The 115,343-nt window shown below is 40.6% G+C and carries 106 protein-coding genes, 1 rRNA gene and 1 pseudogene (1 of these 108 running past the window's edge); 86 read left to right on the top strand and 22 right to left on the bottom strand.

Features of this window, described 5'->3' with window-relative positions:
• The 16 genes from pseF to BXO88_RS09040 form a co-directional block, all read left to right on the top strand.
• Positions 1-113, top strand: partial view of a pseudaminic acid cytidylyltransferase gene (gene pseF, locus BXO88_RS09115; RefSeq protein WP_078037431.1) — the end only. 601 nt of this gene lie to the left of the window's left edge; the window shows 113 of its 714 coding nt (coding positions 602-714); its start codon lies beyond the left edge, outside the window; its stop codon occupies positions 111-113.
• Positions 110-1,051: a hypothetical protein gene (locus BXO88_RS09110; RefSeq protein WP_139355557.1), complete on the top strand. Its 942-nt coding sequence runs from the start codon at positions 110-112 to the stop codon at positions 1,049-1,051. The genes pseF and BXO88_RS09110 overlap by 4 nt, the downstream gene beginning before the upstream one ends.
• 14 nt (positions 1,052-1,065) lie before the next feature.
• A complete protein-coding gene (locus BXO88_RS09105) occupies positions 1,066-1,842 on the top strand; it encodes an SDR family oxidoreductase (RefSeq protein ID WP_168171666.1) in 777 nt (258 codons plus the stop codon).
• Between the two features lie 24 nt (positions 1,843-1,866).
• Positions 1,867-2,910, top strand: coding sequence for an N-acetylneuraminate synthase family protein (locus tag BXO88_RS09100; RefSeq protein WP_078037428.1), 1,044 nt, complete (start codon positions 1,867-1,869; stop codon positions 2,908-2,910).
• Between the two features lie 110 nt (positions 2,911-3,020).
• Positions 3,021-4,166 carry an N-acetyl sugar amidotransferase gene (locus BXO88_RS09095; protein ID WP_078037427.1) on the top strand — a complete coding sequence of 382 codons (1,146 nt, stop codon included), beginning with the start codon at positions 3,021-3,023 and terminating at the stop codon, positions 4,164-4,166.
• Positions 4,167-4,180: 14 nt separating this feature from the next.
• A complete protein-coding gene (locus BXO88_RS09090) occupies positions 4,181-5,128 on the top strand; it encodes a radical SAM/SPASM domain-containing protein (RefSeq protein ID WP_078037426.1) in 948 nt (315 codons plus the stop codon).
• A 5-nt stretch (positions 5,129-5,133) separates the two neighbouring features.
• Complete coding sequence (locus tag BXO88_RS09085) at positions 5,134-6,105, top strand: radical SAM/SPASM domain-containing protein (protein WP_078037425.1); 972 nt, start codon at positions 5,134-5,136, stop codon at positions 6,103-6,105.
• Positions 6,106-6,217: 112 nt separating this feature from the next.
• The gene (locus BXO88_RS09080; RefSeq protein WP_078037424.1) at positions 6,218-7,297 is read left to right on the top strand and encodes a hypothetical protein; all 1,080 of its coding nucleotides are present in this window, start codon (positions 6,218-6,220) and stop codon (positions 7,295-7,297) included.
• A 150-nt stretch (positions 7,298-7,447) separates the two neighbouring features.
• The gene (locus BXO88_RS09075; protein ID WP_078037423.1) at positions 7,448-9,331 is read left to right on the top strand and encodes a hypothetical protein; all 1,884 of its coding nucleotides are present in this window, start codon (positions 7,448-7,450) and stop codon (positions 9,329-9,331) included.
• A gap of 129 nt (positions 9,332-9,460) precedes the next feature.
• Positions 9,461-10,618 carry a glycosyltransferase gene (locus BXO88_RS09070; protein WP_078037422.1) on the top strand — a complete coding sequence of 386 codons (1,158 nt, stop codon included), beginning with the start codon at positions 9,461-9,463 and terminating at the stop codon, positions 10,616-10,618.
• Between the two features lie 227 nt (positions 10,619-10,845).
• Positions 10,846-11,925 (top strand): glycosyltransferase family 32 protein, encoded by a 1,080-nt coding sequence (locus BXO88_RS09065; protein WP_078037421.1) that lies wholly within the window; start codon positions 10,846-10,848, stop codon positions 11,923-11,925.
• A gap of 114 nt (positions 11,926-12,039) precedes the next feature.
• The gene (locus tag BXO88_RS09060) at positions 12,040-13,530 is read left to right on the top strand and encodes a hypothetical protein (RefSeq protein WP_078037420.1); all 1,491 of its coding nucleotides are present in this window, start codon (positions 12,040-12,042) and stop codon (positions 13,528-13,530) included.
• Positions 13,527-14,510, top strand: a complete 984-nt coding sequence (locus BXO88_RS09055; protein WP_078037419.1) for a GHMP family kinase ATP-binding protein — start codon at positions 13,527-13,529, stop codon at positions 14,508-14,510. Before BXO88_RS09060 ends, BXO88_RS09055 begins: the two co-directional genes overlap by 4 nt.
• A gap of 18 nt (positions 14,511-14,528) precedes the next feature.
• Positions 14,529-15,470: an NAD-dependent epimerase/dehydratase family protein gene (locus BXO88_RS09050; RefSeq protein ID WP_078037418.1), complete on the top strand. Its 942-nt coding sequence runs from the start codon at positions 14,529-14,531 to the stop codon at positions 15,468-15,470.
• A gap of 3 nt (positions 15,471-15,473) precedes the next feature.
• On the top strand, positions 15,474-16,784 hold the full coding sequence (locus tag BXO88_RS09045) for an HAD-IIIA family hydrolase (RefSeq protein ID WP_078037417.1): 1,311 nt from the start codon (positions 15,474-15,476) through the stop codon (positions 16,782-16,784).
• A 2-nt stretch (positions 16,785-16,786) separates the two neighbouring features.
• On the top strand, positions 16,787-17,356 hold the full coding sequence (locus tag BXO88_RS09040; protein WP_078037416.1) for an SIS domain-containing protein: 570 nt from the start codon (positions 16,787-16,789) through the stop codon (positions 17,354-17,356).
• A 141-nt stretch (positions 17,357-17,497) separates the two neighbouring features.
• Here the strand turns inward: BXO88_RS09040 and BXO88_RS17245 are convergent, their stop codons facing one another.
• Entirely contained in the window at positions 17,498-17,662 is a 165-nt protein-coding gene (locus BXO88_RS17245; protein ID WP_442944922.1) for a hypothetical protein, read from the bottom strand.
• Between the two features lie 143 nt (positions 17,663-17,805).
• Between BXO88_RS17245 and BXO88_RS09035 the strand changes: the two genes are divergently transcribed.
• The 3 genes and pseudogenes from BXO88_RS09035 to BXO88_RS17155 form a co-directional block, all read left to right on the top strand.
• On the top strand, positions 17,806-19,059 hold the full coding sequence (locus BXO88_RS09035; protein ID WP_078037415.1) for a helix-turn-helix domain-containing protein: 1,254 nt from the start codon (positions 17,806-17,808) through the stop codon (positions 19,057-19,059).
• A complete protein-coding gene (locus tag BXO88_RS09030; protein ID WP_078037414.1) occupies positions 19,041-19,406 on the top strand; it encodes a hypothetical protein in 366 nt (121 codons plus the stop codon). Before BXO88_RS09035 ends, BXO88_RS09030 begins: the two co-directional genes overlap by 19 nt.
• 87 nt (positions 19,407-19,493) lie before the next feature.
• Positions 19,494-19,640: pseudogene (locus BXO88_RS17155) on the top strand (ATPase); the annotation flags it as partial.
• Positions 19,641-19,661: 21 nt separating this feature from the next.
• On the opposite strand, the gene BXO88_RS09020 reads toward BXO88_RS17155, so the two are convergent.
• Positions 19,662-20,378, bottom strand: coding sequence for a hypothetical protein (locus tag BXO88_RS09020; RefSeq protein ID WP_078037412.1), 717 nt, complete (start codon positions 20,376-20,378; stop codon positions 19,662-19,664).
• Positions 20,350-21,513: a glycosyltransferase family 4 protein gene (locus BXO88_RS09015; RefSeq protein ID WP_078037411.1), complete on the bottom strand. Its 1,164-nt coding sequence runs from the start codon at positions 21,511-21,513 to the stop codon at positions 20,350-20,352. Before BXO88_RS09015 ends, BXO88_RS09020 begins: the two co-directional genes overlap by 29 nt.
• Positions 21,514-21,779: 266 nt before the next feature.
• On the opposite strand from BXO88_RS09015, the gene BXO88_RS09010 reads away from it, so the two are divergent.
• The 36 genes from BXO88_RS09010 to BXO88_RS08835 all read left to right on the top strand — a co-directional run bounded on the left by BXO88_RS09010 (position 21,780) and on the right by BXO88_RS08835 (position 56,287).
• Positions 21,780-23,465 carry a methyl-accepting chemotaxis protein gene (locus BXO88_RS09010; protein WP_049932361.1) on the top strand — a complete coding sequence of 562 codons (1,686 nt, stop codon included), beginning with the start codon at positions 21,780-21,782 and terminating at the stop codon, positions 23,463-23,465.
• Positions 23,466-23,883: 418 nt separating this feature from the next.
• Complete coding sequence (fliE, locus tag BXO88_RS09005) at positions 23,884-24,201, top strand: flagellar hook-basal body complex protein FliE (RefSeq protein ID WP_078037410.1); 318 nt, start codon at positions 23,884-23,886, stop codon at positions 24,199-24,201.
• Between the two features lie 58 nt (positions 24,202-24,259).
• Positions 24,260-25,930: a flagellar basal-body MS-ring/collar protein FliF gene (gene fliF, locus BXO88_RS09000; RefSeq protein ID WP_139355556.1), complete on the top strand. Its 1,671-nt coding sequence runs from the start codon at positions 24,260-24,262 to the stop codon at positions 25,928-25,930.
• The gene (gene fliG, locus BXO88_RS08995; RefSeq protein WP_078037409.1) at positions 25,902-26,972 is read left to right on the top strand and encodes a flagellar motor switch protein FliG; all 1,071 of its coding nucleotides are present in this window, start codon (positions 25,902-25,904) and stop codon (positions 26,970-26,972) included. Before fliF ends, fliG begins: the two co-directional genes overlap by 29 nt.
• Entirely contained in the window at positions 26,965-27,846 is an 882-nt protein-coding gene (locus BXO88_RS08990; protein ID WP_078037408.1) for a FliH/SctL family protein, read from the top strand. Before fliG ends, BXO88_RS08990 begins: the two co-directional genes overlap by 8 nt.
• Positions 27,846-29,150, top strand: a complete 1,305-nt coding sequence (locus BXO88_RS08985) for a FliI/YscN family ATPase (RefSeq protein WP_078037407.1) — start codon at positions 27,846-27,848, stop codon at positions 29,148-29,150. The genes BXO88_RS08990 and BXO88_RS08985 overlap by 1 nt, the downstream gene beginning before the upstream one ends.
• Positions 29,151-29,246: 96 nt before the next feature.
• A complete protein-coding gene (gene fliJ, locus BXO88_RS08980) occupies positions 29,247-29,699 on the top strand; it encodes a flagellar export protein FliJ (protein WP_078037406.1) in 453 nt (150 codons plus the stop codon).
• Positions 29,700-29,777: 78 nt separating this feature from the next.
• On the top strand, positions 29,778-31,142 hold the full coding sequence (locus tag BXO88_RS08975; protein WP_078037405.1) for a flagellar hook-length control protein FliK: 1,365 nt from the start codon (positions 29,778-29,780) through the stop codon (positions 31,140-31,142).
• A 24-nt stretch (positions 31,143-31,166) separates the two neighbouring features.
• Positions 31,167-31,754, top strand: coding sequence for a flagellar hook assembly protein FlgD (locus BXO88_RS08970; RefSeq protein WP_078037404.1), 588 nt, complete (start codon positions 31,167-31,169; stop codon positions 31,752-31,754).
• 56 nt (positions 31,755-31,810) lie between these two features.
• Positions 31,811-32,206: a TIGR02530 family flagellar biosynthesis protein gene (locus BXO88_RS08965; protein WP_078037403.1), complete on the top strand. Its 396-nt coding sequence runs from the start codon at positions 31,811-31,813 to the stop codon at positions 32,204-32,206.
• 156 nt (positions 32,207-32,362) lie between these two features.
• Entirely contained in the window at positions 32,363-33,397 is a 1,035-nt protein-coding gene (locus tag BXO88_RS08960; protein ID WP_078037402.1) for a flagellar hook-basal body complex protein, read from the top strand.
• Positions 33,398-33,490: 93 nt separating this feature from the next.
• A complete protein-coding gene (locus BXO88_RS08955; RefSeq protein WP_078037401.1) occupies positions 33,491-33,709 on the top strand; it encodes a flagellar FlbD family protein in 219 nt (72 codons plus the stop codon).
• 84 nt (positions 33,710-33,793) lie between these two features.
• Positions 33,794-34,597, top strand: coding sequence for a motility protein A (locus tag BXO88_RS08950; RefSeq protein ID WP_078037400.1), 804 nt, complete (start codon positions 33,794-33,796; stop codon positions 34,595-34,597).
• Positions 34,598-34,600: 3 nt separating this feature from the next.
• Positions 34,601-35,662 (top strand): OmpA/MotB family protein, encoded by a 1,062-nt coding sequence (locus BXO88_RS08945; RefSeq protein ID WP_078037399.1) that lies wholly within the window; start codon positions 34,601-34,603, stop codon positions 35,660-35,662.
• A 45-nt stretch (positions 35,663-35,707) separates the two neighbouring features.
• Positions 35,708-36,826, top strand: a complete 1,119-nt coding sequence (locus BXO88_RS08940) for a flagellar motor switch protein FliM (protein WP_078037398.1) — start codon at positions 35,708-35,710, stop codon at positions 36,824-36,826.
• Positions 36,827-36,888: 62 nt separating this feature from the next.
• A complete protein-coding gene (locus BXO88_RS08935; protein WP_044995439.1) occupies positions 36,889-37,257 on the top strand; it encodes a response regulator in 369 nt (122 codons plus the stop codon).
• 92 nt (positions 37,258-37,349) lie between these two features.
• Entirely contained in the window at positions 37,350-37,802 is a 453-nt protein-coding gene (gene flgC, locus BXO88_RS08930; protein WP_078037397.1) for a flagellar basal body rod protein FlgC, read from the top strand.
• Positions 37,803-37,831: 29 nt separating this feature from the next.
• Complete coding sequence (gene fliN / locus BXO88_RS08925) at positions 37,832-39,202, top strand: flagellar motor switch protein FliN (protein WP_078037396.1); 1,371 nt, start codon at positions 37,832-37,834, stop codon at positions 39,200-39,202.
• A gap of 4 nt (positions 39,203-39,206) precedes the next feature.
• Positions 39,207-39,560: a flagellar biosynthetic protein FliO gene (gene fliO, locus BXO88_RS08920; RefSeq protein ID WP_078037395.1), complete on the top strand. Its 354-nt coding sequence runs from the start codon at positions 39,207-39,209 to the stop codon at positions 39,558-39,560.
• A complete protein-coding gene (gene fliP / locus BXO88_RS08915; protein WP_078037440.1) occupies positions 39,560-40,216 on the top strand; it encodes a flagellar type III secretion system pore protein FliP in 657 nt (218 codons plus the stop codon). Before fliO ends, fliP begins: the two co-directional genes overlap by 1 nt.
• Positions 40,217-40,287: 71 nt before the next feature.
• The gene (locus BXO88_RS08910) at positions 40,288-40,554 is read left to right on the top strand and encodes a flagellar biosynthetic protein FliQ (protein WP_078037394.1); all 267 of its coding nucleotides are present in this window, start codon (positions 40,288-40,290) and stop codon (positions 40,552-40,554) included.
• Between the two features lies 1 nt (position 40,555).
• Positions 40,556-41,311 carry a flagellar biosynthetic protein FliR gene (locus tag BXO88_RS08905; RefSeq protein ID WP_078037393.1) on the top strand — a complete coding sequence of 252 codons (756 nt, stop codon included), beginning with the start codon at positions 40,556-40,558 and terminating at the stop codon, positions 41,309-41,311.
• A gap of 69 nt (positions 41,312-41,380) precedes the next feature.
• Positions 41,381-42,454, top strand: coding sequence for a flagellar biosynthesis protein FlhB (flhB, locus tag BXO88_RS08900; RefSeq protein WP_078037392.1), 1,074 nt, complete (start codon positions 41,381-41,383; stop codon positions 42,452-42,454).
• Between the two features lie 242 nt (positions 42,455-42,696).
• Complete coding sequence (gene flhA, locus BXO88_RS08895) at positions 42,697-44,859, top strand: flagellar biosynthesis protein FlhA (RefSeq protein ID WP_078037391.1); 2,163 nt, start codon at positions 42,697-42,699, stop codon at positions 44,857-44,859.
• 144 nt (positions 44,860-45,003) lie between these two features.
• Complete coding sequence (locus BXO88_RS08890; protein ID WP_139355554.1) at positions 45,004-45,789, top strand: sigma-70 family RNA polymerase sigma factor; 786 nt, start codon at positions 45,004-45,006, stop codon at positions 45,787-45,789.
• Positions 45,790-45,869: 80 nt separating this feature from the next.
• Entirely contained in the window at positions 45,870-46,691 is an 822-nt protein-coding gene (locus tag BXO88_RS08885; RefSeq protein WP_078037390.1) for a flagellar hook-basal body protein, read from the top strand.
• 102 nt (positions 46,692-46,793) lie between these two features.
• A complete protein-coding gene (locus tag BXO88_RS08880; RefSeq protein WP_078037389.1) occupies positions 46,794-47,582 on the top strand; it encodes a flagellar hook-basal body protein in 789 nt (262 codons plus the stop codon).
• Positions 47,583-47,611: 29 nt separating this feature from the next.
• Positions 47,612-48,235: a chemotaxis protein CheC gene (locus BXO88_RS08875; protein ID WP_078037388.1), complete on the top strand. Its 624-nt coding sequence runs from the start codon at positions 47,612-47,614 to the stop codon at positions 48,233-48,235.
• Between the two features lie 3 nt (positions 48,236-48,238).
• Positions 48,239-48,721, top strand: coding sequence for a chemotaxis protein CheD (locus BXO88_RS08870; protein WP_078037387.1), 483 nt, complete (start codon positions 48,239-48,241; stop codon positions 48,719-48,721).
• Positions 48,722-48,807: 86 nt separating this feature from the next.
• On the top strand, positions 48,808-49,698 hold the full coding sequence (locus BXO88_RS08865; protein ID WP_078037438.1) for a chemotaxis protein: 891 nt from the start codon (positions 48,808-48,810) through the stop codon (positions 49,696-49,698).
• Between the two features lie 129 nt (positions 49,699-49,827).
• Complete coding sequence (locus tag BXO88_RS08860; protein ID WP_078037386.1) at positions 49,828-50,793, top strand: hypothetical protein; 966 nt, start codon at positions 49,828-49,830, stop codon at positions 50,791-50,793.
• 39 nt (positions 50,794-50,832) lie between these two features.
• The gene (locus tag BXO88_RS08855; RefSeq protein WP_078037385.1) at positions 50,833-51,555 is read left to right on the top strand and encodes a late competence development ComFB family protein; all 723 of its coding nucleotides are present in this window, start codon (positions 50,833-50,835) and stop codon (positions 51,553-51,555) included.
• A 222-nt stretch (positions 51,556-51,777) separates the two neighbouring features.
• Positions 51,778-53,382 carry a flagellar filament capping protein FliD gene (fliD, locus tag BXO88_RS08850; protein ID WP_078037384.1) on the top strand — a complete coding sequence of 535 codons (1,605 nt, stop codon included), beginning with the start codon at positions 51,778-51,780 and terminating at the stop codon, positions 53,380-53,382.
• 54 nt (positions 53,383-53,436) lie between these two features.
• Positions 53,437-53,838, top strand: a complete 402-nt coding sequence (locus BXO88_RS08845; protein ID WP_078037383.1) for a flagellar export chaperone FliS — start codon at positions 53,437-53,439, stop codon at positions 53,836-53,838.
• Positions 53,839-53,855: 17 nt separating this feature from the next.
• On the top strand, positions 53,856-54,257 hold the full coding sequence (locus BXO88_RS08840; protein WP_078037382.1) for a hypothetical protein: 402 nt from the start codon (positions 53,856-53,858) through the stop codon (positions 54,255-54,257).
• A 146-nt stretch (positions 54,258-54,403) separates the two neighbouring features.
• Positions 54,404-56,287, top strand: a complete 1,884-nt coding sequence (locus BXO88_RS08835; protein ID WP_168171664.1) for a nucleotidyltransferase family protein — start codon at positions 54,404-54,406, stop codon at positions 56,285-56,287.
• A gap of 131 nt (positions 56,288-56,418) precedes the next feature.
• Here BXO88_RS08835 and BXO88_RS08830 read toward each other — a convergent pair whose 3' ends face one another.
• From BXO88_RS08830 to flgM, 6 genes are all read right to left on the bottom strand, one after another.
• The gene (locus tag BXO88_RS08830; protein WP_078037380.1) at positions 56,419-56,718 is read right to left on the bottom strand and encodes a carbon storage regulator; all 300 of its coding nucleotides are present in this window, start codon (positions 56,716-56,718) and stop codon (positions 56,419-56,421) included.
• Between the two features lie 43 nt (positions 56,719-56,761).
• Entirely contained in the window at positions 56,762-57,238 is a 477-nt protein-coding gene (gene fliW / locus BXO88_RS08825; protein ID WP_206099979.1) for a flagellar assembly protein FliW, read from the bottom strand.
• Between the two features lie 70 nt (positions 57,239-57,308).
• A complete protein-coding gene (locus tag BXO88_RS08820) occupies positions 57,309-58,523 on the bottom strand; it encodes a hypothetical protein (RefSeq protein ID WP_078037379.1) in 1,215 nt (404 codons plus the stop codon).
• Between the two features lie 73 nt (positions 58,524-58,596).
• The gene (locus BXO88_RS08815) at positions 58,597-61,080 is read right to left on the bottom strand and encodes a FlgK family flagellar hook-associated protein (protein ID WP_078037378.1); all 2,484 of its coding nucleotides are present in this window, start codon (positions 61,078-61,080) and stop codon (positions 58,597-58,599) included.
• Positions 61,081-61,341: 261 nt separating this feature from the next.
• Positions 61,342-61,773, bottom strand: coding sequence for a flagellar protein FlgN (locus BXO88_RS08810; RefSeq protein WP_139355553.1), 432 nt, complete (start codon positions 61,771-61,773; stop codon positions 61,342-61,344).
• 19 nt (positions 61,774-61,792) lie between these two features.
• A complete protein-coding gene (flgM, locus tag BXO88_RS08805; RefSeq protein ID WP_078037376.1) occupies positions 61,793-62,101 on the bottom strand; it encodes a flagellar biosynthesis anti-sigma factor FlgM in 309 nt (102 codons plus the stop codon).
• A 424-nt stretch (positions 62,102-62,525) separates the two neighbouring features.
• Between flgM and BXO88_RS08800 the strand changes: the two genes are divergently transcribed.
• The 16 genes from BXO88_RS08800 (at position 62,526) to BXO88_RS08725 (ending at position 80,994) form a co-directional block, all read left to right on the top strand.
• On the top strand, positions 62,526-63,944 hold the full coding sequence (locus BXO88_RS08800) for a hypothetical protein (RefSeq protein WP_078037375.1): 1,419 nt from the start codon (positions 62,526-62,528) through the stop codon (positions 63,942-63,944).
• A complete protein-coding gene (locus BXO88_RS08795; protein WP_078037374.1) occupies positions 63,931-64,269 on the top strand; it encodes an EscU/YscU/HrcU family type III secretion system export apparatus switch protein in 339 nt (112 codons plus the stop codon). The genes BXO88_RS08800 and BXO88_RS08795 overlap by 14 nt, the downstream gene beginning before the upstream one ends.
• Positions 64,247-65,683 (top strand): N-acetylmuramoyl-L-alanine amidase family protein, encoded by a 1,437-nt coding sequence (locus BXO88_RS08790; RefSeq protein WP_168171663.1) that lies wholly within the window; start codon positions 64,247-64,249, stop codon positions 65,681-65,683. The genes BXO88_RS08795 and BXO88_RS08790 overlap by 23 nt, the downstream gene beginning before the upstream one ends.
• Before the next feature lie 13 nt (positions 65,684-65,696).
• Positions 65,697-66,887, top strand: a complete 1,191-nt coding sequence (locus tag BXO88_RS08785) for an N-acetylmuramoyl-L-alanine amidase family protein (RefSeq protein WP_078037372.1) — start codon at positions 65,697-65,699, stop codon at positions 66,885-66,887.
• 20 nt (positions 66,888-66,907) lie between these two features.
• Entirely contained in the window at positions 66,908-67,747 is an 840-nt protein-coding gene (locus BXO88_RS08780) for a lytic transglycosylase domain-containing protein (protein WP_078037371.1), read from the top strand.
• A 118-nt stretch (positions 67,748-67,865) separates the two neighbouring features.
• Positions 67,866-68,492, top strand: a complete 627-nt coding sequence (locus BXO88_RS08775; RefSeq protein WP_078037370.1) for a PilZ domain-containing protein — start codon at positions 67,866-67,868, stop codon at positions 68,490-68,492.
• A 66-nt stretch (positions 68,493-68,558) separates the two neighbouring features.
• On the top strand, positions 68,559-69,677 hold the full coding sequence (locus tag BXO88_RS08770; RefSeq protein WP_078037369.1) for a glycosyltransferase family 2 protein: 1,119 nt from the start codon (positions 68,559-68,561) through the stop codon (positions 69,675-69,677).
• A gap of 15 nt (positions 69,678-69,692) precedes the next feature.
• On the top strand, positions 69,693-71,240 hold the full coding sequence (locus BXO88_RS08765) for a hypothetical protein (protein WP_078037368.1): 1,548 nt from the start codon (positions 69,693-69,695) through the stop codon (positions 71,238-71,240).
• Positions 71,241-71,420: 180 nt separating this feature from the next.
• The gene (locus BXO88_RS08760) at positions 71,421-72,287 is read left to right on the top strand and encodes a flagellin N-terminal helical domain-containing protein (protein WP_078037367.1); all 867 of its coding nucleotides are present in this window, start codon (positions 71,421-71,423) and stop codon (positions 72,285-72,287) included.
• Positions 72,288-72,560: 273 nt separating this feature from the next.
• Complete coding sequence (locus tag BXO88_RS08755) at positions 72,561-73,421, top strand: flagellin N-terminal helical domain-containing protein (RefSeq protein ID WP_078037366.1); 861 nt, start codon at positions 72,561-72,563, stop codon at positions 73,419-73,421.
• Positions 73,422-73,505: 84 nt separating this feature from the next.
• Positions 73,506-74,768: a glycosyltransferase family protein gene (locus BXO88_RS08750; protein WP_078037365.1), complete on the top strand. Its 1,263-nt coding sequence runs from the start codon at positions 73,506-73,508 to the stop codon at positions 74,766-74,768.
• Position 74,769: 1 nt separating this feature from the next.
• Positions 74,770-76,062: a tetratricopeptide repeat-containing glycosyltransferase family 2 protein gene (locus tag BXO88_RS08745; RefSeq protein WP_078037364.1), complete on the top strand. Its 1,293-nt coding sequence runs from the start codon at positions 74,770-74,772 to the stop codon at positions 76,060-76,062.
• Positions 76,062-77,366, top strand: coding sequence for a tetratricopeptide repeat-containing glycosyltransferase family 2 protein (locus BXO88_RS08740; protein WP_078037363.1), 1,305 nt, complete (start codon positions 76,062-76,064; stop codon positions 77,364-77,366). Before BXO88_RS08745 ends, BXO88_RS08740 begins: the two co-directional genes overlap by 1 nt.
• A gap of 47 nt (positions 77,367-77,413) precedes the next feature.
• Complete coding sequence (locus BXO88_RS08735; protein WP_442944919.1) at positions 77,414-78,652, top strand: glycosyltransferase; 1,239 nt, start codon at positions 77,414-77,416, stop codon at positions 78,650-78,652.
• Entirely contained in the window at positions 78,649-79,797 is a 1,149-nt protein-coding gene (locus tag BXO88_RS08730; protein ID WP_078037361.1) for a CgeB family protein, read from the top strand. Before BXO88_RS08735 ends, BXO88_RS08730 begins: the two co-directional genes overlap by 4 nt.
• Before the next feature lie 12 nt (positions 79,798-79,809).
• Complete coding sequence (locus tag BXO88_RS08725) at positions 79,810-80,994, top strand: CgeB family protein (RefSeq protein ID WP_168171661.1); 1,185 nt, start codon at positions 79,810-79,812, stop codon at positions 80,992-80,994.
• A 57-nt stretch (positions 80,995-81,051) separates the two neighbouring features.
• Here the strand turns inward: BXO88_RS08725 and BXO88_RS08720 are convergent, their stop codons facing one another.
• The 8 genes from BXO88_RS08720 to flgB form a co-directional block, all read right to left on the bottom strand.
• Positions 81,052-81,723 carry a glycosyltransferase family protein gene (locus tag BXO88_RS08720; protein ID WP_078037359.1) on the bottom strand — a complete coding sequence of 224 codons (672 nt, stop codon included), beginning with the start codon at positions 81,721-81,723 and terminating at the stop codon, positions 81,052-81,054.
• The gene (locus BXO88_RS08715) at positions 81,720-82,334 is read right to left on the bottom strand and encodes a hypothetical protein (protein ID WP_078037358.1); all 615 of its coding nucleotides are present in this window, start codon (positions 82,332-82,334) and stop codon (positions 81,720-81,722) included. Before BXO88_RS08715 ends, BXO88_RS08720 begins: the two co-directional genes overlap by 4 nt.
• Before the next feature lie 71 nt (positions 82,335-82,405).
• Positions 82,406-83,590 carry a C39 family peptidase gene (locus BXO88_RS08710; protein ID WP_078037357.1) on the bottom strand — a complete coding sequence of 395 codons (1,185 nt, stop codon included), beginning with the start codon at positions 83,588-83,590 and terminating at the stop codon, positions 82,406-82,408.
• A 206-nt stretch (positions 83,591-83,796) separates the two neighbouring features.
• Complete coding sequence (locus BXO88_RS08705; RefSeq protein WP_078037356.1) at positions 83,797-84,882, bottom strand: protein-glutamate methylesterase/protein-glutamine glutaminase; 1,086 nt, start codon at positions 84,880-84,882, stop codon at positions 83,797-83,799.
• A 106-nt stretch (positions 84,883-84,988) separates the two neighbouring features.
• A complete protein-coding gene (locus BXO88_RS08700) occupies positions 84,989-85,801 on the bottom strand; it encodes a CheR family methyltransferase (RefSeq protein WP_078037355.1) in 813 nt (270 codons plus the stop codon).
• A 65-nt stretch (positions 85,802-85,866) separates the two neighbouring features.
• The gene (locus BXO88_RS08695) at positions 85,867-86,349 is read right to left on the bottom strand and encodes a chemotaxis protein CheW (protein WP_078037354.1); all 483 of its coding nucleotides are present in this window, start codon (positions 86,347-86,349) and stop codon (positions 85,867-85,869) included.
• Positions 86,350-86,363: 14 nt separating this feature from the next.
• Positions 86,364-88,523 carry a chemotaxis protein CheA gene (locus BXO88_RS08690; protein WP_078037353.1) on the bottom strand — a complete coding sequence of 720 codons (2,160 nt, stop codon included), beginning with the start codon at positions 88,521-88,523 and terminating at the stop codon, positions 86,364-86,366.
• A 169-nt stretch (positions 88,524-88,692) separates the two neighbouring features.
• Positions 88,693-89,082 (bottom strand): flagellar basal body rod protein FlgB, encoded by a 390-nt coding sequence (gene flgB, locus BXO88_RS08685; RefSeq protein WP_078037352.1) that lies wholly within the window; start codon positions 89,080-89,082, stop codon positions 88,693-88,695.
• A 378-nt stretch (positions 89,083-89,460) separates the two neighbouring features.
• Between flgB and BXO88_RS08680 the strand changes: the two genes are divergently transcribed.
• The gene (locus BXO88_RS08680) at positions 89,461-92,013 is read left to right on the top strand and encodes a methyl-accepting chemotaxis protein (protein ID WP_078037351.1); all 2,553 of its coding nucleotides are present in this window, start codon (positions 89,461-89,463) and stop codon (positions 92,011-92,013) included.
• A gap of 179 nt (positions 92,014-92,192) precedes the next feature.
• Here BXO88_RS08680 and BXO88_RS08675 read toward each other — a convergent pair whose 3' ends face one another.
• Both BXO88_RS08675 and BXO88_RS08670 read right to left on the bottom strand, forming a co-directional pair.
• Positions 92,193-93,251 (bottom strand): hypothetical protein, encoded by a 1,059-nt coding sequence (locus BXO88_RS08675; protein WP_078037350.1) that lies wholly within the window; start codon positions 93,249-93,251, stop codon positions 92,193-92,195.
• 7 nt (positions 93,252-93,258) lie between these two features.
• Complete coding sequence (locus tag BXO88_RS08670; RefSeq protein WP_078037349.1) at positions 93,259-93,918, bottom strand: methyl-accepting chemotaxis protein; 660 nt, start codon at positions 93,916-93,918, stop codon at positions 93,259-93,261.
• Positions 93,919-94,179: 261 nt separating this feature from the next.
• Between BXO88_RS08670 and BXO88_RS08665 the strand changes: the two genes are divergently transcribed.
• The 5 genes from BXO88_RS08665 (at position 94,180) to BXO88_RS08645 (ending at position 100,467) form a co-directional block, all read left to right on the top strand.
• Complete coding sequence (locus tag BXO88_RS08665; protein ID WP_078037348.1) at positions 94,180-95,274, top strand: HD-GYP domain-containing protein; 1,095 nt, start codon at positions 94,180-94,182, stop codon at positions 95,272-95,274.
• Positions 95,275-95,454: 180 nt separating this feature from the next.
• Positions 95,455-96,792 carry a 2-hydroxycarboxylate transporter family protein gene (locus BXO88_RS08660; RefSeq protein WP_078037347.1) on the top strand — a complete coding sequence of 446 codons (1,338 nt, stop codon included), beginning with the start codon at positions 95,455-95,457 and terminating at the stop codon, positions 96,790-96,792.
• A 260-nt stretch (positions 96,793-97,052) separates the two neighbouring features.
• The gene (locus BXO88_RS08655; protein ID WP_078037346.1) at positions 97,053-97,937 is read left to right on the top strand and encodes a hypothetical protein; all 885 of its coding nucleotides are present in this window, start codon (positions 97,053-97,055) and stop codon (positions 97,935-97,937) included.
• A gap of 324 nt (positions 97,938-98,261) precedes the next feature.
• Positions 98,262-99,344 carry a GGDEF domain-containing protein gene (locus BXO88_RS08650; RefSeq protein WP_168171660.1) on the top strand — a complete coding sequence of 361 codons (1,083 nt, stop codon included), beginning with the start codon at positions 98,262-98,264 and terminating at the stop codon, positions 99,342-99,344.
• 262 nt (positions 99,345-99,606) lie between these two features.
• Positions 99,607-100,467 carry a YitT family protein gene (locus BXO88_RS08645; protein ID WP_078037344.1) on the top strand — a complete coding sequence of 287 codons (861 nt, stop codon included), beginning with the start codon at positions 99,607-99,609 and terminating at the stop codon, positions 100,465-100,467.
• 39 nt (positions 100,468-100,506) lie between these two features.
• Here BXO88_RS08645 and BXO88_RS08640 read toward each other — a convergent pair whose 3' ends face one another.
• The gene (locus BXO88_RS08640; protein WP_078037343.1) at positions 100,507-101,445 is read right to left on the bottom strand and encodes a LysR family transcriptional regulator; all 939 of its coding nucleotides are present in this window, start codon (positions 101,443-101,445) and stop codon (positions 100,507-100,509) included.
• A gap of 136 nt (positions 101,446-101,581) precedes the next feature.
• Here BXO88_RS08640 and BXO88_RS08635 point away from each other — a divergent pair, with 136 nt between their 5' ends.
• A complete protein-coding gene (locus tag BXO88_RS08635; protein WP_078037342.1) occupies positions 101,582-102,172 on the top strand; it encodes a nitroreductase family protein in 591 nt (196 codons plus the stop codon).
• Positions 102,173-102,253: 81 nt separating this feature from the next.
• Positions 102,254-103,441 (top strand): glycosyltransferase family protein, encoded by a 1,188-nt coding sequence (locus tag BXO88_RS08630; protein WP_078037341.1) that lies wholly within the window; start codon positions 102,254-102,256, stop codon positions 103,439-103,441.
• 86 nt (positions 103,442-103,527) lie between these two features.
• Here BXO88_RS08630 and BXO88_RS08625 read toward each other — a convergent pair whose 3' ends face one another.
• A complete protein-coding gene (locus BXO88_RS08625) occupies positions 103,528-104,226 on the bottom strand; it encodes a response regulator transcription factor (protein WP_078037340.1) in 699 nt (232 codons plus the stop codon).
• Between the two features lie 167 nt (positions 104,227-104,393).
• Here BXO88_RS08625 and BXO88_RS08620 point away from each other — a divergent pair, with 167 nt between their 5' ends.
• From BXO88_RS08620 to BXO88_RS08595, 6 genes are all read left to right on the top strand, one after another.
• Positions 104,394-106,910: an ATP-binding protein gene (locus tag BXO88_RS08620; protein WP_078037339.1), complete on the top strand. Its 2,517-nt coding sequence runs from the start codon at positions 104,394-104,396 to the stop codon at positions 106,908-106,910.
• Positions 106,911-107,092: 182 nt separating this feature from the next.
• Complete coding sequence (locus BXO88_RS08615) at positions 107,093-108,490, top strand: CitMHS family transporter (protein ID WP_078037338.1); 1,398 nt, start codon at positions 107,093-107,095, stop codon at positions 108,488-108,490.
• A gap of 308 nt (positions 108,491-108,798) precedes the next feature.
• Positions 108,799-110,769 (top strand): aconitate hydratase, encoded by a 1,971-nt coding sequence (locus tag BXO88_RS08610; RefSeq protein ID WP_078037337.1) that lies wholly within the window; start codon positions 108,799-108,801, stop codon positions 110,767-110,769.
• A gap of 35 nt (positions 110,770-110,804) precedes the next feature.
• On the top strand, positions 110,805-111,677 hold the full coding sequence (locus BXO88_RS08605; protein WP_078037336.1) for a LysR family transcriptional regulator: 873 nt from the start codon (positions 110,805-110,807) through the stop codon (positions 111,675-111,677).
• A 305-nt stretch (positions 111,678-111,982) separates the two neighbouring features.
• Positions 111,983-113,155, top strand: a complete 1,173-nt coding sequence (locus BXO88_RS08600; protein ID WP_078037335.1) for an isocitrate/isopropylmalate family dehydrogenase — start codon at positions 111,983-111,985, stop codon at positions 113,153-113,155.
• A 288-nt stretch (positions 113,156-113,443) separates the two neighbouring features.
• Positions 113,444-114,373, top strand: a complete 930-nt coding sequence (locus tag BXO88_RS08595; protein WP_044995819.1) for an AEC family transporter — start codon at positions 113,444-113,446, stop codon at positions 114,371-114,373.
• A 113-nt stretch (positions 114,374-114,486) separates the two neighbouring features.
• Here the strand turns inward: BXO88_RS08595 and BXO88_RS16515 are convergent, their stop codons facing one another.
• Positions 114,487-114,624, bottom strand: coding sequence for a hypothetical protein (locus BXO88_RS16515; protein ID WP_168171659.1), 138 nt, complete (start codon positions 114,622-114,624; stop codon positions 114,487-114,489).
• Between the two features lie 624 nt (positions 114,625-115,248).
• Between BXO88_RS16515 and BXO88_RS16715 the strand changes: the two genes are divergently transcribed.
• Positions 115,249-115,343: ribosomal RNA gene (locus BXO88_RS16715) — 16S ribosomal RNA — on the top strand; the annotation flags it as partial.

Raw genomic sequence — 115,343 nt, 5'->3', positions numbered from 1 at the left:
TGGCTCCAATATATCTTGATGAAGTAGAGTCTCAAGATATTGATAATTACACAGATTTAGAACTTGCAAAGATAAAATATAAATTACTATTTGAGAAAGATGGTAAGAAGTGATGAAGGTTCTTTTTACAGCAGTTGGGTCCATTGGAAGTAGACATATCGGCAATTTAATAGAGATTTGCCAAGATATGGGTATTAAAGTAGATATAGATGTTGTTCGAAAATCTCATAGAGTGTTATCGGATAATTTAAAGGCATTAATTAATAAGGAAATATGGGATGAAACGGAAATAGCTGAATATTACGATGTAGTATTTATAACTGATGAAACAAAATCACACTATGAAAATATAATAAAGTATAGAGATAGATGTTCACATATGTTTATTGAGAAACCAGTTCTCGATGACATAGGATATGATATTAGTGTCATAGAACCAAAACAAGGGTCTGAATATTATGTTGCCTGCCCGATTAGACATTCTCGATATTATGAAGAACTTATGAAAGTAGTCAAAAGAGAGGATGTGTATTCTGTAAGAATAATATTCTCTAGTTATATGCCAAACTGGCAAAAAGGACGTGATTATAGAAATAGTTTCAGATGCTTCATGAATCGTGGTGGGGGAGTAGATATTGATTCTCTTCATGAAATTGATTACATGACTTCACTTTTTGGATTCCCAAAACGAACTTTTAGAGTTGCTGGTCAATACTCTAATTTAGTTATGGATGCACCAGATTTAGCGACATATATATTTGAGTATAAAGACATGCTAATAGAAATGCATTTAGATTATTTTGGACGTACAAATAATAGAAGGGTTGAATTTTATACTAAGAATGATGTCGTTATTGTTGACTATAACAAGCATATTGTCGAGCATCAACTTTTAGGAGAGATTGAGGACTTTGGAGTTGATGACAGATTCTATCAAAAGGAAATGAAATATTTTATAACGCTTATAAATTCTAATGGTATGGTTGAGAATATTAATCCAATAAGCAATGCGATAAAGAGTTTAAAACTAGCCAAAGGCTATAACGATTGAGGGGAGATATGAGTATGAATTATAAAAATCTATTCTCTCTGCAAGATAAGAAGGTGGTTATCACAGGAGGATGTGGATATCTTGGAAGAGAAATAGTAAAAGGTCTGGCTGACTTTGGGGCAGAAGTAATTGTAATCGATTGGAATATTTCCCAAATTGATGGAATTGTTAGACCAGTTACATATTTACAGTGTGATCTTACTGATACTGATAATATTCGACAGGTTATGAAGGTTGCTGCGGGAGAAGATGGAATCATTGATGTTCTTATTACGATGGCTGCAAATCTTGGCGCAGGTGTACTAAGTGATGTAGAAAATATGGATGATGAATACTGGAATAAGGGGATTGATGGAACGGTAGGGTATACATTTAGGACAATCCGTGAGTCTATTCCATATATGAAAAAAAGTGTAGCGGGCAGTATAATAAATATCGGATCATTATATGCAGTTGGTGCACCAGATCCAAGAACCTATTATGATACACCGTTTAGCTCGACACCTAACTATGGGGCAGGTAAAGCAGCTACTGTTGAATTGACAAAATTTTGTGCTGCTTATCTGGCTAAGTATGGGATCAGGGCGAATAGTGTGAGCCCTGGTTCATATCCTCATGAAAACGTACAGGAAAATACGTTGTTTAAAAAACGCCTAGAAGATAAAACAATGCTTGGACGTATAGGTTATCCAGATGATCTTGTTGGTGTGATGATTTTCTTGGCTTCTGCTGCATCTAAGTATATTACTGGAGTTAATATTATGGTTGATGGTGGCCAAACGGCTTGGTAAAGAAAGGCAGGAAAGGAAAAGAGGATGAAAACTTCAAAACCGTATTTGATTGCTGAGATGGGAGTGAATTTCTATGATACCGCAAAAGCACTTAATATCAAACCAATAGAAGCTGCAAAGATGTATATTGATGCAGCGGCTGAAGTAGGGATAGATTGTGCTAAATTCCAGTCGTATAAGGCAGTTACAATTGTTTCAAAGAACTCCCCTGCTTATTGGGATACCACTAAGGAACCTACAAAGACACAATATGAACTATTCTTAAGACATGATCACTTTGGTGAGTCTGAGTACCAAGAACTTTGTGATTACACCCATTCAAAAGGAATGGATTATACATCAACGCCTTTTGACTATGCTTCAGCTGATTATCTAGAGTCAATGGTTGATTTTTATAAGATTAGTTCTTCTGATCTTTCCAATATACCGTTTATCCGTCATATAGGCAGTAAAGGAAAACCTGTTGTTATGTCTGTTGGTGCATCATATTTATCAGAGGTAGATGAAGCTGTTAGAGCATTAAAAGAATCAGGCTGTATGGATATTACGATTCTACATTGTGTTCTTTCGTATCCAACTGATCCTAAGAATGCTAATTTGCGCATTATTAAGACACTGAAAGATGACTTCCCTGGTATCAAAGTAGGTTTCAGTGATCATGTGGCTCCAGATAATACAATGATGACATTAGCGTCTGCATATATGCTTGGTGCTGATGTTATTGAAAAGCACTTTACTCTGGATAAAACACTTTCAGGTAACGATCATTATCATGCAGGAGATCCTGAAGATTTTAAGAAAGCAATTTCAAACTTTAAATGGATTGACACTGTACTTGGAAGTCCTGAGAAGACGGTGCTGGAATGTGAACAGGTGCCAAGAAGAGAAGCACGCAGGTCACTGGTACTCACAAGAGATATGAAAGCTGGTGAAGTGATTCAAGAAGAAGATTTAATGCCTAAACGTCCAGGAACAGGAATTTCTCCGGTTTATACCGATATTGTTATTGGAAGAAAGGTTATGAGAGATCTTGAAGAAGATACAATACTTACATGGGATATGGTTTAATTTGTCAGATTGTGAATTTAATTTGTTTTAATTCTATTGAAGTGTATTGCAATTTCTAGAAGATGAATATTTGAGTTTGATGTGTGCCAAAACGGAGTTGGGAGGTATATATGAAGTATTGTAGAAAATGTCTTCAACCAGATACAAGACCTGGGATTATGTTTAGTGCAGATAATGTTTGCTATGCATGTTTATGGGAAGAGAGTAAAAAAAATATTAATTGGAAACTCCGTGAAGAGGAATTAAAAGAAATAGCAGAGGCAGCTAAAAGAGAGAGTCATAGTCGAGGAGGGAATTATGATTGTGTTATTGGCGTATCAGGCGGGAAAGATAGTACATTTCAGGCTGTATATGCCAAAGAAAAACTTGGACTAAAGCCTCTTTTAGTAAACTGTGTTCCAGATGAAATTACCGAAGTGGGTCAACACAATATAGATAATCTTAATTCTATATCAGGAGGATTTGATATCATAGCAATACGGCCTAATCCTAGAATAGCAAAAGTACTTTCAAGAAAATGCTTTTTTGAAAGGGGCAATATTATTTCAGCATCTGAATACTGTCTTTGGGCATCTGCCTATATTATAGCTCTTAAATTTGAAATTCCATTGATAATACAAGGTGAAAATAATGCATTGACTTTGGGAACTGCATCGAAACAGGATGAAGGCAGTGATGCTTACAATATTGTCCACACTAACACAGTGAGAAATTTTGATATTGAAGAATTAATTAATGGTACTGGTATACCTAGTGAGGATATGTATCTGTATAAAATGCCGTCACACGAGGAGTTAGATAAAAAAGGTATACGTGCTATATGGCTTCAATATTACGTTAAAGAATGGTCTCAGGTATATAATGCGGATTTTGCAGTTGCAAGAGGACTAAAGGGAAGAATGAGTGAGGATCTTCATGATATTGGAAGATATAGGCGATTTACTGGATTAGATTCTGATTTACAAATAGTAAATCAAATGATCAAATACTATAAATATGGATTTGGTATGGCAACCGATGAGGCTTGCTACGATATAAGAGAAGGCAGACTAAGTCGAGATGATGCCATATGGTATGTTAATGAGTATGATGGAAAATGTGGTGAACAATATATCGAAAAGGCGTGCAAGTATATGGATATTACTCAAGATGAATTCTATCAAGTATTAGATAAGTATGTAAATAAAAAGCTCTTTAAAAAAAATAATGGAAAATGGGAAAGACTATTTGAAATAGGAAAAGATTTTATCGAATAAAAAGGAGTGTGTTGATGATTATCAAAAGAGAATGTGTATTTGATATAAATCCTCCGTTTCCAAGGAATATACTTATGGAACCAACAAATGCATGTAATCATACTTGTGTATTTTGTGGAAATAAATACAAAAAAAGAAGGAATTCAATATGTGATATAGATCTATTTTTTAGAATTATTACTGAAGCTTTTGAATTGGGTAGTAGGGAGATAGGCTTTTATCTTGGAGGTGAACCATTTTTATATAAGAATCTATCAGAACTGGTGATGAAGGCTAATAGTGTCGGCTATGAATATATATATATAACTACAAATGGCGCCTTGGCTAATATAGATAAGGTGAAGAATTTAGTTGATTGCGGATTATCTAGCATAAAATATTCAGTCAACGCAGCTTCGCGAGATATATATAAAATCATACATGGGAAAGATGATTTTGAAATAGTTAAAGATAACATTATAAATTTATGTATAGAAAGAAAAAAATGGGCATCCAAATTAGCAGTGTACATTTCTTTTGTTGAAAATTCGATTAACATACACGAAAAAAAGATCCTAAATGATATTTTTGGCAATTATGTTGATTCAATATATTATTACACTGCAGATAATCAAAGTGGATATAATGAAAATAATGACTTGATAATTGAGAGCGGTAATCAGAATATAAATGTTCCTTGTGAAATGCTGTTTAACAGGATTCATGTCACTAGCGATGGATATATGGATGCATGTTGTATTGACTATGATAACAAAATGGCATTTGCTGATTTAAGAGAAGTTTCGTTATTGGATGCATGGAATAGTCCGATAATGAAAGATTTAAGGAGGCAACATTTAGAAAAGAAAATAGCTAATAATCAATGTTTTAATTGTATATTTAATAGACATGATGATGTGGAACCACTTAATGAAAAACTGTATAAGAAATATTTATCCCAGTCTAAAAACATGGAGGGATAGGATATATGGAAAAAAAAATAATGCGAGAGCATATGAAAGAAAGATTTTCTACTGCACAAGTGATGTCAATGAATCCACCAGTGGCAGAATCCCTTAATATTGAATTGAATAATAGCTGTAATCATAGATGTATTTATTGCATGTATCATGGAGAACATGCCAAACATACAGTTCAACATAAAGTTATGGACTATGCCTTTGCTAAGAAAATAATAGATAATGCTCGTGACTATGGATTCGGTTCAAAAGAATTAGGATTATATATATCGGGAGAACCATTGTTATATCCGCAATTGCCTGAATTGATTGAATATGCGAAAAAAAGTGGGTTTAAGTATATATTTCTTACGTCAAATGGCTCGCTGGCAGATAAAGAGACGATGCGAAAATTAATAGAATGTGGATTGGATAGCATCAGATTCTCTGTTAATGCAGCTGATCGCAGAACATACCAGCTGATTCACGGAGTGGATCATTTTGAAAAGGTATCAGAGAATATTAAAGATTTGTCAGAACTAAGGAAAGAGCTGAAATCCGATATAGCTGTTTCGCTGTCATGTGTTATGACAAAACAAACCATTACACAACGAGAAAAAATGATAAAAGACTTCGGCGATTATGTGGATGATATAGTATTCATTCCGATATCATTCTCAGGATTGGAAGAAGGGAAATGGAGATCGGAATTTGAATTAAAAGAAGGATCAGACATAGAATATGATGATAACTATATTTGTCCAATAGTTTTTAATACAGTATATATTTCCGCAGAAGGTTTAGTTATGCCTTGCTGTAACATTATGAAAAGCGAATATTCTATATGGGATTTAAATAGAGATTTAAATCTAATGAAAGCATGGCAATCTGAAGGGTTTAAAAAATATAGAGCATTGTTCATGGAACAAAAAAGCTTAAAAAATACAATTTGTGAGGAGTGTATGCTTAGGGAAAAAAATAGAATAGAATTTTTAGAATAAAGATATCGTAAAAAAAGTAAATGCGAAATATTAGAATCTAAATTATATTTATAGGTTTGCGAATAATAAAACTATTGTATTTAGAAAATTATAGCTATAAGAGAATATAAAAATGTTAAATAATCCACTTTTTTATCATATTAAGCTTGCGACAAATGGAAAAAAAATATGGTATATCGCGGAACCTTATTCATTGCTGATGGAAGTAGATATAGCCACAAAAAAGATGCAGTGTCTTGGGAAAATACCTGGGACTGACGTAGATTATTCATATCGTGGGATATTTTATCATGAAGACAGGTTATATCTTATGCCGTATGCTGGAAGTACTCTATGTGAATATGACTTTATAAAAAATAATTACACGATTATTCAATTTGATAATAAATATCAGTATCGATTGACTGGCGCGATATATAGAGATGGAAATATTTATATGTATGGAACTATGGGTTTGATAATTAAATATTGTTTAAAAGACAAAAAGGTAACAATTTTATTTATTCAGAACTCACAGGGCACAGATAATAATGTGATTCCACTATGGTGGGAAGGAACAATATTTGATGATAAGATAATCCTACCTAGCCTAGATTCTAATATTATTGTCGAGATTAATAGTAATGATGAAATAATCATAGATCGAATAGGGGATAAGTATGAAAAATGCACTGAAGTTCATATGAATCTTTTAAAAAATGCACTTGTTGCAGTATACCAAAGTGAATTAGGATACATAAATATTGTAAAATATTGTGAGAAAGAAATTGTTAAACATAAGGAATTTGCAATCGGAAAGATTAAACCTTATATTTGGGCAACGAATTGGAAAGATAAATGGTTTTTTGTTCCAGAGAATGGTACCCAGTTATTTTATATTGACTCTACAAAAGATGAACTGTTGTACCTGAGAAACAAAAATAGAGATAAGCTACATATAAAAAACAATCTACAGTTTTCTTGCGGTATAAACTACAAAGAAGTTTATTATACAATAGAAATGAGTAGAGGCTCTCTTTATGAAGTTAATAAAGAAAGCTTAAATTATAGTATTTATAACATTGAAGCAGATGATGCAATAGATTATACAAAGAAGTGTCAAAATGAACGAATGGAAATAAAAAAAATGAGTTATGAGTATAATTTCTTTCATTTAAATGATTTCATAAATTATGTTTGCGTTAAAAACTAGAATAGTAAGAAAGATTATAAGATTTCTAGAAGTAACTGGTGTATCTAGTTCATGGGATTATAATTATTATATATTTTAATGGAATGAAATTAGTCGAATTGTTCTTGAATTTATCTAGTTATTGTTAGAGAAATTTATGGAGACAAAATTATGAATGAAAAAAAGCTTGAACAATATATTGATAATTCGATTATCAATTCGTTTTTTTTAAAAAAAAATATTTGCATTTTTGGGATAGGAGTCCTTGGCAAAAGATTCTTATCCATGTATAAGGATAAATTATTCATAAAATGTATATATGATAATGGAAAGAATAATTTTGAATCTTATGAAGGCATAGAAGTAAAACATTTCGAGCTAAATAAACATAATAAAGAAGAAACAATAATTATAACCACTGACAAATATTCGCAGAGTATTGCAGAACAGTTGAATGAAAATGGGTTATATGCTGGAAAAGATTATTTCATCTGGGATGAAAACAATAATTATATTTGTGATAAGAATACAGAGAGAATAATTTTATGGTGTAAAAATAAGTGGTCCCCAAAAAGAAAAAATAATGATAAAGTACGCTTACTTTTGCCAATTGAAAATTCGCATGATATTACAAACATTTTATATGGATATGTTGGAAACTATTTCAGTGAGAAACTTGATGCCAAGATTGATTGCTATATTAGAGCTGGGAAACCGGATATATTTCCGACGATTAGAATGATCTATGACGCCTGGGGGGCTGATGAAATATTAACTCATAAACTAAATGATAAGCAGGAAAGTATTTGCAAACAAATATGTGATGAGTTGTGGGAAAATATTCATTGCTACGAAGACTGGATTAATGTTTCAATATATGGAATTAAATTTGGAACAACAATAGTTAGAAATTATTTAAGAAGATATAATCCTATTATTGATCCACAAAGCATTCAGTTAAAGAATTACTTGTTAGAATCCATAAGAACTATTGTTTTTTGGTATGATCGTTTCCAAAAATTTGATTATAGATTAGTAGTTCTTTGGGATGGAACAAATTGGGAAGGATTTATAAGACAGATTGCAATTTCGAAGGGCATACCAACATATATGATTCATTATGTTGGGTGTAAAAAATTAACATTTGAAGAGCCCTGGTTGGGTCAACAATTTTTATATTATAAAAAATTCTGGAATGAATTATCTCCTGAAGAAAAAGAATTTGGTATAACATGGTCAAAGAATGAGCTTAATAAGATACTGAATAAGAAAAGATTGAATGAAGCAAAAGAATTACCTAAAGAATTAGTTGAGCCATCAAATAAGATAAAAGTGGTTATTTGTCCGCATTCTTATGAAGATGATTTGTATATGTATGGACCTCACATATTCTGGAATAATTATTCTGCATGGCTAAATCATCTTGGCGAATTGTCCAGAAAGCTTGATAAGTATATATGGTTTATTAAACCACATTTCTTTCTCGAAAGTGAGAGAGATAAACAAGCAGTTTCTGCATTTTTAGAAAAATTTTCCAATATAATAAAATTACCAGTAAATACTTCACCTACACAACTAAGAGAATATGGCGTGGAATGGGCATTTACGGTTCAAGGCACAATAGGGGTTGAATATCCTTTTGAAGGAATACAAGTAATAAATGCAGGGTATAATCCTAGGATGATGTTCGATTTTAGTTTTAATCCTAAAACCGTTGCAGAGTATGATTCTATTGTAGGCAATTTAGATACAACTAGGAAAAAGAATAATAATGGTGAGATATTTGAATACTATTCCATAGCCAATTTGTATTATGATTGGTCAAAATTATTTGTCAAGTGGCATTATATTAATCCTCTTTTAAATATGGATGATATTGCTTTTATAGAATCAGAGAGTAATCAGCGTGTTGGAAGTTGGAAGTATGATTGTTTCTTAAAAGAAGAAAGAGAATATCCGGAGAGATTTGTTGAAGAATTTATCAAAAAATTGTTTGATGATTTAGATGCATTTAAAGAAGACTTCTTTTATAAGAAGCCTATAAGTTTGAAGTAGATGGTATATTAGTCTGAAATCGTATCTATAGTGTTGGAGATTGGAAAATATATAGATTGGAAGATTGTAAGTGAAAATTGTAAAAAAATAATGAGAAGATAATTATATTTATTGCATAAGAGGTTATGTATGGCAAGAATAGGTGTAGTTGTTCCAGTATATAACACAAAAGAATATCTAAGAAAATGCATTGACAGTATATTAAATCAAACTTTTAAAGATATTGAGCTGGTATTAGTAGATGACGGTTCAACAGATGGCAGTGGCGAAATTTGTGATTCGTATACAAAAGATCCGAGAGTTAGAGTAATTCATCAAGAAAATCAAGGAATGATAAAAGCAAGATTAAACGGATTTAAAGCTCTGAATAGCGAGTATGCTTCATCCGTAGATTCTGATGATTGGATATTAGAGAATACATATGAATATTTGAGCCAGTATTTAGATAAACGGTATGATGTAATATCATTCAATATTGTAAGGTATTTCTCTGAAAAAAAACAAATTGAGTCGAGAGATAGATATAAGTGTGGATTATATACTAAAAATAATATTATATCAGATATTTTTCCAACTATGATTTGGGATATACATAATGAGAAATATGGATTAGATCCATCTATATGTAATAAACTTATAAGAATGGATTTATTTCTAAAATATTTGAATCGAGCATCTGTATTATCATCAAATTATGGACAAGATTGTGCAATCCTATATCCATTAATGTCTGAAGCAGAGTCATTATTATTCTCGGATAAATACTTTTATTTTCATCGGCAAAGAAAAAATGGAGAAATTGCCGAATATATGTCTGAGGTGGATTTTTACAGAAAAACATTTGAACTATATGAATACTTAATGGCGTTTTATATTAATAATAAAGATCTTTGCAAACAAATAGAATTTTTTTATAGTCATTCATTGGAGATTAGATTGGAAATGTTGTATGGGGAAACGGCTATAAAACGATTCTATTTATTCCCATTTAATAATGTTGAAAAGGGCGAAAGAATTGTAATATATGGTGCTGGTAAGGTAGGACAATCATATTATGAACAACTTCAAAAGACAATGTACTGTGAAATTGTTGCTATAGTTGATAGGTGCAGAAGTATATTTATTGAAGGGCGAAATGTATTACAAATTGATGATATAAATTCATTGAAATTTGATCATATTATTGTAGCAACCATTCATAAAGATAATATACATGAGATGATTAACGCTTTAGTTGATAGAGGTGTAAATACAAACAAAATCATCTGTCCTTACTTGGATAGATGATGTAACGTGTTCTGTCAAGAAACAATAGAAAGCTTTCTCATAATGTAATTTCTAAAATGAGAAAGAAAGTTTTGTGCATGGTTCACAGGATGCTAATTCTAAAAAGTCATCTTAAGAGGAAAAATGTTATAAACCATTCATAATTGTGTTCCGACTGATGATAGTACTGGTAGCCTTATAATAGTAAAATAGTGAGGATAATAGTCGTGCGTTTGAAGAGATGTGATATGGATTCATTTTCGGAATTGGTAGTGTCAAAAGGCATTATCTGCTACGGAATCGGTCGAGAGTTTGAAAGAATTATTTCATGCTATTATGATTATGATTGGGTTAAAAGAATTACTATGTTGGTCGATGGAAATCCCAATTTAGCTGGAAAACTAAAAAAAATTGGGGATAAAAGTTATAAGATTTCAGAGGTTGATGAACTTTTGCATAGTAACCTTCAGAATTCAGTAATTTTGATAACAACATTGGCTTATTCAGAGATAATTGAAAAGCTAGATTCTTATAAAGAATTACTTGATGTGGATGCTTATATTTTTTATTTTATGTTTGGAATACCAGATTCGAAGCATGATTTTGTTGGCAAAAAAGAAACTGAGTATATAATTCCCCCGATTATTCACTATTGTTGGTTTGGAAATAAAAAAATACCAGATACTTATAAAAAGTACATGGAAACATGGTCAAAGTTTTGTCCTAATTATGAGATACGCAAATGGGACGAGAATAACTGTAACATAGATGAGGTTCCTTATACTAAAGAAGCTTATAGTGTTTGCAAGTATGGATTTGTACCAGATTATTTTAGGTTAAAGATTATTTATGAATACGGTGGAATATATCTGGATACAGATGTTGAATTATTGAAGTCATTAGATCCTTTACGATGTGTCCCTGCATTCTGTGGTATGCAATATCCAGGCGAAGTAGCGTTTGGCTTGGGGTTTGGGGCCGTTAAAGGGCACCCGGTAATTAAGGCTATGTTGGATAGCTATATTGATAGACATTTCATCTTAGAAAATGGTGAAATGGATTTAACACCATCTCCAATTTTTCAGACGAATGACTTTATTAAGATGGGATATTGTCCCAAACCATATTATCAGGAAAAAAATGGCATGGCAGTTTATCCTGTGGATGTACTTTCGCCTAAAAATGTTCATACAGGAGAGCTGTTGATTTCCGACAGAACAGTTGCTGTTCATCATTTTGATGGTTCATGGATAGATTCTGAAAAACGTAGAAAACGTGAAGATCGGAGACTAAAAGCAGAGAGTATTATTATGAGAATGAATTACTAGGTAAAAACCGAATACTTTAAATCTATAGTATAAATTTGAAGAGTTAATTTTGCAAAAATAGATTAAGAAAATATTTGTAAACAATAATTGATTAAAGTAAGGATGGGCTTATGTATGGGCAAGGGCACAGATGAGTTTTGCAATATAGTTAGAATCGCAATCTTGTTTCAGGTTCCATCATATTGGCCGACACTAGAGAGCTTTTATAAAGCTTGTTTAGATGATCAGTCCATTGAGGTGCGAATATTTCTATTGGATGAAACATGTGTTGAAAGAGTTCAAATGGAACATGCTAAGGGATTTTTAGAGGAAAATAATCTTGATTATGAATTGTTTTCAAATGATATAATCAAGGAATTTTCACCTCATGTAGCTATTTTACAGCCCCCATATGACATGCTTTATAGGAATGAGCGTGCAACATCATTTCATCTGAAACAGCTTGGGGTAAGAATCGTTTATATACCTTATGGAATAGAGATAGCGGACACAGAAGATGCACATTGGAACCATTTCTTTCCGTTTACTGTATTGAATGCTTGGAGAATATACACTTTTTCTGAATTAATGAAGATGGACTACGATAAGTATTGTCCTAATCGTGGGGCGGTGAGAGCGCTAGGTCTTCCAAGATTTGATTACTATAAGAGAATAGAAGTATTTAATAAAAAAAGAAATCATGAAAAGAAAACAGTATTATGGAAGCTTCACTTTCCAAAAATCATTACGAATGGGTTAGATAGGATAAGAGTAACGCCAGAACTGGATGAATATATTAAATTTGCAAAAAGAATAGAAAAGCATAACGATTTAGAGTTTATTATCATGCCACATCCTATGTTCTTTTCTGAGAATATAGATAAATCTCTTTCGGAAAAAGCTCAATTTCTATTTGAAATTCTTAACAAGCAAGAGAATGTCAAAATAGATTATGATTCTGATTATAGAAAAAGCTTTTATAATGTTGATGCAATAATAGTTGATAGAAGCGCTCTCTTGGTTGAGGCTGCATTTTGCAACGTTCCTGTGCTTTATATGAAGAATTATGAATATGAGGAACCTCTTACAAATGCAATAAAGCCGATAGTTTCTTCATATAGGCAAGGGTATAGTGAAGAGGATATGGCTCGATTTATTGAAATGTTTAAAAATGGTGATTTAGAAAACGATATAGAAAAGATTTCAATTCAGAGAGATAAATATATCCCTTTAGCAGATGGATATTGTGGGAAGAGAATTTTAAATGATATTAAGGCTGGCATAAAAGAGAGAAGTATCTATAGTAAACCAAGAGTGATCCTGTTTGGTACTGGAGCTGTATGTAAGTATTATATTGACAGGTGGGAGAAGTCTGAATTCAAGAAATTAGAAATAATTGGATTGTCTGATAATGACAGAAAGAAATGGGGAACTATCCAATACGGGTTTAAGGTTTATTGTCCAGAAGAATTAGGTAGTCTTAATTTTGACAAAATATTAATAATGACAGAACAGTTTTATATGCCAATAAAAAAGAAACTTGTTTATGAATTATTCTTGCCTGAAGAAAAGATTATAAGAATAGATCATTTTTTAGAAGGGCTTATAGAGGGAAGCGATTTATGATTATCACCAAAACTCCGTTCCGAATCTCCTTTTGCGGAGGTGGGAGCGATATGCCTGATTTTTATAGAGATCATGGAGGCTGTGTTGTAAGCACATCCATCAATCGTTATATGTATATATCTATTCATCCTTTCTTTGATGAGAACAAGACATCACTTAAGTATTCTCAAACGGAGACGGTGGAAAACTTGTCGGATATTCAACATTCAATTTTCAAACGTGTCTTAACTGATATGAATGTAAGTGGAGTGGAGATCACCAGTACGGCTGATGTACCAAGCGGTACAGGACTCGGCTCATCTAGTTCGTTTACGGTAGGTCTTCTTCATACACTGTATTGCTATAAGGATAAGTATTTGTCAAAAAACCAGATTGCGGAAGAAGCCTGCGACGTTGAGATAAATCGTCTAGGTAATCCTATAGGGAAACAAGATCAATATGCTGCCGCATGCGGAGGACTCAATTTTATAACTTTTCATAGAGATGATACAGTTACGGTTGAGCCTATAATCATGAATCAGGAAACACTTAAAGAACTACAAGACAACATAGTGATTTATTATACAGGAATTACTCATGATGCAAATAAAATCCTTGCTGAGCAGAAAAGTAATATATCACAGAAGGATAAGACGGATAATCTGATCTCCATGTGTAATTTGGCAAAAAGTATGAAGAAGGTGCTGGAGGAAAATGAATTATCAGATTTTGGAAATATTCTGAACGAAGGGTGGCAGAAAAAACGTGAGCTTGCAAGTGGAATTACTGACGCAAAGATTGATGAGATGTATGAAACAGCAATGAGAAATGGGGCTTCAGGTGGAAAGCTTCTGGGAGCTGGAGGTGGAGGATTCCTTTTGTTTTACTGTGAAAAATACAAGCAGAAGCGATTGGATGAAGCCATGAATCTGAAGCGATTCCCGGTAAGATTTGAGCATGACGGAACTTCCGTTGTTTATATAGGTGATAAATACTGGTGATGGAAGGAATAATATGATATGAGAGCTTTAGTAGTAGGTGGAGCAGGTTTTATAGGCAGTCATTTATGCGAGAGCTTGGTTGCGGACGGACATAAAGTATGTTGTGTAGACAATTTTTCACTCGGTAATAAGAAACAAGTGTCAGGATTGATTAATTCGACATTGTTTTCTTTGAAAGAAATCGATGCAACGGATAATGACGGACTTGATAGCGTATTTGAGTCATTTAAGCCGGAATATGTTTTTCATCTTGCCGCAAATTCAGATATACAGGCAAGTGCAAAGAATCCGGAAGTAGAATATCGAAACACTTATACTACCACCTTTTGCATTTTAAATACCATGCGTAAATATGGTGTGAAAAAACTGTTTTTCTCATCCACATCTGCTGTTTACGGCGATAAGAGAGATGAAGTTCTGGATGAAAACACGTCAAATCTTTCTCCTATATCGTATTATGGTGCTGCGAAACTTGGAAGCGAAGCACTGATCAGTGCATTTTCATATATGAATGATATCAGCTCATTAATCTTTAGGTTTCCTAATGTAATAGGTCCGAGGCTCACACATGGCGTGATATTTGACTTTATCGGAAGGTTAAGGAAGGATAATACAGCTCTTCGTATTCTGGGAGACGGGCATCAAACAAAACCATACATATATGTCACTGATCTCGTAGAAGCAATTGTTCAGTTTATGGATGTTTCTAAGGGGGTAACTCTCTACAATGTTGGTGTAGAAGGAGCGACAAGTGTTACAAGGATTGCGGATATTATATGTGAGGAAATGGGACTAAAGGATGTGACATATCAGTATACAGGCGGAGAAGGGGGATGGAAAGGCGATGTGCCTAAGTTCCAATACTGTATTGACAAGATACATAATGCAGGGTGGAAAGCAAAATATCCATCAGATAATGCTGTCAGAATGACGGTAAGAGAAGTATTGAAAGAGGGATAATAAATGGATTCTGTTTTAGCAGTCATACAGGCAGGCGGTCTTGGAACTCGTATGCAGGCGCTGACGGAAAACAAAATACCTAAGCCCATGTTACTGATAAATGGAAAGCCAATGATTGAATGGCAAATAGATGCGGTAAGTCGGTGTGGTATAAAAGATATCGTAATTATCATCGGTCATCTTGGTGAGCAGATACGGGACTATTTCGGTGATGGCGACAAGTGGGGCGTACATATAAACTATATTAGAGAGTTTGAACCACTTGGGTCTGCTGGGGCACTATACTACTTAAAGGATAATCCTGCAGAAGAATATCTGCTTATATTTGGCGATGTGATGTTTGATATGGATATTAACCGACTTATGGTGTTTCATAAACAGAGGGAAGCATATGTCACACTTGTAGCACATCCAAACTCACACCCATATGATTCGGATCTATTAATTACAGACCAAAGAGATAATGTGACAGGTATTTTGGGGAAGAAGGAGAAAAGAGGCTATTGTTGCCATAATTTGGTGAATTCTGGAATTTCTGTCTTTTCAAGGTATGTTCTCGATGGAATAAAAGAACCTGCGAAAACTGACTGGGAACACGACGTTGTATATAATTTGATAAAAAATGGAAAAGTATATGCATATCGGACATCAGAATATATAAAAGACGCAGGAACACCAGAGCGGTTTAGTGTTGCTGAGTCTGAACAAAAAAGCGGAGTTTGGAGCAGAAAGAATCTATCACGAAAACAGAGATGCGTTTTTTTGGATCGTGATGGTACGATTAATAAATATGATGGTTTTATTTCTAAACCAGAGCAGATTGCATTATATCCGGGAGTTGCTGAGGCTTTGACAAAACTAAATTCATCCGGATATCTTGCTATTGTTGTGACCAATCAGCCGGTGGTGGCAAGAGGAATGTGCTCAGAAGATGATGTGAGAACGATAAATGCCAGGATTGAGACTCTTTTAGGTGAAGAAAGGGCGTATCTAGATGATATTATTTTTTGTCCGCATCACCCTGATAAAGGTTACCCTGAAGAAAACCCTGATTACAAGATAGTATGCAAGTGCCGAAAACCTGCGATAGGGATGATAAGAGAGATGCAGGAAAAGTACAATATAGACCTTTCCAAATCCTATATGGTGGGAGATACAACAGTAGATGTTCAGACGGGGATAAATGCCGGACTGCATACTGTATTGCTTCGAACCGGTGAGGCTGGAAATGACGGCAAGTATGAAGTGATTCCTGAATATAAGGCAGATAATCTGTTGGATGCAGTAAAACTCATTTTACAGAAAGAGGGATAGCTATGGATTACAGTAAGGACATTAGATGGTATCTAGAGGAGGAAAGAAAGGTACTTGAAGGCCTGGATGAAAAAGAAATAAGCGATGTAATGAATGTTCTTGAAAATACCAGATTGAATGGTAAACGTGTGTTTATCTGCGGAAACGGTGGCAGTGCTGCAACGGCTTCTCATTTTTGTTGCGACTTCAATAAAGGAATCAGCTACAGTCAAGAGGTAAAGTATAATTTTGAGTGTCTTAATGATAACATTCCTATGATGATGGCTATAGCTAATGATATAAGCTATGAGGATATTTTTTCAGAACCACTGAAAAATAAGATGCAAAAAGAAGATGTGCTCCTTGCAATTTCAGGGAGTGGTAATTCTAAGAATGTAGTTAAGGCTGTTGAGTATGCGAAGAGCATAGGGGCAAAGACTGTCGGTTTGGTCGGATATGATGGGGGAAGGATAAAAGAACTAGTTGATTATTGTATACACGTGAAGATTAATAATATGCAGATAGTTGAGGATGTACATATGGCAATGGACCATGTAATGATGTTTGTGCTCTCTGGAATGAAGGGGTGCTAATTTTTGAGATTCAATAAGCGTTATTGTATCCTAAACTCTCCGAAAATTATACTCGGCGATTTTTGAAAGCGGAATCAAAAAGTATTACTGCCTCGGGTCGGCAGAGCTGTTACGCGTTTTAAACTGTATTGAAGATTGCAACTAAATATCCGTGTGTGTATAAATGAAAACCTTCACAGATTTGTTGTCAATAGTCTTATTCTCATAGGTTTTCTTGAAGCTGATTGGATTTCGAATAATACCGACTTTGTCGTAAATATAAAAATACAACAGGTGGCAATCATAATGAATCATATCAGACGCAATTTTTGAATCAGCTGTGCAATCCGGTCTTCCGTTATTCTTTCAGTGTCCATATGTAAAAAAAACATTGAGATAGATGATGTAAACTAAATAAAAGTTGACAAGCATTTCCGTTGCCTTCATAATGCATTTATGGAGGCTTTTTTATGTCTAACGAAAGAAATGCAGGAAGAAAACCGATATTGTCAGATGATGTGATACAAGCTATAAAAGAAAGATATCATGCCGGTGAAAGTATTTCCGTTATTGCAAAAGAATATGGTGTTTCCAGACAGGCTCTGTATAAGAGGATACATCAGAGTAAGAAACGGTCTGTAAAGATTGACTATGTGATTGACGGAAAGCATGTGGCAGAAATAGATGCTGATTTTGGAAAACAGTATATTCGTGTTTTGAATTATGCTGTGGAGTTATCGAAGCTTCCATTTGGCTTTAAATCAGATCCATCATGGAGTGATTTTTGTGAACTTGCGGAAAGAGAATATCTGAAAAATGCGGGTGTGACAGAACCGGGAACCTTTTTTATAACAGACGTACAAAATTCCTTTCGACTGGATGAAGTGGATCAGTTTGAATTGAAAGGTGTAGAAACGGATGAGCTTCCTGTATTTGAGTTTCAAAAGAAAGATATCTTGTTTGCTCGTACTGATACGGATGGTTTTCAATTAAAGGCTCTTTCTAAAAATCGAAAGTACTTTGTCAAATCTCAGGCATCGATTTCCGGAGTCTTGATGAGAGACTGGGCAGTGGAAGTAATTGCTGCAGATGTAGCACGGCAACTCAGGATACCTTGTGTTGAACAGCATCATTGTAAATGTGTTTTTGGAAAGAAAATATATGATGCAGTTTTTTCAAAGAATTTTGAATTAGATGGATATAGTTTTTTGTCGTTTGAATCATTACTATCAGATAAAGGTCTATCTACAAAGGACAGCAGTTTCCTGAAATTAAAAACTATAGATAAGCTTAGGTGGTGTGCACAACAATTATCAGAGATTGGTGATATTGAATATGAGCATACTCTGAGATATATGATGGATTTAGCTGTATTAGATTGTCTTGTTGGAAATGTGGACAGACATACAAGAAATTTCGGATTATTTTATCATGCACTTCAGGATAAGTTTTACATCCCGCTAGTTTTTGATAATGGAATGGGATTATTTGAAAACGATTATTACAGGGATAGGTATGAATCCTTTGATGAGGCGATGAATGTTGTGTATGTCAGCCCCTATGGAGAAGATCCTTTTGATATGCTTAAAATATTGAATGAAGAGTTTCACTTAAAGTCAGTGTACAAAGATGTGGACCAAATTGAATATCCTGATATTTTACGCACGGAATATGCAAAAGAATATGAAAGGAGGATGCAGGAATTATGGCAGAAGTTAGACTGATCAATTCCCTGAAGGGTGTCCTGTATTATTTGGATACCCCTATTTTGGATTTTGAAATAAAAGATCGTGATTTGATAAAAGCTGAGGATTTAAGTGAAAAAAAGCTGTATCCTTATGAATTGGCAAGGTTGGGCGTGACATATGGAAGTATAAATCAATTTTTTCGGCGTCGTACTATGAGAGAAGGATGTATGTTTTATCATGAGCATCTCCGTGCTTTGGGCATGGAGAATATGGATTTTGATTTATATATAAAGAAAAATAATGGGAATAATCATCTGGATAATTACTGGGTGAAATTTGAAGACTATGGTGCAAAGTGTTTTCGAGATATTGCAGATATGTGATTTATTTTATTATATTGATGTCATTACTGTCCGTGAAAGGGAATAGGCAGATACCATGAAGAAATATAATTGTGAACTTTGCTTCCTGGTTCCCTGATTTTCATAAAAAAGAATGTCAGGGATATAGTGATACCCAGCGAAGAGCGTAAGCTGAATATGTACCCTATGGATTATGAGGAATTCCTATGGGCAACGGATGACACCGTTTATCTGCCAGCTATAGATGAACAGTTTGTGCCAGAAAAGCTTGACAGGTCAGGTTTCTATCACTATTACTTCTGCCACTTCATCATCTAACATATAAGATCGAAACCTATGTATGGTTTTATCGCATTTAAACGCATATACATCATCAAAAACAGTGTTGTAAAACTGATTGAAAACTAAGATGATGCCATGATCTTTTACCAAATTAATAGCAGCGGGGACCATAGAGTCCGGGCTGTCTGACATGGTACTTCCGTTTAATATTACAAAATCAAAGCTTTTGGAAGGAAGATTTAGTTCATCATAATCGCTATTAACTAAATTGAGATTTTTCAATGCTTTTTCTGCATTGATTAAATTTTTCAATAGAGTAATATGGTTAGAGACTTTCGCGTCTGTAACAAGATAATACTCATTCTCTGTATGAAAAGCCTCTAATAAAGAACACAGATCATAACTTAAAATACAGTTATCTGCTCCGAGTTCAACAGTCCTTGTAGCCCGAGTTCCGGGAATACGGATCATATATTTGGAAAAAAGAAAATATATCAGTATATAATACTGCTTATATATATGCTGATCACCGAATTTATCCATGTATTCACTGTCGTGGATAAGAGCAGTTAATGTACCAAAAAGTGATTTTAAATCAAATCCACTTTGATAGAGGGGCAACCTGCTGTGATTTAATATTGGTTTTTGAAAATCAATTAAGATTTCGTCATCGATGCATACTTTATGGTTTATTTCTTTTAATGAGCTCATATAACCTTCCTGTTATCTTTTCCATGTTATATTCTTTATCAGCGTATTCGTACACTTGTTCAGATTTACTATCCAGATCTTCAGAGTTACACAAACTGATCAGTATCCCGGCAAGCGCATCTATATCACCGATTTCAAAACTACAGCCTATTCTTTCATGATCAGTGATGTCTTCATAAGCATCTATCCTGGAGGTAATCGGAATGAGTCCCCTACCCAAAGCTTCTGCAGTAGCATTGTTAGTTCCGCCTTCAAGTTCTGATGTTAATGCATATATCTTTGCTCTGTCATAAAAGTCCGCAAGTTCATCTCTGTCTGAGATAGAGCCTGTGAAAATGATTCTGTCGGATATGGCTTTATTTCGTTCTAAGTATTCATCTAAATATGGAATGAACTGATCATCTATACTTCCTACCAGGTACAACTTCCAATCAGGGATAGAAGCTGCTGCTTGAGCAAAGGCTTCCAGGAGCACATCATTGCACTTTTGTCTGGTCCCTAAGCGGCCAACAGTCAAAATAATATTTTCTCTATCGGTAAATCTGACTTTTTGTTTATGGTCTATAGAGAGATCATAAAATCCATTAATGATACTATGAACATGCCACGGCCACTTGATAGACAGAAAATTCGCCATGGCAGTACAGGAAGTTGTGATGATATCGCAGGAATTCAGAAAATTCATATATTCGGGAAGATACCAGTAGATTTTGTCCATCCAACTGCTGTTGGCATCTAATGCGCATATTACCGTTCCTTCAGGCTTCAGTTGCTTAAAAAGCGGAGCCATGTGAAGATTAAGTTTGTACGGTCCCCGTAAATACAGAATATCTATATCATGTATGTTTTGATAAATATAATTCTCTCTCGCCTCATAATCCCAGGTGTCAAATAATTTGAATTTCAAACCCGATATATATTTATAATTTTTATAATAACCATCGGAGAGAATTCGATCGTCTTCAGCATCATAGTATCCGGAAGGCACACCTTCAGGTGAAGCGCCAACTATAGTGACGTCACAATCATGATTTTTATATAGAAGAAATGGCAGTACTATACATTCTTTGACAAGTTCAACATCGGACCAGGGTCTGTTAAATGGCGCAATCACACTGATCTTTAATTTTTCCAAAACGTCAGCCTCCCACCAAATGGTTTTAAACAAAATAACGAGTACGTCCTTCTTTGTGTATCGGCAATTGCCAGGGTGAATATAAACCTGTCTAAACTATGACACAAAAAATATAAAGTTTTAGCTAATAGAACCGCTATTTCATGACGAATAAGTAAATATAGATATGAAGATTCCATATCAAAAGACAATATTTAAGTTTTGGGTCCCAGGAGAATTCCGGATACCGTTGAGATTATTTCAGCCTGTTTAAAGGGGGCAGCACTATGCAAGGTTTTAAGAACATGAAGATCAGAACCAAGTTCACTACTACTGTAGTAGTCATCGCACTGGCTATAACCATCCTTGTAGGTATGTCGTTTTTCGCATTCCTCAGGATGAGCAGTATGATGGAAAGTTTTTCTACTGTGCAGTATTCAAACACGAAAGCGCAGATGAATATGCGTAAGGATATACAGACCATCAATAAGCGTATCCTTCTGACGATGCTGGATCCGGATGGAAATCCTGTTGCAGATCAGAGGGCGGATTTTGATGAGCGTTTCGGAGATATGCAGGGAGATATCGACTCCATCAGCAAAACTCTCGGTGATGATGCGCTGATTAAGACACTTCAGGAGAAGTTTAACGCCCTGAAGACAGATTCGTACAAGCTTCTGGATATGATGGACAGTGGCGATAAGGAAGGTGCCAAGGAGCTATATAAGAGTGGTTTCAATGTTACAACATCAGAGGAATTCGTATCAGCTCTCGGTGCGGTTGGAAAGCTTTCCGATCAGCAGGCTGCAGATCTCATTGCGGAAGCTGATTCATTTAAGATGAAAGTGACGGTTGTTCTGGTAGCACTGGCTGCAGCAGTTATCGTCTGTGTGATCTTTATCTTCCTGTTCCTTGCAAATAGTATCGTTAGTACTGTTGATATCGCAAATGGTACCATGGACAAGATGGCCAACGGAGACTTCCAGGTAGATATAGATGTAGATAAGCTTTCACAGGATGAGCTTGGAAACATGGTCAGAAATATGTCAGGCATGACTTTAAATCTTCGCACACTTGTAGAGGATGTCAGCTCAATGCTTACATCCATGAGTGAAGGAAACTTTGCGGTAAAGCTGGAGCATCCGGAGATATATGTTCAGGATACAATTCCTATTAAAGTGGGATTTGAAAAGATCTCAGAGAACCTATCAGATATGTTTTCCAACATGAACGATGTTGCAACACAGGTCAAGAACGGATCAGAGAAGATCGCCAACGGTTCCATGGCTCTCAGTCAGGGAGCAACAGAGCAGGCTTCAACACTTGAAGAGCTTTCCGCAACTGTCAATGTCCTTAACGATAAGGTAAAGAACAGTGCCAAGTCAGCAAGAGACGTAGAAGAGTTCTCAGCAGGCGTAGCAGACAAGATCACCATCCAGAATGAGCAGATGAGTAAGGTTCAGGAAGCTATGGATGAGATCGAAAGCAAGTCGAATCAGATCGAGAACATCATCAAGGCAATCGATGATATCGCATTCCAGACCAATATCCTCGCTCTCAACGCTGCAGTAGAGGCAGCTCGTGCAGGATCAGCAGGTAAGGGATTTGCGGTAGTTGCAGATGAGGTTAGAAATCTTGCCGGTAAGTCAGCGGCAGCTGCTTCTGAAACATCCACACTGATCGAGTCAACCATAGCGGCAGTTCGGAACGGTTCAAAGATGATCGGAGCTGCAGCAGCAGAACTAAATGTGGTTAAGGATGACTCGGTTAAGTCCAAGGATCTGGTGGCAACAATTGCGGCAGAGATGCAGGAAGAGTCACAGTCTATCTCCGAAATCACTACAGGTCTTGAACAGATAGCTGAAGTCGTTCAGCAGAACAGCGCAACGGCAGAGCAGAGCTCCAACTCCAGCAGCGAGCTCAATGAGAACGCAAGTGTTCTTAAGGGCATGGTTGACAAGATCATATACTAAGTATAAAATGCATCACCTCAGCATCAGTTAAGCCGGTGCTGAGGTGATATAAGAAGACATAGGGCATCAAATAAATAAACAGTATTGAAAGAAGGCGGGATCTGAAGGTATGAAGCAGCAAAACTACTTTTAAGAATACCCGCTAATATAATACTAATTTCTGTCGATATTTATATCATGGAATTAGTAACGATCATAAACAGTCATCCACAGGGAAGTGGTTGAGATCATATAAAGAGAGGAGCGGTACCGAGTCATAGGCCTTCAGCCTGAGGGACCGCAGAGTACTCCATGAAAAGTTAGTTTCCAGGGAAGGGCAAACGTTACTGATCGCTATTTATAAAATTTAGCGCATTATTTGTTGTATTTAAAAATTAGGTTTATTGGATAATTTTTAAGAGGATAGAGGGCCTGCATCATGGAAATTAACAATCAATTTATCACACCTATGAAACCATGGACTATGGGAGATCTGGGAACACAGAGAAACGAGAGACCACAGGAGTCTCAGGGCGCATTGTTGTTCAAGGATATATTTGACAATGCAGTCAACAACGTTAAGATCACCCAGGCGGATGTTGAGAACAAGCAGTACCTTCTGGCTACAGGACAGCTGGAAGATGCACATTCTCTTCCTATCGCAGAGTCAAAGGCTGCCATCAGTCTTAATATGATGATCACATTAAGAAACAAGGCTTTGTCTGCTTATACAGAACTGATCAAGATGGGCGGCTGATTTTTTAGCAGATCTGGAGAAGCAGCAATTGGGGATGTGTTTCAGAGTGGAGTGAACTTTGGATAACTTTAAAGAATCATGGGGAAAGATGCCTAAAAAGAATCGTATCACGATCATGGGCATCGTTGCTGCAACGGTAATTGTCGCTGCAGCTGCAATCATATACTTAAATCTGTTAAGTCAAACTAAATATAGTACATTGTTCACCGGCTTAAGTACTGAAGAAGCATCTCAGGTGGCTAATCTTTTGCAGGATCAGGGGATAGTCTACACATACAACGCCAACGACGGTGCCATCCGTGTACCTGAGGACAAGGTAGAGTCTACGAGAGTATCGCTTCTCAGCAAGGGCTACCCGAAGAGTGGTTTTACTTATGACATGTACATAAGTAATGCAGGTCTAATGACCACAGAGTCTGACAAAGAGCTGTATACACTCTACGATCTGCAGGATCGTCTGGGAGCAACCATACGTATATTTGACGGCGTACAGGATGCGAAGGTAACCATCGCCAAGGGATCAAACGAGAAGTTTGCCCTCAGTACCACAAAGACTATCGATGCATCAGCTTCAGCGGTAGTCACCATGAAGGACGGGGCTAAGCTCACTGAGACCAACGCCGATGCCATCAGAAATCTCATTTCGAGATCGGTTAAGGGTGTTAATTTTACCAATGTCTCAGTATTTGATGCCAACACCATGGAGGAGGTCGGTGGAGGCACCGGCAGTGGAGAGACCAGTAAGGTCATTCAGGATCTGACAGCCCAGATCGAGAACAGCATCGCTCAAAACATTAAGCGTGTACTTGCGAAGCTTTACGGGGCAGAGAACATAGCGGTATCTGTAAAGGGAACTCTGGATATGACCAAGCTCATATCCGAGAACACACAGTATACCGTTCCCGACAAGGTGGAGGAAACGGAGCGTTCCGGACTTCTGAATCACGAGGACTATAACAGCGAGAACAGCGGTTCCGCTAACGATGGTGCAGCAGGAGTTGTGGGAACAGATGCCAATGCCGATACCCCGAGATATACGAACCAGAACGGAGCTAACGGCGCCAATACTTATGCAGCCAATGCTTACTCCAGAGACTGGTTGTACAACGTACTTAAGGAACAGAAGGAGATCTCTCCAGGCGTACTTAAGGATGCGACTGTAGCAGTCGTTATCATGACTGATGACAGATCCGTACAGCAGCAGGATCTCGTAAATCTTGTTGCAGACGCAGGCGGAATCGGAAGAACTGATGCAGCTGAAAAGATAACTATCATCCGTTCAACACCGGCAGAAGAGGAAGCACCGGCAGAGGCAGAGACTGAGGTTGAAACTGAACAGCAGGTTCCTCTAGTTACACTTATCATCGCTATCGCGGCTTCAGTACTTCTTCTACTCATACTTATACTTGTACTGCTCAGGAAGAAAAAGAAGAAGAGACTCGCAGCACAGAAGGCAGCGGAAGAGGCAGCAGCGGCGGAAGCAGAGGCAGCGGCGGCTGCAGCTGCAGAGGAAACAGCAGCGCAGAAGAGACAGCGCGAAGAAGAGATGGAACTCGGAGCAGAAGAAGATACAAATGCATCAATGCAGCATGGCATGCGCCTGAAGCAGAACATCGGAGAGTTTGTAGACAACAATCCTCAGGTAGTTGCAAAGCTCATTCAGGGATGGCTGCGTGAAGAAGATGAGGAGGCTAGAAACAATGGCAGAAGAGACCGTTCAAGAAGGTAGCGCAGCAGAGAGCAGTCCCAGAGAAGAGGGTTCCAAGCGTAAGCTGACACAGAAGCAGAAGGCCGCTCTCGTGGTTGTTTCCATGGGAGCTGACAGAGCTTCACAGTTATATAAGTATTTAAATGAAACAGATATAGAAGAACTGACTTATGAGGTGGCAAGGGTTGGAAAGACAACCAATCAGGAAGTGGAAGACACTCTGGATGAGTTTTACAAGCTTTGCCTGACTCATAAGATGATGACAGACGGTGGTATTGACTACGCTAAATCCGTACTTGAGAAGGCATTTGGCGAGTCCACAGCGAAGAATCTTTTGGACAAGGTTTCAAAGACCCTTGCATCCAAGCCTTTCAACTTCTTTGCAAAGGGAGATCCGAAGGCACTCCTGTCACTGCTCGGTACAGAGAGACCGCAGGTCATCGCGCTTATCATGTCATACATGGAAGCAGAGCAGTCAGCTAAGGTTCTCGAGAACCTGCCTGAGGAAAAACGTATCCCGACAGTTACAGCTATGGCAAACATGGACAGAGTATCTCCGGATGCCATACAGATCATAGAGAATGAGATGAAGCGTAAGTTCAGCTCCATCATCACCAGTGAGGACAATATGAATCTCGGTGGTATCGATTATGTGGCTGACGTTATGAACCACATCGACAGAAGCTCCGAGAAGAAAATCTTCGACGAGTTGGATGTATCGAATCCTACACTTTCAAAGGATATCCGAGACAAGATGTTCGTATTCGAAGACATCCTCACCATGGACAACCGTTCTGTTCAGAGATTTATACGAGATTGCGATACCAAGGATATCGTATTTGCTATGAAGACAGCAAGCGACGAGATGAAGGATATCTTCTTTGGCAATATGTCCAAGCGTCAGGCTGAGACTGTTAAGGGAGACATGGAAACAACCAGCAATGTTCGTCTCAAGGATGTCGAGGAAGCTCAGTCACGTATCGTTAACCTCATCCGTAAGCTGGAAGAGCAGGGCGAGCTTGTAATCAATAAGGGAGGTGGAGAAGATACAATCATTGTATAAGGGTAAATCTTCTCGTTCCATCATCAAAGGTGGACACAATGCAAGTATCCAGCAGTTTACCTCCACAGTGGAGATATTTAAAAAGGGCGAAGATATCCAGGAGGAGGTCGATGCTCAGGAAACAAAACCGGAAAGAGAGGCAACTTTTCAGGATTACAGGGACATGCCCCTGCAGAGACCGGATCAGCTGTTTCAGAACGGAGATGTCAAATCAGACGAAGAGATCTCCATCATGCAGAGAAAGATGCTGAGAGATGCAGCAGACAGAGCTGAAAAGATCATCAACATCGCAAAGATGGAGGCGGAACAGATAAAAACGGATGCCTACGAAGAAGGATATAACAGCGGTCATCAGGAGGGAATGCAGGACGGACGTGAGGCAGCCAGACAGCAGGCAGAAGCAGAATTTAAACAGACAGTAGAAAAGTATCAGACAGCAGTGGCTCATTCTATCATCCAGATAGGAGAGGAAAGGGATGAAAGTTTCCACAGATATTTGGATGAGTTGAAGAATGTGGCCATAGCTGTAGCTGAAAAAGTCATTCATATAAGTCTCGAGACCTCGGGAGAGATCATCAAGCGTATGATCATCGCAGAAGTTGAAAAGATGAAGCGTACTGAGTGGATCAAGATCTATATAGATAAGTTTGACTACGAACAGCTTATCTCCGTGGATGAGGACGTGGCTGCGGATCTTGCCAGAATCTCTGACAACGTTAAATTCGTTGTTCAGGATAAAGAGAAGGTCGGGTATGCAGTCATAGAGACACCAAGTGAGATGATAGACATCGGTGTCGACTCTCAGATAGACAACATAAGAGAGAACCTCAATGGTGTCAGTCTGGGTGAAGATATAGAAGAGGGTATAGAGTAATGTTTGAAAAGCTTCCCGAAATTATCAGGAAGTCAGAAACAGTCGGACGTGTAGGTAAAATCGAAAATATCGTAGGTATGGCCATAGAGGCGTCCGGCGATAAGGCGAGTATCGGTGATATCTGCATGATCCATAACGATGAACTGAATAAGAGCATTCCGGCAGAGGTGGTCGGATTTAAGGGAGATAAGATACAGCTTATGACCTATGAAGCTACACCGGGTATCACATCCGGAAGTTTCGTAAGGAACACTAAGCATAGACTACGGGTGCCTGTGGGAAACTTCCTTAAAGGGCGTATCATCAATGCTTTGGGCCAGCCAATGGATGGCGGCGAGCCGTTTCCTGTTAATGCAACGACATATACAGTTAACAGCGCCTACACAAATCCTTTGGACAGACCTCCTATTCGTTCAAGACTGGATTTTGGCATCAAAGCAATCGATGGGCTTAACACGATAGGTAAAGGACAACGTATAGGCATTTTTGCAGGCTCCGGAGTCGGTAAGTCAACTCTCATGGGTATGATAGCCAAAAATGTCAAAACAGATATAAACGTCATAGCTCTGGTTGGAGAGAGAGGCCGTGAGGTTTTGGAATTCGCCCAGAAGGATCTCGGAGAGGAAGGGATGAAGAGATCCATTCTGGTGGTGGCTACCTCGGATCAGCCGGCTATGCTGAGACTAAAGTGTCCTTTAGTTGCAACAACTATAGCGGAGTATTTCCGCGACAGGGGGATGGATGTACTGCTTATGATGGATTCCCTGACACGATACGCCATGGCGCAGCGTGAGATAGGGCTCGCTACAGGAGAACCTCCTATAGCAAGAGGCTATACGCCTTCCATATATGCGGAGTTTCCGAGACTTCTCGAGAGAGCAGGACAATTTAATAGGGGTTCCATAACCGGCGTATATACGGTACTTGTGGAAGGGGATGATACTAACGAGCCGATAGCTGATACCGTAAGAGGTATCCTGGACGGACATATAGTTCTGTCTAGAGCATTGGCTGCTGAGAATCATTATCCCGCCATAAACATCGGCGCCAGCGTCAGCCGTCTCATGGTTGAGATAGTGTCACAGGAGCATAACAAGTACGCATCCAAGATGCGAAATCTCCTGGGACTGTACCAGAAGAATGCTGACCTGATCTCTATAGGCGCTTATAAAAAAGGTACCAATGCGGCTTTGGATGAGGCAATCAGTAAGTACCCGGATATAAATAAATTTTTGATCCAGGGAACAAAGGAAGCATTTTCTTATGACGAGGTGTTGGGACAGCTTAAGAGCATTGTTGGTTAAGAAGCTGTGGGCAGTTTTTTATAGAAAGTTGCGTTCAGCGTTAGCTGACAATGCAAATTAAATTTTACCGGCATTTCTGGAGAAAGGTGGCAACTGATGAAAAGATTCCAATATAATCTTCAGTCTGTACTTGAGTATAAGCAGAGCGTGCTTGATGATCTGAAGGAACAGTATGCGATCAGATTGAAGTTTGTCGATGAAAAGAAGCAGCAGATAGCGAATCTCAGAGCCAAGGCAGATGCTTTAAACGTTGAGTTTGACGGAATAAAGCAGCAGGGTGCGGCTATAGAAAAATTTTTGATGTACTCAAACATGATAGATAATCTCGATAAACAGGTAGAACTTGAAAAAGAAGCACTTAAGATTTTGCAGGCTAATGCCGATAAAAAGAAAGAGGAAGTCATCGCAGCAAACATCGACGTGAACAAGTTTGAAAAACTTAAAGAGAAGAAGCAGGAAATCTATAAGGCTCAGGAACGAAAGGATAATGAAGCTTTTATCGATGAGTTCGTAAATAATCAGCAGAATTCGGTAGTCAGGTCAGCCTGACAGGATTCAAAAAATAAGGGTGATCCTCATGCTTTGCATGGATTACATATATAACTACCAAGGAAAGGAGGAAACAATTTGGAAGCGGTAAATAATTACTTTTCAGGTTCTGTGAAAACAGTTCCGTGGAGTCCAGGGACTTACGGCTATGGTCAGAATACTGATCTAAGCTCAACAGGAGGAGTTCCGTTTTCCAGTCTTTTGCAGGGAAGCAATTCTGTAAAAGGAAATGACAAATCAGCAAAACAACCTGTGTCATCCCAGGATGGTCCGGGAAGGAACATGAAAGCTGATTACAGTAAGGATAAGTCGAAGACACCCTACAGTGATCAGAACAAGGTTTCACCCAGTACTCCGGGAGATGAGGCAGGACTCGATGACACAGATGAGGTAAAGACAGGTAATGCCGATGAGATGGCAGCTCTGTTACTCATGAGTAATCTTCAGGCAGACCGTATAACAGCAAGCAACGGTGTTGAACTCGTAACAGAGAAGATCTCCACTCAGGCTGAACCGCCTAAAGTGACAGCATCCAGCGGTACAACGACAGTTTCAGCTACAGATCTGGTTCCGGCAGCAGGAAGCAGTGACAGTACAAAAGAATCAGCAGATGCAGCAGCAACCGCTCTTATGGAGGCGAGGAACGGTCCTGAGAAGCCTCAGGAGAAGGTGGTGGAGAACACTCCGGCAAACAAGTATGATCCGGAGGAGGTTCTGAAAAGCCTCGAAGGACAGGGAAAGATAGTCGCACAGAGCTCTAACAGTCCATCAGGAGCACCTTCTATGGATACTCACGGTCCTACCGGAAGAGCGCCGGGTGACGATGGAAACAAGTCACAGACAGGAACAGAAACAGAGAAGACAGAGGAAAGCGAGAAGACGACTACCACCACAACAACTGATCCTATGGCAGGTTTTACAGAGGTTCAGGCTTCGACGCCTACACCTTTTGCAAACCAGACAAATCCTCTGGCACAGGGCAGCAAGTCAACTGAAGCTACCAGTGAGACCATGATGATGAGGACGGAAGAAACTACACTTGCATCGGATCTCACCAATCTTCTTTCATCCAGATTCCCGACTCAGAACGGACAGCTCACCATAGAGCTCGACCCGGAGCATCTCGGAAAGATAACCATCAACGTAAGCTACGATACAGGACATGCACAGGTTTCCATCAGCGCTACCAATCAGAAGACAGTAGAGATACTTACACAGAGCGCACCGGCCATGGCTAACATTATCCAGCAGAAGACAGGACAGGAAACACAGGTTTATATCCCGAATGCTCAGGAAAGCAGCGCAAAGCAGGATATGGCAAGCAGCAGAGAGTCCAATGAAAATGCTGAACAGCAGCAGGCGAGACAGCAGGCGCAGCAGGAACAGCAGAGCGCTGAGAACAGCATAGCATTTTTACAGCAGATGAGACTGGGTCTTGTATAAGATCTAAAGGAAAGGAGGATGGATATGGCAGACGTATCTAGTGTATCAAGCAGCACTTCCAATCCCTATGTACAGAAGACAGCAACACCTGAGGCCAATGAAAAGAACACACTGACTATCACAAGTTATTTTAAGCTTCTGGCAGCACAGCTCGCGAATCAGGATTATACAAATCCTATGGACAACAGCGAGATGCTGGCACAGATGTCACAGATGGCCATGGTTCAGTCACTGACCTCCATGACAGAGTCCATCGAGAGTCAGATAGCCTTCGCACAGCAGAGCTACAGTGTAGGCATGATAGGCAAGGAGATCACTGTAGTTATAGAAGCTGATGAAGGAAGCGGACAGGCAGCGACCACGAAAACAGGAACAGTAGAGGCGATCTATCTCGGAGAGGATGAACCTATATTAAGACTTCATGGTGACACCACAGACTACAAGATCTCACAGATAGTAAGCATCAGGAACCAGGGTTCCGGTTCAGGACCTGCAGCTTCAACAACTACTTCCACAGCTTCAACCACTTCGAGCAGTGGACCTGTAGCAGTTGAGACATCTAGTGGCCCTGTAAGTACGGATAATTCAGGAGGAGGACCGGGAACTATCTGATGAACAGATAGTAAAACACAGTTAAAATTGAATAGAGAATTCAGAAAGGAACAGCAATGGATTTTGATCTTAATTCGAGAAAGATTCAGTCCGTGCAATATCAGAACTTAGTCGATAAGACGAGTAAGGCTACAGTATCTAATGATAAGGGCGCTTCCTTTCAAGAGGAGTTATACAAACTTCACCGGCAGGTAAGAGAGGAACTCAGCTTCAGCAAGCATGCAGCGAAGCGGCTGGAGGAGAGAAATATAGAAATGAGCGAGGGACTCATGGACGATCTCCAACATGCAGTGGAAGAGGCAAGGAAGAAAGGCGCCAGGGACGTGGCAGTGATAGGCCGGCAGGGAATATTTATAGTAAATGTACCAAACAACGTCGTGGTGACTACCATGGCAGAAAATGACATGAAGAACAAGACATTAACAAATATAGACAGTGCGGTTTTTATGTAGGCAGGACCTTTTCAGGATGCCTGGGACACGTCCGGAAGTGACGTGCCGGGAACAGCACTTTCTATCACATAAATCGGAAAAGCCCCGAAGGATGTGGGGGCATCATACCTTTTTGGGGGAGCTTTGGGCTTTTCTAAGATAGAAAGGATATAGAATATGTTAAGAGCAATGGATTCAGGCGTAGCAGGTTTGAGATCACATCAGAATAAGCTGGATGTAATCAGTAACAACATCGCTAACGTCAACACCTTCGGTTTCAAGGCTCAGACCTTCAGCTTCAAGGATACCATGTATCAGACTTCTGCTGCGTCATCAGGCGGTAAGGTGGATGCCGGTATAGAATCTTCTGGAGGAATAAATGCATCTCAGTACGGCTATGGTTCACTGACAGGAAGTATAGCCACAGATTTCACTTCTTCCACACCTACCTATATCGGTGGTTTCAGCGCATGTGTAAACGGAGCCGGATTTTTTATCACTTGTTCAACGAATCTTGATGCTAAGACGAAGACTGACACTACCGGTGATAAAGGAATAACGATTGATACTTCAGACGCAAAAAAAACATCAACAAATCTGAAGGAAAAAGAGCTTGCATACACGAGAGTAGGTCAGTTCAATGTTGATGCCAATGGATATATAGTTGACAGCAACGGAAATTTTGTGTACGGATTCAGACCTGATAAACTTAGTGATCCAGAGTACTATGGGCAAACTACTGCTGGTACAGAACAGACACTTCATGCGTTGAGAGCACCTGATGGTCCTGCAAGTGGTAGCACTACTATTGATTTAACTAAGCCTACATGGACAGGAACGGCTATCCAGCTTAAAAGTGTAGAAATAGGAAATGATGGGTCAATAAAGGGCGTAATTGAACAGGATGGTCAGAAAACTTCGATCATCATAGGTAAACTGGCGATCGCATCTTTCCAGAATCAGGAAGGTCTCACAAAAGCAGGAAATAATACTTTTAACGCAAAGGACGGTGACAATACAGGATTGGTCACAGCTACAGTGCCGGGTGGCGCCACACCTACCCTTATGGCAGGTTATGTAGAAGGCTCCAACACAGACCTCGCGAAAGAATTTTCAGACATGATCACCACCCAGAGAGGCTTCCAGGCCAACTCGAAGATCATCACTGTTTCTGATGAAATACTTCAGGAACTTGTAAATATGAAGAGATAAGCTTATAATAACACTTAAATTTCATGAAAATTTTGATAGCGGCGTTATACTTAGCGCCGCTATAGCCGATAAAATGAGAGGGTATATAAATTTATGATTGAACTCATCCGTTTGAACGGAGAATGTTTATACGTGAGTTATCTACAGATCCTCAGTGTTGAGAAGATACCTGAGACCAAGGTGAAGCTGACTACAGGAGACTACTATATAGTCAAAAATACACTTGAGGATATAGAGGATCAGATAAAGAGATTTCTGCACGATGTTTTGTTATCGGGAAAAGTTGCAGTTTCGGATGATGGATGTGAGTGAGGGGGCAAAGGTCTCAGAGACCATATAGCAGTGTCGGTCCACAGGGATAAGGGACCGGTGTCCCATCATATGGAGGCTTAGGTAATGGATTTAACGATTATCATCGGTTGGATCATAGCAGCAGCTCTGATCGTCAACGGTATCGGAATGGACAAGCTGGGAAACTTCGTAGATATTCCTTCGCTGGTCATCGTAGTAGGCGGTACCATAGCCTGTCTCATAGCTTGTTACCCCTTCAGAATGCTTAAAGACATTCCGAAACACATAGGTACCTGCTTAAGAGGCGGAAAAAAATATGATGTTCCAAAGACAGTTGATCAGTTAGTTGATCTCGCCATGATAGCCAGACAGAGCGGACTTCTGGCACTGGAAGAAAAAGCTGGCGAGATAAAGGAACCGTTTTTTAAATCAGCGGTTCTCATGATCGTAGATGCAAACGACCCTGACAAGGTCAGGTTTATCCTGGAACGTCAGGTTGAAGATATGATGACCCGTCATGATGAGGCGAGAGGAATGTATGTAAAGGGTTCGGCCCTGGCACCTGCCTTCGGTATGATCGGAACTCTCGTAGGACTTGTAAACATGCTTAGAGGTATGGATCTCTCCGGATCAGGAGGAGCCAGTACACTCGGACAGGACATGGGTGTCGCCATGATCACAACATTCTATGGTTCCGCCCTGGCAAATGTTATTTTCCACCCTATCGCACAGAAGCTGGCAGTACGAGAAGGAGAAGAGGTTCTATACTGTTCAACAGTTATCGAGGGTGTCATCTCCATTCAGGCAGGTGAGAACCCTAAATATATAAGAGAACATCTTCTTGCATCACTGCAGCGTGGTCAGCAGACCAAGCTTCTCAAGAAGGCCGGAGACGGAGGAGGTAAGTAAGCCATGAAAAAGAAAGGAGGAGGCGGTGACGAAGGCGGAAGCTGGATGGACACATATGGTGACCTCGTAACCTTGCTTCTCTGCTTTTTCGTTCTTCTGTACTCCATGTCCAGTGTAGACAGTGCCAAGTGGGATCTCTTCGTAAGAAGTATCTACCCCGATGGAAAAACTCCTAGTGAGCGTGCCGCTGAAGCAAACAAGGACACAGCTCTCGTAAACAGCCAGGTGGTTGAAGACGGAGTACAGCCCGAGGGTATCATAGGAAATCCCGAGATCGAGGAGAACCTGATCGAGGAATCAGATCTTTCACAGATATACCTTCAGATCGCAAGAGCTCTGAATGAGGCTGGAGTTGAAGGTGTTACTGTCACAAGAGGAGAAGACTATACCTTCGTAGTATTCAAGGATAAAGCCTTCTTCGCGGGGGACAGTTCAGCCCTGACAGAACAGGGACAAAAGACTCTCGATATATTCTGTGATGTAATAAAGCACGACAATGAACTGATCTCACAGGTTAACGTCATGGGTCATACCGCTCAGGCAGATCCTATACGTATCAACAATGCGAGAAACGACCGTATGCTAAGCTCCATGAGAGCGGCAGAGGTTGTTATCTATATACAAAACAAGAACTTCTTGGATCCTGATAAGCTGGTAAGTATCGGTTACGGACAGTTCAGACCTCTGGAGGATAACAGCACAAGCGAGGGGCGTGCTGCCAACCGAAGAGTAGAGATCCTTATGATAGATAAGGACGGAGCCGTAAGGGATATGGATCAGTACTACAAGGAACTCAATGAAGGTGTGAACGCTGACACCACTATCATTACGACCGGTGAAAGCGCCGCAACGGCAGATGAGGGATTATCTGCTGATACAAGTGGAGAAACGACTGTCATCACCCCTGTGGGGGATGAAGCGTCGGATATCGGCTCATCCGCCGAAGGAGTGTCGGGGCAGGCTGAATACCAGGAATATGCAGCCAATGCAGTGGATGATATCAATTCACTGGATGCAGCTTTACAGGCCGATCAGGCTGTGTCCGGACAGGAACCTGCCGGATAGTAAAGAAGGGTTGTTAAACAGAGTATGAAGTGGGGTGTTTAACATATGGCAGACGTACTATCGCAAAGTCAGATTGACGAACTACTTAAATCCATGGCTGGCGGTGGCGGAGGAGGAAGTTCTGCACCGGCAGAAGAAAAAAAGGTAGAGGCTAAAAAAGAGGCTGCCGCAGAACCGGAAGTCAAGGAAGAAGAAAACTACAACAAGTATGACTTCTACAGTCCTCGTAAGTTCACGAAGGAGAAGATCAAGCTTCTGCGCAGTATATATGAGAACTACGCGCGTATCCTTACGTCACAGGTAAACGGTGTGTTCCGTGTAATGACGGATATCACGGTTATCGAGCTTAGAGAGAGCCGCTACTATGAGTACGTTAACATGTTCCATGAGAACGACTGTATGTCCATAGTTGACACGCACTTCAGCGATAAGGGAAAGAGCAACGTCCCCATGATGATCTACGCGACACCGGGACTGATCATTACCCTCATAAACCATATGCTGGGAGGCGGAGACTCAGTCATCCGTGTTGAGGATAACTATCGATACACAGATGTCGAGATGGCGCTCTATCGAAGAGTTCTGGACTATATCATCCATTCCATGGATGATGGCTTCTCCAACTACATAAACATCAATTTTAAGATGCAGAGAGTTGAAGAGAACCCGTCCATGACTCAGGAAATAGGTCTCGATGAGACGGTTGTCATCATAGTTCTGAACGTTGACGTTTCGGGACTTGCAGCCGAGAAGATAAGGCTGTGCATACCGGGAACACTTCTTGAACATATATTCAAGATCATAGATAACCGTAAGCACATAGCAAGAGGTTTCTCATATGAGAACAATTCTGATGTGATCCTGAATCACATCAAGGATACCAGATTCCCTATCACCGGACAGCTTGGTATCATCAGGCTGGATATCAGTGATGTATATCACCTTCAGGTGGGGGATGTTATAGATATGAACAAGTCTTCCAAGAGTCAGGTCAAGCTCTTTGTCGGCAGACAGCCGTGGTTCATGGGAACCATGGGCATCTACAAGAAGAACATAGCCGTAAGGATCGATGAAAGGATCAAAGCTGTGGGAAAAGAGAAGAACACTGAAGAGGAAGAAATCGCTGCACTGTTGGGTGAATCTGTGGAACAGAAGACCGGATAAGGCTTCATGACACAGTTCATTATATAAATGTAAACTATTTTAAAAGCTAGGAGAAAAAAAGTATGGCAAAGATTATGCTGGTTGATGATGCTGCATTCATGCGCATGATGGTTAAGAATTCACTTACAAAGGGTGGCTTTGCTGACTGTGAATATGTTGAGGCACAGGATGGCGCAGAGGCAGTAAAGAAGTTTGATGAGGAAAATCCTGATCTGGTTATCATGGATATCACCATGCCTAACATGGACGGACTGCAGGCACTTAAGAAGATCAAGGAGTCACATCCTGATGCAAAGATCGTTATGTGTACAGCCATGGGACAGGAATCAATGGTAGTTGATGCTATAAAGTCCGGCGCGAGAGATTTCGTTGTTAAGCCGTTTAACGCTGAGAGAATCACTTCTACAGTAAAGAACATCCTCGGCTCTTAAAGGTTAAGGACAGCATTCTCCTGCGACTCCGGTCTTTCGGAGCTGTTGTTTCAGTATCCGAAAAGCTGTTGTATAGAGAAAGAGGGATGAAGATGTCTTATTTGAGCTCTTTTGATATATGTGCATCCGGAATGAGCGCCCAGCGCATCCGGATGGACATAGCTGCAGAGAATATTGCCAATGTTGATACGACCCGTACCGAAGCAGGTGGACCGTATCAACGTAAGGATGTGGTGTTTGAAAGTTTTGGTGAGGGATCCTTCGCTGAGGCGTTCAGAAATGCCCAGATGGGAAAAGGCTTTCATACCGCCACAAAATCGGGAGTCCGCGTGTCACAGATAGTTGCAGATACACGTGAGATGAAACGAGTTTTTAATCCGTCACATCCGGATGCGGATGCAGACGGATACGTAGAAATGCCCAATGTTGATGTACTGAAGGAAACAGTAGACAGTATGTCCGCTACCAGATCATATGAAGCGAACGTTACTGCACTTAATGCTATGAAGGCGATGGCACAGAAGGCACTTGAGATCAAAGTTTAACTAGTATGAGGGGTAAAGGAGAGTAGCTAATGGGTGCTGGTCGCTTTAATAACATGGAAATCGACGCCATAGGCGAGATAATGAATATCAGCCTCGGCTCATCGGCAACAGCATTGTCTACGATGCTCGGCACGAAAGTTAACATAACTACACCTGTAGTACATGTGCAGAACCGTTCAGAGTTTGAGTTCAAGGAACTTGAACCGGCGGTCGGTGTAGAGATTTCATATGTAAAGGGCCTGGATGGCAGAAATGTCATGATGTTCAGCAGGAATGACGTACGTATAATCGTCAGCATGATGATGGGTATGGATATTCCTGAAGAAGATTTCGTTATGGATGAGATGAATGCATCTGCCATAAGAGAAGTCATGAACCAGATGATGGGATCTTCTGCCACAGCTCTTTCTGAGTTTCTGGGAGTAACGGTAGATATCTCTACTCCGGTTTCTTTCGAAGTTCCAAATGAAGAAGAATTCAAAGATAAGTATTTTGAGGGAGATGAGGACAGGGTCGTTGTATGCTTTACTCTGGAAATAGAGGATAAGCAGCTGGAGAGTGAGTTCCTGAACATCATGTCGGTATCACTTGTGAGGAGACTCCTTGTTCCGTTTGCAGAGCAGTTCGGAATAGAGCTCAGTGGTGATGCAGATGATGGAGCGGCACCAGAAGCAGAGCCTGCAGCTGAAGCAGCACCTGCTCCGGAGCCTGCACCTGCCCCTGCAGCTTCAGGATCAAGCGGACCGCTAGATCAGGCTACGGTTGATGCTCTTCTCAATGGAGGAGCAGCGGCATCAGCACCTGCTCCGGAGCCTGCACCTGCCCCTGCAGCGGCAGCTCCACCGCCACCAACTCCAGCACCTGCGCCGGCACCACAACCTGTGCCCGCAGCACCTGCACCACAACCTATGCCTGCAGCGGCAGCACCTGCTATGGCACCTCAGTATGTTCAGGCAGCTCCCGGAGCTCCGGATCCTATGACCCTGCAGCTGCTTAACCAGATGCAGCAGTCACAGACACAGATGATGCAACTTATCAAGGATATCGAAGAGGACAGAAGAGCAGGAAAGAACAGGCAGGGAGTAAAGGTTACTTCGCTCAATTCGCCTGAATACGGTGAAAGTGAGAATTCCGGAGAGCAGGATGAAAACAAGGAAATGCTTATGAAGGTTCCTCTGGAGATCTCGGTTGAGATCGGAAGAACCAAGAAGCTGGTTAAGGATATTCTTGAGTTTACCCAGGGTTCCCTGGTAGTTCTGGATAAGATGGCGGGTGAGCAGGCGGATCTCTATGTAAACGGAGAGTGTATAGCCCGAGGAGATATAGTTGTAGTTGAAGATAATTTCGGTATTCGTATCACCGAGATCGTCAATAAGGAAATAAATCCGGAAAGTTTGTGATCTTATGCATAGCACGATTTCACTTGTATCCGGTTTTCTGGTATTTGTTCTCATACTGCTGCTGGCTTACGCCTGCAGCAAGTATCTGGGCAAGACCTGGAATCGCAGCAGTACTGCGAAGTATATGGAAGTCATTGATCAGCTGGCAGTTGGACAGGATCGGCTGCTTCTGATCGTAAGGATAGAAAAAAAATACTATCTGATGAGCTCAAGTTCTCAGGGGATTTCTTTCCTCAAAGAGCTCGATGGCGATTTCTCGCCGGAAAGGAGTATCGAGGCTCCGGTTCATGGCGATTTTTCTCAGTATCTGAACAGATATTGGAAGCAGTTCAGAGACGGAAAGGATAGCAGTAAATGATAGGGGATTTACTGACTGGCTTAAACGGCGGAAATGTTCCGACACTTGATCTGATCTTCATGCTGACGTTGGTGGCGTTGGCGCCATCCATCGTAATTATGATGACTTCGTTCACCAGAACGATCATCATCCTGCATTTTGCACGTACCGCAATGGGTACACAAAATTCACCGCCAAACATGGTCATAGCAGGTATTTCTTTATTTCTCACATTATTTATCATGAGCCCTACCATAGCACAGATAAACGAAGTGGCTTACCAGCCATATCGTTCAGGACGTATAAGTCAGGAAGAGTGTATCAAAAGGATGGCAGGTCCTGCGAAGGAATTTATGCTCCGTAATACAGAGAAGGAGACTCTGGACAGATTCGTGGATATGGCTGATATAGCTGTTCAGGATGACGTAAGAGATTATCCTTTGACGGTGGTAACTCCTGCATTTATGACCTCTGAACTTAAAAGAGGTTTTACGGCAGGATTTTTGCTTTATCTACCGTTCCTTCTTATAGATATCGTAGTTTCTACGACACTTATGGCCATGGGTATGGTCATGCTGCCGCCTACTATGGTATCGATGCCGTTCAAGCTGCTTCTTTTTATAACTGTTAATGGATGGGAGCTTTTATTCTCCACTATCATAAACAGTTTCAGATAAGAAACAGCTACCCCGGTAACCTGACTCCGGAATCTGATGATGAAGGAGCCCATCGATACAGGAGAGAAAATATGACTACTGAACTTGCTCTCGATATGCTGAGACAGACCTTTCAGCTTGCTCTGGAGATAGCATTGCCGCTCCTTCTCATAAGTATGATAGTTGGTATCTGTCTTGCGATCTTTAGTGCCGCTACTTCGATCAACGAGCAGACACTGACGTTTGTTCCTAAGCTTTTGTCCATACTGACTGTGCTTGCGCTTTTAGGCAGTACCATACTTGTAAAGATATGTGATTTCACGGTTCAGATATTTGATCTGATCGCATCCGGAGGCTAGAATGATCATTTTATTTAGTTTCATCGTTATGCGTGTAACAGGAGTGGTGGAATTAAATACGATAATATCCAGATCAGAATTTCCCCGGACTATAAAGGGGATGTTCATATTTATGATATCTGCCATGGTTTTTATATGGACTGACGGCATGCTTATGGCTGAGCCTGAGACTCTTCTTGAGTATGGATTTATGCTGGTAAAAGAACTTGCAATCGGAGCATGTATAGGATTCGGGGTGGAGCTTACACTGGCGGTAATTCGCTTAGGCGGTACCGTCATTGATTTTATGATGGGTCTCAACATGGCACAGATGTATGATCCGTCTTCAAAGCAGCAGGTAACTCCGAACGCGAACAGATTTGCGCTTTTCATGTGCATGATCTTTTTTGTCACAAACGGTCATCTGAGATATTTTGAGATAATTTTTAATTCTATCAAGCTGATACCATTTGGGACGGTACAGTTAAATATCAATATAGCTACATATATGCTGGAGATGTTTAATGAATGCATGATTCTGGGATTGGAGTTCTGCTTTCCTATAATAGCTATCGAGCTTCTGACTCAGATATGCCTCGGAATACTCATGAGAGTCATACCTCAGTTAAATATATTTTCGGTGAATTTCCAGCTTAAGCTCATATCAGGTATGGTGATGCTGCTGGTTCTTTACAATCCTATGTCAGAAATGATCATAAACATACTGGAGGATATGTATCCTCATCTTGATGAGATAACCTTTATACTTGCCGGGTAGATAAGGGACCGGGAAAGACTGAAACACGATATACAGCTATAATTAAAACTTAATGAGAGGAGAGTACGTATGGCCAGTAGTGAAGGCGCTGACAAAACCGAGAAGCCTACCTCGCATAAGATAAGTGAAGCCAGAAAGGAAGGTAATGTCTGCCAGAGCAAGGATGTGGCAACAGTAGTTATGCTGCTTGGAGTTTTCGTGATGATACGCATCATGATCCCGACTATATATCAGTACATAATAAGTATGTTCAGGTATGTACTGGATTGTATAGCCCACTCTGAACATGATCCGCTAAACGGTACGCTTTTCTATCGTTTTATGATTTACGCTCTGGTATGTTCTCTTCCTATACTGTTTGTGGCAGTAATACTTGCGATACTGTCTCATGGGGTTCAGACCAGATTCAACTATTCAAAAAAGGCCACAAAGGTCAAATTCAGTAAACTGAATCCTATTTCCGGGATTAAGAAACTCTTTTCACTGAGTAAAGTCGTGGATGTCATCAAGAATATACTGAAGGTAAGCCTGCTTATCATCCTGCTCATCTTCGTTATAAAGGATAAGCTTCTGCCTATCGCGAGAACTCTGAATATGCATCCTTTTAACTCAACTATCATGCTTCTGGGATTCATATGGGATCTCATCATCCGGGTGGTGATAGCATTTTCTGTCATAGCATTTCTCGATTATCTGTATCAGAGATGGAAGTACCAAAAGGATCTCATGATGACGAAACAGGAAGTCAAAGATGAGATGAAGATGCTGGAAGGAGATCCGAAGATAAAGAACAAGATGAAGCAGATGCACAGAGAGATGACCAACCGTCGTATGATGCAGGAAGTACCAAGGGCTGATGTCATAATCCGAAATCCTACCCATGTGGCGGTAGCCCTTAAATACGATCCGGACAAGCATGGGGCACCATATGTTGTAGCGAAGGGGCTTGATCTGATGGCACTTAAGATAGTAGATGTCGGAGATAAGAATGATGTTCCATGGATAGAGAACAAGCCATTGGCTAGAGCCCTGTACGCAGCATGTGAGATAGGGCAGGAGATACCTGTGGACTATTACAGTGCTGTAGCGGAACTTCTGGTATTTATCTATCGCCAGAAGAATGGAGGAGAGCTACCGGCATAGAGTGATATCAGTTCAGAATAATGCCGGAGTGAAGCAGCTTAGCCATATACGTGTAACTGAAAGTAGATTCTTAAAAATGGCAAAAAACTGTAATAATTAAATATTATTACAAAAAAATTAATAGTTTTTATAATTTAATCGAGACAATATGATTAATTACATTTATAATAATCATATATCTTAATTATGTACGTAGGGTATAGAGAGTAGAATAAAAAGAATAAGAAAACAGATCACAGACTATGAAATGGACGAAATTTATTGCAGATAATTCCATAGTTGTTATGGCACTGGTCATCATACTGCTGCTGATCATCCCTCTTCCGCCCTTTATGGCGGATATGTGTATAGTCCTTAATATGGCACTATCCATGATGATCCTGGTCATCACTATGACGATCCACAGCCCGTTGGAATTTTCGATCTATCCGTCATTGCTTCTGTTAACTACACTGTTCCGTCTTGGAATCAATGTTTCAACAACCAGAAACATCCTGTCCACTGGCGGTTTCTCTGGACAGGTCATCAAGGCTTTCGGTGACTTCGTTCTGCAGGGAAATGTTGTTGTCGGTCTTGTAATCTATATCGTCATCGTTCTCATGAACTTCACAGTCATCACTAAGGGTGCTGAACGTGTAGCTGAGGTTTCAGCAAGATTTAACCTCGATGCTATGCCGGGAAAGCAGATGGCTATCGACTCGGATCTTAATGCGGGTCTCATCGATGAGCAGGAAGCTGCACGTCGAAGGATGAATGTTCAAAGAGAGTCCGATTTTTACGGCTCCATGGATGGTGCCACGAAGATCGTAAAAGGTGACGGAGTCATGTCACTGATCACTACCGCGATCAACCTGATAGGCGGTAGTGTCATAGGTATCGTTCAGTCCGGACAGGACATAGGTACCGTATTAAACACATACACTATTGCAACCGTTGGTGATGGTCTTGTGGGACAAATCCCATCACTTCTTATTTCTACAGCAACCGGCATGATCGTTACACGTGCCGTGGCAGAGGGATCACTTAACGAGGACATCTCAAAGGAGTTTTTGGCACAGCCAAGATCTTTTATGATCGCAGGCGGTGTCATTTGTGTACTTTGTATCATCCCGGGTATGCCGATCTTCCAGATCCTCTTAACAGGTTTTGGATTTATGGCAGCCGGATATATGATGCAGAGGAGGATACTTGAAGCTCCGGAGGCAGTCAGGGCTGAAGCATACAGGGCGGCCAGTCACAGTGCGAGACAGAGAATCGGAAATGTCGGCATGGAAGAGCCTGCAGGAGAAGAACAGGAAGCTAAAACTGAAAAGGCACCTGCACAGACGCAGGAAGAGTACTTCAAGGATGTCAACAATGTATATCATTTGCTTCAGGTTGAACCTATAGAAGTAGACTTCGGATACAGTCTCATTCCTTTGGCGGATGAGTCTGTCGGAGGAAGGCTGATAAGCCGAATTGTGGTATTCAGAAGACAGTATGCTCAGGATATGGGGTATGTCATTCCTTCAGTGAGGCTGAGAGACAGCGCGAAGCTGGGAACCAATGAGTATACCATAAAGATCAAGGGGGAAGTAGTTGCGGTAGGAGAAATCCTTACGGATTTCTATCTTGCACTGGAGCCCGAGCATGTTGAAAGGGAGATAGATGGCATAGAGACCATCGAGCCGGCTTACGGCATCCCTAGCAAATGGATAAAGCCTGAAAATCGTGAGAGAGCAGAGATGTACGGTTATACTGTTATCGATCCGCTTTCTGTGCTTGTATCCCATATGAGTGAGGTCATAAAACAGCATAGCTACGAACTTATCACCAGACAGGAAGTATTCAGGCTGGTGGAGAATCTGAAGAAATCGGCACCGGAGCTGGTGGGTGAGGCATTTCCAACTCTGGTTTCCTATAATCTTTTACAGAAAGTCTTGACACTGCTCCTTAAGGAAGGCGTATCCATCAAGGATCTGGAGACCATAGTAGAGACTATGGTGGACGTGATCACAGAGAACGGACTGCCTGTAAAGGATATAGATTCGATGGTCGAACAGGTCAGAATCTCTTTGAAGAGAACAATAACCAGGATGTATTGCGAAGACGGCAATATGAAGGTCGTAACATTGGATGCAGATCTCGAACGTTCCATGGTGAGCTCTCTGTCAAAGGGTGAGAACGGCTATTATCTGGCACTGAGTCCTGAGATCCTTCAGAGTCTCGTACGACAGGTTTCCGATGAGATGAAGAAATTTAAGGATCTTTCGCAGACACCGGTTATTCTTACTTCAGAGGTTATGAGAGCTCATTTCTATCATCTGATAGAGCAGTTCTATCCGCAGGTGAGGGTTCTGTCGTTTAACGAAGTGGCAAATAATGTTCAGATTCAGGCTATAGGAAGTCTAAAACTGGAAAATTAAATTTTAGGGGTTGAATTACAAAAAGTTTTTTTCAAATAAGTGGAATTAGTGACATTATTGTGACATTTTCACCATTATATTAGTGACAGGAGAAAAGAAGATCAGAACATAGTATAGGTATTTTAGTTAGAGGGGATGAGTTTTATGATGGATACAATTTATAGGGAGAGAGTAGAAGATCTTGAAACAAGGACTAACGAAGAACTGTTCTTAATCTACAAGAGGACGAGAGATAATCGGGTCAAGCAGGAGCTTACCATGCGTTACATCTACATCGTAAAGAGTGTGGCTTATCAGATGAGAGATGTTTATAACGACACCATGCAGCCTGAGGATATCATCAATGAAGGTGTCATCGAGATCATGAAGGCCATAGACCGTTATGATGTGGAGAAGGACAACAAGTTCGAAACATTTATCTCGAGACGTATACGCGGCATGGTCATAGATCTGATCAGAAAGAACGACTGGATGCCCAGAAACTATCACAGGGATCGCAAGAACATCGAAGATGCAAGAGATGAACTCCAGAGAAAACTTGGACACTGTCCAAGCGATGAGGAGATCTCCAAGTACTACAAGATGGATGTGAAGAAGATCAAAAAGGTCGATCGTATGCGAACCATGGTCAATGTACTTTCACTGGACATGACCTATGATGATAATGATGAGACGCTTTTTCAGGTGGCGTCAGAGGATGTAAATGTACAACCGGAGGGGAGTTTCTTGCAGGGCGAAACAGTAGCAACCTTGGCCAGAGCCATCGATTCTTTAAAAGATAGCGAGAAAAAGGTTATATCTTTATACTATGTTGACGAATTAAATATGAACCAGATTGCAGAAGTTATGAATATCAGTCAGCCGAGAGTATCTCAGCTTCATTCTATAGCTATAGAGAAGCTGAAGAGCTACATGGCCAGGATGTCATAATCTGTGAGTGAGTTTTTTGATACCCGCTATTTAATTTTTTTAGTGCGGAATTTAAAGGGTGTTGCCCGGACAGGAGAAATATGTATCAGGGTTTTTACAATCTGACATCCGGTATGCTGACTCAGCAGAGAAAGCTGAATGTAGTCAGCAACAACATGGTCAATGTACAGACGGCAGGTTATAAAAAAGATACTATGACGTCAAAGACATTTCAGGAGGAGATGCTTATCCGTACCGGAAAGTACAACAAAGATAATCCTACGGACCTCGCAACCACATCAAAGATAGTTACCGCAGAGCAGACCTACACTGACTTTGAGCAGGGAGCTTTCGAACAGACAGACGACATATATGATTTTGCTATAGGAGGCAACGGATGGTTCTCCATCCAGACAACGGCAGGAACGAGATATACGAGAGACGGTTCTTTTTCTGTTGACAGTGAGGGGTATCTGGAGCTTAACGGTCTCGGCAGGGTTTTGGGGGCTGATGATCAGCCCATACAGATACCAACTGAAAACTTCACTGTAGATACATCCGGAAACATACTTGTGGATACATCGAAAGCAGCTCTTTATACCGAAACTCAGGGAGCAGTTGCAACTGAGGAAGCAGCTCCGCCTGTTTCCTATGGTCAGATAAAGCTTGTTGATTTCGAGGATCTGTCACAGCTTCATAAGGAGGATAACGGGCTGTATTCCACAAATCAGGCAGCAACTGTAGTTAACGGTACTGATGGTACCCAGTTACAGTGGACCATGCTTGAGAAAGCAAATGTTGATATGGTGGATGAGATGACACTCATGATATCTTCACAGAGGGCTCTTCAGAGTGCGGCTCAGATGCTTAAGATGTATGATACGGTCATGGGAAAGGCTTCTTCCGATGTTGGAAGACTGTAATTTATGAGGATATTGTTTGAATGAGGTAATTCGAACTTTTATAGACAGGTCAGTTATGAGTTCGGGTAGGCTCGACTTGTGCATGGTCATGGAGGGCGATATATGAATATGTCATTTTGGACAGGAACAGTGGGAGCCGAAAATTTTACGAAGAGGCTTGCCATCACTTCCAACAATCTAGCCAATATCAACACTACCGGCTATAAAGCCAAATCAGCCCCATTCAGAGAGCTGATAAATTACAATTTGAACGACTCCAGAGAAGCCATAACAGAGCTTCAGGCAGGAGCAGGTGCCGTAGTGCACCAGACAAATATGAATTTCAGGCTATCAGGGCTTAATACCACCAATCAACCGTCGGATTATGCCCTGATGGATGATAATGCCTTCTTTATGCTTCAGGATCCGGGAGATAATTCCATTTCATATACCAGAAACGGTCATTTTCACAGTGGCCTTATGGCTGATGGGGAATTTTATCTCATGACAGAGGCAGGAAAATATGTTCTGGATCAGAAGGGTCAGAGACTGAAGGCGGATGTTTTGGATCTCGATAAGATCGCAGGTAAAGAAGAGACTTCAACAGAAACTACCACGGAAAATACCGAAGAAACTGAAGAAAAACCTACGGTTGGAGTTTATACTTTTCCACATCCGAGCCGATTATTAAGTAAAGGGGACAATGAGTTCATCGTGCAGGAGGGGGACACACAGAATACAGCGTCACTTATCAGAAATCCGACTATAGTGCAGGGTGCGATAGAAAGTTCCAGCACGGATCTGGCTAAGGAGATGACCAAGGTCATAGAAAGTCAGAGAGCTTTTTCATATGCGTTAAGGATGGTTTCCACTTCCGATGAGATAGAAGGTACCATCAATACTTTGAGATAAAATAATAATGTTTAAGTGGGGATAAAGTAATGAGGATAAAAGATTATAGCGAGATGAACCTTCAGGATCTGGATGTCATGAGGGAGATTGGAAGTATAGGAACAGGGCATGCGGCAACATCTTTGTCACAGATGCTCCAAAAGGAAGTCCGTATTACTATTCCTCAGGTCAAGATACTTGGTTATGACGAAGCTATAGAGGCGATCGGAGGAAACATAGAAGAGATCGTCGGCGCAACACTGGTAAAAATGGACGGGGATCTAAACGGTCTGATGCTGTTTCTCTTCAATCTTGAGTTCGCAAATACCATTTTTGATAAAATGATGGGTATATCCTACGCAGGATTCGAACAGATGGATGCGATGGCACATTCGGCCCTTACAGAGATAGGTAACATCATTATCTGTTCTTATGTCAATGCATTTACTGAACTTGTAGATATGAATATCTCTCTTTCGGTTCCCAGTGCAGCTGTGAACATGCTAGGAGCCATCCTTACAGTTCCTATAGCAGAGTATGGATATGAAACAGATAAGCTTATGTACTGCAGTGCAGATTTCGTAATAGATGGTAAGACATACAACGACTGGCTGCTCATGTTACCTGATATTGCATCCCTGAATCGTATATTGGAAAAGTTAGGGGTTGGTTAATCTATGGATAGACAGCTGAAAGTCGGGATCGGCGACATGAAGCTGACGCGCGGACAGGGTGAGATCATCACGTATGCGTTAGGCTCATGTATAGGAATAGCCTTTTATGATCCTGTTTTGAAATTGGGAGCATTACTTCATATCATGCTCCCTGTTAGACAAAACAAAGATGACGCTAATATACTGAAATATGCGGATACCGGTCTTGCAGAGACTATTCGTAAGCTTACAGCCTTTGGTATGGTCAAAAGCAGAGCCATCGTCAAGATTGCAGGTGGAGCCAAGATGTTCGAGATCAGCGGAAATGCAAATTTCGGTAATATAGGAGAGCGGAACGCGCAGACCGTACGTCAGATCCTGCAGCGGGATGGATTCCATATCCGTGCAGAGGATTGCGGTGCCAATTATGCGAGAACTATGAGCCTGGATGTGGCAACAGGGGACGTCGTGATAAAAACCTTTGGTCATCCGGAGAAACATTTATAATTTTAGCCGTTAGGAGGAAACCTGAATTGAAGAACAATAAAAAGGACGGAATTCTGCTTGAGTCCGGTACAAATGAAATTGAGATCATGAAGTTCAAGGTCATGGAAGAGTACTATGGCATCAATGTAGCCAAGGTAGTCGAAATCATGATGACCGAAAAAGTTAAACCTATGCCACACTCTCATCCTGCGGTTGAGGGATTCTTTAAGCCGAGAGATGTGCTTATTACGGTTATAAATCTCGGACAGTATCTTACGGGAGAACGTAAAGATTACGGTGACAGAGATTTGTTTATCATAACAGGTTTCAATAAAATGATGGTTGCCTTCAGAGTAGACAGTATCGAAGGAATCAGCCGTATTTCATGGAAGAGTATACAGAAGCCTGACAAGACTCTAGGTTCAGGAGATGAATCAGTTGCGACAGGTATCGCACAGTGTGATGATCAGCTGGTTACTGTTCTGGATTTTGAGAAGATCGTAGCAGAGATCTCTCCGGAAACAACTATTCAGGTATCGGAAATCGATGAGATGGGTGACAGACCTATCAATCAGGCTCCTATAGTTATCGCAGAGGATTCAGTCCTTCTTCAGAAGATGATACTGGATTCTCTTCAGAGAGCAGGCTTTACAGATATCAATATGTTCAACAATGGACAGGAATGCTGGAATTATCTTGACGGTCTGAAAGATGATCCACACGTCTATGAAAAGGTCAGCATCATAATAACTGATCTTGAGATGCCTATGATGGATGGTCACAGACTTACTAAGCTCATAAAGTCGGATACTCATCTCCGACATATTCCGGTGGTCATCTTCTCATCACTTATCGATGAGCAGATGCGTGCGAAGGGTAAGGAGCTGGGAGCTGATGAACAGCTTTCTAAGCCGGAGATCGGACATTTGGTTCATATCATGGATACTCTTATCGGAAGATATGAAGAACAGAGAAAGAAAAACTTTAAAGGTGCATGATATATTAAGCTGTAAGGCGGGCAGAAATGCCTGCCTTTATTGGATTTATGGGTAAAAACATAGAACGATAGTGTTTTTTGGATACTCGTGGTCTTTGTACACAGAAAAGGGGTGGGGAGAATGATCTGTATGAAATTTAAATCACACCATATAGTGCTTTTCATGATTATGACAGTTCTTTCTGCTCTGTCTGTATCTTTTACGTCCAGCGCGGAAAACTGGTTATATAAAGACGGTAAATGGTACTACTACTATATGTATGATGAGCCGGTGGAGAATCAATGGATCACTGACAGCGGAAATGAATACTATATAGGCAGCGGTGGACTGATGACCACCGATAAGTGGCAGACCGATAATGAGGATGGAAAAAAATACTATCTGGGCGCAGACGGAACCAAGAAGAGAAATGAGTATACCGTAAGCGGTGACAAGTTCGTAGGCCCGGACGGAACTGAACTTGTGTCTTTTGGAAAATGGAGAGAGGGCGCTAAAAAAAGCCTTAAAAAGATCATTTCTGACCTCAACAAGAAAAATACCGTTACATCAGAACAGAAGCAGTATCTGACCTATTTAAACGCTTCTAATGCAGCTTTTGCGCTATATGATCTCAACTGTGATGAATACAGGGATATAATCGTCATAAATAAGGATTCGGATAACCGTCAGGTCCTGGATATACAGATATGGAATCCGGAAAAGCAGGAATACTATGCTGTCATGGAATCGGATTTCACCTCTGATGAAGTTGCTGTGCTTAAAAGAGAGGTGAATCTCGGTGATGTATGGCTGGTCATCTCCAAGGATATAAATGAGTTTGATTTTCAGCAGCTTAAGGCAGGCGAATATTTCTTTCAGGGTGTAGAACACTATGATTTCGGCTATAATGAATATGGTGATGTGGTTTACTACATAGACGGTATAGAGTATTCGGCAAATGAATGGAATTCATCTCTTATGTACCGCCGTAGCAACCTGGGAACGGAGATCATGGCTACCTATTATGATCTTAACGAAACTACTATAGATGAACAGGTAGACAGATTCCCGACAGAAGACGAAATAAACCTGTTTTACGAAAAAGATAATGAGTAAGCATATAGGCAGACAGCTGTATGTTAAGAGGGATAAACCATGGATGATATGCAGAATAAAGATAAATCATTTCATAATTCGGATGATGCTGCAAGTTTTGCTGAAACTATAGCGGACACCATCAGGGAAGGACTGAAAAATGAGTCCGTAGATAAAAAAAAGAAAGAAGAAATGGAAGCCATAAACCGTATGATTGGAAAGGAAGCTGAGGAAGAAACGGAAAATAAGCTGCAGGATGAACAGATGAAAGACGAAAAGAGTACAAAGGGAAAGACAAGGAAATCAAAAAAAGTCGTTGGCTCTGATTACAGCGCCGGACCTTCATACGGAATAGACAATATAGCACTTCGTAATGAGGTGGTTCAGGAGAAACGTAAAGCCATAAGAGTGGAGTCTCAGGAAGAAAAGGATGTGCTGTCTGATGCCATACAGAAACACCTGGAAGAAAGTGTCTTCGGAGAGGCGAAGATCCAGCAGGGGTTCCATATAGTAAATATCATGCAGGAGTGCCTGAAGAGTGAGAATATCCTCGAATACATGCAGAATATGTCCTGCTGTACCTGTGAGAGGTGTCAGGCCGATGTACTGGCTGCAACCCTTTCTCATCTTCCGGCCAAATATGTTGTCATGTATAAAAAGAATACCAACGCAAGGATCAGTTTTTATCATGACAACTATAAGATGGATATACTTTCTTCTATCATGAGAGCCATAAGAGATGTAAAAGAGCATCCTCATCACGGAAGTGACAGGATACAGTAAAGGGTGTATTCAGATAGATACATACCGCTGTATTGCATATTGAGCCCCCATAAAGAGGTATAATCTGAGATATTTTTCAACTGAGAACATCATCGTAAAGGTGAAGTTCTCAGTTTTTTGATTTTTTAGTTATATAATCCGGATTTTTGCCGATACTGTGTTTAGGAGATATTCTGTTTAGGCCAGGGAAGGTCTGTTTATTTATCATGAAGGAGCATCATTATGAAAGTTTCAGATAGCAGCAGCTCAACGAGCTCATTGGGAAATACTTCGCTGAGAGGATTCAGCGGACTGGCATCCGGTCTCGACCGTGATGCTTTGATAGAGCAGCTTACACTTAATACATCTAACAAGATAGCAACCATAAAACAAAATATAACCAAACAGGAATGGAGACAGGAAGCATATAACAGTATCACCGGAAAGATGCTGGATATGGAAGATAACTACCTTAGTTATTCCGGTAAGACAAGTATAGTGAGCAATGACTTATACAGAAAATCTGTTATTACAGCTAACGGGAACAGTTCGTCGGCATCCTTACTTAAGGCTACCGGCAGTTCGGCAGTTCTTGAGTATGTTTCCATAAAGGGAGTAAGCCAGCTTGCGTCATCTGCATACTATACGTCACAATCATTCGAAGTGGACGGAAAAAATGCTTCAAAGAGCACCAAGCTCGCTGATCTCGGATTCACTGATGATAAGCTGTCAGGCATGACCATCAACGGCACCAGCTTCAGTGTGACCTCAGAATCTACAGTAAGCGATCTTGTAAATGCAATCAACAGCAGTGATGCCGGAGTTAAGGCGACCTTTATCGAAAGCACAGGAAGCTTTATGTTCTTTGACAAAGACACAGGTGAAAGCAGTAATGTGGAGCTGAATGAAGAAGCACAAAATATGTTCGGAGGCGAACTCACAGCCGGTAAAGATACCATCATGTATGTAAGCTATGGAGGATCTGACCCTGTTGCAGTAAAGAGCAGTTCCTCTACTGTCAATGTAGACGGACTTAAGATAACAGCAAGCGGCGTTTTCGGTGACATCCAGACAGACAGCGATGGAAAAGTCACCTCCTTTGATGCAAGCGCCAGCGTAAGCTTCACTGCCAGCGCCAATGTAGATAAGGCAACAGAAAGAGTAAAGAATTTCATAGAGGAATACAACAAGCTGGTTGAAGAAGTAAATACAGCAGTCACCACAAGACCTAACAAGGATTACACTCCACTTACCGAGGAACAGGAAGATGAAATGACTGAGACCGAGATAGAGAAGTGGAATAAGAAGGCCAAGGACGGTATCATTTATAATGATACAGAAATACGAGACTTTTCAGATACTCTTCACAGTATGATGACCAGCATTCTCGGTTCAGGAATAAGCTATAGTGATTTAAAGAATATCGGAATTACTATTAGTGATGATTTTGCAGATGGAGGACAGCTTCAGTTCGACGAGGAAAAGTTCAGAGCGGCAATGGAGACAGATTCCGAAACAGTTGAAAAGGTCATGTGCGGAAGCGATGACAGTAAGGGGTTCGGAAACGTTATTAATGCTAAGTTCACTCCTTATGCAACAAGATATGCTACCCGTAACGGAAATTCCTATGGAAGGCTGATTGAGGTAGCGGGTTCAGATAAGCTGACACTTACTGCAAAGAAGAATCAGATCTACAACCAGATAGAAAGTTATAATGAAGAGGTAAAGAAGTGGGAAAGTAAGCTCAAGACAGAAGAGGACAGATATATCAAACAGTTCTCAAATCTTGAGAAACTTATAAACAGCATGAATTCTCAGGCGAATTATCTGGCAAGCTTATCTGCCTAAGATTTTTGTCGATATAAACAGTGAATAAAATCATATTGTAAAGAGGGTGTTTTTATGATTTATGATAAATATAAGGAAGATACGATATATTCTATGACACCGGTGGAATTACTGCTTCTTTTGTATGATGAATGTATGAAGGATCTTCGAAAAGCTGATATAGCTTTACAGGATCAAGATAATACAGCTTTTGAAGAGTATATCGGGAAAGCACTGAAGATCATCAGATACCTTATAAAGACACTGGATATGTCGGTCCCTATAAGTAAAGATCTGAGAAGACTGTACGATTATCTCATTTATGATCTATCGAAGATAAGAGCCGGCGGAAACCGTAAGGCTGATGAGATACCTAAGCTCATAGAGATCATTCAGAATCTGAGAGATGGTTTTGAAGGTGCCAGTATGCAGGTAAAGGATGAGCATATAGTTCAGACTGCAAGCGTAGTGGGGTGACATATCGGGAGAGAGTCATGGAAGATATTTTGGATGTTGAAAAACTGGCTAAGCTATATCAACGTAGATACAGCTATATTCTGGACATAAAAAATATTACAGATGAGCTTTCAGAGGCTCTGTCAGGAGAGGATGGCACCACTGCGGAGATCATACTTGATGAGCGTATGTCAGCCATAGAGAGAGTAGAGGATTCATGGCAAAAGATACGTGAAATGGGTGAGATAGGTCCTAAAGCTGCATTTGATGCGAACAGGCTTATATTTTGTGCACCTGATGAGATAGAACCTGAAAATGAAGATGAGAAGGCTGTTAAACATATAAGACTGAAGACACAGTTACTTATAAAAGAACTTCAGGAGCAGGATAAGTTCCTGAATAAGCGTCTTGCAAGAGAAGAGTCTTATTATAAGGATTGAACTGCAGATGATGACAGATAGCATTAAAAAGAATTAAAATATAAAGAATCACAGAGATGTTCTCTGTGGTTCTTTTGTGTTAAAATTTAAGTATTAGTTAGATCCCTTAATAATCTGAATGTTCAGATTTTATGGAGGAGAGCGTGATGAATCGTACCATATTTGAAGGCAGGTATCTGATCAATCTTACAGGAGCGGTCATTAAACAGAAAGAGATTCCCAAGAGAAGCATGAGGATGGACTGGGAGAGACTGTTCCATCTGGCTGATTATCACAAGATAGCCAATATCATCTATCTCGGTATGCTGGGGGCTTCGGAGCAGGTTCCTGAGAAGTGGGGAGAGAGATTTTTTGAGAGATATCAGGAGAGTCTTATGTACTCATCAAGTTATGAGAATTCGGAGCTTGAGATCCTGACTCTTCTCAATATGCATAAAATATCCGCGACGGTGCTTGAATCATCAGCCACGAGACGCCTTTACAGAATTCCTGAAACAGCCAGTAACAGTCCACTGAGACTACTTCTCAGTGAAAAGGATTATAGTCTTGCAAAGGGTTTTTTGGTAGATCTTGGATACCTTACTGATCATTTCTATCCAAAGTTTGGAGAGCATATGCGTGCAGGAAATGGATTTATGGTTGAAATCTACTATAGGCTTCCCTTCATAACGAAGAACTATCAAAAGTGTATGACAGCTCTTATGGAGAGAGCTTATATAGACAGAACCTTCAATTCCATGCATACCTTTTCATTGGAGTCCAGTTTTGTTTTCCGTATGGCTGAGATCTGTTACAACTATTGTGAAAATGCGCTTACAGTACGAAAGCTTCTGGATGTATTTCTGTTCTATCATCAGTTCAAGGCAAAGATGAACCAGAACTTTATATGGACAAGATTTAAAGAGTTCAAGATAGATATTCTTGTTCAATGCATGATTCATATCTCTGCCATGTGGTTTGGAACCAGGTCGGATGATATACTGGATCTCACCATAGAAGATGGAGAAGTGTATGATGCGGTAGAGAGCCGTATACTGTCCAGTGGTGTCATCGGTACTGAAATGGTACCACAGGCCAATACCCTCAGAAATGAGATACAGAAGGAACTTGATAAGGAGAAACGTGAAGAGGAGAAGGAACTTCGAAAGAAGCAGCGCAGTGATTTCTGGAGGAGAGTAAAGCAGCAGATACTTTGGATATTCCCGGAATACAAGTATATGAGCTCGTTATATCCTTCTTTGGAGAAATTTCCTTTCCTGTTGCCGTTTTTCTGGCTGTTCAGAGGTATAAGGATGATAAAGACCTCTCTTCGGGTACAGTTTGAATCTGATGACAGGGATAAGAAGGAGAGTAAATCCTCTTCAGGAGTTAAGAAGTCCGGTGATATTTCTTATCTTCCGAGAGAGACAAAGACAACAAGGGCGTTGGAGAAAGATGATCTCGGTGGTGTAGCAGTATCCATGGAAGATGGTATCAAGAGCGGAAAGATATTCGACTCAGTACTTGCAGATGAACAGCAGAAGTCTGAACTAGAGGAAGAAATCATGGCAAGCGCAGATGATAATGTCAGTGAAGATGATTTTATAGTAGATGAGAATGCAGAGACAGAGATAGGATTGTGGCAGTTCCCGAAGCTGGATACCAGACCTCAGGAGAGACCTGCCCCTGCTAGTGATGATCAGAATTCTGATGGTGATGAAGAAAAAGAATCTGATACTAAGGACTATCAGTCAGTATTTGGCTTTGGAACAGATTCTCTGGCCGGTATGGATGTATCGCTGTTCAATAATCTTTTGTCCAATGAAAAAAACCGAACTTCCGATAAGGTGACTATAACGTCACAGTACACTGAATCAGGTGAGATCGAATATGGATTTAAAGATGATAAGAATTCAGATGATTCCTGGGATCAGAAAAGACCTAGAGAGCCGGAGATAGTTGTTGCCCAGGATGAGAATCATAATTCCGTGGGTGTTCAGAAATGGCGTTTTCCGACCATTCAGGAAGTTGAAGACAGGGAAGACGGATAAGTATGCTAAAGTTTACAGGCGGTTGAATCTGAAAGGATCAGCCGTCTTTTTTCATCTCGTAAAGAAATGATTACAGAGATAAAAAACAAACAAAAACCCTTCGTCATGTGGACGAAGGGAAATAGTATAAATCAATTTTCAGTTTTTTCAGCTTCCTTATCAGAAGGCTTCGTGTCAGAAGCAGATGGTTTATTCTTTTTCAGGGTGATATGCTTCAAGGAGTCCTGAAGACCGGTAATAGCGTCAGGATTTGGCGATGTAGCGTTCTTGTTTTCCTGTTCTGCTATGGAAAGTTCTTCACGAAGAATAGAAATCTGTTTCGGCGCATCTATGGCAAGTCTTACACCGTCTGATGCACTTTCTACTACAGTAATTCTGATATTGTCTCCAATGAGTATACTTTCGTTTTTCTTTCGTCTTAATATCAGCATCAAATCACCTACCCTATACTTTTATTTATCGGTCCTCCGATAATCAAGCGTTGGCTGCACTTTGTGTGAGGCCCTCCTGAACGGCAGAGAAAGAACTTAATTTTTTTCTGAATTCATACTCAGAATCGTTAAGTATCACCTGCATGCCGATACGCTTATCAGGATTAATAACAACCGGCGCTTTCATATTGACCGTGTTCTCGAGATAGTTGTTCCTGAGGACACAGATAACATAATATGAAAGATCATTCTCAGATTTGACATGTAGATACGACAATTCCTCAGGACTCAGAACCGGATCATAATCCGGATCAAGCGAGAATGGATTGACGACTACAAAGGCGATGTCTGTGTTTGCGATGGACTGCAAAAGAAGGATAGTATTATCCTCATTTTCATCCAAAACGAGAGGAATATAGTCCTTTAACTCTGTAAATCCAAAGAGTCCATCAGTGAAATGAATGAGGTCTGACTCCTCGTATTCGATAGTGCCATAGTCTCTTGTTTCTAATGTCAACATGAATGACAACCTCCATTAAGTATATCTTATTATATTAAATATTGCTATGATTTTTAAAAAATTATCAATCTTATCGTACAAAATCGAACAAAGAATTCTGCATGATCTTTGAGCCGACCTGCATAGCTGCATTGTATGAGAACTGATTCTGGTACATCTTCACTATGGCATCATATGTGTCGATGGCAAGGTGGTCGTTGTACTCCTTGATATAGCTGTCCTGAGCGGTCTGAAGTCTGGACTGAACATCTTCAAGAGTGGAGGTAACTACACCTATACGTCTAAAGGTGTTGCTGACCCTTTGCATGGCACCGTCCCAATGTTCCAGAACATAGGCAAGATCATGGTTCATAGTTTCCTGAAGCTCATCATGTTTTTGATATAATGTAGTATCAGACTCATTAAAAGATTTACGATAATTGTCAGTGGAAACGATGGCACGGGCATTGAGTCCAAAAGCCGAGTTGTTCATGGCATCTTTAAATTCTTTAAAGACTTCATCTACCTTTGTTTGATTCTGAAACGGTGGTTCATCCGGATCCAGCTCTCTGAGTCTATCGGAAGTTATACCGGTAACCATATTGAGACCGCCATAGTAGGTGTCAGGCAAAGTCGTTCTGGTGGTAATGTCTCCATATCCGAGAGACATGCGTCCCTGTTCTCTCATGGCCAGAATTATCTTTTTCACAGTGGTGTCTTCGTCCATAGCGTTGCCATCTTTGTCAGTTCCTTTATATTTAAATCCATTACTGTCATAGTCATAAGTCATACTCATAACTGTAGCTGTATCATCACCGGGGAATTTATGATGGAATGTTAGAGTCAGACCATTTTCTGACATAGTAAAAGGTACAGTTGTGGCATCATTTCCACCCATAACATAGTAATTTGAGTATGAAGAGTTGAGATCCTGAGCCATGGTCTGCTGTGTGTTTTTCATTAGTGTGACCATGGTATCAACGGTACTTTCCAAGCCTTGATAAGAAGCTGATGCCATCTGCTCATACTTAATGTTTAGGGTGCCCATCTGTGAATACATGGAGCGGGAAGAGGCTTCCTGCTGTTCCAGTCGGTTCATGACATCCTTTATCATGGTGTCCTTGGTCACTGCATCGTTATAAAGGTTATCTATCTTTTTACCTGCATAGTAGTCCAAAGGACTTTCTGCTGCATTCTCATATTTCTTGCCGCTTGAGACCTGTTCCATACTCTTGTTGTAGATGGATTTCAGGTTCTGAACGGACTGAGCATAGTCTTTATAAAAGGTTGAAGACGTTACACGCATGATCGTTCTCCTTTCCTGATTTATAATAGAGTGTAAATCACGTTATATATTCACATAAATCTGTTAATAAACATCAGATAAGTGCCAAAAGAGATTTGATAGTCTCATCATATGCAGTAATTACTTTTGCTGCGGCATTGTATGAAGAAACATATGTCATCATATTGGCAGCTTCTTCATCAAGGCTGACTCCTGAAAGCTGATCCTTGGAGCTGGTGATGCTTGTAAGGACAGTCTTGTTGGTGTCCAGGGCATCCTTATTGTTTTCCTGATCGTTGGCAAGCTTAGTAGATAAACTGTTCATATAGTTTGCATAAGTTTTATCGCCGATCTCTTTATGAGGCTGTGTAAAAGATTCCAACATATTCAAGATAGTGTTATTGGAAGATTCACCTCTGAGACCTATTTTCGTAGTGCCGTTTACCCACAATGTCGAAATGGAAATATTTTCAGCGGTGATTTCACCATCAGTGATCTTGCCGTTAGTTTCTGTATATTTTGCAGTCTGGGTATTCCTGTTCACAAAAAGCAGGTTATCTTTTGTCGGTCCTATAGAGGAGTAACTACCCTCTCCATTAATTGCATTTATTGCATCATTGATAGCATACTCTTCCGATTTATTGGGGTAATCCCACTCATTACCGGCGTAGTTATATACATTCATTTCTTTTGCCAGTGTTCTCGCGAAGTTATCAAGCTCATCCATGTAGTAGTCATAACCATAGTAGGTTCCCTGTTTCAGACCACTGGTTGCAGTACCATTCGGGTCTGATTTTGCAAGCATATCGAGGCTTGCCTGAACAGAACCGCCGGAGAAGGTGATACTTTCATCACCCGAAACAGAACTGCTGTTGGCAGTGGTCCTTTTTACGCTTGTTGGTGTAGAAGGGGCAGCCTCATCGTATCCTGTAAACTGAAGCTGTACATCTAAAGGCTGTGATAAGGTCTCCTTATAGCTTACGCTTGCAGAGGAATCAGAGCTTAAGAAGTTTCCTAATGGGTCGGTCTGAATATCTCCGAATTCTTTGTTTACAGTTACGCTCATACCATCCACTTTTACAACGTTAGTATGGCTTGTCAGTTTTTCAGGGGTTGAACTGCCATACTGAACGAACATGATGGTATCTTTTCCTGCGGTAGTGGTACCATCAAATAAAGAATTTGTTTCGGTGCTAAGATTAACTGTGCTGTTGTCACCAGTTTCTTTAGAAGTGAAAGTGAAGACGCCTGAATCGAAAGCGGCAACAACACCGGTATCCTCTTTGTTAATAGCATTCACTAATTCCTGAATAGTTGAATCTTTATCCAAACCAGTGAGGCTCTTTTCACCAATTTTTATGGCAGATATATCATCATCTTTAAAACCTATATCAGAAAGTTTAGAGAATTTAGTTGCAAGATCAGAAGTTTCATTGCCTTGATCATCTAGTATATGGAATGTTTTAGATGTATATGACGCTGCTGATGCCAGTTGCTGAACACCTAATATTTTAACTTCCTCTAAGGTATGAGGAGGATTCGGAGTGCCGGAAGTATCAGTTATAGCGTCGATAGAGCTGTTTTTACCACTTGTTGCTGTTGTAATATTATCTGAATATTTCCACTTTGTGTATCCATCCTTTAAAGCAACAGAACCGTAGTTTTTCTTATCAGCATCTCTATAGGTACCGTTTACCAGTATGATAGAGTCCTGCTTGATAGAGCCGTCTGCTTCCTTTGTAGTATAGTCCAGAGTTATACGAAGATCCTCAGGCCAATCGGAACGACCGCAAACTCTTCCTGATGAATCATAATTATAAATACGATAACGGGTTTGACCGCCAACTTTATACTCTTCAGAATAATACTCAACAGTTATGGGAATGTAGCCTGAGAGCTCATCGATCTTCATATTTCTCTCATCCTGGAGCTCGAGAGCTGAGTTGCCCAGAAGCTGGTTATCCTTTATCTTGATGTTCAGATCACCAATCTCCTGAAGAAGTGTGTTGATGTTTTCAATGGCTCCTCTGCTGGATGTGCCCTCGCCGGAGAGCTTCTCAAATTCGTTGTCCTCTGCGGTCTTTATCTGTTTTGCTGCAGAGTTCAGGAGAACGGCAGTTGCATTCATATCAGACTGTAACTGTCCTTCATATACTGGATCCTGTACCTTGGAGGAATCCTGCATGGTCGTAAGAGCTTTCTGGATAGCATCCAAAGAAGCACGGATTCCGTCATGATTTGACTCGTCCATGAATTTGGCAAGAGTGTTCAGAGAATACTCTATCGTACTGTTGTATTCGGTCATCGTATTCTGATCACGATACTGTATGTCCATGAACTCGTCACGAATCTGCATGACACCATCCATGGCAACACCGTAACCTACATTTACATCATTTTCATTCATGTAGAATGAAACAGGATTTTCATAGTTAAGACTTGATGTTTTTAACTGCTGCCTTGTATAACCTTCAACGTTCATGTTGGCGAGGTTCTGGGATGTGACATCAAGTTTTCTTGAGTTCGCCTGCAGAGATGTAAGAGCTGTTTGGAAACCTGCGAATGTTGCGCGAACCATATATACCTCCTATATAAAAAAACAGTTAAAAGCGGGTGTTAAAAAATGAATGATATATGTTTCAAGTTCAAAAGTTAAAAATCAAAAGGTTATGCTTTGATTTCACACATACTTAGACCCAATCATTACACTTCCTAATCATTTATCGACCAAAAAACAGGAGATATTAGTTAATCGGGGGTATAAATATAAAAAAATAGTGGTCATACATGCTAAATGTATGACCACAAAATCAATAAAAAGATAAGTTAAAGGGTGAAATCACGCCAAAGTGTCCTGGAAAGGTTTCGGAACACGCTGATTCGCGATGATGATGTTTACGTCATTAAGACGAACACGCATGATCCGGTCTGCGCTCTCCTGAGCGTCGCTGAGACTATGTAAAGCGGTCCTGAGTTCCTCGAAAAGAGGAGCTAAAACAAGCTTTTGATCTTCGGATACCTGACTGAGAATCTGAGAAAACCTGAGCCCTTTCCATCCGAGCTGATCAGCAAGTCTAATGCGCTTTTTCTCAAGACCACGAAAATTCAAAAGATCCGGTTGTGCTTCCTTCACCAATGCATCAAGTTTTTCAGGATCATCCTCTGATGCAGAGACGCTGAAATCCTGTTCAAGTTTAACAAGTTTCTTTACAACAGCTGCCTGAGATGACAGCACCTCAGTAAAATCGTTAAATACTGCAGAGTCTGACATAATGTCTCCTTTTGCAAGATCATCCTCTGTATCCAAGCATACGCTCCGCAATCCTGGTTGAATCGATCTGATATGTGCCGGACTGAACCTGCGCCTTCAGCTCTGCAACTCTCGCTTCACTTACACCAGCTCTCATGGATGAGGCTGTTCTCGATGCGAGCATGGATGCAAAGCTCTCATCGCTGACAGCGTCAGTAAAAGATGCTTTATCATAACTACTCACATAAGATGCGGATGATGCGGAAGAGGATTTTTCTTTTTTGATGTTCTTTTCCTGACCGGTATAGCCCACTTTACCAATCAGAGTTGTACGTAAATTGACGTCCATAAAATGCCTCCTTGCATAAACGCACAATTAAATCAATGAGTTCCATCTGCTTATATTATCGGCAGTGGGATCAAAATAATAACTCCTATTTAAAATTATTTTCATTAAAAAATTGTGCATCTGGTTTTGATTTAAACATAATATCGTCCTTTGCCACCGTAATATAACATCAAGAAACGAATAACGCTATTAAAATTTTAAATCGTAGATAGCTAACGGCAAAATCCCAGAAAAATATAAGGGGAAATTTACAAAAAATCTAATAGTCCGGATTTAAATTGACGATATAATATCATTAGATGAAACGAAGCGCGTGATTTTATGCGATGTCATGGGTAAATCTCTAAGTTTTCGCATATAAAATAAAAATTCAGTACGGGGATCCAAATCCGGGTTTACGTACATAGATCAGGAGATATAGCTTATGCCTAATATTTTGCAGGTGCAGAATACTTCATTGAACAACCAGCAGGTCAACAACACACCGGGAGTTCATCCTCACATAGGTCAAAACCCTCAGGTAGCAACTCCGGGCAAGGTGGAGCCCTCAGTAACCTCGGAAAATGGAAATCAGGTCGGAGCCAACGTCGGTGGAGAGGGCAGCGTAAATTTTGAATCGAATTATACGAATTTCATTCAGAGGATGCATGAGGGGATGCAGCTTCCTACAGAGATGGAGGAACTGCTGTTCACTGACGGGGCAGCGTTACAGATCGTAGGGGATACAGAACTACAGGAAATCTTAAATGAGCTGTTTCAGGAGATAGAGACTCAGGATCCGAAGGAACTGATGAACTTTATCGAATCACAGCAGCAGGCGCAAGTGAAATTCACAGGGGAGCTTTTCGATGGATTACGAAATATCCTGAATCATGATGTTTCACCGGCCCTCAGAGAAAATATTCTTGATTTCATAAAGACATATAACAATTATGCCTCAAGTGAGCATCTGCTCAATCAGATGGAGTCTCTAGGAAATGATATAGAGAGTCTGATTCTTCCTTCCCAGAGAGAGGGCTTTTCGAAACTGATGGATCAGTTAGATAAAAGCGCGGCTCCGGGAGATACCGAAAAAAACACGGAAGTTATAAATAAGCTGATCATTCCATTCTTATCCAGGTATATATCCAGGACTCACAATTACGGTGCAGTGAGAACAGCAACAGTCCTTTTTTCTTTATATGCTGTTAAATATGAAGATGGTAATGAGGATAAACTGAATCAGCTTTTTACTAAACTTACCAAGCACAGCGATTTCAAGATGTTCTTCAAGGGAGTACCTGAGGAAACTCTGGCAAAAGCCATGGAGAATCTGGGACCTCAGTCTGAAAAGGCTATGAAGTTCCCTGAGATGCTTACGAAACTTATCCAGAAGGGAACTGAGGGAAGCGCCGGATCAGAGAATGTGGAGAGATACTATCAGGTGCTCAATCACCTTCTAATGAATGAGAGTGTTTATATGCCTCTTCTTCATCTTCTAATTCCTTTCCGTTATCAGGAAAAGAATGTCATGTCTGAGATGTGGGTGGATCCGGATGCGGAGCGTGAGAAGTCGGATGCCGCAAAGAAGCAGAAGATTTTCATAAAATTCAGTATTCAGGATGTGGGGAACTTTGAGCTCATCTCCATGGTGGATAATGGCAATGTCAACATGCAGATCTTCATACCGCCTACACTAAAGGAGCCGGAGGAGAATATCTCGAGAAGTATTCAGGATATACTTAAGAACAACGGTTTCAATGTGAAAAATATGGAGATAGGGGTTCTAACCAGAAGCCACAGGGTAGATGAAGTGTTCCCTGAAATCAAAGAGAAGGAGAAGGGTATAAATGTCGCCGTCTGATACAGTTAGAAAGAAAAAAGCAGCAGCACTGAAGTATGATCCCGATAAGAACGGAGCTCCGGTCATCGTGGCTTCGGGAATGGGGTATATAGCGGAAAAGATAACGGAAACAGCCATGAAAGCCGGAGTTCCGGTATATGAAGACGATTCGCTTGCTTCTCTGCTTACTCAGTTAAAGCTCGGGGCAGAGATACCGCCTGAACTGTTCAGTGCTGTGGTTGAGATATATGTTTATTTTTTGAAGTTTGCAGAGAAACATAAGGAGGCAGAGGTCGAGCTGCCGGTTCCGCAGGATGTGGTGGATGGAAACATTAGAAAAAAATAGAAAACTTCATATCGAGTGCGCGGATGATGGATCGAAAATATGCCTAAGGGGGCTTTACATCCTGCTTTTTACAGTGTGCGCATTTATACTTTTATTCACTCCTATAAGAGCAGAGGCAGCTACCCAGCCTATCAATACTATATCGGTAAAGGTAAAGTCGAAGCTTGAAGCGGGGAGAAAACTGCCTTCGACTGTACTCATAGATAAGAGCTCTGTTGATAACAACGAGGTGGCGGTCTCAAGTTCAGGAAGTACCTACAAGATAACAAAGGCAGAGTGGACAAGCAGCAGTGACATGAGGGTAAAGAGCGGAGATCAGCCCAGCCTGAGGGTCACTATAGAAGCAAAGGATATAAGTAAGCATTATCTTCTGACAAGCTACAGAAGTTCCAACGTAACCGTGACGGGAGGTACTTTTTCGAGTGCCAGTAAGGATGGTGACAAACTGGTCATCAATATAAAGCTTGACCCTATAAAGGGAAAGTTTGAAGAACCTACGGATATTTACTGGAATGATAAAAAGCTCGGAGAGATTAGATGGACACGGCCAGATAACACTTCTGGTACCTATGAGCTCCAGCTTATGAGAGATAAGACTCAGGTGACTTCAACAACTACCTCAGGGCTTTTGTATAATTTCTATCCCTATATGACTCAGGCAGGAAGTTACTATGTAAATATCAGAACCATAGTCACATCTACCGAACAGGCGAAGTATGCCCAGAACAGCGGATGGGTAGGTTCTGCGGAGCTTACCATAAGTGACAGAGATGTTTCCGACGGAAAGGGACAGGACGGAGGAGGAACGGCTAAAAGTCTCTATAAGTTCGGCTGGTACAAGGAAAACGGTTTCTGGTACTACAGGCATCTCGATGACAATCGTCTTCAGGGAGGCGGATGGGCCAATATAGATAATGAGTGGTATCTCTTTAACCAGTACGGGCAGATGCAGACAGGCTGGCAGATAGTGGATGGAAGGACCTACTTCCTTGCGAAGACCGGAGCAATGTACATAGGATGGATGAAGAACGGTAACGACTGGTACTATCTCATCCCAAGAGAAGAGGTAAGGAACGGTGAGATATACGGCCAGGCTGCGAACAACGGCTGGCGAATGATAAATACTCACTATTACTATTTCAAGAGCAGCGGCGCCATGTATACAGGATGGCTCTATGAGAACGGTAAGTACTATTTCCTCAATGATATAGATAATTCACTTTACGGGGTCATGTTCACGGGCTGGATACACAGAAACGGTAAGACCTATTACTGTGATGTTGACGGAACCATGGTGGAGGGCTGGAAAGCGATCGACGATAATCTTTACTACTTCTATCCGGGAAGCGGACAGATGGCTACCAACGCCTACGTTGACGGTTTCTACATCAACAACGAAGGCATGAGACAATAAGTGGGGTTTAGTGATGGCAGACTTATCAAACAGAAAAAGAAGTACATACAGGGACCGCATAAGGGAACAGAGAGAAGAGGACCTGGCAAGGCTTGAGCGAGAAGCAAAGCGAAGCAACAAGGCGGCAAAGCTTTTCATGCTTCTCCTTCTCGTTGGATGGTTTGTGCTCACCCATGTGAAACAGGTCAGGGCCGATGGAAGCATCATCGAAAAGGTCAGTGTGACTTTCAAGCAGAATTACGGTGACGGAGGAGAGACTCTGGAGCCTACTATCACATGCAGTACCGGCAATGTAGTTATAGATGATATCACTTATGCCAGGGAGGCGGAAAAGTGGAAGCCGGGAGTGAGGGTTCTCGTGACCATACATCTAAGCTGTAAATCCGGCTACTATTTCGGGAACAAATGGAACAGAGAGGCGGTCACTCTGAAGGATGCCGAGTTTTCTCACTGTGGAAGAGATGATGAAGGTATACTTGAACTAAAGGTCTACTATGTTCCATGTGCTGTACTGGGAGATACTGAATCGGCAGGATGGGACTATAAATTCAAAAAGGCTGTCTGGATGCCGGTGGATTATGCTCCGGGATATGAGATAAAACTTTATAAAAATGATGAAGAAGTAGCCACCAAGAAGATAAAGGGAACCACTGTTGATTTCTCAGATAAGATTGAGGATTATACAAAGGATATTTTCTACTATGAAGTAAGGGCGATTCCCATGACCTCCGATGAAAAGAAATATCTGAAAGAAGGAGACTGGATCACTTCACAGAGCGATGTGGTCACTTCTCATACAGGTACAAAGGGTGTAACGCCTATAGGGTACAACACAACAGAAAATACGGGAACATTGCCAGACTATAACGGTAAAACGACCAGTACGACAGGATGGTATAATCCGGGTGGCACATGGATATACTATGACACTTACGGAAGAGTAGCCACGGGCTGGCAGTATATAGGAGGTCTCTGGTACTATTTCAACGATCAGGGGCAGATGATGACAGGTTTTCTGTTCGATAAGGACGGCAGTGTCTATTATCTGGATCCGAATATGGGATATATGAAAACAGGATGGGAGTTTATAAACGGATTCTGGTACTATTTCAACAGTAGCGGACGCATGCAGACAGGATATCTGTATGATGGCGGAAAGATATACTATCTTAACGAATATGGCCAGATGGTAGCGGAACAGTAGCATAAAGGGGGATGTAAGATATGCCACTTATGGAGTCAATTACCGAGATAACGAATACAGGGAAGGGGAGACCAGCCAATACGACCCTTCTGTCCAAAACGGCTGAAACTTTTCAGAATGTTCTGGAAGGGATAAAGGCGGCAGGAACAGCGGAGAGCAGCGGAACCCCTGTCAACACAGGTTCATCTACACTTGATGCCATATTTGCAAGGGCGGCGGAAGCTTACGGTGTTCCGGAAAGGATACTGAAGGCGGTGGCGAAGGCTGAATCTGATTTCAAGACAACGGCTGTATCAAAGGCAGGAGCCATGGGAATCATGCAGCTTATGCCGGCTACCGCAAAGAGTCTCGGGGTAAAGGATCCTTTCGATCCCGAACAGAATATAATGGGAGGAGCCAAGCTCCTTGCTTCTAATCTAAAGGAGTTCGGAGGGGATCTGAAACTTGCGCTTGCAGCATACAATGCCGGATCCGGGGCGGTGAAGAAGTATAATGGTGTTCCGCCTTACAAGGAGACACAGAACTATGTAAAAAAGATCATGGCAGACCTCAGTGAGAACACTGCCATAGATATCAATTCCATAGTCGGAAAAGGAAAAAGTGATTCATCTCTTGATCTCATAGGGGAAGGCAGCTCCATAAGTGAGATGCAGGCGCTCCTGAACACTCTTGGTATAGGCACTTCCTCCTTAGGAAACGGGATGATCAATATAAGCTCCATACTTCAGGACAGGATAAGCGGAGATGTGGACGGTAAGGGAAAGATAGACAAGGATATGTTCGCAAACCTCATAGAGATCCTGAGACTTCAGATGCTTTTAAATACAACAAACAGCATAGGCGATTTTGATGAAGTCTGATGGGAAAGGTACAGCCCGAGATTCTGTCCGCACTCTGGATTCGTCAAATTGACAGATGCACAGACAGACCTGTTTATGATAATCTATCTGAAATTACACGTAATAGCAGAGGTTATAAATGATACTTAAGGATTGCAGCAATGCAGTAGTCAGATACAATGGAACAGAATATCGTGTCAGGGTAGTTAACGGGCTGGAAAATGATGTGGCCCTGTATTTCAGGGATGATCTTCTGGATCTACGCATGAAGGGAGCAGAGGTTTCTTTCAACGACAGTATAAAGGGCTGTGTAAAGGCGAACTGTGACATAGTGATCAAAAGAAATCCGGCTTATCCCGGCATGAGTGAAAAATGGATGGGAGAGTGTCAGATACTAGATGTCATAGAGATAATTCAGAGGCAGCAGGATATCCGTGTAAATCTCTCCATAAATGTACAGTTTGAGTCTATGACAGAACGAAGGGACAAGTTTTTCGGAACCATAACGAACCTGAGCGCCGGAGGCATCTTCATGGTGACTGCTCAGGCACTTACCATGGGTGAGATCCTAGAGTTCCACTATAGTTTTAAAGAAATGGAGAGAGCGCTCAAGGTCAAGGTCCTCTGGGGGAAGATCTATACTTCAGGGGATAATGGTTACGGTCTTCAGTTTGTGGAGCTTACTGATGGAGCTGAAACAGATATAAGAGGCTTTGTATTTAAGGAGCTTAATGAACAGCGGCAGAAAAAAAGCGGCGGAATATGATCCTGAGAATATATTCTTTTCAGCACTTTTTGCTGCCGGATGGACATTGGCGGAATGGAGACAGATATGATCATTAATCTCGTAATGATTGTAAAAAATGAAGAACGTTGTCTGGAGAGGTGCCTCACTTCGGCAGCTCCTTTTGTTGACAATATAATCATAGCCGACAGCGGATCGACGGATAGAACTCTCGAAATAGCTGAAAAGTTTGGCGCCAAGGTGTATTCATTTCCATGGGAAAATGACTTCGCAAAGGCAAGGAATTTTGCACTCGGAGAATCAGAAAGGGAATGGAATGCGGATATAAATCTCGTGCTGGATGCGGATGAGTACCTCGTTAATGATGAAAACAGCAATCCGGAAGCTCTGAGAGAGTTTATAGATATGATGTATGATAAACAGGGTATGAGGTGGCTTGGAATCATAAAGAGAGAAGACTCATATCCGAACGGGGACGAGATAGACCGGAGCATCACTGAGATAGACCGTATCCTTCCTGCAGGAATGCGCTACAGAGGAAGCATACATGAGCAGGTCGCTGCAAAGGTGGTTAACAGGTTATCGCCTCTTTATGTGCTTCATGACGGATATATGAGGAAGGGTAAGGGCGAGAGAAACTATCAGTATCTTGCAGAAGCTCTGGAAAAGGAACCAAATGATCCGTATTACAATTATCAGATGGCCATCACTCTCAGAAATCTGAAAAAGGAAGAGGAGAGTCTGCCGTACTTCAGGACATTCTGGAGATTTTCAGGAAGGAAGGAGATAAGACAGGCACCATATTGGACAGATGGCATTATGAGATACCTCTATACGCTTTATGATATGGACACAGAGGAAAGCCTGGAGGAGGCTCATGACATCATGAGCAAGGTTCAGTATGATTTCACGAGGAATCCTGATTTTTATTTTTATTCAGGACTCTTTTATATGAAGCTTGTTCTCAAGAATACAGAAAAATACAAGGACCTTCTACCTTATATAGAGAAGAGTTATCTTAAGTGTCTGGAGCTCGGCGAGATAAGCCGACCTGAGGGGGTCATAGGAACTGGATCCTTCAAGGCTGCATATAATCTCGGAACCTGGTATGAGGTTTCGGGGAATAAGGAAAAAGCCCGCTACTACTATGGGATTTCGGCAGAGCAGGGTTATGAGAAGGCAGCAGAGAGGATAAGACTTTTATAGGATAAGGGGTAAAATATGGGCTTATTTTCAGATCATTTCACTGAAGAGCATCCTTTCGGGGTCATCAGCAGGATGTTCGGCAGTGGTAACGATAAAGAAGAACAACCGGCAATTAAACGTACATATAATGTTGATCCGTTAGTTCTTTACAATATTTCAGGGGATGAGATAAAAGAACTACTGCCTGAAGACAGGGTGCATGTACGAAGAGATGATGTAAATAAAAAAATGATAGTAGAAGCTTCTGCATCAGGAAGCAGGTCTACATTTATAACTGTATGCGATGTTTCTCCAAATGAGAACGATCAGAGAGAACTGTCTGCCATGTTAAATACACTGGTGGAAGATATCGCAAGAGCGAGACGTAACGGGGCAGACGGTATAACTGTTCCTGTAAATGAATATGAACTGGTGGCTTATATCAGGAACCGTCCGTCTATAGAGATAGATCTGGAGCGTCTGGAAGAAGCTATCAATCAGTGCCAGAGGGACGAGGTGCTCACAGATTTCGTGGGTGACCTTCATAAAAACAACAGAGTTGATGTGTATACCGCCCTCAGTGATATATATAGTGTTGAAGCCACCAATATACTAAAGAGTGAGTTCAAAAATTTCTCGAACATCAAATTCTATGAGCTGAACGAGAGCTATAACAGCATGATATATTGGAACGATGAGACCATAATCAACAATATGAAGTATTCACCTGAGGCCATCATCATCGGTATCGGTCTTGCGGGAGAAAAGCCCCAGCATGCCATCTCCATAAAAAATGATATACATTCCAGTGTGGTGAAGAAAGCTGCATTTATGGTGAATCATACTATGAATGTGAGAGAGGAGATGCTTGACGCGCAGTTCGTAAGTCATGCTATCGGTATAGAGGAAATAGCCAGAAGAAGGAACATGTCCGAAGAGGTCAAGAATAAGGTTCTCATCGAGCTTGCGGTCTCTGAAGCGAAGTACCGTTATGATGAGTTAAGGATCAATGATTTCCTGAAGGCGGCCATCAATGTTTTCTATACTGAAGGACAGATGAAACTCATCAAGGTTCCTTTCGATGATGAAAAGCTCATAAGAAATCTGATACCTGATGCAATGACAGGACTTCTCGTAGAGGTAGGAGATGAACAGATAATATTTTATGGAAGTGAATCCTCTGCCAAACTTCTGATAGAAAAGTACTCATGGTCAGATCTCGGATACGGAAGAGCCGGACATTCGGCGACCCGTCAGACCATGAGGATGTATGAGAAGCAGGTATCGGATATGACAGTAAGAAGCAGGTACATCTCTGAGACCAATAAGGTCCTCGTAGAGAATGAGGGGCGTTCAGCCAGTGCAGCTTACAAGGCAGTCAGGGATATCGCCCAGAAGTTCAGTGACATAGGTCTAGATGCAGAAAATCAGATAGAGCTTCTTCTGGAAGTTCCTGTCATAAATGATCCAAGCTACAGAGTTTCCATAGAGAATATAATCAAGGAAACCCTCACGAAGGAGTCGCCTTTCCGTATGTTTGGAGAGATCAGAAAGGGTGCAAGACCTAAGAGGAAACAGGAATAGACGGATTTCAAAGTACTCCCAAAATAAAAAATATTTTTTATTTTGAAATTCACTTATAATTTTTATTATATGTGCGATAATAATAGTGTAAACAAATCATAATAAAGGCTTGGTGCTCATGAAAATGAGTCACCGGTTGGGACAAGGAAGTTCTTACACGGGCCGAAATAGGAGGAATTTATGGTTATACAGCATAACATACCAGCGATCAATTCTTACAGAAACTTATCACAGAACGCTACTTCTCTTAACAAGAACTTAGAGAAACTGTCATCAGGCTACAAGATCAACAGAGCAGGCGATGATGCAGCAGGTCTTGCTATTTCTGAGTCCATGAGAAACAAGATCAATGCCCTTAACCAGGCAGAAGATAACGCAAACGATGCTATCGGACTTATCCAGACAGCTGAAGGTGCACTTTCAGAGACTCATGCAATGCTTGAAAGAATGACAACACTTGCAACACAGGCTGCTAACGGAACCTATGCTACTCAGAAGGATAGTGACGGCTATGGTGACATGACAGCAAGAAAGAACCTTGAGGAAGAGATCAAGGAGTTAAAGGAAGAGATCGACCGTATCGCTTCTACAACTGAGTATAATGGTGTAAGAATTCTTACAAACACTAACTCAAAGCAGTTCCAGATCGGTACAACATCTTCTGAAACTCTTAAGCTTCAGGGCTCAACAATGCAGACTTCAGCTCTTGGATTAACAAGCGGAACAAAGACAACCAAGATTGCGGATATCCATGTAACTGATGTATCATCTGCAAACCATGCAATTGAGGTTATCAAGACAGCTGTTAGCCAGGTATCAGCTTACAGAGCTAAGCTCGGTGCTAAGCAGAACAGACTTGAGCACACCATCAATAACCTTAAGGTTAACAATGAGAACACAACTTCTGCTGAGTCAAGAATTCGTGATACTGATATGGCGAAGGAGATCTCAGCTTACACCAAGAACAATATCCTTAACCAGGCAGCACAGTCTATGCTTGCACAGGCTAATCAGCAGCCTCAGGGTGTTCTTTCACTCCTTGGATAATTTTCTTAGGAAAGTTGGATTTTCAGACAGAAATCTACAGGTTTACAGAGGAAGGACTTCGGTCCTTCCTTTTTTTCATGTATGTATAAAGTGAGATATCACAGTCGGTAAGGAACTAAGAAATTTATATTTTTATTATAAGAAGCTTATTTTTATAAAGTATAAGTCGAAAAATAAACTATAGGAAAAATAAACATTGTCAGATCGGTGGTTAATATAAAGGATTGAATTTTGGACAGGGATGTTCCGTATACCGAAAAACAGGAGGATAATATGGTTATACAGCATAACATCGCTGCGGTAAATTCATACAGAAATTATTCTACAAATGAAAAATCATTAAACAAAAATTTAGAGAAACTATCATCCGGTTATAAGATCAACAGAGCAGGTGATGATGCAGCGGGTCTCGCTATCTCAGAGTCCATGAGAAATAAGATAAATGCCCTCAATCAGGCAGAGGACAATGCCAATGATGCCATCGGACTAATTCAGACGGCAGAGGGAGCTCTGACAGAAACCCATGCGATGCTTGAAAGAATGACAACACTTGCAACACAGGCCGCGAATGGTACCTATGCGACGGAGAAGAATGAGGGTTATGGAGATCTCACAGCGAGAAACAACATCGCAGCGGAGATAGATGAGCTTAGAGCTGAGATCAACCGTATCGCTTCTACTACAGAGTATAACGGAGTAAGGATACTGACAAACACTAATACGAAACAGTTCCAGATCGGTACTACTTCTTCTGAAATCATGACACTTCAGGGTTCAACTATGGTTACATCAGCTCTTGGCATGACACTTGCAGGACATAAAATTGATGACATCGCAGTTTCTGATGTTTCATCTGCAAACAAAGCTATCGAGATAATAAAGGCTGCTGTCAGTCAGGTATCATCCTACAGGGCTAAATTGGGTGCTAAACAGAACAGACTGGAACATACCATCAATAATCTCAAGATAAATAATGAGAATACAACATCTGCTGAATCGAGAATCCGTGATACAGATATGGCGAAGGAAATTTCGGCTTACACAAAGAATAATATCCTTAATCAGGCGGCGCAGTCTATGCTTGCGCAGGCAAATCAGCAACCTCAGGGTGTTCTTTCACTCCTTCAGGGATAAAATCATAATCATTTTGAGGTGGAGAGGCGGTTGCTTCTTCACCTTTTTTGAGTATATAAAACATGAAGGATAAAGGTGGTTTATATGATATCAGAGTATAATCAGTTTTGTTTCATCATCTGCACCAATGATAGATTGTATCTGGAAGAATGTATGAAGTATATTTCACTTCTGGAAATCCCATATGGATACACGATCGATATACTTACAATAGAGGGGGCAGACTCGATGACATCAGCGTATAACACTGCCATGAGGGAATCTCCTGCAAAATATAAAATATATCTACATCAGGATACGATGATACTAAATAAATACTATTTATATAATATCCTGAAAATCTTCAAAAGTGATGAAGATATAGGAATGATAGGAATGGGAGGCAATGTCCATTTAGAGTCAGATGCTTTGATATCCTGTGATCTGTCAAAATATGTCGGTAACAATATGAATAAAAATATAGAAAAGTACATATCATATAAAATGAAAGATGATGATTATATATATGATGTGGAAGTAATAGATGGATTCATAATGGCAACACAATATGATATCCCATGGAGAGATGACTTATTTGATGGCTGGGATTTTTATGATCTTTCTCAATCCATGGAGTTCCACAGACTTGATTTCAGAGTCGTAGTGCCGGAACAATTCGGGATGGAATGGTGCTTTCATGCAGATGACCTGACTTCAACCCTATATGAATATGAAAAATACAGGAAACTGTTTCAGGATGAATATGCCTATGATCTTCAAAATTATGATCTGGAAAGAAAAGAAGAAAAAATAGATGAAAGAAAATATAAAACTGCACAAAACAGAATAAAACAATATATTTTACTGGAGAATTATTCAAAAGAGTTTAAGAATGATATCAAGAGAATACTCGATAAAGCAGATGATATCATAAAAAAACATGATGTTAATGAGATGAGCAAGTTTGGATATTACATCGACCATGAGATCGTGCCTCAGGCTATATACAGGGTCAGTGTAGATATAAGAAGATTTCATCACACAATTATAGCGCTGAACAATGAACTGGAAAAAGGTCTAAAATCAACAATAGATGATATAAAGGATTTTAAGGATCTTAAAAACAAATATATAAAATGTCAATTCATGCTTAGAAGAATAGAGATGGATCTTCCGGGACAGTATAAAGAAGAAGCGATGGAATTCCTGACGAAGGATACGATATCACCGTTTTATATATCTGTAATATTGGGAAATGAGTATTCCATGTTCAGTCAGACAAAAAGGATCATGACAGAACTATGTCAAAAATATCTCGAGATTGGAGATGTAAAACGTACAAATATAGCTATAGAGCTTTTTAAATGAAATGAAAAAAATCAGAATATCACAGACTATGATCGTCAAAAATGAAGAAAATAATATCAAAAATGCACTATCATGGGGAAAAGAGATATTTTTCGAACAGATAGTAGTTGACACCGGTTCTAGTGACAATACAGTGCAGATAGCAAAGGATTTGGGAGCTAACGTAATGTATTTTCAATGGATAGATGATTTTTCTGCGGCCAAGAATTTTGCTATTGAGCAATGTAAAGGGGACTGGATAGCATTTTTAGATGCTGATGAGTATTTTCTTCCTGAAGATGTAAATAAAATCATTCCGATCCTGAATAAAGCAGAGCAGGAAGATGCTAAGGCGATCAGAACCAGCTATACCAGTATAGATGAGAAAGGTAGATTGATATTTAAATCAACTAGTGTACGTATCTTTAAGAATATTGATAAATTAAGATATAAAAGACGTATTCATGAGTCTTTGAAATATCCGGGATATTTAAAAGAGTATGACGCAACGGATGAATTAAATATCATAACAACCGGATATGAAGAAGAAGTTGCGAAGAAAAAGCAGGCAAGTGGAAGGAACAGAAAGCTTTTATTGATTGAAGTAAAAGAAAATCCCTTTGATCCAGAAATACTGGGTTACCTTGGTGATGAATATACTCTAAACGAAAATGACAGAAAAAAAGCAATAGCACTATATAAAAGCGCAATCAAAAATCTTCCTGAGAACGTGGATGATCATGATACAAGAACAGCGGATACTTTTATAAAACTTATAGTACTTCTCGGTCTGAATGATAAAGAAGAAGAAATAATAGATATTTATAGGACAGCAACAGCAAAGATGCAGAAAAATGCAGATTTTTCCTATCATACAGGGGTTTATTTTTATAATAAAAAGAAATATAAGGAAGCCTATCCATATTTCCGGGAGGCTTTTGATAAACTGGAAAAGTACACAGTAGAAGGTAATTCTGAATATATAATCTGTAATCTTGCAAATGCTTATGCACAATATGGAAAGATACTCCTGGAATTAAAGGATCTTAAAGGTGCAGTTGCAATAGAAAGCAGTGTACTAAAAGAAAACAAAAAAGAATATACAGCTCTTTCTACGATATTACAGGCTTTTTCGGAAAGCAGTGTTGAAGCTAATGAAGTGTTGAAGTTTCTCAGGAAGATCTATGACTTCGATAAATCTTTTGACAAGCTGCTGATACTTCGTGCAGCGAGAGAAACAGAATATAAGAGCATATATAGCTTAGTGTATGAAATGCTGGATAAAAAGGAATTGATGCTTTTAGAAGGTATGTGATGAAATTATCCCAGGCGATGATAGTTAAAAATGAAGAAAGTAACATAGAGAGGGCTTTAAGCTGGGGAAAAGGCATAGTGTCTGAACAAATCGTCATTGATACAGGATCTACAGATAACACAGTGAAAATTGCTGAATCTATGGGAGCGAAGGTCTATCATTTTGAGTGGATAGATGATTTTTCTGCTGCAAAAAATTATGCGATTGAAAAATGCAGCGGAGACTGGATAGCTTTTTTGGATGCTGATGAATATTTTATGAAGGATGCAGATAAAATCCTTAGTACGATTAAAAAAGCAGAGAGAGAAGGGGCATATGTGATCGCAGCGCAGCTTCTGGATCTCAATGATAAAGGAAAAATCATAGGAAGCATGACACAGGCCAGATTGTTCAAAAATCATGAAGGTATAGAATATCAGAAAAGAATACATGAACACTTGTGCAGCAAGAAACCAGTCAAAATCTATGATGCAACGAAAGAATTAAGTATTTTTCACACGGGATACTCTGATTCAGAGCAAAGTAAAAAGAATAAAAGTGAAAAATATAAGATACTGCTGGAAAAAGAAATCATGGACAGACCGGAGGACGCAGATATGTATGGTTATCTGGGGGATATTTATGCCGGCCAACAGGACTATATCAAAGCGGAAGAGTTATATAACACAGCATTAAAATACATGGACAAAGCGAATAGTATAGAATCAGGGAGGAGAGGAACTACACTCAGGAATCTTTTAGTTATACTTGGCGGATATAATTACCGGACTGATGAACTTCTTCATGTATATGAGTTTGCCAGCCGAATACTGCCTCAGGATGCAGATTTTTCTGCCATAGTAGCTGACCATTTTTACAGATATCAGAATTATGAAAAAGCAGCAGTTTTTTTTAAGCATTCACTGGATAGCTATAATAAATTCGGTGCGTTTCTCAAATCTGATTATGTGGATTCTCATATAATTGAAATTCATACAAAACTTTCCAATGCCTATTTTATGAGTGAACAGCCCATAGAAGCGATTAAGATAGCTGTTAAGATATTAAGCTCTGATAAGTATAATGTTGAGAGCTTAAGGATACTGCTATTATCGGTTCAGGAGGCGGAGAAGAAGGGCAATATCGGGTATAGTCAAAATGAAGAATATAAATTACTGGAACGTCTATACGATTTAGATAGCTTAAAGGATAAAGCGTTTATTTATGTTACAGCCAAGAAGCTTGGGGTGATAGGACTGTCAGATATCATTAAATCGCATTGTTCAGCGGAGGAAGCAGGTCTAATTGATAAGATGGATGTTTAAAGATCCGGAGGATGTATATGGGTAGAAAAATCAGACTTTCTCAGGCTATGATAGTGAAAAATGAAGAAAAAAATATCGAGAGAGCACTTAGCTGGGGAAAGGGCATAGTTTCAGAACAGATAGTGGTTGACACGGGTTCTGAGGATAAAACCGTTGAGATAGCTGAAGCCATGGGGGCAAAAGTCTATCATTTTGACTGGATAGATGATTTTTCTGCGGCTAAAAACTATGCTATAGAAAAATGCACCGGTAACTGGATAGCATTTCTGGATGCGGATGAATACTTTAACAGTGAAGATGCACGCAAAATATTGGAGTACATAAGAATAACCGAAGATAATGGCGGTGAAGGGATATTTTCCATGCTGATCAATCTAGATGATAAGGGGAAAATCGATAGTAGCGCGTCACATATCAGGATATTTAAAAAACTAAAGAATTTAAGATATAAAAGAAGAATACACGAAGAACTTTGCTATGACGATGGACATGAAATCAAAGTGATGGATGCAACCAAGGCACTTACTATATGGCATACAGGATATCAGACAGACGTATATAGAGAAAAAAAAGCAAGTAAAAGAAATCTTAATCTAATTCTCAAAGAAATTGAAGAGAATCCTGAACAATATGAAATGTATTATTATCTCGGAAATGAATACTGTGGAGCAGACGATTTTGAAAAAGCTGAAGAGGCATATACGAAATACATAGATCATCTTCCTGATGAAATAACAGGTACTGATGCTACAGCAGCGAATGCTTTTCGATATAGATTACACTGCTTATTACAGCAGGGCAAAGAGAATGAAACCATTATTGCTTCATACAAGGATGCAATACAGCGAATAAAAGAGAATGCGGATATTCCTTATGCTATGGGTAAAATTTTCTTCAACGCCGGATTCTATAGCGAGGCATATCAGGCTTTTCTAGAAGCTCTGGACAGACTGGAAAAATACGGAACTATAAATAAATCTGAGATTGCCATGCAGAATATCTCTACCATATATGAGCTGCTGTCGGAAGCATGCTTAAAGGTAGGAGATATGAAAAATGCAGTTAAATATTCATCCAGCATTATCTCTGTTAATAAGTATTCTGCAAAAGGACTTGTAGTGTTATTAAGAGCCTTTAAGGGAGAAGGGAAAAATCCGGTTCCTGTAAAGGATGTGATCAATTATCTTTCAAAAATATATGATTTCAATGATGCGAAGGATATATCAATGATTAAAGCAGCTGCAGAAGCAGTCGGTTATGAAGGTATGAGTGAATTCCTAACATGAAGAAAATATTTATCTGTAATCTTTTTAAATATTACACCACGGAATGTGTATGGAAGGGGTTTGAAAAACTGGGATGCAGAGTGGTCTTAAAGGATTATGCAAGTCCTAAAGATAAGTTCCGGGATTCTGAACTGGAATCGAGGCTTTCAAAAGATATAAAAAATGTGGATCCGGAGTTTGTATTTACTGTTAATTACAATCCTATCGTTTCCAGAGCCTGTTATAAAAGTAATGTGAAATATGTTGCCTGGACCTATGATACTCCCATGGATCTTCCGGACACTGATACCATGGATAACCCGACAAATCATATTTTCATCTTTGACCATGGCGAGTACATGAAATACAGGAAACTGGGGTTAAATACGGTATATTATCTTCCTCTTGCGTCAGGATTTTCTGAAACATTTTCCTATCATGTAAGTGATGGATATCTATATGATGTTTCACTGGTGGGAAATCTCTATAAGGCAACATTTCCTTTCTTAAAAGAAAAACTGGATGAGTATCATACAGGTTTTCTGGAAGGAGTGATGACGGCTCAAAGAGGGATATACGGCAGTTATTTTGTCCTTGATCTTCTTAAGGAAAGGCAGAAAGAAGTTAAGGATATCCAAGAGATAACAGGGCTTAATATTTCTGCCGAACAGATTTCGTATTCGCTTGCTGCGTATATGACATATCTAGACAGATTATCTCTTATGGCCATGTTTAGTAAGCGCTTTTCCACAACGCTTTTTACAGGCGGTATGGATGACAGAGAAAAAGAGATAATGAAGGAGCTGAAGGTTCAGCCTAAGGTAGACTACTATAAAGAAATGCCTGAAGTCTTCAGGAGAAGCAGGATAAACCTGAATCCTCCTTTCAGAGCGGTATGGTCTGCCATGCCGCAAAGGGCACTGGATATAATGAGTTCAGGAGGATTTCTCCTTTCCGGCTATACAGTGGAGCTTGATCATTACTTCAAAAACGGTGAGGAGCTTGTGTTGTATGATTCTATAGAGGACGCCGTAGCAAAGGCACAGTTCTATCTTCAACATGAGGAGCTTCGTGAAAAGATAAAGATGGCAGGTTATGAAAAGGTCAAAGAACAATTCAGATATGAGGACAGGCTGAAATCAATCATAGATACTGTAGTAAACTAACGGGAGAATATGATGAAAGTCTTTTTTATCAATATCAGCAGTTTCGGTAATGCAGATTTTGCCGATGCTCTTTTAAGATATGCCCATCAGGGAAAGCCAACAGAGATTTACTATTATGATTTTGAGAATCATGGAGAAAGAAATGATCCTGTTAAAGAAGAGGATATGCTTAAGAGTATAAAAAGGGAGAGTCCGGATTTTGCTTTTTCGTTCAACTACTATCCTATAGTTTCCAAAATATGTCAGAAGGCAGGATTAAAATATATATCATGGGTATATGATAACCCGCACATCGCGCTTTATTCCCATACAGTCATAAACAACTGTAATGAAATTTTTTTGTTTGATTCAGCTATGTATGAGGAGTTTTCATCACAGGGGATCAAAACAGTTCATTATATGCCTCTTGCGGTCAATGTAAGGAGACTTTCAGAAATAGAAGTTAATGCAGAAACATTGGCAAAATACCATTCAGAGGTTTGCTTTTTAGGTTCACTATATACTGAAGAACATAATTTTTATGATCGTATGAAGCCTAAGCTTAATGAATATACCAAAGGATATCTGGAGGGACTCATGAGATCCCAGATGCAGGTTCAGGGATATAATTTTATTGAGAAATGTCTTTACGGTAAGATCATAGATAAAATGTATGAAGCATTGCCGCTTGAACCGAATAGTGATGGTGTAGAAACTAAGGGATATATGTATGCCGATTATGTAATTAACAGGCATATCACCGGAATAGAGAGACTGGAGATATTAAAGCGTATAGCTGAGAAGTGGACTGTGGATCTGTATACAAAGGATGAAACTGTGAAGGCAGATGGGATACGGAATCATGGCATAGCACAGTACTTTGAAATAATGCCTTATGTTTTCAAGTGTGCAGATATCAATCTGAATATTACATTAAGGAGCATACAGAATGGAATACCTCTCAGATGCTTTGATATCATGGGATGTGATTCGTTTTTAATCAGCAATTATCAGGTGGATTTTTTGCGATTTTTCGAACCGGATAAGGACTTTGTATTCTATGAATCACAGAGTGATCTGATGGATAAGATAGAATATTATATTAATGCTCCAGACAGAAGACGAGAAATTGCGGCTAGAGCCTATGAAAAAATAAAAAGGGACCATACTTTCGACATAAGAGTCGGGCAGATCCTGCAGGAAGCAAAGATCTTATGATTGGCAGTAGACATATCATTTATAATAAAGACGGGCATCTCCAATGAAATCAAAATTTCACCGGAGATACTCGTCTTTGTATTCGTTGATAAATTTTTTACGATAGTGATTAAAATTGAAAAGTGATAAAACTTTTCCATCATCATGAAGACACCAGGGGAGATTCTGTTCCGGAACAACCAGTAGATAACCTCTTCTTATGAATTCCATACTTTGTGACATGTCATAGAAGTCCCATCCGTCAAATACATCTTCCCGCCATGGTATGTCAACTGATGTGGCCATCAAAAGTCCGTCTATGGCATGGACAGAATAAACGGGAATTTCGGCATTCCATAGTTCTGATTCATAAGTTGTGTGAATAGTAGAATCAGAGATTACTTTACCTACACGATAAACGTTCCACATAATTGCTTCTTTATCAAGCTTTGGGGCACCTACCATGCCTATCATACCGATGTTTTCATTGAAATGAAAAATATTTATGAGATTCACGAGGAAATATCTATTTAGTATAAATACATCCTGATGCATATAAATTTTATATTTTGCATCAGATGCTTTCATAGCAGCATTGTATCCTGCTGTCATGGACCTGGCCTCTTTAATAGTGATGATATCAATGGCAAAACCTTCGGGTACATAAAGATTGTTTATGTAGATGGTACATTCCTGAAGGAAAAGTTCATTGTTGGTACATATAATAAAGCAGATTAAATGATCATTCATTTTGTTTCCTTTAAATTCTTTTTTTTCAGGCTTTTGAGCTTGTCTATAAGATTAAGGAGTTCACTGTTTTTATTGTTTACAAATTGTAAAAGGATGAGAGCCGGATCATACCGCTCGTTCTGGATGAAATCCATAGCCAGAGTAATATATATATAATCAGGTTTTCCGAGTCTTACTGTAGGATCAGAAAAAGCAGCGTTCACAATGTATGGAGAGACTGTCTGAAGATAGAGATGAGCTTCCTGTTTATATTCATCAGGAAGAGCTGAATTAAGCCGTCGTATCATAAAGATAGTCTTATTATATTTATCAAGCAGTTCGTTACTGTCTGAAACATCATCCCAGAACATAGTCAATTTGACATCATACTCTTTAATCAATGCTTCTTTTATAGATCGTATCCGAAAAGCTGAAGATGAATAGATCAAAGCTTTTTTTTCTTTAGTATCTAATCCTGAAAGTTCGTTAAAATATGAATTCAACGCCGGGAGATCATGAGAAGCTATAAGTGAATCGATATGTGAAAAATATTCATTTAAGAAAATAGTATAGGATTCTTTGCTCTGTTCCATAGCTTCATAAAGCTCCAGTATTTCACTTTTATCTGGCATATATTTGACCTCTAAAACATGAGCCAATAAAAAATATGGTTAATATAAAACAGGGTATCTGTTATAAAACATCAATAACTTACAGCCCACAAAGGACCGCCTGCATCATAGGCTGCCTTAAGTTCCTTTACCAGAAGTTCTGCCGGCCAGGATTTCTCACTGTTGGAAAGCTTTGCAGGATCTGCGATCATAACGCCTCCGTCAGGAGCATTTTCAGTAATGATAACAAAGTGTCCAACATCAGTGAGTGAGCCCTTACCCATGAGAGCCACCAGAACATGACCGGTGGAAAGGAGTTCATGCACTTTTTCGGGTGTACGCTCTTCTACAGATGTACAGATAAGTCCGTAATGTTTAAGAGCGTTTGGAATGAGGCTGTGATAGCTTCCTCCGTGAACCGCATATTCCTTGTTCTCTACAGCCCAGTCAGCTACATCAATAGGAGTTACGGGAGTATCACTGTTGGAAAAGCTGTTGGCAAGCATGGCAACTGTAACAGGGCCACAACCATAGCCACCCATACGGTCTGCACCGGCGATCCTGTATTCTTTCCAGTGAGAGTCACCCTGACTGAAATAGAGCATGGAACCCATGGCAGTGCTTATGATCTGGTTGTAGTCATTATAAACATAATGAAGAATATCAGGCAAAGGTACACCTGAGATGATATCTACCGGCTTTTCTGAGTAAAGCTTTGAAAGATCCGGAGCCTCTGAGGTTGTATCATGCCAATCCAAAAGGGTATTAGCTTTCGTATCGGAATGTCTCTGTACTATGAGGGCTATCTTTGCTGCTTCCACAGCGGCTTTTCGCGCCCTGTATTCGGTGTAGGCATCAACTGGCATATGGAGAGTGGTATAAGCAGTAGTGGCGGCATTCTGACCCGTATCATAGACATCCTGAGGAGTGAAGGGGCGAATGAGATAAGCGATACTGATAGACAGAATGATGGCGGCGATAAATATACCTACTCTTATGAGAAAACCGATCAGAACCTCTTCCTTTGTAAGATGTTCACGCATATAACGGTTTTCTGCCTTCTGTTCAGCAAAATATGATCTTATATCGGCGAGATCATCAGAAATGGAATCGGAAATTTCCATACGTGTTCTGCGCCATGAGCTGAGCTGCTCCTTGAAGGTTTTGGACGTAGCATAGCCTCCGGCAGTATAACTGTCGGGAACATAGGCATCTCTGCGATCATAATTGATTCCATCCCAGGCTTTTTTTCTTGACGCTGATGTATGATAATCCATATTTTACATCCCCATAAAGATAGAAACATAAAGTAATCTATAGAATCGCTTCGCACATCATGCTATAACGATTCATCCACATTTGTCATATTAATAATTTATCGAAAAAAACAGAGGAAAATATAATATTAAGGAGCTATAAAAATATATTATGAATTTAAAAAAGAGGATGAATCTTATTGGGATCCATCCTCTCGAAAAATCTCTTATTTAATTATGCCGAGCTTCTTGTAGATAATAGGCGGTATGTTCATGAGAGAAGCCTGCTGGCAAACAGCTCCGATCTTATATGCCTCCATAGGCATACCGTAAACGACGCAGGATTCCTTATCCTGACCTATGGTGAAGGCTCCGTTCTTACGCATACGCAAGAGTCCGGCTGCACCGTCATTTCCCATTCCTGTAAGGATGACGCCAATGGCATTTTCCTTAACATTCTGAGCTACTGAATTGAAAAGGACATCGACAGAAGGAGCGTGACCGTTAACTCTGTCCTCCTGAGTGACGCTTACAGTATATCCGCTGCCCATCTTCTGAACACGCATCTGATAACCGCCGGGGGCAAGAAGCATGAGACCCTGCTTTACATGGTCTCCATTCTTTGCCTCACGTACCTCCATCTTACATATACGGTTGAGTCTCTCGGCATACATGGCTGTAAAACCTGCCGGCATATGCTGAGTGATAACTACTCCTGGCATATCTGCAGGGAAATTGCGCACAACGCTGAGAATCGCTTCTGTGCCTCCTGTTGAAGCTCCAATGGCGATTATCTTCTGACTGGAATTTACAGGTACTTTCAGATTGGAAGGAGCTGTTTCTTTTAGTACAATACCCTGAGACACTGTCATAGGCTTACTCGTATCCGCTACGTCAGACTGAGGTATACGAACTTTTGAAAATGAAGCAACATAAATCTTATTTCTTAATCTTTCCACAAATGATACAGCCGCATCCTGATCACTGAAATCCGGTTTTTTTACATAGTCTACAGCACCGGAAGCGAGTGCATCAAAAACTCTCAGATTGAGAGTGGAAACGAGTATGACTGGAATAGGATGTTTGGGCAGAAGCTCTTTCAAAAAATCAATACCGGACATACCTGGCATCTCTATATCCAGAGTAACAACATCCGGTTTAATGTCGGGAATCTGTTTCATGGCATCAAAAGCATCTACAGCATGCCCTACTACTTCGAAGCGTTCATCTGCCTTAATGTTATTTATCAAAAAATTACGATAAAGCATAGAATCATCGACTACAAATACTCGAATCTTTTTGTTTGCACCCATATGCGGCAACCCCTTTACACTAAAATGATGTCAAATCTGCGAGGTTTACAAAAAGCCTGCAAAAAATAATTGCTTTTATAATTATATCATGTTTGAAAGATCTGTGTCATACCTTTTGGTATATCGCCGGTAATAAATATTTATACGGACAGGTAGCTTTATTGAGACCTTCAGAATGTCCGATAAAAAGGTAACCGTTAGGATCGGTCACATCATAGAAACGTTTTACCAATGCATCCTTTGTAGGCTGATCAAAATAGATCATAACATTTCGACAGAAGATGAGGTCGAAGGTGTGCTTCCACTTGATAGGGTTCATGAGATTGAAAGTTCTGAACACTACGTTGTTTTTGATAGCAGGAGCTATGGTGTAATTTCCGTCCTGAGTTTTTACAAAATACTTTTTCTGCCAATTCGGAGGAAGCTTTGACAAACTTTCTTCACCGTAAGTAGGATTCATGGCTGAGTTTAGGATGTTCTGGGAGATATCACTGGCAAGGATACGGAGATCCCATTTGCCGGCTTCTGCTCCAAAGAATTCAAGGAGATACATCATGATGGTGTAGGGTTCCTCTCCGGAAGAGCAGCCTGCGCTCCAAATATATACGGCCTTGTCTACAGCATGCTTCTTCTTGATCTCCGGAAGGATAGTGTTCCACAGAAAATCATAATGTTCCTTTTCTCTCAGGAAATAAGTATAGTTTGTGGTGAGCTTGTTAAGCATGGAAACAGTAGATTCCTGATCTTTACCGCTTAGAATGAGCTCAACATAGTCATGGAAGCTTTCATATCCCTCTGCGGTAAGTGAATTGGAAAGACGGCTGACGATCAGCTGTTTTTTCTTACTGAGATCGATACCGTAATTTTTTTGGATATATTTGTATAAACGGTTAAAATCATCATCTGTTAATGTAACCACGGTTGTTCCCCTTTATATGGCAACAGCTACCCGGCGAGACCGGATAGCTGTCTGTTTGAATTGGTTTAGATACTTGCGTTGATAAGCGCATCACAATCAAATGACATTGCAACGGTGCCATCGTCCATATTAAGCATTCCGTTCAGAAGCTTCTTTTGACGTTTCATAGGTATAGGTTTTACAGTATCGAGATCTATATCCACTACCTGACGTACTTTGTCAACGACGATTCCGATAGGAACATTGTCAATATTTAAAATGATGATACATGTCTTGCTGGTATATTCTGTAGCATCAAGTCCCATCAGCAGTCTGATGTCAACAACTGCCAGTACTGAACCTCTCAGATTGATGATTCCCTTTACATAGTCGGGAACCAGCGGGAGAGTTGTTATATACTGGTCTGTGATGATTTCAGTAACATAATCTGTGCTCATGTACATAATCAGATCACCGGACTCGAAGGTGAGACAACGCTGAAGATTCTTTGGATCATCACTGATGTTTTCCTCTGTCTGAGCTACCTGTGTATTAAGTTCATCTGCCATGTCTACTCCTCCTCTCAGGCATTTTCAATGGCTGCATTGTAAACGCCAAGTACATCAAGAATGATACTGATAGTTCCGTCTCCGAGGATCGTACATCCACTGATTCCTCTAGACTTCAGATCAAAGATTGAAACGAACTGAGGAAGCGGCTTAACAACAACCTGCTGCTCACCGATGAGCTCGTCTGCATACAGGCAACAGCTCTTGTCACCGTATTCAACCCATACCATGATACCATCACGCATATCATCATCATGTTTACCATGGATGCAATAGAATTCGTTGAGCTTGACTATCGGATAGAACTCTCCGTCACGATCTATCATCTCATTTCCGTTTTCATCACGAATGATCTCAACGTTATCGATCTTGAAGGATGAACGGATATTGGCGATAGGAATAGTGAAGGTCGTATCGCCTACTGCTACCTTCATACCATCCACGATGGAAAGGGTAAGAGGGATCTTCATGGTCATGGTTGTTCCCTTACCAAGCTCTGAGTCAATGCTGAGAGTGCCTCCAACGGATTCAAGGTTCTTCTTAACTACGTCCATACCAACGCCTCGACCTGAATACTCAGTTACCTGTTTGTTTGTGGAGAAACCGGGCAGCATGATGAGACCGAGAGCCTCCTTCTTGGAGTACTGATCCTTCGGCTTCGTAAGGATGCCTCTTTCCTCACCCTTGTCAAGAAGCTTATCGGGATCCATACCGTAGCCATCATCCTTTACTTCGATGACGACCTCACTAGACGTATGTGTAGCTGAAAGTATCAGCTCACCCTGAGGATCCTTGCCTGCATTGATACGTTCCTGAGCTGTTTCCTCGATACCGTGATCCATGGAATTACGCACGATGTGCATGATAGGATCCTGAATGGCGTCAACGATAGTCTTGTCTACTTCCGTATCTTCACCGATAACTGTCAGGCGTACATCTTTATTAAGCTTGGTCTTCATATCTCTGACGATACGGCTCATCTTCTGGAATACACCGGAGATAGAAACCATTCGAAGGGACATGGATATGTCCTGAAGATCATCCGTAAGCTTACGAAGCTGTCTTGCTGATTTCATGAAGCTGTCCATCTCTTCCTGAGGAAGCTGATTAAGTACAGGAGATGATGTGACCATAGACTCGGTGATAACGATCTCACCTACAAGGTCGTTCAGGGCATCAAGTTTCTGCAGATTGACACTGATAAGACTGGATTTAACAGGACCGTTGCTCTTGGCTGCAGGTTTCTTGTCGCCTGCCGGAGCAGGTGCAGCCGGAGCCGGAGCAGGAGCCTTCGGAACTGGTGCCGGAGCTGCTGCGGCAGGAACCGGAGCCGGAGCAGGTGCAGCCGGAGCCGGAGCAGGTGCAGCAGGAGCCTCGGCTTCGGATTTGTCCTCAGCTTTTGGAGAATCCAAAACATCATAGTTCTTTATGTATGCCTGCTGCTTAAGTCCTTCTTCCGCCATGTTGGCAGTATCCAGAGAATCAAAGGCAAGATAGAAACCATCATCGATGATCACCTTGGCACTATCGGGATTCTGATCCATGTCAGCCGGATAGAAACGGAAATCTATTCCGTTTTCCTTCAGCGCATTTACTATCATAAAGGCACGAAGATTTTCCATGCCTATGCCATCTTCAAGAAATGCATGAATAAATACCTGTGCACTTGGATCATCAGGAAGATTGGAAGCAGCTGCAGGAGCTGCACCGCCGGATGAACCGCCATCTGCTGCAGGAGCTGCATCGCCGGAATCTTCACCTTCCTGCTTCAGTTTCTTAAGGAAAGCATCGATTGCAGCCTGGAATTCACTGATGTTAGGATCAATTTCCTCGCCGGCTTCGACTTTTCCGACTTCTCCTCTGAGATAATCCTCAGATTTGAACATAAGATCAAACAGACCTTTCTTCTGATCCTGATTAAGGAATTCGATACCCTTATCTCTGATGAAGAAGAAAAGATCTTCGATACGATGCGCGATTACGGAGATAGGAGTCAGTTCCATCATCGCACTAGAGCCCTTGATCGTATGCATGATACGGAAAATTTCATTTACGTTGTCTGTTGAGAACTCACCTACTTTTTCGGCTTCCATCAGGATTTCATCCAGACGATCCAAAAGACCATTTGTCTCGAATAGATAGGTATCAAGCATTCCTTCCATTTCTGCATTCATATGTTCTGTACCACCTTTAATTTACAATTTCAACACTACAAGCTATTTCGTCAATAAAAATTTGAAAATAAGAGCAATCTAAGGAAAAACGTGATTACTCCATGTAATTCTAAAAATCAGCTGCAACAGGATATCATGAACAAAAACCAAATGCAACAGATATAAAACCTTAGAAGGTTTTTACCGATTCGCTTAAACGGGAAAAATCATGGGTTATGGACTGAACCATCATCTGATATTCATAGGTAGTTTTTACCAGTTCGATCTGTTCCTGGTCCATATCAACATTGTTTCCGTCAAGACGGGTGGATTCGTTTGTCGTTGTGTGAACTGTTGCAAATGAGCTTTGTATGGCTCGTTCAACACTTTTGCCTGTGGCGGACTTAAGCTGGGCCGCTCGAATGTTCTTTGCCAGGAAGTTCTCAAAAGTAACGTACTTTGATTTGAACCCCGGGGTATCGACATTGGCAATGTTGTTTATGGTGACGTTCTGTCTACCCCAAAGATAGTCCAGGGTGCGCTCTGTCAGATTGACACCATTTCCATATAGATTAAGCATAACGACTCCTTATCGACGTTCCGTCGCTCTGATGGATTCAGATCCTTCTGAATATGATACTTTTCGGTTACCGGTTCGTTACATGTTATGCTGATGATGGTATTCATCAACTTGTCATAGTTATTTGTCGACAGTGGAATGTTTATTTATAAGTGATTGAGATGAAATTTTTATTCGAAAGTGCCACTGCTATATGATTTTTATTTTATTTATACGATAGCAGAGTTTCTTCTTTAATAAAACTGAGATATATGGTGGAAACTTAAAACTTCAAAAAAACTAAAAAAGATTTTTTGTTCTTATAATGGTTTATCTAAACGCCGATATGAAGTTTATGTAACAGGTGCGCGAAATATCAATAAGTGAGGCGTAGTAAAGATGAAACAGAAAAATAATCGTGTAAATGCAGTAAAGAAGGATATGCAGCTCAGTCAGAGATTGTCACTGATCGTAGGTGCTGCTATATTGACGTGTCTTGTCGTTCTTACGACATTCGTATCCATTCTGTCAGGCAAAAAGCTGAATGCTTTTGCGGAAGATGAGTTTTACGCGTATTCAGATTCAAACGTTGCGAAGATAGATGGAATTCTTACCAGAACAAATGAAATATATCATGGCCTTAAGGGAGCCATAAATATCCTGAATGAAGCACAGGATGGTGCAGATGATGCTTTCACATCTGTATGGCAGACGGATTCATTTACCGGAGTTTCATCTGTCAGTGGTACTGCTTTGGGTCTTAAGAGCCGTATAACAGGCAATACTGTAAGACCAAGCCGCTTTGAGGCAGAAAGTGTACTTCTTAGTCAGATGTATCAGGCGGTATCATCCAATGATGATATTTACGGCGTTGGATTCTTTATGGATCCGGGAGCATTTGACGGTGAGCCGGTATATGCTCCTTATATAAGTAAGCCTGATGTTGAGACACATACAGTTGAAAACTTTACTTATGACAGATATTCGGAGTCGGAGTATTATACCAGGGCAAAGAGTGAAGGTTCCAATGGATTTACTGATACTTATACCGATTCTGACGGCGTAAATATGTTTACAGCTTTCTATCCTATTAAGAATGCAGCGGATGAAGTTGTGGGTGTTATCCTTATTGACGTTTACTCAGATGTTTTCAAAATCATCGATGTGGATAATGAAGAATTTCCGTCCATGTACAGTAACGTTATCAATGAAAATGGAACCATCCTTTATTCATCACATACAAATGTTATAGGAAAGAAATTCAAGGATACTGTATCTGAAGAAGCATATGCAACTATCAAGGCAGAGATAGATAAAGGCGGAAGGTTTAATGTTACGACTGCGTCAAGTTCAGGAAAGGTACAGCGTTTCTATGAGCCTTTGAAGATGGGAAAGAAGACCTGGTGGGTACAGACTGCGGTTCCTGTAAAAGAGTATAATGCAGCATCAAATACCATCAGAAATTCCATCATTGCAGCGACAGTTATCATAGTTGTGATCCTGTTTGTTCTGACCTATGGACTTATCAAAAAGAATCTTGCTCCTCTTAAGAAGATCAGTGCTGTTGCTGACAGCGTGGCAAGAGGTGACTTCGAGGTTGATCTCAACTATCACAGCCAGGATGAAATCGGTAATGCTATCCATGGATTGGGAAGCGTAGTTACCAGAATACGGAATATCATTGAAGATCTTCATGACAAACTGGGAGAGATCAGCAGAGGTAATTTCACTGTTGATCTCAGTGACAATGGCAATTATGTGGGAGCTTATGCACCGCTTCTTGAATCAATGCAGTCCATCACCAAACAGCTGAACCAGACCATGCTTGATATTCGTCAGTCTTCAGAACAGGTATCCAGTGGTGCAGAGCAGGTATCTGACGGCGCTCAGGCACTTGCTCAGGGTTCAACAGAACAGGCTTCATCAGTTGAGGAGCTTTCTGCAACCATGAATGAGATCTCCGACAAGATAAAGGTTACTGCATCCAAGGCTAAGGAAGCCTCGGATCTTGGAGCAGGAGCAGGGCAGGCTGTACAGACCTCCAATGCTAAGATGGCAGAGATGTCAGCTGCCATGGAGGATATCGTTGAAAGATCCAATGAGATCTCTAAGATCATCAAGACTATCGATGATATCGCATTCCAGACCAATATTCTTTCACTTAACGCAGCCATCGAGGCGGCGCGTGCAGGCTCTGCAGGTAAGGGATTCGCGGTAGTTGCAGACGAAGTAGGAAATCTTGCCAAGAAGTCACAGGAAGCTGCGCAGAATACAGCGCTCCTTATCGAAGAGACTATTGAAGCGGTTCAGCGAGGCGGACGTATCTCAGAAGAAACAGCAGAGGCTCTTAATTCTGTAACTGAGAAATCAATAAAGATCACAAATCTTGTTGATGAAATTTCGGTTGCATCCGGTGAACAGGCAAAGGGTGTTGCTCAGGTAACTGAAGGTATCGACCAGATCTCCTCTGTTGTACAGACAAACTCTGCAACTGCACAGCAGTCTGCGGCAGCAGCGGAAGAGCTATCCGGACAGGCTAATATCCTTAATGATCTCGTTAATAAGTTCCAGTTAAAGGGTGTAGCTTCAAACTATAGTGCAAAGAAGAAAAAGGCGGATTATGTGCCACCTGTGATGACGGATGAGAATACAAATGTAGACTATATTCCTGATTCGGCATATAAGAAGGCCAATGTTCCAGTGCCAAAGAAAGTAACAACATCCTCGAGAGACAATTCAAAATCGGATTCAGCTGTAAGTTCTTCAAAGCCGGCACCTAAAGCAAGTGCAGCAAAAACTGCACCTGCAAAGGCTTCAAAGCCTAAGAATGATGCTCCTATTACCGGTGGTGACAGTTTTGTTCCATCGGATATGGATGGAATGGATCTTACCAATGTGGATCCTGCATCACTAAAGAAATATTCGTCACCAAACGGTTCAGATAAGTACTAAACAATTCAATATGTCATTGTAGAAGTGGTATGAGGTAGTGACCCTACTTTATATAAACATCCCCAATGTGAAGGCAACCGCCGTAACGTTCCCCTAAAACGTGGCGGTTGTCCTTTTGTGCCATTAAACTGCAAAAGTAAAAGACTTCCGAGCATTTAGCTACTCGGAAGTCTTTATAATTATTCTTTTTCTGTGTCTTCGTCTTTTTTCTTTTTCTTTCCACCGATCTTAGGAAGTTTGATCTTTGGTGGAGATATCTTAGGAAGCTTGATCTTCGGAATAGGAAGCTTAAAGCCTTTTTTCTTGGGTGGTTCGCTGCCATCCGGCATGGTTTCCTCTCCTTTTGATTTCTTCTTCGCCTTCAGCTTTCTGATAAGTAGCATAGCACCTGCTACGATAACTTCCAGAAGGATGACTGAGAAAAATCCTATCAGGAAAGATATGATGGAGAAGCCACCGGATTTCTTTTCTTCCTCAGCTTCTGTCTCGGATTCTTTTTCGATGATGTTGCCGTTTTCATCGGTTTCTACAGGAATAGTTTCGCCGTTTTCGTTGGTTTCCATATAGACTTCGATAACCGGTGAACCATCCTCATTGGTTTCTACTTCAGTAGACTCCTCAGATTCAGCTTCTGCGGGCTTTTTGCCTTTCTTCGCTTCGGCAGCATTGCTTTCCTCTGCGGCCTTAAGTTCATCATCGCTGGGAGCATTGAATGAGACAGGAGTTCCAGAACCGTTTACTGTAACGAAATCCTGTCCCCAGTTGCCGTTGAACTTTTCTTCCACAACTTCTTTGGCTGTTTTTGCCTGGATCATGGAAAGCTCAGACAGCTTTACGTAACCATCTTTCAGGTCTGCATAATTAACAAATCCCCAGCTCACACCGGACTCATCCGTTGAGTTCTCCAGAACATGAAGTATGGTGTTCTTGGGAATGGGAATGTTGATACTTAAGGAACTGTCTGAAGCCGGCTGCTGGTAGAGCTTAGCTCCTTCTTCTCCGGTGACTATAACATAGTAGGAGTTGTCGGGAGGCGGTTCAGTTGTTTCTTCGATTGTAGATTCTTCCGATTCCGATCCTTCGCCTTCTACGGTCTCTTCTCCCTCCTGGGAGCTTTCTCCTTCGGCTGTTTCGGATTCTTCCTGAGCATCTGGAGCGGCAAAGCTCTGTATCGGATATGATAGCATAGTAGTCGCTGTTCCAATAAGGACCAGCGACATAAGAAGTTTCTTTTTCATAATTCAATTAAGCTTCATTGCTTTTATTAAGAGAAAGAGTAGCTACGATATTCTGAATCTTATTTACAACACGTTCAATTTTACCTGTGGCATCTGAACTTGCGTCGGAAAGTTTTTTTACTTCTTCGGCAACAACAGCGAAACCACGACCGGCCTGTCCAACTCGGGCAGCTTCTATGCTGGCGTTGATAGCTACGATCTTCTGACGTTTCTGGATATCTTTCAAGTTGTTTGTGCTGGTAATGACCTCTTTGACAAGTCCTACAGTCTGACTGAGACCTTCAGCAAGATTCGATAGAACATTACCGTTGGCATAGCTGTAATACTGGGAGAGTACAAAGCTGTCGATCAGTTCTCCAAGCAGCTTAGTGGCAGCAGTTGTATTGATATCGGTATTATCAGATGATTCCGTAACTACAGCCTTTCCGATCACAGAGTCGTTCAATTTTATATCGACATCGATAGTCCTGCCTTGTGCTTCTTCAGTTGCTTCTTCACCATAATCGTCTTCATAGGTCTCTGCAGGTGAAGCGACATCGGCTGAATAATCTGAAGAACCGGATTCATCCTCGATATCTTTTATTTGAACAGTCAAGCCGGTAAGATCAGACCAACTCTTGATGATGGATTCGAGTTCCGACATGTTACAGAATTCGTTGATTTTCATAATTTATGTCTCCTTATATAAAGAAAATATACTTAATTCAGACACGAGAGCTACTATATTGTTCAATAATTACTATATAAATACTCGGCTTATTGGGGTAAATTCATAAGGCATTAACAAAGGTTAGAGAATTTTTATATTTAAATGCTATAAATTTAATTTTATAAAAGGTATTGACAAAATTAAAAAAACCATTATAAAAGTAGTTTCTAGTGATATACATGTTAAAATATAGATTAGTTAGAGTAGCGGAAAGCATCTATGGGTAAATTTATTGAACTTCCTTTAGAGAATGTAAAAGAAGGAATGGTAGTCGGTAAGTCAATAGAGGACAGATACGGACGTCATCTGGTTGAGGGTGGATCCGCGATTACACAATATGCTATCGATGAGCTTGCGGGATATGGCATCCGAACAATTCTCGTTAATCCTACCTTCGAAAATAAAACTGAAAAAACATATACTATGTCAAAGGCTGCGGAATATGTAATCAGAGAATTTCGCAGAAATGACCCTATTACAGTTATTCTGGAGGATTCTGTAAAACAGAGGATCTCAAAGGGAATAGAATACATAAATAAAAATCCTGATTCTTCTGAAGTCGCAAAGACGGCGTACTGGATAACAGAAGAGCTTATGAAAGCCATAATTGACAACGGAGCAGTTGCCATCAATATCAATACACTTAAATGCAGTGATGAGTATACATTTAAGCATAGTGTTGATGTAGCTTCCATAAGTATGATGATAGCAAGAGAACAGAAAAGAAATGATCGTGAGGTATTCGAAATAGGAATGGCCGGTCTTCTTCATGATATAGGAAAGACGAAGATTCCTGGAGAGATCCTGAATAAGCCTGCGAGGCTTACGCCTGAAGAGTTTGAGGTAATGAAGCAGCACAGCTATTTGAGTTATAAAATAGTAGCTACCGATACGGAGATCCCATTTGATGTAAAGGCAGGTATACTGCAGCATCATGAAAAGATGAATGGAAGCGGATATCCTCATGGACTCATAGGTTCGCAGATACATCCTTATGCAAAGATACTTACTGTTGCGGATATTTTTGATGCACTGGTAACAGAAAGACCATACAAAAAGGGTAAATCACCAAGGGAAGCTGTTGAGATGCTTCTGGCAATGAGCGAAGAGCTGGACAAGAATGCACTTCAGAGTTTTATGAGAGTTCTGATCCTTTATCCGGTTGATTCAATTGTAGAGTTGAGTAATGGTGAGACAGCAAGAGTAGTAAGAGCAAATGAGGGATTATCGCTTCGTCCGGTTGTTGTGGGAATCGAAACCGGCAATATTTATGATCTGAGCGCAAAGCAATGTGCCGGTATAGTTATAGTCTGATATGATTTTTTGCATAAAGAAGGATTGAGAAAAAAATTTTATCATGTTAAAATGGACTCGTATTATAAATACGTGTCCATTTTTTTATATGGACAAAATTTTTTCCGGAATTATCCGGAACGTCATATTTCAAAAAGAAGTGAGCTGCTTCACTTCAGTTTTTAAGGGGGATTTTTTAATATGGCAGACAACAAACACGCAAGAACCGGGCTTTGGCTCGGCGGTCAGCCTGCATGGCTGGCAGTTATTTGTATCATTCTCGTACTTGCGCCTATGTACATCACAAAGGCAAGCGACGATGGTCCTAAGATGATCGCAGCTACTACCATGGCTTCAGTACTTGGTATCTGCTTCGGTCTCGCAGTTATTTTTAACGAGCTTGGTGAGAGAATACCTATCTGGAATACATATATCGGTGGCGGTCTTCTTCTTACATTCTTCGGTGTAGCTATCCTTAAGCAGTTTGGTCTCATTCCTGAGGCAGGACTTGATGCTATCAATTCTTTCATTTCTGATGATGCTAACTTCCTTGAGCTGTTCATCATCATGCTGATCTGTGGATCAGTTCTTTCACTCGAGAGAGATATCCTGTTGAAGTCATTTGCAGGTTATATTCCTGCTATCCTCGGTGGTCTGCTTGTTGCAACTATCTTCGGCGGCATCACAGGAGCTATCTTCGGAATTCCTTTTAAGGATACACTTATCAAGTATACACTTCCTATCATGGGCGGTGGAAACGGTGCCGGTGCAGTACCTCTTTCTCAGATTTATGAGCAGGTAACAGGCGACGCAGCAGCAAACTACTATTCATTTGCAATCATCGTTCTTACAATCGCTAACATTTTCTGTATCATCGCATCAGCAGGTCTTAATGCTCTTGGTGAGAAGATTCCTGCTCTTACAGGTGATAAGAAGACTCTTATCCGTGGTTCAGAGAATCTTGTAAGAGATGATGAGAAGGTTTCAACAGATAACACTGACCTTGCAGGTGCTCTTCTTCTTGCATTTGCATGTTTCTCAGTTGGTGAGCTTATGGCAGGAAAGTTCCTTCCTAAGATTGCAGGCGCAGCTATTCATAAGTATGCATACATGATCATCTTCGTAGTTATCCTTGCCGCTACAGGTAAGATTCCTGCAAGAGTACGTGCAGGTGCCAAGAGACTTCAGAGCTTCTTCTCAGGACAGCTTGGTATCATCATCATGGTAGGTATGGGCGCTGATTTCAATCTTGCCGAGCTTTTCAATGCAGTATCTCCATCAAACATCCTTATGGCTCTTATGATCGTTGTTGGTGCAGTTATCGGTTCAGGTGCAGTTGGATACCTTGTTGGTTTCTATCCTATCGATACAGCTATCACAGCAGGTCTTTGCATGGCTAACAGAGGTGGAAACGGTGACCTTGCTTGTCTGGGTGCTGCAGATCGTATGGATCTCATTGCATACTCACAGCTTTCATCACGTCTTGGTGGTGGTATAGTTCTTATCATCGCATCTTTCGTATTCTCATTCATGCTGTAATCCATAGAGCGTTTTTACGTTCTCCGGATTATTCACAAGGGATGATGGATATATAAAATATTGTCAAAACTATACAAGCAGCTGGTTTTGTTATTTTGGAGACACCCTCTTTCGGGTGTCTCTTTTTTATGGAAGAGTGGGCTTCTATATATGTTGTTTTATAAGAAATATACTGATATTAGAGTGATGATGAAATGAACAGCCTTATATGATATAATCCAGCGTATTATGTGAAATAAAAATAACAGGGGGATGTTTAAATGATAGTTTATTACAAATGGATGGCTAATCTCATGATGGCAGTAGGAGCTGTCCTTGGAGCTGTGCTTGGGTGGATACACTTTGGCGGTAATATTTTAAATAATGAGAATAAGACGGCAATTTTTGTTTTTGCATTGTTTATCTTTGCAGGGATAATAGTTTTCCGTTTTGTAGGTGCCATCGTTGCCAGTAAGAAGCTCAATCAGGTTCAGGGGATTCTTTATGCTGAAGCTGATCCAAAACGCTTTTTAGAGACATTTGCACCCGTAAATGAAAAGGTGCCGCACGATCTTGCAGAGTATGCCAATGGTCAGAACTGGATCTCATATGCAAAGGAAGCGATGGGGGATCTTGATGGGGCATGGGATGCTATTAAGGAGCTGAAACCAAATGAACTTAAGATACATGCATTAACTACATCAGCTCTTATTGTGAATCAGAAGGCCAATCTACAGATCCTTAGAAGGGATTTTGAGGCTGCTGAATTTCAGATAGAAGACCTGAAACACCTGAAGGAGCTTGCTGAGAAGAGAGCTAAAATGCTGGCAGAAAATCTTGCACAGCAGATCAGGGTGCATGAAGCCAGAATCGCAGCTGCAAAAGGCATGGAGAATGCGGATATAAAGTACCTTGAGGAAGAGATACAGTATGCCACAAATGCTATCTATCGTAAGGAAATGCAGCTTGAGGTGGCAGAATACTATCTTCGTAAGGGAAATAAAGATAAAGAGAGCTACGATAAAGCTATGGCGCTTCTCCATGATATAGTAAAGGATATAAAGGGACTATATACTGAAAAAAGAGCAGAAGAGCTTATCAAGAATCCGGAAAAGCTTTACACATATGAAGAAGATAATGATGGGTTTGTAGTCATAAGAGAATAAGTAGGATGAGCCTGCTTTAAAGAATCATGTTTGTGCATGTGATATAAAATCAGAAAAATATTGAACTGTCTATGGTAAAAAATATATAAAAAACATATAAAATTTTGGCGCCATAGACGGAGAATGAATTTGACATGTAATACCATATCATTTATGATTTTAACAATGTATCTAAGTTTTTTAAGGATATAGGGGAAGTAAATGATAAATGATTTAGTGGGCGATTACGCGTTTTACTATATTGAGGCAAATGCGTTCTGTATTATTATTTTGCTGATATTATATTTTAAAACGTCTCATAGCATCGATCGACAAAGGCGCCAGATGTTTTTTGGTAATACACTTGCAACGGCTATGTTCTATCTCACGACGGATATGTTCTGGGTGCTGGTGGACAGCGGAACTATAACTACGACTCCGTTCATGTTGTATCTGACGAATATAGTCTATTATCTGGCTGCATCTGCCATAGCGTATGTTGTATCATATTTTATGGTGCTGTATGAGGGAAATAGAAAGATAGATGAGCTTCCGATCAGGATCCTCTCGGCTGTTCCCTGTCTATTCAATGCATTTATGATAGTAACCACGCCGTTACATAAGATGTACATATATGTAGATGGTAACGGAGAGCTAGTGACAGGTCCGTTGTATCCGATGCTTGTTACACTGATTCTGGCATATCCTGTCGTAGTAGCTATAAGAGCCATATATATGGCTGTGCTGGCGGAGAATTATGCGAAGAGGAATATGTATAAGGCCATAGGCTTTTTTCCGGTTTTTCCTGTAGTATTTGGAATCATGCAGGTTTTTCATACCAGGATACCTTTCCTTTGTTTCGGACTGACTATAGCTCTTCTTCTCACATACATAGAGTTTACGGATGATCTGGTTTCTCTGGATCCTCTGACCAAGCTTAATAACAGAAATGAGCTATACAGATTCATGACAGCCAAGATGAATTCCTTGAAGGCTTCAAGGGCTTCGGGACTTTATTTTATGATCATGGATATAGACAGTTTTAAAAAGATCAATGATACCTACGGTCACAATGAAGGTGATCATGCATTGAAGGTTCTTGCGAAGGTCCTGAAGAAGGTCTGTTCGCATACATGTAACCGTTTTGTGGCAAGATTTGGAGGAGATGAATTTATAGTTGTTGTAGAAACATCCGATAAGCATGAGGTTGAGAGGATATGTGAAGAGATTCATACCATGCTGCATAAGGCAATCACTTCAGAGCAGCTTCCGTTCGATATGGATGTTTCCATCGGCTGGACCAGATATGCAAAGAACGTTGACAAGGAAAGTATAAACGGACTCATAGAGAGGGCAGATGCCATGCTTTATGAAGAAAAAAAAACAAAGCACAGCAAGTTGAAGAATTCTCTTGAGCTTGTGGGGTAAAGAATCGATGGGACAGAAGCTGATGAAAGAAGCTTCTGTCTTTTTTCATTATGAGAAAGTGTATTGATCAAAAATAAGACGTAACAAAATGTTTTTATTGGCTAAAGGCAATATATGAAATAAATGAAAACTCACTAGACTTTATGGCAAATGGAGAGTATTGTATTCAAGGATAACATTAGGTTAAATCAGATATGTTCATAAGTTATATCTGATAAATGATATGGTTATTACATTATATAAGTGAGTAAAGGGCATGACTATGAAGTTCGATTATAAGAGAGATCTGAAAAGACTTATAGTTGTAGTACTGGCATCTATTCTGATGGCGGTGAATGTCAAGATTTTCGTAAGAACAGGAGGGTTATATCCGGGAGGAGCAACGGGTCTTACGGTACTTATTCAGAGGGTAAGTCAGCTTTATCTCGGGAGAGAACTTCCATATTCCATCATAAATTTCACTTTGAATGCGATTCCGGTATATATAGGATTTAGATTCATAGGTAAAAAGTTCACCTTGTTTTCGCTGGTGATGATACTATGCTCGGGATTTTTTACAGATCTGATACCGGAACATGTCATAACTTATGATACGCTGCTGATTGCTATCTTCGGTGGAATCATTAACGGCGTTGTTGTCAGCATGTGTCTAAGTGTAGATGCAACATCCGGTGGAACAGATTTTATAGCGATTTACCTTAGCCAGAAGAGAGGTATGGAAACATGGAATCTCGTACTCGGATTCAATGTTGTTATCCTGGTGGCTGCAGGTATACTGTTTGGATGGGACAAGGCTCTGTATTCAATAGTCTTCCAGTATGTTTCTACGCAGACTCTTCACACTCTTTACAGAGCTTATCAGAGACAGACCTTATTTATAATAACCTCAAAGCCTGATGAGATATCTCAGATGATCTATGATGTTAGTCATCATGGCGCATCTATCATGACTGCGCAGGGCTCTCATGAGCATAAGCAGTATCATGTTGTATATTCAGTTATAGGAGCGGATGATGCAAAAAAAGTCATGATAAAGATAAAGGAGATAGATCCTCATGCATTTATCAATTCCTTAAGAACGTCAGAGGTATCGGGAAGATTCTATATGAAGCCAAAAGACTGAAATAAAAATCCGTCAGAGTATCAACTCTGGCGGATTTTTTTATCGTTCTCTGGTGGACATCTTGTCTCTTATTATCTGTATGAATCGCTCATCAGCTCTGGAAAGGAAGGCACCCTTAAGAGTGGTTATGCATAAGCTCCAGTAAGCTGAATATTTTTTATCAATAGAAAGAAAGACCGGTGGATTGTCGTATCTGTTGACATTGACATAATCCGATGGCAGAAGGGTGAAACCGATGTCCTCTGCAGCAAGCTTCTCAAGGGTCATGTAGTTTCTCGATACAAATTTAATTTCCGGATGAATACCCGCTTTTTTTAGTACCGAGTCTGTGACATGGCGAATACGCTGTTCCTTGAGAAGAGTCAAAAGAGGCTGGTCGGCGAGAAGCTTTACGTCGAGGACAGGATAGGGATAACCTTCCATGGGAACAGCCTGCTGTACAAGAGGATTTTTACTGGAAATGGCAAGTACAAAGGGATGTCTCGCAAGTATCTCATAATTAAGAGATGGATTGGCTTCTGTACCCTCAACAGGTGCATGCATGACTGAAAAATCAAGATCACCTGAAATGAGCTTTTCTTCCTGAAGTTCTGTTGAACCTTCAAATATGTCGAGGTGTATACCGGGACATTCATCCTTAAACTGAGGAATGATCATGGGTAAAATGATGGCACCCAGATGGTTTGTGATACCAAAACTAATGTGTCCTGTCTTTAAATCATTCATATCACTGATCTCTGACTCGAAATCATCATAGATCTTAAGTATCTTACATGCCATCTGATAATATCGTTCCCCTGCGTAAGTCAGCTTAAGTCCCTCTGATCCTCTGATGAAGATCTTAGTCCCAATGCTTTCCTCGATACGTTGAAGAGACTGAGACAGGGAAGGCTGTGCCACAAACAGTTTTTTTGCGGCTTTTGAGATATTGTGTGTATCTGCTACGGTTTTTACGTATAAAAGTTCTCTGGTAGTCATAGGTAATACCTTTTGTTGAAACAAAGAATTATTGCAATTTCCTATATTCTATCATGAAGTGATAACTTATAAATATAAAAATATAATAAAAATTGATTTATACTTTTACTATGAAAATAAAAAAGGAGGTAAGAAAATGTTTAAAGATTTGGTACTTAAGAACAGAAGTTTCAGAGGTTACAATGAAAACAGAAGGATCACAAAAGAGGAGCTTTTTGAACTGGTTGACGATGCACGTGTTACAGCGTCAGCTGCCAACAGACAGCCTTTAAAGTATTATATCGCAACTGAAAAGGATGAGGTTGAGGGTATACTCAGTCTCACCAAATGGGGCGGAGCTCTTCCTGAACTGCATCTTCCCAAGGAGGGTACACATCCAACAGCCTTTGTAATCATACTTCAGGATAAGGATATACAGCCAAATACTCAGGCTGTAATGATCGATGTCGGAATTTCAGCGCAGACCCTTCTTCTTTCGGCGACAGAAAAAGGTCTTGGCGGACTAATTATAAGGGATTTCGGTTTGGATCCATTGACTAAATATCTGGAGCTTCCGGAAAATCTCATGCCTCTTCTTGTTATAGCACTCGGTGAGCCTGCAGAGAACATCAGAATCGTAGACATACCAAAGGATGGAAGCATTAACTACTACAGAGACGAAAGCGGAACACACTTTGTGCCCAAGCGTGAGCTCAAAGATATAGTGATAAGTAGGAATGATTTATAAAAATAGTTTCAATATCATTTAAGAATTGCCTATGTGAGTCGATTAACACTATAGAGTTAGTTTTAATTTGGGAGGACGATCATGCGTGATATCATAGTTTGTTCTGTATCAAAATCCTATAATGATCTTGTAAATTATTTTACGGGCCATTGGGTAAAGGCCCTGAAGAAAATACCGGATGTACATGTTAAGGAAGTTTATGTCGATGAGATCCATGAATTAGACAAAGAATTCATGGAGATGATTCAAGGCGGGAACTGTTCCATGCTATGTTATAACAATTTCGGTCTCCTGCTGCTTGATGCATCGGTAAATTTATGGGAAATGTACGGAGTAGATGTTTATGATTTTCTGCTTGATCATCCAAGAAACTATGATGATAGTCTGGAGAATCCAATAAATACACTGCATGTTATCTGCCTGGATCAGAATCATGTTGATTTCGTGAAAAGATTTTACCCGAAAGTAAAGGAAGTGATATATCTACCGGATAGTGGAGTAAAAGAAGGTGACATTATCAAGCCTTTCCATGAGAGAAGTATGGATGTACTGTACTGCGGCAATTGTCAGGAAGTTCATGAGTATCTGATGAAAGTGGATTATCTGCCAAACAATGGCATGGATATGTATGAGGCTGCCATTGGAATGCTTATTGAAGATCCTGATCTTTCTGCAGAAGAAGCAGTGGAGAGATATCTGAAAGAAAATGAGCTTAAGTCGGATAATGAGATGTTGTACGATCTGCTGGTCACGAAACATGTATCCAGATATATAGAGGACATAGTCAGGAGAGAGTATAAGCTCATGATCATGCATGCGCTCGATATGGCGGGAATAAGTGTCGATGTATACGGTACAGGATGGGTGGATGAAGAAAAACCCTTTTCTGATAACATCAGAATTCATAACAGAGTTTCGCCATATGAATGCCATAAGCTGGTGGGAGATGCGAAGATAGATCTGAGTATCATGCCGTGGTTCAAGAAGGGCAGCAGCGAGAAGCCTTTTGCAGGAATGATGAATGGTGCAGTCTGCGTGTCGGATACATCAACCTATCTTGAGGAAAACTATATGGATGGCATAGATATCATGCTGTTTGATCTGAATCATATCGAGAAGGCGGTTCAGGATATCATGTGGCTTTTGTCAAATCCAAAAGAGGCTGAGATAATAGCTATGAACGGGCATCATCATGTCATGGAGCATGATGGTACCGAGGCGAGGATAAAACAGCTTCTGGAAATCATGAGAAAAGATCAACAGTACTGAATTTAAATTGCAGAATCATATATATAAGTTTAACTCAGCTGGAAGCAAAATATCAGATGCCCGGATGATGCGGGTATGCTTTAAGTTCATGGAACAAATCTATATCCGAGTCCACGTACAGTTAAAATGTGCGTGGGCTTTTTTGAGTCCTCTTCTACCTTGCTACGCAGTCTGTTGATGTAAACCATAATGGCGTTATCGTCAACGGCAATGGAATTGCCCCAGACATGATCATAGATCACATCTTTGTTAAATACTTGCTGTGGATTCTTCAGAAAAAGAAGAAGAAGTGCAGCTTCCTTGGAAGAAAGGAAAAGCTCTTCATCCCCCTTGTAGAACCGCATGGATGATGCGTCATAGGAAAACTGACCAACAGTGAGTACGGTGCTGCCTGCATGGCTGTGCTGGGACATGGCCTGTCTGTTTCTTCTGATGAGAGCCTTGACCTTGGCACCAAGAATCATAGGTCGGAAGGGCTTCGTGATGTAGTCGTCTGCACCTATGGAAAGACCGTATACCGAGTCGTAATCTTCGTTTCGTCCGGATATGATAATTATAGGTGTGGAAATATGATCGGCTCTTATTTTTTTGATGACATCGAAGCCTTCCATGTCGCCGAGAGTAACGTCCATCAAAATAAGATCATACATTCCGGAGGAAATCTTCATGAGAGCCTCCTGACCGGAATTCGCTGTCTCGGAAGTGATTTCATTACTTCTCATCACCTTCTCAAGCAGTCTGCAAATGTTTACATCATCATCAACAATCAAAACTTTATCGGACATAGCACACCTTTTCTCATCCAAATCTTAATAAACATTAAGGCTATATTCTAAATTATATGGTATAGTTCGTCAAATAGAAGAATCGCTATGATCATTATCTCTTAAAATGATCGATATATAGCATTAAATATAATATGAATATAAAAAAATAATCATTGGGTTTAAATATGGCAAAAGACAATATGAAGAAAAATACCATACAGGCAAGATATGATGAGATATTGAAGGCATGGATCAGGAAAAAAACAAAGATGAGCCTCAAGTATATGATCCTCGCTGTCGTGGGAATCCTAAGTACCTTTGTGCTGCTCATGACAGGGCTTAAGGTGTTTCATGATTACAAAAACGAACTCATGAAGAATCAGAAGGATCAGCTTCTTCTGATGGCCAGGACTATCAGCATGAATGTAAGTGCAGATATGGAAAATTACATCAAGGAGCTGGAGCTTTTTTCTTCCATCATTGAGAAAAAGGATAATGATGAAATTTTAAAACAGTACCTGGGAAGTGAAATTGATCTCGCTCTTAATGTTTACATAGAGGACGAGAATGGAAAGATCATAAAAGCTTTAAGACCTATGGCTGATGACTCTGAAGTGGATTCAAATGAGGCGTTTAAGATAGTGGATCTTAAGATGATTTCGGACGCCGGTAATGGGATAAGTCTCTGGCAGGGTCATGCAGAGTCGGCTTTGAAGACCGCGAAAAATGAAGAAGCTTATTTAAATAGTAACAACAGGGATGTTCTCATTTTCAAGAAAAGGATAGAAGATCCAGTAAAAGAAGTATCCTCCCGAAAAAAGAATTCGTCAAAGACAGAGGATGTTTCCCAGTCAGATTCCTCAGTAAGCTATGTCTGTTACATGATAGATGAAGACAGGTACTATGATAATCTTCTTTCGGATGTACACATAGGTACAAACGGATACATAGTAATAAAAAACTCGGAAAATCTCATGCTGATGCATCCTTCAAAGGATCAGTGGGGTATAAGCGTTATTTCCGGCAGAATGGAAATGTTTCCGGATCTTGATTATCAGAGTCTTGAGAGACTGCTGGATAAACAAAATCGTGGAGAAGAAGGTGTCGCAGATTACTACTCCTACTGGTGGATGGAGGATGAGGTTCCGAGGGTCAGAAAGATAAGCGGCTACAGTCCGGTAAGAATTGGGGATGATTTCTGGATAGTCAGTGCAGTGGTGGATTACGATGATTACTATCAGCCTATACTCGAGGGTTTTCAGGGTATAGTCATGGTTGCTACGGGGATACTTCTGGTATTTGTATGCGCATCTGTAGGAATTTTACGTCTGATATCGGCAAACAACAGAGCGTCCCATGAAATAGATTATCTCAAGAATCTTAATCAGGTACTGGAGGAGATGCATAGAAGTGAAAATGCCATCGCCCATCAGCAGAGACTGCAGATCATGGGAACTATGACCGGTGGAATTGCTCACGAGTTCAACAATTTCCTTACTCCTATCATGGGTCATGCTGAACTTCTTATGCTGTCACTTCCGGAGGATTCTGATGAGTATGACAGTGCAAGAGAGATTCTTCAGGCTTCCGAGAAGGCGAAGGATGTGGTTCATCAGATGTCGGCAATGAGCAGAAAAAATGTTGAGACCATCTTCCGTAATCTGGAGGCATACAAGCTTGTGAACAGGTTCTTCAGGATGGCAGAGTCCATATGCCCCGAGTCTGTAGACATAGAAAAGAAAAATGATGTAAAGAACGAATATATCCTGGGTAACAGTACGCAGATAAATCAGGTCCTTTTGAATATCACGGTGAACGGGATTCAGGCTATGTCTGATAAAGAGGCGGGAAAGTTAAAACTCAAGGCATACGTTAAGGAACAGTCGGACATCAGTATAAAGGAGTTTTCAAAGGATAAGGTATTCAAGAGATACCTTGTATTTGAAATAGGTGATAATGGTGTGGGCATGAGTGAAAATGTACGTAAACAGATATTCGAGCCTTTCTATACCACGAAAAAGCCGGGAGAGGGTACGGGACTCGGTCTGTCTCTTGCGGAACAAATAGTTGAAGAGCATAAGGGAATGATACATATAGATTCCGAGATAGGTAAGGGAACCACCTTCTATGTTTATTTTCCTGTAATAGAGGTTCAGGGTAATGAGCATAAGGGGGGAAGTCTCATAAAAAAATCCCGGGATGCCATGACGGACTTCTTTGAAGCAGAAAAGATGCAGGTAGATGTAGTTCTGGGACATGACAGAAGCGGAGAGGGAGACATTGGCCTCGCAAGGCAGCCCCAGAAGATGAAGGTCAGGAAGATCAATGTAATAGTCGTGGATGATAACCACAAGATTCTTTCTCTTCTGAAGGATGGTCTGGATGCAAGGGAGACTATAAACGCGGTAATGTGCGATTCCATCGAGGAGCTTCATAGGGAGTTACAGATCATGGCACCGGACATAGTTCTGATAGATGAAAATGTGGGGAATTACTCAGGAATAGAGATTTTTATGTCTGAACTTTCGGACAGTAAGGATTCTCTCAGGATAATCATGGCAGACAGTATCAACAGAGACATAGTTGAAGCGAAGAAAAGAGGACTCATAAACGGTTACATGGAAAAACCGGTGTCTGAAGCCGAGATAATAGGGCTTGCAGAACAGATTTCAAGCAATATAAAGAATCTTAATAAACTGTAAGGTTTGGATTAATGAATATTAATGTATACATGGTGCTGTGTTAAGGTTTGTTTAATAAGATAGCCTCCGCTAAGAGATAAATAAGTAATGCGCTAGGGATGAGTGATTCGTTTTTAACGTTTATCCCAGGGAAATGTGCATCTGGTTTATCCATAACAAAACTAAATCGGGGGAGAGAATCAATGACAACAACTGTAGTTGGTATTCTTGGATTTCTTACGATCGTTGCGATCGTTGTAACACTTTTCAAGAGCAAGACTATTCCTAGTATTGCATTTATCGTGTTCCCGTCAATTCTTGCACTTATTCTGGTGCTTGGCGGCTACTATGATATCGAGCAGGTAGGAAAGCTCATCAAGGGCGGTTTCGGAAGTACCGGAGCAACCGCGGCACTTTTTGTTTTCTCAGTGCTTTATTTCGGAATCATGACTGATGCTGGAATGTTCGATGTAATCATTGACAAGCTCATGAAGCTTGTTGGTGACAATGTTATCGGCGTAACAGTTATGACATCAGTTATAGCACTCATCGGTCATCTCGACGGTGGTGGAGCTTCAACCTTCCTCATCGTTGTACCTGCGATGCTTCCTGTATATAAGAAGATGCACATGAGAAAGACAACACTTTTAAGATGTGCGGTTCTTTCAATGGGTGTACTTAACCTTATGCCATGGGCAGGCCCTACAATGAGAGCAGCATCTGTTCTCGGAATGGAGTCAGGAGCACTTTGGAGAACTATCATTCCTATCCAGATCTTCGGAATCGTTCTCTGTCTTGTACACGCTGTTGTAGCAGGTCTTCAGGAGAAGGCAAGAGGCGCCGGACTTAACGGTAAGCTTGCTACTATGGCAGTTTCTGAGGATTCAGAGGATGCAGAGGAGATCAAGCAGGATAATGAGCTTGCAAGACCAAAGCTTTTCGCTTTCAACATTCTCCTTACAATAGCTGTAATCGCTCTTCTCGTATGGGATCAGTTCCCAAGCTATGTACCATTCATGCTTGGTGTTGCAGCTGCGATACTTGTTAACTATACACCTGTCAAGATGCAGAAGAAGATCATCAATCGTCATGCAGGTCCTGCTCTTATGATGTGTTCAACACTTATGGGCGCTGCTGTACTTATGGGTGTTCTCGTATATGGTTTCAATGCTGATGGCGCTGCTGTTATCGCTAAGCCGGGTGTTGAGATGATGAAGACATCTGTTGTATCAAACATGGCTGAGATCATCACAATGATACTTCCTGCAACACTTGGAAATCATCTTCCACTTGTTATCGGTATCCTTTCTGTACCTCTTGCACTTGCATTCGATACAGATTCATATTTCTACGGAATGCTTCCTGTTATGATCGCCATCGGCGCATCATTCGGTCTCGATGCACTTCCAGTTGCCATCGCAATGGTAGTTTGTCGTAACTGTGCAACCTTCATCAGCCCGATGGTACCTGCAACACTTCTCGGTGTTGGTGTGGCTGAGGTCGATATCAAGGATCATATCAAGGCATCCTTCGGATATGTTTGGATATTCTCCATCATCTGCATGATCTTTGCAGTAATGATCGGACTTATGCCACTTTAATGATTACTGCGTAAGCAGAATAAATCATATATTTCTCTTTGATTCAGAAAACTCTTATGAACTGTTCACAGGGGGAACGAGCAGTTCGTAAGAGCATGGGTCAGTAAAAAAATTAATCTCGTATTATGAGGGCATTCCATTATGGAATGCCCTCATTTTTATTATGAATTTCTTTTATTGCCTCCTACAGGATAATATTTATTTATGAAAACCATTCTTCCGATAAGAAAGGTGGAGGAATTTATGAAAGCCTGAGATCTGACATACAAAAAGGCGGTTGGGCTTTATAGAGAATATAAGGAGAAAATATGGGAGATTCACTTACAAGAAAGATAATCCGTTCACATTTTGATTCCGGTACCATGACACCGGGAGAGGATGTGTTTGTGACTGTAGATCAGACACTGACACATGATATCAATGCTGTCATGACATATCTTGCATTTGAACAGATAGGACTAAAGAGGGCAAGGACAGAGGTATCTGTTTCAAATCTTGATCATAATCTTCTGTATATAGATTTCAAGACACCGGATGACCATATATATCTTCGTACTGCAGCTGAAAAATACGGGGTATATGTTTCGAGACCCGGTAACGGAATCTGTCATATGATACACACCTGCCGCTTTGCCTCTCCGGGCAAGCTTCTGATGGGGGGAGATTCACATACTCCTTCAAGCGGTGCCGTGGGTGCCCTCGCCATAGGCGTAGGAGGAATGGATGTGGCAACTGCCATGACCGGACTACCTATGAGACTAACCATGCCTAAGGTGGTAAAGGTGAATCTTACCGGGCATCTTAAGCCCGGTGTAAATGCCAAGGAAGTTGTTCTTGAGATGCTGAGAAGAGTCACTATCAAGGGCGGTCTCGGAAAAGTGTTTGAATATGTAGGCCCCGGAGTTCTGACTCTTGAGGTTCCCGAGAGACTGACCATCGCAAACATGGGCGCGGAAATGGGCGCCACAACCTCGATTTTCCCTGCGGATGAAGTTGTGAAGAAATTCATGGAGGCTCAGGACAGAGGCTCCGAGTTTATACCTATGTCTGCAGATGAGGATGCGGAATATGATGAGGAGATGGAACTGGATCTTTCATCCCTTGAACCGCTTATCGCTCTGCCGCATCAGCCGGATAATGTTGTTCCCGTAAGTTCACTCAGAGAGCACCCGGTGGTACAGCAGGTATTTATGGGTTCATGTACCAACGGTTCATATTCTGATTTTGCAAAGGCCGCCCTCGTGATGCAGGGACATCATGTCGATGAGAATGTACAGTGTACAGCCGGTATCGCAAGCAAACAGATTTATAAGCAGCTTATGAAGGATGGCTATCTCGACATGCTTATCGATGCCGGTGTGCGTATCCTGGAATTAAGCTGTGGTCCATGCTGCGCCATAGGACAGGTGCCGCCGACGAATGGCATAGCAGTCAGAACTTCAAATCGTAACTTCCGCGGTCGTGCAGGCTCTCCGAATGCCAATGTCTATCTCGTGTCTCCTGAGACAGCCGCGGCAACTGCCATAAAGGGAACCTTTGCCACTGCCTTTGATGTCATGGGACCGGATGTCGGAAAGCTCGCATCAGTTCATGAGCCGGAGCATTATTTCGTGGATGATTCCATGCTTATAAAACCTCTCAGTGAAGAGGAAGCCGAAAAGGTTGAAGTCATAAAGGGACCGAATATAGCACCGCTTCCTGTACCTGAAAAGCCGGAAAAGGATCTTTCCTGCAGGATCTCACTTAAGGGACGTGACAATATCTCTACAGACGATATCACACCTGCCGGAGCTGAATTCTCATCCATGAGATCCAACATTCCACTGATGTCAAAGTACTGTTACAATAGATATGATCCCGAGTTCGCGGAGAGAGCAAGAGGGCTCGGCAAGTCCATAATCATAGGTGGAGAGAATTACGGTCAGGGTTCATCAAGAGAGCATGCAGCGATCAATCCTATGTACCTCGGAGTCAAATGTGTCATCGCCAAAAGCATTGCCCGTATACATAAGGGAAATCTCATAAACCATGGTATAGTTCCTATGCTCTTCGAAAATCCTGAGGACTATGAAAAGCTGGAACTGCTTGATGAACTTGAGATAGTGGATTTTCCTGAACAGATAAAGAAGCATGAGGTCACAGTGAGAGATAAGACCGGTGACTTCAGCTTTAAATGTAAGCTGGATATATCCGATGCGGAAATGGCAACTATCCTTGATGGAGGCCAGCTTATGCATCTGAAGAAGCAGCTTGTAGACAGGGGTATCATAAAAGAATAAAAGCGTATCAGGCCCTCTGCAGTAAGGAGATATTTGTGAAAGACAGCGACTGGAGAATCATATATGAGCTGTATCAGAATCCCAGCATTACGAAGATAGCGGGAATGATGTTCAAATCTCAATCAGCCATCACGAAGCGGCTTCAGCTTATGGAGCAGGAACTCGATTGTAAGATAGTGGAACGAAGCCCTCTTGGAGTGGAATTTACGAAGGAGGGAGAGTTTCTGTATCATGAGGCTGTAAAGTACCTGCAGCTGGAGGAAGAAGTACGGGAAGGGCTTAGATACATAAAAGAGCAGAACAGGGAAAATCTGGTCATCGGTTCTGCCTATACTTATACTAAGTACTCCCTCTATGACATTCTGGATCCCTTTTCCAGGGCACATCCCGAGGCCAATATCCGGGTGGTGAATAAACAAAGCAACCTTCTTCATCAGATGCTTATGGAGGGAAAACTTGATGTGGCCTTTATAAGAAGTGACTATACAGATAATGTCTATCACGATCTTGTGGATCATACAGAAGCTTTTGCGGTGACGAAAGATCCTGTGGATATACAGGATCTTCCCGGTATGGACAGAGTGGCATATCAGACAAACGGTAAGACCGAAGAGAAACTTGCTCTTTGGTGGCATGAGAGATTCGGTACAGAACTACCGGAAGCTTATGAAGATCTTGGATATATAGAATTTGCTTTCAGAAGCCTGACTCAGGGAAACAAGTATCTTCTGTGCTTCCTTCCAGATGGTTTCGTTAATGAATATGACCTGTGTCTTCAACCCCTCACCATGAAGGATGGCAGCAGGGTCGTAAGAAAATCATGGTTTATCTACAGGAAGGAAAAGAACAGGAGACCAATAGTGGATGAACTTATAAAATATGTGGATAAGAATGTCAGGTTAAGGTGAAAAACCTTCGTTAAAATACGATAAAGGAAGAATCTGAGTGGAAAAGTCAACTTGGTGCAGATCAAGCAGAGAGTGACTGATAGATATTTTTGTATAAAGTGCATATCAAAGCATATATTTTACTTTATGTAGCGGACTGAATATAATCACATTAGAACATGAAACATTCACCTGAACATATTTTACTTTTGTAGAGCAAAGATATCGAATATTCCCGATGATCATAGAAAACGATATCCGTGGAGCATGATAACAGCGATTTAGGTTCATCGTAAACTGATTACAATGATAAAGGAGATTTAGCTATGGGTACAGAAGAACAGATCAGAGCAGCAGAAGCGAAGTTCGGAGATCTTATCAGAGCAGAGCTTGCACGTATCGAGACCATGAAGGAGGATATTGAGATCAAGGATTTCTCCAAACTTGATCATATAAAGATCGGTATCCTTCCGGGTGATGGAATAGGTCCTATCATTATGGAGCAGGCGTTAAGAGTTGTTAATGAGCTTCTTAAGGATGAGATAGCTTCAGGTAAGGTTGAAGTACATATCATTGAGGGAATGACCATCGAAAGAAGATCAGAGCTTAACCAGTCACTTCCAGATGACGTTATGGAAGAATGTAAGAAGTGTGATGTGCTTGTAAAGGGACCTTTCGTTACACCGAGACCGGGTGATCCATGGCCGAATCTTCTTTCCGCAAACTCACTTCTCAGAAGAGGACTTAATCTGTTCGCTGCTGTACGTCCTATCAAGATGCCGGACAGAAACATTGACTGGACATTCTTCCGTGAGAATATCGAAGGAGAGTACATACTCGGAAATAAGGGTATCGAGGTCAATGATGATCTCGCAATCGATTTCAAGGTGCTTACAAAGCCGGGAGCTGAAAGAATCGCAAGAGCTGCCTTTGAGTTTGCAAGAAAGAACGGCAAGAAGCATGTGACAGTTGTTACAAAGGCCAATATAGTGAAGCTTGTTGACGGAAATTTCGTTAAGACCGTACACAGAATCGGAGAAGAAGAGTATCCTGAGATAGAAGTAAATGACAAGCTTGTGGATGCAACTGCAGCCAAGATGCTGGATCCTGAGTTCAACAAGGATATGGAGGTTGTGGTACTTCCTAACCTTTACGGCGATATCGTAACAGATGTTGCTGCCGAGCATCAGGGCGGACTGGGAACCGCTTCAAGCTCCAATATCGGAAACAAGTATGCTCTTTTTGAGGCCATCCACGGAACCGCTCCGTATCTTATGAGCCACGGAAGAGGAAACTATGCAAATCCATGTTCCCTTATCCGCGCAATGGGTGAGATGATGGCACATATCGGCTTTGCAGACAGAAAGGCCATTCTTGAGAAGGCACTTGAGATCACCACAGTGACAGAGAGAAAGGTTGTCCTGACAACAGAGACAAAGGATGCAAGCGCAGCCGAGTTCACAGATTACCTCATCGATACCATCAAGGGACTCGAATAACGTATATGAACTGACTTTTCATACAGAGGAATGATAGTTTACGGGTAATAACAGTGAGTTAAGCTTCTGATCCTGAAAGAGGAAGTTGCAGGTATCACTTTAATTAAAAGTCAAAATTTTCATGCTGGCAGCCCGGGAGCATATCCCGGGTTATTCTATATATAAAGTATCAGTATGATTTGAACCGAGGGAACTGTGGTATTCTTTGAGAAGATAGTGAAAAGAACTTACAGGCATTGAGTAAAACCGGCTTTGATGCTCACGGCTCAGATATAGGAGTGACAGAAAATGATTGATATGCAGGCGCTTCTGAATCTTCAGGCGGTAATGTTCCTGGAGATGGCAGCAGGCTTCATTGTACGAAAACTGAACCTGGTCAAAGGTGAATCAAAAGGGATACTTACAGCCCTCATAGTGTATGTTACCCTTCCCTGTAATATCATAAAATCCTTCATGATCGAGATGAACGCAGAGATCCTGAAACAGGGTCTGATAATGCTTGTGGCCTCGGTCCTGGTGCAGGTATTTCTCGCTGTGGCGGCTTCTGTATGCTATAACTGGCTCCCCAAAAAGAGAAAGATGGTATTTCAGTATGCAACTATCGCATCCAATTCCGGAATACTGGGAAATATCATAGCCGGAGCCATATACGGAGATCTCGGTTATCTCTATTCGGCCCTTTATGTCATTCCGCAGCGAATAGTCATGTGGTCTGCGGGTGTGTCGTATTTCACGGAAGCACCGGACAGAAAAACAGTTATCAAAAAGGTCATGAGCCATCCCTGCATCAATGCTGTGTGGCTTGGTATGATCATTATGTTCTTACAGATAGATTTTCCGGATTTTCTTGATACGAGTATTCAGAGCATAGGCAATATGACTTCGCCCCTCACCATGATGTTTCTTGGAATGAGTCTTGCGGAAAGCGGATTTTCCGGACTTATCACGAAGCATACCTGTCTCTATTCATTTATCCGATTCGTTATCATTCCGACAGTGGTCATGCTTGGATGTTTTCTGGTGAGCATGGATCCTGTTGCGGCAGGTGTTGCTGTGGTTCTCGCTGCCATGCCCGCAGCATCAATGACAGCCGTTGTGGCGAGCCAGTATGACGGTGATGTGACATTTGCAGCCAATGTTGTCGTTCTTTCAACCATCCTCAGCATCCTGCTTCTTCCTGTGTGGGTTATGATAGTCAGTGCGGTTTTTATGGCATGAATATGGATAATAAATAACAGAAACAGGTAATCATTAAAAGAAGCTGCAATTTCCTTTACGGAAGTACAGCTTCTTTTAATAAAAATATCTTTTAGAGAGTACATAGTGTTCAATTATTTACCGGAGGATATATCCTTTTTTCTGAAAAATGGTATATGCCCTCCACATACATAACTTAATCCTTTGGCAATATAGGACAGTAAAAACATGACTGTTACAACTAAAAATGAATTCATGATTAAATCTTCCATATATACCTCCCTGTAAGCTTCAAAATGTTTTTCTTTGTAACAGATAGTTCGTCAAAATATAACTTTTTTATAATGAATTCATTAAGAAAAAAGTATCACGAAAATTTGGTGAATATTATGACTTGACTTTCCGTAGTGGAATCATAGGAAAAATTGACAGATAATACGTAAATCAAATGGCTTTTTTGGTGGATTTAATTGTTAAAAAATAAATTAATAAAATAAATCAAAAATCAATTGACACGATATATCCCCTCTGCTATAGTGACTAGGCGTCGCGAGAGAGACAAGAACTTGAGCGACACAAAGAACCTTGAAAATCAAAGATCGATTAATACACAGACCCTGAAGATTCTAAGAATTAGATTTTCAGAGCGGAGAAGTTTTTCTGAAGAAAAACTTCGGAGCGATATGTGGCGATTTCTAATCGCCATCCTGCGAAAGCAGGATCGTCAGACGGCCTCAAGCCGGATGGCGACCTCCGGTAGTGATATGAGAAAGACTTCAATGCAAACGACCAAAGAGGTCAAGCGAATTTATTCGCAGTAAAGAATAACGGACAGAACAAGCTAAGCTAGTGAGTTCTGAACGGGATGAACTTAAAGAGAGAAATCTCTTAACATTTAAGATGAGAGTTCGATCCTGGCTCAGGATGAACGCTGGCGGCGTGCCTAACACATGCAAGTCGAACGAGCGAGAGATGAAACCTAGTGATTCTC

This window comes from Oribacterium sp. C9, assembly GCF_002007235.1.
GTDB lineage: Bacteria > Bacillota > Clostridia > Lachnospirales > Lachnospiraceae > Oribacterium.
Note: the sequence above shows the minus strand (reverse complement) of the source record. Positions and strands in the feature narration are given on the sequence as shown.

Excerpts from the sequence above, each read along its gene's own strand:
- BXO88_RS08840 (WP_078037382.1), top strand. The coding sequence starts at position 53,856 with ATGGAAGATATTTTGGATGTTGAAAAACTGGCTAAGCTATATCAACGT.
- BXO88_RS09095 (WP_078037427.1), top strand. The coding sequence starts at position 3,021 with ATGAAGTATTGTAGAAAATGTCTTCAACCAGATACAAGACCTGGGATT.
- fliG (WP_078037409.1), top strand. The coding sequence starts at position 25,902 with ATGGCAGAAGAGACCGTTCAAGAAGGTAGCGCAGCAGAGAGCAGTCCC.
- BXO88_RS08875 (WP_078037388.1), top strand. The coding sequence starts at position 47,612 with ATGAGGATAAAAGATTATAGCGAGATGAACCTTCAGGATCTGGATGTC.
- BXO88_RS08750 (WP_078037365.1), top strand. The coding sequence starts at position 73,506 with ATGATATCAGAGTATAATCAGTTTTGTTTCATCATCTGCACCAATGAT.
- BXO88_RS08950 (WP_078037400.1), top strand. The coding sequence starts at position 33,794 with ATGGATTTAACGATTATCATCGGTTGGATCATAGCAGCAGCTCTGATC.
- BXO88_RS08620 (WP_078037339.1), top strand. The coding sequence starts at position 104,394 with ATGGCAAAAGACAATATGAAGAAAAATACCATACAGGCAAGATATGAT.
- BXO88_RS08640 (WP_078037343.1), bottom strand. The coding sequence starts at position 101,445 with ATGACTACCAGAGAACTTTTATACGTAAAAACCGTAGCAGATACACAC.
- BXO88_RS08865 (WP_078037438.1), top strand. The coding sequence starts at position 48,808 with ATGAAGTTCAAGGTCATGGAAGAGTACTATGGCATCAATGTAGCCAAG.
- fliE (WP_078037410.1), top strand. The coding sequence starts at position 23,884 with ATGGAAATTAACAATCAATTTATCACACCTATGAAACCATGGACTATG.
- BXO88_RS09040 (WP_078037416.1), top strand. The coding sequence starts at position 16,787 with ATGGATTACAGTAAGGACATTAGATGGTATCTAGAGGAGGAAAGAAAG.
- BXO88_RS08760 (WP_078037367.1), top strand. The coding sequence starts at position 71,421 with ATGGTTATACAGCATAACATACCAGCGATCAATTCTTACAGAAACTTA.
- BXO88_RS08965 (WP_078037403.1), top strand. The coding sequence starts at position 31,811 with ATGGATTTTGATCTTAATTCGAGAAAGATTCAGTCCGTGCAATATCAG.
- BXO88_RS08670 (WP_078037349.1), bottom strand. The coding sequence starts at position 93,918 with ATGAAAATCAACGAATTCTGTAACATGTCGGAACTCGAATCCATCATC.
- BXO88_RS08635 (WP_078037342.1), top strand. The coding sequence starts at position 101,582 with ATGTTTAAAGATTTGGTACTTAAGAACAGAAGTTTCAGAGGTTACAAT.
- BXO88_RS08775 (WP_078037370.1), top strand. The coding sequence starts at position 67,866 with ATGATACTTAAGGATTGCAGCAATGCAGTAGTCAGATACAATGGAACA.
- BXO88_RS08815 (WP_078037378.1), bottom strand. The coding sequence starts at position 61,080 with ATGGTTCGCGCAACATTCGCAGGTTTCCAAACAGCTCTTACATCTCTG.
- fliD (WP_078037384.1), top strand. The coding sequence starts at position 51,778 with ATGAAAGTTTCAGATAGCAGCAGCTCAACGAGCTCATTGGGAAATACT.
- BXO88_RS08970 (WP_078037404.1), top strand. The coding sequence starts at position 31,167 with ATGGCAGACGTATCTAGTGTATCAAGCAGCACTTCCAATCCCTATGTA.
- BXO88_RS08790 (WP_168171663.1), top strand. The coding sequence starts at position 64,247 with ATGGAAACATTAGAAAAAAATAGAAAACTTCATATCGAGTGCGCGGAT.
- BXO88_RS08795 (WP_078037374.1), top strand. The coding sequence starts at position 63,931 with ATGTCGCCGTCTGATACAGTTAGAAAGAAAAAAGCAGCAGCACTGAAG.
- BXO88_RS08935 (WP_044995439.1), top strand. The coding sequence starts at position 36,889 with ATGGCAAAGATTATGCTGGTTGATGATGCTGCATTCATGCGCATGATG.
- BXO88_RS09030 (WP_078037414.1), top strand. The coding sequence starts at position 19,041 with ATGGCAGAAGTTAGACTGATCAATTCCCTGAAGGGTGTCCTGTATTAT.
- BXO88_RS08940 (WP_078037398.1), top strand. The coding sequence starts at position 35,708 with ATGGCAGACGTACTATCGCAAAGTCAGATTGACGAACTACTTAAATCC.
- BXO88_RS08665 (WP_078037348.1), top strand. The coding sequence starts at position 94,180 with ATGGGTAAATTTATTGAACTTCCTTTAGAGAATGTAAAAGAAGGAATG.
- BXO88_RS08845 (WP_078037383.1), top strand. The coding sequence starts at position 53,437 with ATGATTTATGATAAATATAAGGAAGATACGATATATTCTATGACACCG.
- BXO88_RS08690 (WP_078037353.1), bottom strand. The coding sequence starts at position 88,523 with ATGAATGCAGAAATGGAAGGAATGCTTGATACCTATCTATTCGAGACA.
- fliN (WP_078037396.1), top strand. The coding sequence starts at position 37,832 with ATGGGTGCTGGTCGCTTTAATAACATGGAAATCGACGCCATAGGCGAG.
- BXO88_RS08680 (WP_078037351.1), top strand. The coding sequence starts at position 89,461 with ATGAAACAGAAAAATAATCGTGTAAATGCAGTAAAGAAGGATATGCAG.
- BXO88_RS08595 (WP_044995819.1), top strand. The coding sequence starts at position 113,444 with ATGATTGATATGCAGGCGCTTCTGAATCTTCAGGCGGTAATGTTCCTG.
- BXO88_RS08645 (WP_078037344.1), top strand. The coding sequence starts at position 99,607 with ATGAAGTTCGATTATAAGAGAGATCTGAAAAGACTTATAGTTGTAGTA.
- BXO88_RS08720 (WP_078037359.1), bottom strand. The coding sequence starts at position 81,723 with ATGAATGATCATTTAATCTGCTTTATTATATGTACCAACAATGAACTT.
- BXO88_RS09105 (WP_168171666.1), top strand. The coding sequence starts at position 1,066 with ATGAATTATAAAAATCTATTCTCTCTGCAAGATAAGAAGGTGGTTATC.
- BXO88_RS08615 (WP_078037338.1), top strand. The coding sequence starts at position 107,093 with ATGACAACAACTGTAGTTGGTATTCTTGGATTTCTTACGATCGTTGCG.
- BXO88_RS08885 (WP_078037390.1), top strand. The coding sequence starts at position 45,870 with ATGTATCAGGGTTTTTACAATCTGACATCCGGTATGCTGACTCAGCAG.
- BXO88_RS08820 (WP_078037379.1), bottom strand. The coding sequence starts at position 58,523 with ATGCGTGTAACGTCTTCAACCTTTTATAAAGACTATGCTCAGTCCGTT.
- BXO88_RS08890 (WP_139355554.1), top strand. The coding sequence starts at position 45,004 with ATGATGGATACAATTTATAGGGAGAGAGTAGAAGATCTTGAAACAAGG.
- BXO88_RS08745 (WP_078037364.1), top strand. The coding sequence starts at position 74,770 with ATGAAAAAAATCAGAATATCACAGACTATGATCGTCAAAAATGAAGAA.
- BXO88_RS08610 (WP_078037337.1), top strand. The coding sequence starts at position 108,799 with ATGGGAGATTCACTTACAAGAAAGATAATCCGTTCACATTTTGATTCC.
- BXO88_RS08910 (WP_078037394.1), top strand. The coding sequence starts at position 40,288 with ATGACTACTGAACTTGCTCTCGATATGCTGAGACAGACCTTTCAGCTT.
- flhB (WP_078037392.1), top strand. The coding sequence starts at position 41,381 with ATGGCCAGTAGTGAAGGCGCTGACAAAACCGAGAAGCCTACCTCGCAT.
- BXO88_RS09080 (WP_078037424.1), top strand. The coding sequence starts at position 6,218 with ATGTTAAATAATCCACTTTTTTATCATATTAAGCTTGCGACAAATGGA.
- BXO88_RS08705 (WP_078037356.1), bottom strand. The coding sequence starts at position 84,882 with ATGGGTGCAAACAAAAAGATTCGAGTATTTGTAGTCGATGATTCTATG.
- BXO88_RS08855 (WP_078037385.1), top strand. The coding sequence starts at position 50,833 with ATGGATGATATGCAGAATAAAGATAAATCATTTCATAATTCGGATGAT.
- BXO88_RS09085 (WP_078037425.1), top strand. The coding sequence starts at position 5,134 with ATGGAAAAAAAAATAATGCGAGAGCATATGAAAGAAAGATTTTCTACT.
- BXO88_RS08740 (WP_078037363.1), top strand. The coding sequence starts at position 76,062 with ATGAAATTATCCCAGGCGATGATAGTTAAAAATGAAGAAAGTAACATA.
- BXO88_RS09090 (WP_078037426.1), top strand. The coding sequence starts at position 4,181 with ATGATTATCAAAAGAGAATGTGTATTTGATATAAATCCTCCGTTTCCA.
- BXO88_RS08985 (WP_078037407.1), top strand. The coding sequence starts at position 27,846 with ATGTTTGAAAAGCTTCCCGAAATTATCAGGAAGTCAGAAACAGTCGGA.
- BXO88_RS08650 (WP_168171660.1), top strand. The coding sequence starts at position 98,262 with ATGTTTTTTGGTAATACACTTGCAACGGCTATGTTCTATCTCACGACG.
- BXO88_RS08660 (WP_078037347.1), top strand. The coding sequence starts at position 95,455 with ATGGCAGACAACAAACACGCAAGAACCGGGCTTTGGCTCGGCGGTCAG.
- BXO88_RS08625 (WP_078037340.1), bottom strand. The coding sequence starts at position 104,226 with ATGTCCGATAAAGTTTTGATTGTTGATGATGATGTAAACATTTGCAGA.
- BXO88_RS08710 (WP_078037357.1), bottom strand. The coding sequence starts at position 83,590 with ATGGATTATCATACATCAGCGTCAAGAAAAAAAGCCTGGGATGGAATC.
- BXO88_RS08945 (WP_078037399.1), top strand. The coding sequence starts at position 34,601 with ATGAAAAAGAAAGGAGGAGGCGGTGACGAAGGCGGAAGCTGGATGGAC.
- BXO88_RS08765 (WP_078037368.1), top strand. The coding sequence starts at position 69,693 with ATGGGCTTATTTTCAGATCATTTCACTGAAGAGCATCCTTTCGGGGTC.
- BXO88_RS08675 (WP_078037350.1), bottom strand. The coding sequence starts at position 93,251 with ATGAAAAAGAAACTTCTTATGTCGCTGGTCCTTATTGGAACAGCGACT.
- BXO88_RS09010 (WP_049932361.1), top strand. The coding sequence starts at position 21,780 with ATGCAAGGTTTTAAGAACATGAAGATCAGAACCAAGTTCACTACTACT.
- BXO88_RS09050 (WP_078037418.1), top strand. The coding sequence starts at position 14,529 with ATGAGAGCTTTAGTAGTAGGTGGAGCAGGTTTTATAGGCAGTCATTTA.
- fliJ (WP_078037406.1), top strand. The coding sequence starts at position 29,247 with ATGAAAAGATTCCAATATAATCTTCAGTCTGTACTTGAGTATAAGCAG.
- BXO88_RS08880 (WP_078037389.1), top strand. The coding sequence starts at position 46,794 with ATGAATATGTCATTTTGGACAGGAACAGTGGGAGCCGAAAATTTTACG.
- flgC (WP_078037397.1), top strand. The coding sequence starts at position 37,350 with ATGTCTTATTTGAGCTCTTTTGATATATGTGCATCCGGAATGAGCGCC.
- flhA (WP_078037391.1), top strand. The coding sequence starts at position 42,697 with ATGAAATGGACGAAATTTATTGCAGATAATTCCATAGTTGTTATGGCA.
- BXO88_RS09020 (WP_078037412.1), bottom strand. The coding sequence starts at position 20,378 with ATGAGCTCATTAAAAGAAATAAACCATAAAGTATGCATCGATGACGAA.
- BXO88_RS08695 (WP_078037354.1), bottom strand. The coding sequence starts at position 86,349 with ATGGCAGATGAACTTAATACACAGGTAGCTCAGACAGAGGAAAACATC.
- BXO88_RS08725 (WP_168171661.1), top strand. The coding sequence starts at position 79,810 with ATGAAAGTCTTTTTTATCAATATCAGCAGTTTCGGTAATGCAGATTTT.
- flgB (WP_078037352.1), bottom strand. The coding sequence starts at position 89,082 with ATGCTTAATCTATATGGAAATGGTGTCAATCTGACAGAGCGCACCCTG.
- BXO88_RS09070 (WP_078037422.1), top strand. The coding sequence starts at position 9,461 with ATGGCAAGAATAGGTGTAGTTGTTCCAGTATATAACACAAAAGAATAT.
- BXO88_RS08835 (WP_168171664.1), top strand. The coding sequence starts at position 54,404 with ATGAATCGTACCATATTTGAAGGCAGGTATCTGATCAATCTTACAGGA.
- flgM (WP_078037376.1), bottom strand. The coding sequence starts at position 62,101 with ATGGACGTCAATTTACGTACAACTCTGATTGGTAAAGTGGGCTATACC.
- BXO88_RS08780 (WP_078037371.1), top strand. The coding sequence starts at position 66,908 with ATGCCACTTATGGAGTCAATTACCGAGATAACGAATACAGGGAAGGGG.
- BXO88_RS08860 (WP_078037386.1), top strand. The coding sequence starts at position 49,828 with ATGAAATTTAAATCACACCATATAGTGCTTTTCATGATTATGACAGTT.
- BXO88_RS08955 (WP_078037401.1), top strand. The coding sequence starts at position 33,491 with ATGATTGAACTCATCCGTTTGAACGGAGAATGTTTATACGTGAGTTAT.
- BXO88_RS09100 (WP_078037428.1), top strand. The coding sequence starts at position 1,867 with ATGAAAACTTCAAAACCGTATTTGATTGCTGAGATGGGAGTGAATTTC.
- BXO88_RS08810 (WP_139355553.1), bottom strand. The coding sequence starts at position 61,773 with ATGTCAGACTCTGCAGTATTTAACGATTTTACTGAGGTGCTGTCATCT.
- BXO88_RS08905 (WP_078037393.1), top strand. The coding sequence starts at position 40,556 with ATGATCATTTTATTTAGTTTCATCGTTATGCGTGTAACAGGAGTGGTG.
- BXO88_RS09065 (WP_078037421.1), top strand. The coding sequence starts at position 10,846 with ATGGATTCATTTTCGGAATTGGTAGTGTCAAAAGGCATTATCTGCTAC.
- BXO88_RS09055 (WP_078037419.1), top strand. The coding sequence starts at position 13,527 with ATGATTATCACCAAAACTCCGTTCCGAATCTCCTTTTGCGGAGGTGGG.
- BXO88_RS08755 (WP_078037366.1), top strand. The coding sequence starts at position 72,561 with ATGGTTATACAGCATAACATCGCTGCGGTAAATTCATACAGAAATTAT.
- BXO88_RS08870 (WP_078037387.1), top strand. The coding sequence starts at position 48,239 with ATGGATAGACAGCTGAAAGTCGGGATCGGCGACATGAAGCTGACGCGC.
- BXO88_RS08735 (WP_442944919.1), top strand. The coding sequence starts at position 77,414 with ATGATAGTGAAAAATGAAGAAAAAAATATCGAGAGAGCACTTAGCTGG.
- BXO88_RS08830 (WP_078037380.1), bottom strand. The coding sequence starts at position 56,718 with ATGCTGATATTAAGACGAAAGAAAAACGAAAGTATACTCATTGGAGAC.
- BXO88_RS16515 (WP_168171659.1), bottom strand. The coding sequence starts at position 114,624 with ATGGAAGATTTAATCATGAATTCATTTTTAGTTGTAACAGTCATGTTT.
- BXO88_RS08655 (WP_078037346.1), top strand. The coding sequence starts at position 97,053 with ATGATAGTTTATTACAAATGGATGGCTAATCTCATGATGGCAGTAGGA.
- BXO88_RS08785 (WP_078037372.1), top strand. The coding sequence starts at position 65,697 with ATGGCAGACTTATCAAACAGAAAAAGAAGTACATACAGGGACCGCATA.
- fliO (WP_078037395.1), top strand. The coding sequence starts at position 39,207 with ATGCATAGCACGATTTCACTTGTATCCGGTTTTCTGGTATTTGTTCTC.
- BXO88_RS09075 (WP_078037423.1), top strand. The coding sequence starts at position 7,448 with ATGAATGAAAAAAAGCTTGAACAATATATTGATAATTCGATTATCAAT.
- BXO88_RS09060 (WP_078037420.1), top strand. The coding sequence starts at position 12,040 with ATGGGCAAGGGCACAGATGAGTTTTGCAATATAGTTAGAATCGCAATC.
- BXO88_RS08630 (WP_078037341.1), top strand. The coding sequence starts at position 102,254 with ATGCGTGATATCATAGTTTGTTCTGTATCAAAATCCTATAATGATCTT.
- BXO88_RS08800 (WP_078037375.1), top strand. The coding sequence starts at position 62,526 with ATGCCTAATATTTTGCAGGTGCAGAATACTTCATTGAACAACCAGCAG.
- BXO88_RS08960 (WP_078037402.1), top strand. The coding sequence starts at position 32,363 with ATGTTAAGAGCAATGGATTCAGGCGTAGCAGGTTTGAGATCACATCAG.
- BXO88_RS08600 (WP_078037335.1), top strand. The coding sequence starts at position 111,983 with ATGGGTACAGAAGAACAGATCAGAGCAGCAGAAGCGAAGTTCGGAGAT.
- BXO88_RS09045 (WP_078037417.1), top strand. The coding sequence starts at position 15,474 with ATGGATTCTGTTTTAGCAGTCATACAGGCAGGCGGTCTTGGAACTCGT.
- fliW (WP_206099979.1), bottom strand. The coding sequence starts at position 57,238 with ATGTTGACATTAGAAACAAGAGACTATGGCACTATCGAATACGAGGAG.
- BXO88_RS08770 (WP_078037369.1), top strand. The coding sequence starts at position 68,559 with ATGATCATTAATCTCGTAATGATTGTAAAAAATGAAGAACGTTGTCTG.
- BXO88_RS08715 (WP_078037358.1), bottom strand. The coding sequence starts at position 82,334 with ATGCCAGATAAAAGTGAAATACTGGAGCTTTATGAAGCTATGGAACAG.
- BXO88_RS08730 (WP_078037361.1), top strand. The coding sequence starts at position 78,649 with ATGAAGAAAATATTTATCTGTAATCTTTTTAAATATTACACCACGGAA.
- BXO88_RS09035 (WP_078037415.1), top strand. The coding sequence starts at position 17,806 with ATGTCTAACGAAAGAAATGCAGGAAGAAAACCGATATTGTCAGATGAT.